We start from the raw sequence: 85326 nt of genomic DNA on the forward strand, positions 1-85326 counted from the left end.
ATCAGCAAGAAATGGACGATGCCGATTCAGAACTGGAAAGCGGCACTAAATCGATTTACCATCATGTTCGATGAGCGTATGCCACAGCATTAAACGATTCCCCGATTACACAAAATCAAGGACACCCTCAGATCGACGGCAGCTTTCAGTTCGGCAACGAAACCTACCTCATCGAAGCCAAGTGGCACGGCAAGCCCATAGGGGTCGCCGAGCTTCATACCTTTCACGGCAAGATCGAACAGAAGGTCTCTATTGCATCCTGTTCTGGCAGCAATCCCGTGACAGCTGCACTCTATCTTTCTGTTAATAATGGTCTAGTTATTTCAGGATTAGGCCGTACTGAAAAATTAGCGCAAAGCTATGGCTGTCTATATGGTAATGATGGAAAGGACAGGCTTTCCCCAATTATGCCGGATGCGGTGTTCCACTATGAATGACAACGTCCTTTATCATTCATAAAGGAGGAGGGAAATGCCTCCAAGAAATCGCCAGCCTCAGACCGCGCAGCCGGAAGCGGTCTCCTCAGGTTCGCCGTAGGGGCTTGATGCAGAGCCTCCACTTCGGGCCATGCATTCCGCCACGACGTCTTCGGGCTCCGGCAATGACATAAGCAATTTCCCAAGTATTCGCTCGGAATCGGTGCCTGTGTATTAATTTCTTTCACTATCAAAGGATTCCCTTTTACTACACCAAAAAGATAATGCTAATACATTGTTTTTTTTAGGTTCGCAGTGTGGCAAAAGGCTGTGGCGAAAAGAATGGGGGAAACTAAGCATGAAAATCGGCTATGCGCGGGTATCGACTGCAGCCTGCAAGAAAACGGGGGAATTTAGGTCGGCCAGCTAAAATTAAACCAAGAGCAGATTAATCACGCGACGGAGATGGTCAAGGAAGGACGGGAAACTGTTTCCGGCATGGCCGAATTGTTGAAGGTGGATCGCACTACTTTGCATCAAAAAGTCAAAGTGGCTTAATCCGATAGTCCATTTTCCACTTCTTCCTTTTTCGCATTTCAAGCCGCCTGCTTTCCGCAGCGGTCGGGCGCGGCCTTGGCTGCGCTGCCGCTTTACTTGCTCCTGAATGGATTACAGATATGTAACTGATATCCTGCGAGCAGTGCAGTCGCCACGATCATTGCATCGTATAACGCAAGTATTTCCTACTTTCCGCCGTTCCATGGCGATGTAGCCTGGATGAGTCGCTCGGCATTATCCTTCGTATCATAAATATTGATATGGGGGCGGCTCTCTCCCGCCTTTTCCATGCGCTCGCGAATTTTGGTTGCCATTTCATTATTACGCTGCACAGCCGGGCGTGCCTCCATGGCTTCGAACCAGCGCATGAAATTGGGGAAAGCAATACTGTCGATGCCGCGGTCCTTATGCCCTTTGCACCACGGATAAGTCGCGATATCGGCGATGGTATATTCGCCCGAAGCGAGCCATTGATATTTACTCAGGCGATTTTCCAGTACCCGGTACAGACGCAGCGATTCATTGTTGTAGCGATCCCGGGCGTACTGATTATCCTTGGCCTGGCCATTGAAGTGATTAGCCTGGCCGAACATGGGGCCGATATGCGCTACTTGGAAAAACAGCCACTGCAATGTGTCATAGTACTTGCGTGCATCCTTTGGCATGAATCTTCCGGATTTCTCGGCGAGATAAACAAGGATAGCGCCCGATTCCATCATTATGTAGGGCCCACCACCAGGTCCGTCCGTATCCACGATGGCAGGAATCTTGTTATTGGGGCTGAGCTTCAGGTGTTCGGGCTTGAACTGTTCACCAACGCCGATATTCACGTCGATATGCTTCCATTCGACTCCTATCTCCTCAAGCATGATCATCACCTTCTGGCCATTAGGCGTTGGGCTCGAATGCAATTCAATCATGATTTCCTCCTTGTTTGCTTAGTGCATCGACGTCAATTATCGGGATAATTCTGCCGTTTCATGGCGGATATATTTCTGCGAACTGCGCAAGGCTTCGGTAAACTGATTCAAAATCAATTTTTTCAAATTAATCAGCGGGAATCATGTTATTCAAAATAATCGGGGTTTTATTAGGTTATCACTTCTTCGGCATTTTCGGCGCATTGATCGGCTATATCGTCGGGGGTATCGTCGACCGTTACATCGCTTACGGCTCGGGTGCGGTCAATCCATTTACGAATGCTCATCGGCAGTCGGTTTTCATCGAAGCTGTTTTTATGCTGATGGGAAAGCTTGCCAAGGCGGATGGCCATATTTCCCAGGATGAAATCACTCATGTTGAAGATTTCATGCAAAAGCTGCACATGTCGTCCGAACACCGTGAGCGCGCGATTGCCCTGTTCAGGCAGGGAGCGGAGCCGGATTTCGATTTCGAGCCGAAGCTGAACGAATTTATTGCTGTTTGCGGACACACCCATAGCCTGAAGCAGATGCTGCTAGTTTACCTCATTGTCATGGCGCTGTCCGACGGGCGGATGGATACGGCAGAGGAGAGCTTATTAAAAGGTATTGCGCTCCGCCTTGGCTATGATCAGCTTGCGTTTTCAAAACTACTGGAGATGGTTTTAAACCAGTCACACTTTGCGGGTGGCCGGGTATCTTCCGCGAACGCGCTGGATGAGGCTTATAAAGCATTAGGTGTAAAGAAGGAGAGCAGCGACCAGGAAATCAAACGTGCCTATCGGAAGCTGATAAGCCAGTATCACCCCGATAAATTGATGGGGCAGGGGGTCCCGGAAGACATGATTGCTGTGGCTACCGCACAAACTCAGGAAGTACAGACCGCTTATGACCTGATTAAAAAGAGCCGCAATATGTAGCCGCTTTTTCCAGAATTTCTCATATTTTCCTTCGCAATACGGTTTTGCTGTTGCCAATGCGGGTGAGGAAAAAATTTCCCCGCCAGATCCTCCCGGCTGATCCCGGTTGCATATTCCAGGGAGATCCTCTCCTGAATCGCTGAATAAATCCACGCCGGAAGCGTGTTCACGTTTCCTCGATCATTACTCTCAACGGCTGACTGAGCAAGCGACGTTCTTTGATTCGTTTGTTGGCTATCGTACAGAACACATCTGCGAGATGAATCAGACTGAGATTCTGATTCTGGAGCCTCGCCGGGATCCACTAAAGGACGGAAGTCCAAGGAGCCTGATCCTTGAATACGCTGGCACAATTGACTGAGGTTTGGCCTCTGGTAGCCTACTTTCTTCTCGTCCTCGCGCTGATGGGCGTAATCCTGTTGCTTTCGCATGTCATTGGCGAACGCCACCAGGGTGGGGCGGCGGATGAGCCGTTCGAGTCCGGTATTGTCACCGTCGGTTTTGCGCGATTGCGCCTGTCCGCCAAATTTTATCTGATCGCAATGTTCTTTGTGATCTTCGACGTGGAAGCCGTGTTTCTCTTTGCCTGGGCGGTTGCTTTTCGCGAACTGGGCTGGGCTGGGTATATCGAGGTGGTTATCTTCATCGGTGTTCTGGGTGCGGCACTGGCTTATTTATGGATGCTGGGCGCGCTGGGCTGGGGTTCCAGCGGACATCGTTCCCATGGACAAAGGGGGGGCGAACGATGCAATGGTCGCTGAGCAAGGCAACCAGGACAACCGAGCCAACCGGACCAACCGGAGCAATCGAGTCCCGCGGGCCCACTGGGTCAATTGAGCCGCCACGCCACCAGCCAGTCATGCGCAGCAACCATGGTATTGAAGAAGACGGGCAACGCAATGTATTGCTGGCGCGGCTGCAAGACCTCGTTGCGTGGGGCCGCAAAAATTCCGTCTGGCCTTACAACTTCGGTCTCTCGTGTTGTTACGTTGAAATGGCCACGAGCTTCACCAGCAAGTATGACATTGCCCGATTCGGTTCCGAAGTGATCCGCGCCTCGCCCCGCCAGGCCGACCTGATCGTCATCTCGGGCACCGTATTCATGAAGATGGCGCCGGTGATCCAGCGGCTTTACGAGCAAATGCTGGAACCGCGCTGGGTTATCTCGATGGGCTCCTGCGCCAATTCCGGGGGTATGTACGATATTTACAGCGTGGTACAGGGGGTGGATGCATTCATCCCGGTGGATATTTATGTTCCAGGGTGTCCGCCGCGTCCGGATGCATTCATGCAGGGCCTGAATCTGCTCCAGGATGCGATTGGCAAGGAAAGGCGTCCGCTGAGCTGGGTCATCGGACCGCAAGGGGTCGAGCGGTCGGACCGGCTATCGCAGCGGGATATCAACAGAACGCGGAGAATGCGCGAGACAGTGTCGCGTAGTCCCGACGAGGTTTGAACCTTGAGCGCGCCTTCATCCAGCGTTGCCCTGGAACAGAACGTTCTCGGCATTCTTGCGGAATTGAAGAGCCGCTTTGGCGCAGCAATCGGGACCACGCAGGAAACCTGCGATGGCATGCCGACACAGTGGGTCGCGCGAAACAGCGTGTGCGATGTTTTGCGCTACCTGAAACTGGAGGCGCAGCGTCCTTATCGCATGCTGTATGACCTTACCGCCATCGACGAGCGCACCCGCGTTCATCGCGACGATCAGCCGGCCAGTCATTTCACGGTGGTTTATCACCTGCTGTCATTCGAGCGCAATACCGATATCCGCCTCAAGCTCGCGCTTTCTGTCGACGATCTGCTGGTGCCCACCGTCACCGGCATCTGGCCTGCAGCGAACTGGTATGAGCGAGAGATATGGGACATGTTCGGCATCGTTTTCACGGGGCATCCACACCTGCGCCGTATCCTGTTGCCGCCCTGGTGGAAAGGCCACGCGCTACATAAGGACCATCCCGCTCGCGCCACGGAAATGGAATCTTTCCGGTTACCGCAGGATAAGGGGGATGCTGAGCAGGAGACGCTGCGTTTCCATCCGGAAGAATGGGGAATGCGGCGTGCACATGAAAGCACCGATTTCATGTTTCTCAACCTGGGACCCAACCACCCTAGCGTCCACGGTGTCTTTCGCATCGTATTGCAACTCGATGGGGAGGAAATCGTCGACGCCGTGCCCGATATAGGTTTTCATCACCGCGGCGCGGAAAAAATGGGTGAGCGCCAGTCCTGGCATACCTACATCCCTTATACCGACCGCGTCGACTATCTGGGCGGGGTGATGAACAACCTTCCCTATGTGCTGGCGGTGGAAAAGCTGGCTGGCATCGAAGTGCCCGAGCGCGTAAAGGTGATTCGCGTGATGATGGCTGAATTTTTCCGCATCGCAAGCCATCTGGTGTTCTATGGGACTTATGCCCAGGATCTGGGCGCGTTATCGCCTGTATTTTTCATGTTCACCGACCGGGAGCGGGTATTCGATATCGTCGAGGCGATTTGTGGAGGCCGCATGCACCCGAGTTGGTATCGCATCGGCGGCGTGGCGCAGGATCTGCCTGATGGGTGGGACCGGCTGGTGCGCGACTTCCTCGATTATCTTCCGCCCCGGCTCGACGAGTATGACAAGATCGCGCTGGGCAATCGCATCTTCAAGGCGCGCAGCCGCGGCATAGGCACCTATACGGTGGATGAAGCGATAGAGTGGGGCGTGACCGGGCCTGGCCTGCGTGCGTGCGGTTTTGCGTGGGATTTTCGCAAGGAGCGGCCTTATTCGGGCTACGACCAGTTCGAGTTCGATATACCCACCGGCCAGCACGGCGATTGTTACGACCGCTGCGCCGTTCGCGCCGAGGAGATTCGCCAGAGCCTGCGCATCATCGAGCAGTGCCTCAACCATATGCCGGCGGGGCCTTATAAGGCGGATCATCCGTTGACTACGCCGCCGCTCAAGAAATACACCCTGCATGACATCGAGACCCTCATCAATCACTTTCTGGGCGTGAGTTGGGGACCGGTCATCCCGCCGGGCGAAGCATTCGTCGGCATCGAGGCGACCAAAGGGAACAATGGCTATTACCTGATCAGCGATGGTAGCACCATGGCCTACCGGGTACGCATCCGCACACCTTCTTTTCCGCACCTGCAAATGATTCCCCTGATCAGCCGCGGGCTGATGATTTCCGATCTGATCGCCATTCTGGGCAGCATTGATTTTGTCATGGCCGACGTGGACCGCTGAGGCGAATATGCTGAGCGAGCAGGAAAGACACGAAATAGAGGCACAGTCGCACCACTACCCGAACAATCGGGCGCTGTGTATCGAAGCACTCAAGATCGTGCAGGCGCACCGGGGCTGGGTGTCGGACGAGGGCATTGCAGACGTGGCTGAAGCCCTGCAAATGGCGGCGGCGGAATTGGAGGGTGTCGCGACCTTCTACAACATGATTTTTCGGAAACCAGTGGGCAGGCATGTGATTTTGCTGTGCGACAGCGTGAGTTGCTGGATCATGGGTTACGACGGGCTGTGTGAACATTTGCATGCACGGTTGGGTATCGGGCTGGGCGAGACCACCGCCGATGGCTGTTTCACCCTGTTGCCGAATGTATGCCTTGGTGCCTGCGACCATGCGCCGGCGATGATGATAGACAGCGCGCATTATCAAGACCTGGACCCTGCCGGGATCGATGAAATCCTGGCGAAATATCAGATGAACGAAATACGGGAAGAAAAAAAGGAAAAAAGAGAGCCGCCTGATGGAAACACCGCTGACCCGTAACATCGCACCGGGAAAAACACCGCCCAATCTCGCGCAGTATGAAAAGGCAGGCGGCTATGCGGCGCTGCGCAAGGCGTTGCGCATGGCGCCCGGCGAAGTGATGGCGGCAGTGAAGGAGGCAAACCTGCGCGGGCGCGGCGGCGCAGGTTTTCCCACTGCTCAGAAATGGAGCTTCGTGCCCATGGGAGACGACGCGCCCCATCCAAAATATCTCATCTGCAATGCGGATGAGATGGAACCCGGCACATTCAAGGACCGCCTGTTGCTCGAAGGCGACCCGCACCAGCTAATAGAAGGCATGATCGTAAGTGCGTATGCGATTCAGGCCGATGTCAGCTACATTTTCCTGCGCTGGGCTTACAAGCTGGCGGCGCAACGGCTGGAGCAGGCGATCGCCGAGGCCTACCGCCAAGGCTACCTGGGCAGGAATATTGCCGACTCGGCGTACAGCCTGGAGCTGCACCTCCACGTCAGCGCCGGACGCTACATGTGCGGGGAAGAGACCGCGTTGCTGAACGCACTCGAGGGCAAGCGCGCCAATCCAAGAGCCAAGCCTCCCTATCCCCAGGTAAGCGGCCTGTGGGGCAAGCCCACCGTCGTCGACAATGTCGAAACACTATGCTGCGTGCCGCATATCGTGAACCACGGCGCGGCATGGTTCAGGAGCCTGAGCCGTTGCTCGGATGGCGGCACCAAGCTGTATGGCGTGAGCGGAAGAGTGAACAAACCGGGACTGTGGGAATTGCCGATGGGCACGCCCATCCGCGAAATTCTGGAAGAGCACGCCGGCGGCATGCGGGATGGATACAAGTTTCGTGGTCTCCTGCCGGGTGGGGCATCGACTGATTTCATGGTCACCGACCACCTTGATGTGGCGATGGATTTTGACTCGATGCAGGCGGCGGGTAGCCGCCTTGGCACCGGCACCATGATTATCCTCGACGACAAGACCTGCCCTGTCGGCATGCTGCACAATCTGGAACACTTCTTTGCGCAGGAATCATGCGGCTGGTGCACGCCTTGCTGGTCCGGGCTGTCGTGGGTGGAACAGATACTGAAAGGCCTGGAAGATGGCAAGGGGCAAGTCTCGGATCTGGAACGGCTCCAATCTCATGCGCGCCTGCTGGGCCCGGGGCATACGTTTTGCGCACTGGCGCCCGGCGCCGCGGAACCACTGCAAAGCGGCCTCAAGTATTTTGGAGACGATTTCGACCGGCACATCCGCGAGAAACGGTGTCCGTGGAGATGAAGATGGCGACGATCCACATCGACAATCGACCCTATCCCGTGAAAGACGGAGAAAACCTGCTGCAACAATGTCTTTCACTGGGGCTCAACCTTCCATATTTCTGCTGGCACCCCGCATTAGGCTCGGTAGGCGCGTGTCGGCAATGCGCCATCAAGCAGTTCAAGAACGAAGAGGACAAGCACGGCAAGATTGTCATGGCCTGCATGACGCCAGCCACAGACGGTGCCCGCATCTCGATCGAGGATCCCGAGGCGCGGGAATTCCGCACAAGCATAATCGAATGGCTGATGGTCAACCATCCGCACGATTGCCCGGTGTGCGATGAGGGCGGCGAATGCCATCTGCAGGATATGACGGTAATGACGGGGCATACTTATCGCCGTTATCGCGGCCGGAAGCGTACCTTTCACAACCAGAACCTCGGTCCTCTCGTTAACCACGAGATGAACCGCTGCATCCAGTGCTACCGCTGCACACGCTTCTACCGCGACTATGCCGGCGGACGTGATTTCGATGCGCTGGTGCTGCGCAACCAGGTCTACTTTGGCCGTCATCAGGACGGTACTCTTGAAAGCGAGTTCAGCGGGAATCTGGTGGAGGTCTGCCCCACCGGTGTTTTCACCGACAAGTCCCTGAAGCAGCATTACACGCGCAAGTGGGATTTTCAGACGGCGCCTTCAGTATGTGTGCACTGCGGGTTGGGCTGCAACACGATCCCCGGCGAGCGCTACGGCACATTGCGTCGAATTCACAATCGTTTCAATGGCGCGGTCAACGGCTATTTTCTATGCGACCGCGGACGTTACGGGTACGACTTCGTCAATAGCGAACAGCGTATCCAGCGTCCGGCTCTGCGGAAAGACCGAAGCGCACCCTTGCAGTCCATCAGCAAAGGTGAAGCCATACAGTTTCTGGCCGGGCTGGTGGCCAATGGAACCAGGACAATTGGTATCGGGTCTCCGCGCGCCTCGATCGAAGCCAATTTTGCGTTACGCACGCTGGTTGGGCCCGAACGGTTTTATGCCGGCGTTTCCGAACAGGATGGTCGTCTACTCGCTTCCATGCTGGATATTCTGGGGCAGGGTCCGGCACGTTCGCCATCATTGCACGAGGTGGAGCTTGCCGACGCCGTTTTGGTGCTGGGCGAAGATGTAACCAATACCGCGCCGCTACTGGCGCTTACGCTACGCCAGTCGATCCGGCGCCAGCCGCAGAAAATTGCCGAGAAGATGCATATTCCACACTGGAACGACCATGCGGTGCGTGCGGCAGTGCAGCAGGAGCGGGGGCCGCTATTTGTCGCTGCCATCGCCGCCACCCGGCTCGACGATGTTGCTACGGAGATGTTTCGCGGGGTTCCCGACGATTTGGCCCGTCTCGGGTTCGCAGTGGCGCATGCACTCGATTCGAGGGCGCCGCCGGTACCGGACCTACCGGATACGATACGGACGCTGGCCGATACCATCGCAAAAGCGCTAAAGGCCGCGGAGCGCCCTCTCGTCGTTTCCGGCATGGGTTGCGCCAGCGCGGCCGTCCTGGAGGCGGCAGCCAGCGTGGCGTGGGCGCTATGCAATACGGGGCATCCGGCGGAGCTTTGCTTCGCGGTTCCTGAATGTAACAGCCTGGGTGCGGCCATGATAGGCGGCGCCACTCTCGAACTGGCGTTCGAGACAGTGCTTGGCACCGCTGCATATACAGGGATCGCAGCCGACACCGTTATTATCCTGGAAAATGATCTTTACCACCGCGCTGACGCTGCAGCAGTCGATCAGTTCCTCGCGGCCGCAAGGAACGTTGTGGTCATCGACCATATCAGCCATGCGACCAGCGCGGGGGCGGACATGGTGTTGCCAGCCGGTACTTTCGCCGAGACGGACGGCACGCTGGTGAATAATGAAGGCCGGGCGCAGCGCTTCTTTCAGGTGTTCGTCCCCCAGGGCGATATTCAGGAAAGCTGGCGTTGGGCGCAAGATCTCATAACGGCAGCCGGGGTTGATAAAGACGATCCCTGGCTGAACCTGGACCAGGTGACTGCCGCCTGCGCTGCTTCAATTCCAGGATTACAACCTATTTTGCGAGCTGCGCCGACGGCAGATTTTCGCATTGATGGCCAGAAGGTCCCCCGCCAGCCACATCGTTACAGCGGGCGCACCGCCATGCTGGCGAACATCGACGTGCATGAACCCGAGCCACCCGAAGATCCGGATGCGCCGCTCTCATTCTCGATGGAAGGATATCCGAACCATCCTCCGCCGGCGCTCAATCCGCGTTTTTGGGCACCCGGCTGGAACTCGGTACAGGCACTCAACAAATTTCAGGACGAAGTGGGGGGGGCGCTCACCGGCGGGGATCCGGGTGTGCGTCTGATCGAGCCGCTACCGGCCGGAAAAGTCGAGTACTTTACCAACATACCGTCAGCATTCGAGCGGCGCGCGGGCGAATGGCTGGTCGTGCCGCTCCGTCATATCTTCGGCACAGAGGAGTTGAGTGCGCTCGCGCCTGCACTTGCAGAACTTGCGGCAAAGCCATACCTTGCGCTCAATCCAGGCGATGCGGCGGAGCTCGGCCTTGCCGCCGGAGACGACTCGCAACTGCAGTTAAAACGGAATTCCGGCCAGAAGTATAGGCTGCCGGTGCGGTTGGAGCCCGGGTTGCAGCGCGGCTCCGCCGGCATCCCTGTCGGTTTGCTGCCATTGGCTGGAATCGTCGTGCCGGCATGGGGCAAGGTGACAAGGATGGGGAAGGAGACTCCATCATGAGCGAACTGGCGCTTGCCTGGTCGAACGTGATCCTGATTCTGGCCGTTGTGTTCAGTTTCGCGGCGCTGTTGTCCTGGATCGAGCGTCGCCTGCTCGGCGTCTGGCAGGACCGCTATGGGCCGAACCGGGTCGGACCGTTCGGTCTGCTGCAGATCGTCGCCGATGCGATCAAGCTCCTCGCCAAGGAAGACTGGGTGCCGCCGTTTGCCGAAAAAACCCTGTTCGTGCTGGCGCCGGTAATCATCGCCATCACCGCGTTGCTTGCGTTCGCCGTTGTGCCCGTTGCGCCGGGCATCGGCGTAGTCGATCTGAACATTGGCTTATTATTTTTCCTCGCCATGTCCTCGCTGGGGGTTTACAGCATTGTTCTGGGCGGATGGGCCTCGAATAACAAATACTCACTGCTGGGCGGATTCCGGGCAGCGGCACAGATGCTGAGCTACGAGGTCTTCATGGGGCTCTCGCTGATGGGCGTGGTCATGCTGGCCGGCTCGTTCAATCTGCGCGATATTGTCGCGGCGCAGGAAGACCTGTGGTTTTGCATTCCGCAGATCCTCGGGTTCATAACCTTTACCGTTGCCGGCATTGCCGAAGCGCGCCGGCTGCCTTTCGATCTCCCAGAGGCGGAGAACGAGTTGGTCGCCGGTTTCCACACCGAATACTCCAGCATGAAGTTCGGGCTGTTTTTTATCGGCGAATACGTTGGCGTCATTCTCATTTCGGCGATGATGGTGACACTGTTCTTTGGCGGCTGGCTGGGGCCGCTATTGCCTCCATTGATGTGGTTTCTGCTTAAAACCTTCATTGTCATCGGTTTCTTCATTCTTTTGCGAGCGTCGTTGCCACGGCCCCGCTACGACCAATTGATGGCCTATGGCTGGAAAGTGATGCTGCCCCTCACCCTGGTCAATCTGCTGGTCACGGGGGCGATCGTATTGGCATGGGAATCATGAGAGTGCCGGGTGCTGCGGCTTGAGGAGAAAAATGACATGTGGAATTCTCTGAAAACGATGTGGACGATCTTTCTGCACATGTTCCGGCGCCGGGTAACGATCCAGTACCCGGACGAAAAGCCTGTTATTCCGCCCCGCTGGCGCGGCCGCATCATCCTGAGCCGCGACCCTGACGGAGAAGAACGTTGTGTGGCTTGTTATCTCTGCGCCGCGGCGTGTCCGGTGGACTGCATCGCGCTCCAGGCAACGGAAGATGAATACGGGCGGCGCTACCCGTCATTCTTCCGCATCAATTTTTCCCGCTGCATTTTCTGCGGTTACTGCGAAGAAGCCTGTCCCACCGACGCGATCCAGCTTACGCCAGACTTCGAGATGGGTGAATACGACCGGAAAAACCTGGTGTACGAAAAAGAGGATCTGTTGATCGATGGCACTGGAAAATACCCCGGCTATAACTTCTACCGGATGGCGGGCCTTGCGATCAAGGGCAAGGATAAAGGCGATGCCGAGGACGAGGCGCCGCCCGTGGATCTGCATCGCCTGTTGCCTTGAATTCCGAAACAGAATTGGAAGCACGGAGGCGCCATGGAATTCACATTTTATCTTTCCGGAGGCATCGCCATCGCGGCAACGTTGATGGTCGTCGTGGGCTTGAGCGCCGTGCATGCGCTGCTCTACCTGATCGTCTCCCTGCTTGCCGTGGCAATCGTATTTTATGTGCTGGACGCACCCTTTGCGGCCGCGTTGGAAGTCATCATTTACGCAGGCGCGATCATGGTGCTGTTCGTGTTTGTCATGATGATGCTCAACCTCGGCAAAGCGGCGGCAGCCAAGGAGCGGGACTGGCTGAATCCCGGCATGTGGGCTGGGCCCGCTCTCCTGGCGGCGCTGCTGCTGGCTGAGCTGCTCTATATCCTCACGCAAGGCGGCAGCACGCTCACCGGCGCTGCGGTGGTGGATGCGAAGGAGGTCGGCATCATCCTTTTCGGTCCCTATCTGCTGGGTGTTGAACTTGCTTCACTGCTGTTGCTGGCAGGATTGGTAGGCGCCTGTCATCTGGGGTGGCATGAAGGCCTGCGCGGGAATGGGCGCGACCATGAGAACCGCTGAGGCCATTGCCGCGATCCCCATGCATCACGGGCTGATGCTGGCGGCAATCCTGTTCGCATTGGGGGTGATCGGTGTCCTGGTACGGCGCAACCTGATTTTCATCCTGATGTCGATCGAGATCATGCTCAATGCGGCGGGGCTTGCCTTCGTGGTTGCCGGTGCGCGGTGGGAGCAAGCCGATGGCCAGGCGATGTTCATCTTCATCCTCGCGGTGGCAGCGGCGGAAGTCTCGGTCGGCCTCGCACTGCTGCTGTTGCTCCATCGCCGCTTCCAGACCCTGGACGCCGACGCGGTGAGCAAGATGCGGGGATAACATGCTGCCCCTGCTCTGGCTTATTCCCACGCTGCCTCTGGCCGGTTTCCTGGTGCTGGCGCTCAGCGGAAAATATCTGGGGCATCGCAGTATTGCGGTAATTGGGACGAGCTCGGTGGCGCTCTCGGCACTCATCGCCATCCTGATCGGGATAGACTTCATCGCTGTGCCACCGCCGGGCTTTGTCTTTCGGCAGGAAGCATGGATCTGGATTGCTGTGGCCGGTTTCTCGCCAGGGATCGGCTTTTATCTCGACGCGTTATCACTGGTGATGGTCCTGGTCGTGACCATCATCAGTTTCCTGATCCACCTCTATTCGACGGAATTCATGACTGGCGATGACGGCTATGCGCGCTTTTTCGCCTACATGAATCTCTTTGTCGGTTCGATGTGTATCCTGGTTCTTGCCGACAATCTGCTGTTTCTTTACCTTGGCTGGGAAGGGGTGGGGCTTTGCAGCTATCTACTGATCGGATTCTGGTATCGGGATTCTGGCAACGGGCGCGCGGCGCGCAAGGCATTCATCGTTACGCGAATCGGCGATACCGCTATGGCGCTCGGTCTTTTTCTGCTGTTTACCCATCTGGGAACTCTTGATATCCAGTCGTTGATGCAGCGTGTGACGCAGCAGTGGCCGGAGGGATCGGAACTCGCTATTCTCGCTGCAGCGCTTCTGCTTGGCGGTGCGGTGGGCAAATCTGCCCAGTTCCCGCTACAGGTCTGGCTGCCTGACGCAATGGCCGGCCCCACGCCGGTGAGCGCGCTGATGCATGCTGCGACGATGGTAACGGCAGGCGTCTATCTGATCGCCCGCACGCATGTGCTCTTTTCGCTTGCGCCACCCGTACAACTGGCGGTAGCAGTAATAGGCGCCCTTACCCTGCTGCTGGCGGGGTTCAGTGCACTTGCCCAAAAAGACATCAAGCGCGTGCTCGCGTATTCGACCATCAGCCAGATCGGCTATATGTTCCTCGCGCTAGGGGTGGGCGCCTGGTCGGCAGCCATCTTTCACCTGATGACTCACGCCTTCTTCAAGGCTCTGTTGTTCCTGAGCGCAGGTGTGGTCATCATGAGCCTGCACGAGGAACATGATATTTTCCGGATGGGTGGGCTCAGGAAAAAACTTCCCGTTGCATTCTGGACTTTTCTGATTGGCAGCGCATCGCTCGCGGCGCTACCGCTCGTTACTGCGGGCTTCTACAGCAAGGACCTGATTCTTTGGCAGGCCTGGTCGTCAGCAGGAGGGAATCCATGGTTATGGGCTGCGGGATGGGGAGGTGCAATATTGACTGGCCTCTACATCTTTCGCGTGGTGTTTCTCGTTTTTTTTGGCGAAGCGAGGGCTGCGACGCCCCCCGATACCAGACGGCCAGGGCTGCGCATAACTATACCGCTTATAGTTCTTGCCGCATTCTCTATAGTCGGCGGATGGATTGAAACTCCACCTTTTCTCGGCAATTTAACGCTGTTTTCCAGCTTTGTTCAGCATGCCTTGCCGCCGGCTCAGGTCGTTCATGACGGTAAAAATGACGAAACCATTCTGGAACTGCTCGCAATGGCTGCCTCTCTTGGCAGCATCGCGTTGGCGTACCTGTTGTTTCTGAGATATCCCGCCTTTCTCCATGGACTGATGCTGATCCCGGCATTGGCAAGGATCCGGAAGTTCTGGCATTTTGGCTGGGGTTTCGACCGGTTTTACGAGTTCCTGTTCGTCCGGCCCTATCTCTGGCTTGCGTACGCCGATCGGAACGACGTGATCGACAATATCTACAAAATGGCGATTTCATTCACACTTAGGTGGCTCCAGAAGGTCGATCGGCACGACGTGATCGACTATATCTACAGCGGCCTGGCCGAGCTTTGTCTGTTTCTCTATCGCGCCTTGAGTGCAACGCAAAGCGGACAGGTACGCCGCTATGCGGCGGCGATTGCCGCCGGATCGATCGGTATTATATTCATCGGGATATTCGCATGATTCTCCCCACATTAATTTTCATCCTGGTGGCCGGCGGTGTGCTGTCATGGGTGGTTGAACGCTGGCACCCAGGCTCTGCGAAGTGGGTTGCGCTGGCTACGGCGGGCATCGAGCTCGTATTGACGATATGGCTTTGGCTGCAGTCTGCCAGCGCTATGGCTCTTCCCGCTCACGGAGGGTGGCTTGCCGAGATCAGGGCGGAGTGGATTCCGCGTTTCGGAGTGAGCTTTCATCTAGCCATGGATGGAATAAGCCTCATCCTGGTCGTGCTGACCGCTTTTCTGGGGGTGGTATCGGTGGCATGTTCCTGGACGGAAATCCAGGAGCGTGCCGGGTTCTTTTACTTCAACCTGCTATGGACTTTGGCAGGGGCGGTCGGCGTATTCCTTGCGCTGGACCTGTTCCTGTTTTTCTTCTTCTGGGAGCTGATGCTGGTGCCGATGTATTTCATGATTGCGATCTGGGGCCATGAGAAGCGGCAGTATGCATCGATCAAGTTCTTCATTTTCACCGAGGGGAGCGGTCTGTTCATGCTGGTGGCAATTCTTGCGCTGGTATTCATCCACTACGGCAGCACTGGAGTCCTGACATTCGATTATTTCGAGCTGTTGAATACGGCCATGTCTCCCTCCACCGAGCTGTGGATCATGCTCGGCTTTTTCATTGCGTTCGCAGTCAAGACGCCCATCGTGCCATTTCACACCTGGCTGCCGGACGCACATACCGAGGCGCCGACAGCAGGAAGCGTGATTCTTGCAGGTGTGCTACTGAAAACCGGAGCCTACGGGCTATTGCGCTTCGTTGTTCCGCTATTTCCCCAGGCGGCGGGGTATTTTGCCCCGGTGGCGATGGCGTTGGGAGCAATCGGAATTCTCTACGGGGCTTTCCTGGCGTTCGCCCAGACAGATTTCAAGCGCCTCGTGGCCTACACCAGCGTGAGTCACCTGGGTTTTGCGGTGGTCGGGATATTCGCCTGGAATCCTTGGTCGCTTGGGGGGGCCGTGATGCAAATGATCGCGCACGGCATCAGTACGGGAGCACTGTTTGTAATTGCTGGCATTTTGCAGGAACGGACCCACACACGCGATATGCGTCGCTTTGGAGGCGTGTGGGGCGTCATGCCGCGCCTGGCGGCGATGGGATTGTTTTTTGCCATTGCCGCGCTTGGGCTGCCGGGAATGGGTAATTTCGTCGGGGAATTCCTGGTACTGATGGGATTATCCCGCGTCAACAGCGTGCTGGCGTCTGTCGCGGCCGTGGCATTCGTAACCAGTGTCGTGTATGGGCTTGCGCTCGTGCAGAAAATTTTTCATGGCGAGAATACGCATGGTTGGCAACTACATGATCTATCAGGCCGGGAAATGGCGACCCTGTATTCAATGGCGGCCATTACCCTATGGCTGGGGCTGTACCCGCAACCGGTGCTTGATACGGCAGCGCTCGCCATTGATGGTCCGCGGAACATTGCGACGGGGCAATATCACTCGGGTGCCGAATGATCCTGACGCACTCCGATCTGCTAGTCTTGCTGCCGCTCATCATTGTTGCGGCAAGTGCGGTGTCGGGGATGCTCGTCGCTGGTTTTTATCGCCGTTCACAGCCGGTGATGGTGCTGACGCTGCTCGGGCTGATCATCTCCCTTGCGGCGTTGCCTTTGGCGGCAAGTTTCGGGCCGCGTCAGGTTACCCCGCTGCTGATCTTGGATAACTACGCGCTGTTCTACATGGGCCTCATCTTTGCTGCGACCTTTGTCGTCACTGTTCTCTGCTATCGCTATTTCGGCGGCCGGGAAAGCCACCATGAAGCGCTTTATATCCTGCTGCTGCTGGCTGCGCTCGGCGGTGCGGTGCTGGTGGCGAGCAGCCATTTCGCCTCACTTCTGCTCGGGTTGGAGTTGCTCAGCGTTTCGCTTTTTGCGCTGATAGCCTACCCCCGAAGCGCCGAGCGTCCACTCGAAGCAGGCATTAAATACCTGATTCTGGCAGGCTTTTCCTCGGCATTCCTGCTGTTCGGCATGGCGTTGATCTATGCGCAACTGGGTACGATGCAGTTCGCGCGGATTGGCGCCCTGCCTGCCGTCTTTACGCAAGGGCTCGACGCTTATGGACTTGCCGGGCTTGCGCTGATCCTGGTCGGCGCCGGATTCAAGCTCGCGCTGGTGCCATTCCATATGTGGACGCCAGACGTGTATGAAGGCGCGCCTGCACCGATATCCGCGTTCATTGCAACGGTTTCGAAAGGCGCCATGCTTGCGATGCTGCTACGTTATTTCGTCACGGCGGACGCGCACCAGTCGCAATCGGTCGTGATGGCGTTGAGCCTCGTCGCAATCGTTACGATATTGGCAGGAAACCTGCTCGCCTTGCGCCAGGATAATATCAAGCGAATTCTTGCCTATTCATCTATCGCACAGCTTGGCTATCTGCTGGTCGGGTTCCTGGCGTTCGGCGCGATGGCGGTCGAGGCAGTGGCATACTACCTGGCCGCTTATTTCATTACGATGCTGGGTGCTTTCGGCGTTGTTACGGTATTGTCCAGGGGGATGCCGGAACAGGACAGCGATATGCTTACTGACTACGCCGGCTTGTTCTGGCGCAGGCCTTGGCTCGCGGGCGTACTTACCGCCATGCTGCTGTCACTTGCAGGTATTCCGCTGACAATGGGGTTCATTGGCAAGTTCTACGTACTTGCAGCCGCCATCGGTGAATCCTTGTGGCTGCTCGTCATCGTTCTTGTGGTTGGCAGCGCAATGGGGCTCTACTACTATTTGCGCATCATTGCAGTCATGTGCGCATACGGCCCGGAGGCAGCCTCTGGACCAGGCACGCCCGCGGTACCGGCTTCGCTTGCGGAAAGTGTAACACTGGCGTTGCTGGCATTACTTCTGATAGGGCTGGGCGTTTCTCCGGGCCAGTTCATCCATGTGCTGGAAACAACGGTTGCGCACCTGACTTGATCAGCATCTGGTTTGATTATATTCGTAGCTATACTCACAGCTTCAGCGATTCTACATACCCGGTCATTTCAAAATAACCGCGGCCCGCGGGTTTGCCATCGCGGCTTACCGTGACCGCGCCTTCCCAATAAACCGCACCCGTCGATTGCCGGGAATCGAGCTCCTGGTCGTCTTGCAGTGGCGTCAGCAGCCATACGGTCGAGCCGGTTTGAATTCGCATTTCCACCGGATAAACGGCGTCCGTATGCGGGGAGCGCCAGGTACGCTGCGGCTGAAAGCTTACCTGGTCCGGCTCGAACCGCGTAAAGCGGCCGGAAGCATCGCGGATTCCCGCATATGCCCATACTTTACGACCGTCTTTTCCGCGAATCAGAAATGCCATCAGGGAAGAGCCATCATCGAGATTGGCGCCTACCCAATCCCATCCCTCGGCGCTGGGATCGAGATAGGCGGTGGACCACTCATGGTCGAGCCAGGCAATACCCTTGACAGCCGTCTCCTTGTCGTTGTGAGTGACGGTTCCCGTCACTTGCAGCTGCGGTTCACTATAATAATAACTGGCTTGTTCCGGTAGCGGCCCTTTGTGTGAAAAGCCGTTGTCATCCTGCAGCATTGGCTTTTGCGTGGGTGTCAGCGAGAAGCGCAGCATGAAGTCGCGTGCCTTTATAGTCGTCTGGTAGCGACCATTTTCCTCGCGCAACATGTACCAATCACCCAGCTTCACATCCGTATCGCCTTCTTTGGTATAAGCCAGGCCAAGACCCTCGCGCGCGCTTTTCTGGTCGTGCAACAGTTTACCTACCGCAGGATCCGATAACGCCGCGTGTGCGATGATGAGTTGTTTGGGAGCAAAACGGCTCGGATTGGCCCGGTTGTGCTCGGTTGCCACACGGAAAAACGTGATCTGGAAGCCAAGCGGTTTTTTGTCTGGCGTTTCCAGCCAGCCTGTGACATACCACCACTCGTTGCGGAAGTCGGGGTGAGACCCGAAATCCTGCGGAAAGACGAGGGGCACGCCCGGGACAACCTGGGAAAATCTGGGCGGCTCAGCGGAGGTGGGTGTAGCCAGGAACCCGGCAATAAATAATGTGACGACCATGTTCAGTATCCGCACCGACCCTTTCGTGATGCCGAAAAGCCGGTATTTTCGCTTGCGGGAAGAACCGATATGGGCAGCGCTGCATTTCAAAATTTCCATCACCAATCCTCCCTTACTGCACGTATTGCATTGCCTGATACCGCGTGGCGGCCCGATAGCAGCGCGGTCAAAGCGGCCGATGCCGTTAATACAAAAGCTACCGACAGCAATCCTCTCCATGGCAGGTTCAACTGCATGGTCCAGTGGAATGATTGAGGATTGACAATGAAGACGAGAATGAGGCTGATGCAACCGCCAAGCGCGAAGCCGAGCACAATGCCCAGCACAGTCACGAGGCCGCCTTCTACCGCCAGCATCGCCAGGATCTGGCGGCGGGTCGCGCCGATGTGGCGCAGCATGCCGAATTCCTTGCCGCGTGCCAAAGCTTGTGCCGAAAAACTTGCTGCGACCCCGAGCAGCCCTATGACGATCGCAACCATTTCCAGCAGGTAGGTTACCGCAAAGCTTCGGTCGAAAAATTTCAGGCTGGACGCGTGTATCTCGCTGGGTTCAGAGAATTCCAGCGCATCGCCGAACGGCAAGCGCTTCATCGATGCAATTGCCTGCTCAGGTGTAACGCCTTCTTGCAGCCAAACCGCGGCATCATTTACTTTGTTGTCCCCGGACAGCGCCTGGTAATCCGTCAACCGCATCTGTATCGCGCCGAATTGCCGCCCATAATCGCGCCATACCCCGGCGACGACGAAAACGGGGGGAGGGGTCGCTAGTGGCAGCGTTACCCGTGTGCCTGGCGTATAGCCGTATAGATCAACCATTGCTTCGGATACCCAGATCGGTATCGCATCCTTCGGCAGCAAGGCAGGTGCGACCACTTCGCCCGTCATCGGCAGGGTATTGCCGGGATCGGCCACGTCAATGGGCCGGGCAATCAGCGCGATGCTGGGCCGGCGTGGATCGAGCGTCAGTTGCGATGAGCGAAAAAAGTCCGCACGAGAGATACCGGGCGTGGCCGCGAGCGTCGCCATCTCATCTGGAGTAAGACCGCGCGTATCTCCGCTCGTTGCCGTCTTTACGTATAACTGGGCAGGCAGGATATGTTTCAACCAGTCATCGACCGAAACGCGAAAACTGGCGACCATGATCGCCATCGATACCATCAGCGTAAAGCTGGCCAGGACGCCGCCCAGCGCGATAGAGGCCTGATTGGGGGCGTTGGCCAGCCGGGCCAACGCCAATAACGGCATGGCTCGGGATGTGCGTTTGCTTATGGCGGAAAACACAGCGGAGAAAATCAATGCCGACAGACGCGGCATGAGCGCAATGCCGCCTATCAGCAACAGCACCACCGCAAGATAACCAAAGATCGGCAATTCGAAAATTGGCGGCAACTGCGTGAGCACACCCGCCAACGCCAGACATACCAGGGCAGGCCAGGACGTAGCCAACTTCGAGAGTGCGGCATCTTCGCTACCGGACTTCAGCGCCGGCGCCGGTTTGGCGGTTGCCGCTTCCCAGGCGGGCGCGGCGCTACCCAGCAAGGTGGTGCTGAGTCCCAGAAAAAAAAGGAACGTCGCTACCACCGGGTCAAAATGCACGCTCGGTTTCACCCCGGAAAAAAATCCGCTTCCCAGGTCTCCACCAAAAACATGCAGCGCGGTAGCGGCCGCTACGTAACCCAAGGCGAGACCCAACAGCGAACCAACGATGCCAAGAGAGCCCCCCTCCAGCAAAATTTGACCCAGCAGTTGCCGTCGCGTCAGCCCAAGCACACGCAACAGAGCGAATTGGTGGCGCCGCCGAACGACCGAAAGTGCCTGCGTCGAGAATACCAGGAATGTGCCGGTGAACAGCGCCACCATGGCAAGCATGTTCAGATTGACGCGATAAGCGCGCGACATATTGGCAACACGGGTTTCCTGATCCGCGGGTTCCGTGACCAGAAATTGTCCGCGCAGTTCCAGTTCCTGTTCAAGCGCTGCCTTGAATGCGGCATGACCGATACCCGGCACCAGTTTCAATTCGATGCGCGATAACTGGCCGATACGCTGGAAGCGCCATTGCGCCGCGCCGATATCCATCACGCCGATCCGTTGCCCTGCGCGGGCCCGTGTCAAACCACCGGCAACCCGTAGTGTGATAGCCTGGGTTCCGACGCGCAATTTCAGTGGATCGCCTAATTTTACGCCCAGCCATTCCATTGCAGCAGGAGACAGGAAGATGGCGTCGTCCGCCAGGATATCGAAGAGCTTGTCTTCAGCCGGGATGCCGATCAGGTCCGGCGTCATGATCGAGGCGCGAAAAATATCCAGCCCGAGAATTTTCAGGGTGGCGCCCTTGTTTTCGTCGCGATTGCCGGGGATGGCGACATCGAGCTCCAACACCGGATTGGCGAGTTCGACACCATCATATTCTGCCAGAGCCGGGAAAAGCGATTCATCGAAGGTGGCTTGTGCGCCGCGCACCTGAAGGTCGGATTGACCGGAAACACTTCTGGCGGCGGCCGAAAATTCATTGAAGGCGGCCGCGTTGATCAGATGTATCGCAAACCCGAGCGCCACCCCTATCGCGATTGCAGCGACGGCGACCGCGGCTTGCGACCGATGGGCCCGCCATTCGCCCCACAACAACCAGCGGGAAAGCGCGTCGCTATGCGTCAGCTTCGCCATCTGCTTTGAGGTGATGCTGCCGAACTTTCCGGGTTTAATGGATGCAATCCATCTTTTGTCAGCACCAGCACGCGGTCTGCCGTTGCCGCTGCTGCGAGCGAGTGAGTAACAATAATGCCGGAGGCGCCGTTCGCCTTGATTTCGGCGCGCATCAGAGTGAGGATGTCGTGGGCCGTATCCGGGTCGAGGTTGCCCGTGGGTTCATCCGCCAGGATCAGCTTCGGGCGGTGGACCAACGCTCGGGCGATGGCGACGCGCTGTAACTCGCCACCCGACAGTTGGCGCGAGAAGTGGTCTCCTCTGCCGCTTAGGCCAACAGCGAGCAGCATTTGCTCGGTTCGCTCCGCGGCTTCTTCGGCCTGAATACCATTCAACAGCAAGGGCAGGGCGATGTTCTGGCTCAGCGTCAGATGCGGCAGAATGTGAAAAGCCTGAAAAATGAAGCCGAATTCCTTGCGTCGCAACCGCGTTGCCGCATCGTCATCCAATGACGACATGGCGATGCCGTCAATCAGCACTTCGCCCGAGTCCGGGGCGTCCAAACCGGCGATCAGGTTCAATAGTGTGGATTTACCGACCCCGGACTCGCCCATGATCGCCACATACTCGCCGGCGTCGAGAATATAGGACAAATCGGCCAACACCCGCCGTCCGCTCGCATAGGCTTTTCCGATATGGCGCAGTTCCAGCATGAAGGACCTTAACTGCCCGCTTGCCGGATGGCGCGGTACGCAGCCATATGACGTAACGATGTCGATAACGATGGCGTCGTCGCATCCACGGAGCAGACAGGATAGAAGGCAGGAAATGGAAATTGCATGAGACTGTTCATTGGGAGGAAAACCCTATTGTACTTCGAACTGAAAATCATAAAACCGGCTTTCTCCAGCTACGTTTCGAGCATTCGTCTCGAAGTTGCTTGACGAACACATGCAATGGTGCTTTTTTCCTTTGCCAAAATTCTTTAGCAGAAACTGGGGGGCGGCAGATAGTCTATGTTTTGTTAACACAATAAGCGCTTCGACGATCAGGCGAAGTATATGAAGCCAGTGAACATTACATCCCGCTAGTGCGGATAAGCGCCTCCATGCGCTTCCCTTCGCCCTTCTTGCGTCAGCCGTTGGTAAGATCATCCCATAGGAGATACACGCCATAAGCTCAATTGCGCAGCATCGTCGCCTCTTGTGGATACGACGAATGACGTGATTTGGTCATAAGGACGGTGATGCGCCATTCGGCCTCCTTGGTCACGGCGGCATAACTTCAAGTTTTTGTGTTACGCATGGACGGCCTCTTTCTTGATATCTTTCAAGGTTAGAACTTTGGCCAGCGTATTTTCAGGCTCAGTCTCGGCCATAACAAGGTCATAGTGCGTTTGAAGATTCAGCCAGTAATTCGGTGTCATGTCGAAGAAACGAGCAAGACGCAGGGCTGTATCGGCAGAAATACCGCGCCTTTTCAAAACAATGTCGTTTAGGCGCGTACGGGGAACGCCTATAGCATTTGCCAAGGCATATACGCTAATACCAAGCGGCTCTAGAAACTCCCCTTTGAGTATCTCGCCGGGATGAGAAATCAGGTTCCTGCGGTTGTCTTTTGTAATCACTACCTTAACTCCTAGTGATAGTCTTCGATTTTTACATCGTGCGCATCGCCATCTCTCCAGATAAAACAGATGCGCCATTGTTTATTTATACGGATACTATGCTCAGCCTTCCGCTCACCCTTCAGCTTTTCCAACTGATTGCCGGGAGGAACGAGAAGATCCTTTATATCTTCGGCCGCGTGCAGTGCCTGAAGACGGGCATAAGCTCTTTTTTTAAGAGTTGCTGGAAGTTTTCGGTTTTTACCTGTAAGCCAAAACTCTTCTGTCTCTTTGTCTTTAAAACTAAGCATCATAATATATTAACGTAACGAAAAACATTACGTATGTCAAGAGCCCGGTACTCAGGCCCGGCCAAAGGTAGCGATAATTTCATCCGTGAACTGTGCGTACATATCCTTCAGGATTTATTCAGAGATTCTCCTGGTTGTTCAGGCGCCTTCCTCCGGTGGCTTCACGGTTCTAAACATCCGAAGCAATAGCAAGTCATAGATAATTTTCAGCCCGCCCGCGATAACCAGCGGCCAGCCGAACGACGATATGCTTAACAGGTAACCAGCCAGAAAAGGACCTGCGGCGGATGCCAGGCTGCGCGGAACCGAGGTAATACTCGCTGCCGCCGCGCGTTCCGCCGGGGGCACGATCGCCATGACATATGAGCTTCGCGCCGGCACATCCATTTGCGAAAGACCGCTCCGTATCAGCAATAGTGCAATAGCCCAGCCCAGCGTCGGCATGAATGGGATGAGAATCAAAAGTATATTCGCGGGCAAATGCGTAAATACCATCGTATTTATCAATCCAAACCGGTTGGCAATGCGAATCGCCGCGAGATAGGAGAGCGCGGAGAATATACCGGTCCAGAAAAAAATAGTCCCGGCCATCGAAATGGAAAGCTGAAACTTCTGGAACAACCATAACGCCAGCATAGCCTGCACCACAAAGCCGCCGCCAAATGCATCCAGGCTGAATAACGCAGCGAGAGTAAAGACGATCTTTCTGGATTTCTTCAATGGAGCGGAGCGGGCCTTGTTTGCGGTTCCCGTCTCGGTAGCTCCGGCTTCTTTTGGCAGGGTTGCATAAATTGCCGCGCACAACAATCCTATTATGCCGTACAACACAAACATGGCTTGCAGTGAGTCTCTGGCATCGATCTGGATTGAGGCCGCTGCAAAATCAGGTAACCCGGCAGCGAGCGCCCCAGTGGCTGCCACAAGGGCACCGACCATGCTATACCGCACGAAGACGGCGGTGCGCTGGCGGTCCTCCACAAATCGAGAGAGGACCGCATGCTCAAGCGGTAAAAACAGGCTGACGTCGCCGCTGGAAGGGTTCAATGTCCCTACGAAAGCCACCAGCAGCAAGGGCCAGAACTCAGTGATGGCCGCAAAGCTGAAGCCGGTTGCGGCCATCAGCGCAGTCGCCGTCAGCAACAACGCCTTATAGGTGAAGCGATAGGCCTGGAAACCAGCCAATAATGTCACGATGCCGGAGCCGATCAGGGTGGCGGTCGTGATGATACCAACCTGAAACGGATTCATGCCCAGCTCGATCAGATAGATCGGCAGCAGCAGACTGACGTAGCCATCGCCAAAGGCCCGCAGGCCGCGAACCCATAAAATGCGGGTGAGAATGGGTGAGTTCACTTCAAGCTCAAGCGTGAAGGACAGGCGAGATATATATCACGGGCACGCTGGATTCATCTCCTTTCGAGAGTTTTCGGCAGAGAGGCGTTGTCCTGTTTGATGGATGGTTACATAATATTGGCAGTAGGGCGGGCGCCAGTACCCGGCGTAATTTGCCAGAAAAACTGGTGCAGCATCGCAGCATATCGGAGTTCAATCTCATGAAATCTGTCAATACGGCCGAAGCGCGGGAAACGCGCATGCGGAACGCGCTTTGGGGACTTTTTATCGGTGATGCGCTGGCAATGCCCGCGCATTGGTTTTACAGCCTGAGTAATATCCAGCAATATTTCAATGGTGGTATCAAAAAATATGAGGCCGCGCCTCATCCTCATCCTGAAAGCTTCATGGTCGGGATGACATACTCTCCGGATGTTGACAGCGCAAATCGCCTGGGTCGTCCCTATGACATTCTTCACGAACACGTCCGTTTCTATGAAACCAGTTATAGTCAGTCGGCTATCCAGTCTTCGGAACAGGAGAGCGAACATGGCAACCCCGTTCCCCGGCTGGAAAACCGCTTCCACTACCATCACGGACTGGTGGCTGGGGAGAACACGCTTGCTGCCCACCTGGTTCGCGTGCTCATGCGTTCGGTAATACGGTTGGGCCGCTATGACCCGCAAGACTTCCTTGAAGGGTTTATAAAGCATCTCACTACACCCGGGAAAAACCGCGATCCCTATACCGAGATCTACATCCGGCGATGGTTCGAGAATTATTCCCGAGGCTTGCCGCCTCATGCCTGCGCGGAATTGCAGCGCAACATATGGTCTATCGGCTCCCATGGCGGCGTTTTACGTCCCATGGTTCTTGCAATGCTGGTCGAGAGCGCTTATCAAGGGCTTGGGTTCGCCATGGAACATCAGTGTCTCACCCACCGTTCCGAAAATGCAGCAAGCGCGCTGGGTGTCCTTGTTCCGCTTTTGAATTCGCTGGTAAACGGTGCTGATCCGGTCGAGGCCATTTCTGCGCATGCCAGGCCGATACGCACGCCTCGTATCACCGGCGAGGCGCTTTTCGCGGCTTATCGCAAGCATAATGGCCCCGGCAACATCCCGAAAGATGAGATGTGGCGGCTTCATGTGACACTTGACGATGCGCCTTATGAAGTCGTGCAATTCGCCCGGCAGTATACCGAGCGTGAAGTGATACGTCATGTTCTTGCAACTGCGTGCTATCCGGAGCACGGCCTTCCGCTGCTCCTGTATCTCATCATGAAACATGATCTTGGAGTGGAGGAATCTCTTTTGGCCAACGCCAACGCCGGTGGGGACAGCGTCCACAGGGGCATGATCATGGGGCTGATCGCCGGGGCGGCCAATGACGACCTGCCGGAGCATCTGATAAAAGGGTTGGTTGCTCGCGACGAATTGAAGGTCGAGATTGATGCATTCGTAGACGTCGCACTGCGGGGAAACGCTATCTGATCGGTATTCCATGTGTGCCGTAATTTCGCTCGCAGTGTGTCTCGGGGTCCTGGATGCTGGCGACTATTTCCAGAGAAAATAATTTCGTGGGTATAAAGACAAGTTTTACCGGAAATTCGGATGAGTAAACATGGTGGGAGAGGAAACCATAATGCGGCATTTGCGTGCGATTAAATGTTCTATTGAAGATCGCAATACACGGTTCGTGGCCTATTGGGTCACCGTCGTGGTGGGATCGTGCCTTATTGCGATAAATCAGGGAATTCCATTGCTCCTGGGAGAACCGATGACGGTCGGACGGTGGATTTCGGCCTGCATCACCCCGGTAGTTCCATTCCTGGTGAGTTGCCACGGACAAGGAATGAAGAAGACGGGCTAGCGGTTTTCTTCAAGAGATTAAAACCGCAATACTTGAGACCTGATGGTGATGACCTAACGTGGCTTAATCCCGGGTTCGGGGCTGAGTCGAGCGACATGCGGGAACACCCCATCAGTCCTGGGCGCTGCAAAGCTCGCTATGCCTGGCGTTCCGGCGGGAAGCGGTACCCTACGTTTGTTCTCAGCTATGGAGGATGGTTTGCTATCCCAAAGTCTATAATCTATAAAGATTGAGGCGTCATTTGTTGTTTATTAGTTGCTCACGCTGAGTGATCAGCTTGAAACTTACGCCAAAAGCGGCTTCCATCAACGTTATGCAGTGAGGAATCTTATGAGACTGCTTCTTTTTGGATCGTTGTTTCCCACCATGAGCCGTCTTGTTTTTTCCGGTATGCTGCTCTTCGGATTCGCGCCGCATGTTGCATTCGCCCAAGCTCCACTGCCGGTTGAGACGACGATGGAAAACATGCTTTCGGCTATCCAATCCGATTCATTGGCAGCTTTTATGTCCTCCGGGGATCCAGCGTTCAAAGCCGGTATAACAGAAGAAATATTCGATAACATCAGCGAATCTCTCGGCTCCCGCCTCAAGCAAGGTTATACCGCCAAGTTTCTGGCCCAGTTGAATCAGCAGGGTTTCACGGTCTACTTATGGAAGCTGGAGTTCAAGGATGCCGGTGACGATGTCCTTGTCAGTGCTGCTATAAAGGATGGGAACGTCAGTGGGTTCTGGTTGCGGTAATAATACAACTCACCGGTTTTCAGGTTTTCCATGATTAGAGACGCCTTGCGAAGTGGGCGTTGGAGACCGTCAGTGCGTGTTGGAAACTCATAAAGCCTTGGTCCAGTCTAATAAACGACACATGAATTGGAAGTATGCATTGGGAAAATAAGGGAGTTGATGGGCACATCGAGGGAATTCAGAGTCTGAGCGTTTATAAAATTAACAGCACAATTTTTAGGGGTAATTTTCGGCCAATCACGAGAATTTCATGAAAAAGGTCCAATCAGTCTACCTTGTCGTCATCCTGCTGAGTTCGATTCCGAGCAGTTTGGCGTGGGCGCGCGGCGGCGTCGGCGGAGGGCAAATGGGAGGTGGGCATTTTGGAGATGGAAACGTTGGTGGGGGCCACGTTGGGGGCGGCCACGGGGGAGCAGGTTTCAGGGGAGGGGGAGGTGTAGGCGGCCCGTGGATGGGGGCGCATCGCGGAGGAATACACTGGGGAGGTCATTACCGTGGCTATGGTTATCGCGGATATGGATACGGTTTTGGCGGGTACGGCCTGGGCCTGGGGTTAGGCTTGGGCTATGGTCTGGGTTATTACGGTTATGGCTGGGGTCCGCCGTATTATTACCCACCTTACTACGCATCGCTCCCTGCAACTGTCGTGCCCCCGGTGCCGTTAGTGTATATACAGCGTTCGGATACGGTACCGCCCGCGTCGGCGCCCGTATTACAATCCAATTACTGGTATTACTGCGAGAATCCGGCAGGTTATTATCCAGAGGTCAAAGCGTGCACCGAGGGCTGGTTGCAGGTCGCGCCTCGACCGCCTGATCAATGAACCTAAATCCGGTAGTTGACCGCTCATTTAATAGATCAGTATTATGATTAGTAACAATATTCCGTATTATTTGACGCTCACCTTCCGGGTGAGGGCGCTACGGTGTGAATTGCACAGTTTTTGGGGCACATGGCTGCGTTGCAACTTCTTGGAATGGAACGGCGCCCCGAAGCGTCGCCCGAGGGGCCCCGCGAAGCGGGGATCGGGCAGAGCAGGGGATGCCGCGATCGCGCCACACGCAAGGGGGCGCCCGCATCCCGCTTCGGGGTCGCACCTTCCTACGGAAGGCACTGCTCCGCCCTGCGCGGTCGCATTCCGCGTCGTTGCGCCTTGCCCTGCACCCCAAAAACCGTACACTTCACCCCGTCCAACTACCGGATTTAGGTTAAAAGGAACGCCGCCATGTATAGCATGCTCAGATGGTCCGCTTTACTGTTGTCATTCTCGCTGGGTGCGTGCGTGAGCATACCGTCGGGTCCCAGTGTAATGGTTCTGCCAGGTTCGGGTAAAACCTTCGATCAGTTTCGAAATGACGACTTCTACTGTAAACAATATGCCAGTGAGCAAGTTAGTGGGGTAACGCCGAATCAAGCCTCCATTTCCAGCGGGCTAGGAAGCGCTGCCATAGGTACGGGGCTTGGTGCGGCGGCTGGCGCGGCTTTGGGTGGCGGGACCGGTGCCGCGATTGGCGCGGGTAGTGGCCTGTTGGGCGGGGGGCTTGTGGGAAGCAACACCGCCAGCGAATCAGGATATATTAATCAGCAACGTTATGATATGGGTTATATACAATGTATGTACGCCAAGGGTAATCGCGTCCCGATAGCCGGCCAGATCATGGACAATGCGTCCGTGAGCGGCCCCGGTCAGAGTATAAGTGCACCACCCCGGGGAGGCGATTCACGCCGTTCTCCCCCTCCACCGCCGCCGGGTAATCCGCCACCTCCACCACCGCAATGAAGCGCTTGTGGACTCCGTTGCTAACCCGGATATTTCATAAATTGACGCGCGCCCTTGCTGGTCTTTTGTTTCGTATGAAAATTTCGTTCAGTCGGGCGTATGAATAACTACGCCACTCTTTCACAAAATCTCCCTACAAAACAAAATCCTGCGCAATCATCACGCGAATTTATGAAACATCCGGGCTAAGCGGCTACTCGTAGCGTAAAAATTCCTCTGCCAGCGAGTCAGCGCCGTAGCGCCTGATCAGCGCTTCAATCTCCGAAAGCAGGGCGTCGTCTTCATCGTCCTCCAGGACGCCATCGCCGACCAGCCTGGCTGGCAGGCCCGAGGCGATGGCGTCTCTTACCGTTTCCAGTGTCGGCGGATTCTCCCGATTCTCGTCGTTCATCACAGTTTCAATCACTCGGGAAAGCGGCTCGCTGGCGGTGCTGCGGGAAAAGTCGATAGCGAGCGCATCATCGCCGAACTCCTCGATCAGTACGTCGAGCTCGTCAAGCAGCGATGCGTCGATATCGACATGGTGCAACCGCTCCGCTTCGCTCAACGAAGCGGGCAACAGGTTCGTGATAAAAGCGCGTACCGAAGCGAGCGTTGCAGGTTGCTCGGCATCCGGATCGTTGACCTGGCTTTCGATAAGTGCCGACAGATTGGGACTGACGTAAGTGGCAATATCAATCGAATTTTGAATCATGGCGTTTTCCCCGGTGCGGAATGCTCGAATGGCAGTGCATGAAGGTACTTGATTCGCTTTAAAAAAGTGGAGTTTGGTTGGTATTTACCTTCCCCAACTGCTGTGTCAGACCTTGTGTAAAAGAAGATGTCATGTTCCTCAGTTTAGGTTGCATGACAAAAAAGTCAATATTCGGCTTCCATGCTTTTACGCTTGAAGTTGAAGCTGCGGATCTTCGCACCGCGAACTCATTCGGAAGTTTCGTAGTTAAACGGCAGTATCAAATAACGGTATATGTGTTTGTTCCGATCCCGGAAAGATAAGCGATCTTTTCGAAGATTGCGGCAATGTCGGCATTTGGGCTCGGCATGCGAATATTTTACGGTTCGACCTCTGTGAACATATTGGTAGACTGTCGCGGAGCAGTTTCCTTGCGTTTACACGATCCATTCGGTAACACCGAGGGGTCAGTATCGGCACAGTACGTTTGATTTACACTTGACAGGTCTTGTGGGTTCTCCTATAGCTACTAATAGGATATTCGTTCCGAGTGAGGTAAATACGGCGGACCATGAGCTTACCAAAGGAGTATCAGGTCTTGCCAACCCAATTTCCATCGCATTTCGAACACACGCGGATCGGCATTTCCGGTCCAGAAGCAGCTGCTGAGCGTGCCAAGGAATGATGTTTCCGGGGATAGCAATGTATCAAAATATTCTGGTTCCAGTTGACGGTAGTACAACCTCCAACCTTGCAATACAGGAAGCCGCCCGGTTTGCCCAACATCAAGAGCAAAGTACGCACTTGGAACTGGTGCATGTGGTCGCCGACATTCATCTTATGGACGCAAACAGCTATATCAATTACGACGAGATGAAAGAAATAGAAATAAGCATCGGCAAAAAAATACTGACACAAGCACAAATGTTGGCGCGGCAAGCAGGCATGACAGCGGAGGTAAAGCTGCTCGAGGCCGGTGGCGATCGCATCGCCAGTGTACTCGTAGCGGAAGCCGGACGCTGGCCAGCCGACTTGATCGTCATCGGGACCCATGGCCGCTCCGGCTTCAGCCGCGTACTGTTCGGCAGTGTCGCCGAAGGAGTAGTGCGCACCGCCCATATACCCGTGCTCCTGATTCGCGGCGCTTAGACCAAGATCCCGGTAAATGCAAAATCATACCAGTGCATTACGAAGCCATACTGTCTGGTTTTACTCTGACGGGCTGCACAATATGAATCATCGAGAGGATATAGCCATGAAATTCCAACTGCAAATCACGACACGCGATGTTCCCCATTCTGAAGCACTGGAAAACCATATCCGGCAAAAAGCGGAGAAGCTCGAGACGTTTTATTCGAATATCATTGGATGCCGTGTAGTAATCGAGGTCCCGCACAAACACAAACATCAAGGTCGCGTGTTCGATGTGCGTCTCGACATTACTGTGCCGGGCAAGGAGCTTGTGGTGACCCGAGAGGCAGATGAGGATGTGTATGTTGCGCTGCGTGACGCATTTGGCGCCGCCAAACGCCAGCTTGAAGATTACGGCCGCCGTCAGCGGGGAGACATCAAGGCGCATGCGCCTGTAATGCGCGGCAAAGTAGTGCGTCTGATTGCAGAGGAGGAGTATGGTTTCATCGAGACGCCCGACGGACAGGAGCTATATTTTCATCGCGAAAACCTTGCTAACGTCAATTTTGATCAATTGGCGGCGGGCAGCGAGGTACAGTTCCTGGAGGATATCGGCAGTGAGGGCTATCAGGCGAAACGGGTGAGCACGGGTAAGCGCCATGCCGGAGGAGAAGGAGAAGGAGAGAAAGAGGAAGAGTAAGAAATGACAAGCAAACTGTGAATCATGAATGAACAATACGGAATCCGGCTGCTTGCTGAATTGTTCGAAAAGGTGAAGGCGCTGATTTGAAAATGAGCTTGAAGATGAGCCGTTATCCGCGCGAACCGGGGCAAGACGCGTGAAAGTCAACCTGGCTGCCGGAGACGCGCTGATTTTCGTGGACGTGCAGAGCGATTTTCTCCCTGGCGGCAGCCTGGCCGTGCCTGCCGGCGATGAGATCATTCCGATACTCAATCGTTACATAGCGCTTTTTCATGCATATGGGTTGGCTATTTTCGCAACTCGCGATTGGCACCCGCCGGACCACTGCTCCTTTATCCGACAGGGCGGGCCGTGGCCGCCTCATTGCGTCGCAGCAAGCCCGGGCGCAGCATTTCCCGCCAGCCTTCAGTTCCCCTGCGATATACACATCATTTCCAAGGCGACCACCAAAGAAAAGGACGCGTATTCCGGCTTTACCGATACTCCGCTCAATGCTTTACTGAAATCGTCCGGCATCGGGCGCGTATTTATCGGAGGGCTCGCGACGGAGTATTGCGTGCTCAATACCGTGAAAGATGCCCTGCAGCTTGGCTACGCGACTTTCATTCTGACAGATGCGGTTCGTGCGATCAATTCAAACTCGAATGACGGTTTGCATGCGCTTGAAGAAATGGAGCACCTTGGCGCTGTCCCCATCCATTTTGAAGCGATTTCGGCGTGAACCCGCTTTCCAGTCCGCTATTGACTGACCATTATCAGCTTATGATGTTGCAGAGCTATCTTGAGCAGCACATGGAGGAAACCGCGGTATTTGAGCTTTTCGTACGCAAGCACGCCCCAGGGCGAAATTTCATGGTTGCGGCCGGGCTGGAACAGGTGCTTGATTTTCTCGAAAACATAAGATTTTCGCCGGAAGAGCTGGCCTGGCTGACTCCACGTTTCGCACCTTCTCTTATCGCCTATCTTGAGCAATTTCGTTTTAACGGCGATGTTCAAGCCATGCCGGAGGGAAGCCTTTTTTTTCCGGATGAACCTATCCTGCGGATTACCGCTACGCTGCCACAAGCTCAGCTGGTCGAATCGCGCATCATGAATCTGATGCATTTTGAAACGTTGATCGCCTCCAAGGCAGCCCGCTCCGTGCTGGTTGCACCAGACAAGTTGCTGGTTGATTTTGGCATGCGCCGTGCACATGGGGCAGAGGCGGCGCTGCTTGCCGCGCGGGCGAGCTATCTGGCAGGATTTTCCGGTACTGCTACCGTATTAGCCGGAGCGGTGTATGGAATCCCACTGTTTGGTACCCTGGCTCATTCCTACATTCAGGCACATGAGGACGAAGCGACTGCTTTCGAGCAATTTGCACGTTGCCATCCGGACAACGTGATTCTGTTGATCGATACCTATGACACCGAGGCCGCCGCAGCCAAGGTAGTAGCGCTGGGCCGCAAACTTCTAGCGTGTGGTATCCACGTCAAAGGTGTGCGGCTCGATAGCGGTGATCTTGCGACCCATGCCCGACAGGTGCGCGAAATACTGAACGAAGGCGGATTGGAAAAGACGACTATTTTTGCCAGCGGAAATCTGGATGAATACCGGTTGCGCGCGTTGTTGTCTTCCGACACATCGCCTGCTGCGCCAATAGATGGCTTTGGTATAGGGACTGCACTCGATGTTTCCAGCGATGCGCCTTCGTTGGATTGTGCGTACAAACTCCAGGAATACGCCGGTAAGGCGCGGCGCAAGCGCTCGGAAGGGAAGGCCACCTGGCCAGGACGAAAACAGGTTTATCGTAAATATAATAGCGCTAACGGTTTCATGGCGGGCGATATTGTCGCGCTGGCGGAAAATGATTCTCATGATGGAGAGCCGCTTATTGTGCCGGTAATGCAGGCCGGCAGACGTATCAACGAAAGTCCCCCGCTGGATGAGATACGCCTGCGGACATTGGAGAACTATGCCCGTCTTCCGAAGCCTTTGGCGACTCTAGAGGTAGTTCCGGTTTACCCGGTTGGAATTTCCGCCTCGTTGCAAGCGTTAGCGAAGCATCTGGATGAGGCGCAAAGCCCAGACGCTATAATCCGGTGAACGCAAGGCCCTTCGAATTGCCGGGATATCCTGTCGTCATGTGTTGGAGAGCAATCGAGTCAATTTTTTCCATGCCTCCAAATCGGTTGCAGAACTGTCACCCTCATTGAAAAACGCTACCGCATGGAGCCGCTCCTGCGGCGATAGCGCTTCCTGCTTTTCCTGCAATGATTCCAGAACGGCGAGATCAGCTTCAGATGCATCGTTCGAGTCATTCTGCCGCTGAATGACGCGTGCGCGCAAGGTGGCTGCGCCAGCCTGCAGCGACGCGATGGCAAACGGTGTCCCAAGCTCCTGTGCGAGTTGGCGAAAAAGCTCACGCTCATGCTGTTTGAGAAAAGCCGCGTCCACGATTACCAAAGCGCCGTCAATAAGCAGTTCCCGTGCCAGTTCATGGAGGCGGGCATAGGTGCGCCGTGTCGCGTCTGCACCGTATATGTCGCCTATCTGCGAGCGGCTGTCTGCCAGCGGCGACAACCCGAATAAACGCTTGCGCTCCACGTCGGAGCGGATGCGTATTGCCTGGAACCGTTCGAGTGCTGCCTGTGCAAAGGTGGTCTTGCCTGACCCCGGCAGGCCATGGGTAATGATGAGCCCAGGGCAGCGCTTGGCGATGCGTTCCGCAGCCAGAGCAAGAAAACTGCGACAGCTTGCCAATGCCTTCCCCTTGGCACGTTGAGGCAGGCTTGCCTGTCCGGCGCGGATGGCATTGACCATGGCACGCACTGCGGCACGGTAGTAGATATAGTAACGCAGCACCGATACACCGCTATAATCGCCAGTGGCTTCCAGATAGGCATTCAGGAAACGGTAAGCGAGATCAGGCCGCTGACAGTGCAGCAAGTCCATCACGGTAAAGGCGACTTCGCTCACCACATCGATCCAGCGCAATGCAGGGTCGAATTCGATGCCGTCGAAGGGAATGGGCTGCTGGCCGATAAGCGCAATATTGCCGAGGTGCATATCGCCATGACATTCGCGAATAAAGCCCCCTGCATGGCGCTGTCCGAACCAAACCAGGCATTTGGCATATTCAGCCTCGCCGGCGTCGCGCAGTGCGATCACGCCGGCCTCATCCTTGCTATCCTTCAACAAAACTTGTAATTGCTCGAAAATTTTCGATACCGCCGAATATATGGCAGCAGCGGAACCATACTCGGACCCCGCTTCTGCCGCAGGCAGGCTGGCATGAAAATGCGCGATAGTTACGGCGAGACTATCTATATGACGCGGCAGGATTTGGCCGCGCGACACCAGTTGATCCAGTTGTTTGGACGAAGCAAAACGTCGCATCCGCACAGCATATTCTAAAGTCGGCTGCGCATTGAACTCGGGCATTTTCGGCGTTCCCCCGATGGGAACGGCATCGAGATATATCCGCGGCGCCAGGCGGCGGTTAAGCCGAATCTCTTCTTCACAGTAATAGCGGCGTAAGGCCAGGCTGGTAAAATTGACAAAGCCCAGGTCGACTGATTTTTTTATCTTATAGGCATATCGCCCCGCCAGCAGTACCCACGAAATGTGAGTTTCGGTCAGCCGCACGTTCTTCACCGCATGAGGATAGCGGCGGGGGTCCAGCAAGGCATTGACCAGGCCGCGTTGAGCACTCTCGTCAGTGGATGGAGCCCTGGAAGGCTGCTGCGATTGTTTGAACGTATTGGTCATGATGCCATTTCGACTAAGAAGAAATCAGACGATCCAGACTATGTCATGAGCCTATGCAGGGCTCGATCCCTTGAGGTAAATCTGCTCGGCTGAGCGCTAGTCAAATTGTTCCGCGAAAATCGCGAGAAATCGATCAAGCTCATCCATTGGCAGACGGTTAATGCCTGCCGCCGCTTTACGCCCACCTCCAGTCTCAAACTTCATGCAAAGCATGTCTGCGCCCTCTGGCTTTGCTATCGGCGCACGCACACTGACGGCATAGTCTCCATGGCGAGTTGGTGTAATCACCGCATGCGCGCGAGAGGGGTGATCGGTGGCCAGTCTGTTTGCAAAGACGCCCACCACGCGCCTTGCCCAAGGTGCGTCGGGCAGCAAATAAGCAGCATGACAGGGTTCCTCGGACAACGGAAGCAATGAACCTGCCATGGCCATATCATCGCGAAATCCCGCTGCGAGCAGATTGAAGGCAGTTGACCTGGCAATAAAATCGAATGGATCAGGATACGGCTTCATTTCTTCATAAAGCTTGGCCGGATGAAAATGCAAGTCATCCACGCTATCGCCGTAGCCATTGTAATTCAGGTATTTTCCCAGGCCTGCCAGCTGTTCTATTTGTGATTCGGCGAGTCCCATCGACCCCACAAGTGAGCGGGTGCTTTGCCCGAGATTATCGCCAAAGGCAGCAACAACAGCCCAAAGGCGGAACCGCCCTTCCAGGGATCGATCAACCAGAATGCTGGTACATACATCGGCGGATACATCGATATGAGAAACCAGATTGATGTGCCGTGGTATTTCGCCGGCATAGTGATGATCGAAGTACTCGACATGTACCGCCGCTTCCAATAACTGCATGAGCCGCGAACGGTTGCTATCCAGTGAAATGTCGAATACGGTTACCCAGTCACCGGCACCGGCCTGCACCCTGTCAAGCAGCTTGATATCGCGCTTGACCCCGGTTACCAATTCCGCTTTAACAGGATACGCCAGCCGAAGTTGATGCAGCGCGCATAACCCGTCGGCGTCGCCGTTGAATACATCGTAGTTCATATTATTTCTTGGAAATGTAAGCGCTTTTTGATTTATCGATAGTACTCTTAGCTAGACTTCTTGACAGTGCCGAATTTTGATTAACCGCTCGGATGATCATTCACCATGAAAAATATCATATTAACCACAATATTGTTATTCGTGAGTTCAATGGCGCAGGCTGAAGTGCAGGGTAAGGAGGTGACTTACCGCGCCAATGGCACATTATTGAAGGGCTATATTGCTTACGACGACGCGATTCAGGGCAAGCGTCCCGGTGTGTTGGTGGTGCATGAATGGTGTGGGTTGGGCGACTATGCGCGCAAGCGGGCGCAAATGCTGGCGCAATTAGGCTATACCGCGCTGGCGCTGGATATGTATGGCGAGGGCAGGCAGGCTCATCATCCGGATGATGCCGGCAAGTTCGCAGGTGAATTGGCGAAGAATCTGCCGCTGGCGAAAATACGTTTTGAAGCGGCCATGGAATACCTGCGGCAACAAAAAAACGTGGATGCGAAAAATATCGCTGCGCTTGGCTACTGTTTCGGGGGGAGCGTGGTGTTGCAGATGGCTCGCCTGGGCGAGGATTTAAAAGGTGTGGCCAGCTTCCATGGCAATCTGGCGACAGAACATCCCGCGCAACCGGGTGAAGTCAGGGCACGGATCATTTCGTTTACCGGTACCGACGATCCCATGATTCCGGCGGAGCAAGTGGCGGCCTTCAAGCAGGAAATGGAAAAAGCCGGGGCAGATTATAAGGTCGTGACTTTCGCTGGCGCCAAGCACAGCTTCACCAATCCTGCTGCTGACGAGTACGGGCGCAAGTTCAACCTTCCGCTCGCTTACGATGCAGCGGCGGACAAGGCATCGTGGAACGAAACAACAAATTTTCTTGCCGGCATATTCAAGCAGGAGTGATATTCGGCGTGCGCAGCACGCGGCTTTATCGAGAAATTCCTGTGTAGGTTTAGGCGTTCGCGCGCGATACAGCGTGTGGTACCGGATTCCTTAGTTCGGATTTAGTAAGCGCCCTTGCCGTTACCACGCGTATTCGCCGCGCCATCCGGTTTTTTCGCGGGTTGGGCGATGCGCACGGCATCGCCAGTGGCGATACCGTCGGGCGGACTTTCAATGATGTGATCGTCGGGAGCAAGGCCCGAACCCAACTCGATGATCTTGCCGAGATCGCGCAAGATCGTGACTGTCTTCAGCACAACCTTATTGTCGGCGCCCACCGTGGCAACACGCAGTCCGGCCTTGTCGAACATCAAGGCGCTGGCTGGCACGCTCAGTACGACAACGTCGTGAGGCAGCTCGAAACTTACGTTCGCGAAGGCGCCCGGCAGCAGTTCGCCTTCCGCGTTATCGACCAGGATCTGCATCAGTGTCGAGCCTGATGCCATATCGACCGCCTGGGCCGAAGATGCCACAGCCGCAACGTAGCTCTGGCCTGGGCGTTCGGGCACCGTGATTTTTGCCTGGGTATTGGGGCGGATACTGGGTACGTAGGTCTGCGGCACGTTGACATACACACGCAACCTTTTCGTATTCGATATCTGGAAGAGTTCCTGGCCCATGCCGCCGGTACTGCCGGCACCGCTTCCTGTGCCAGTGCCGGGGCTGATGCCGACACCACTACCGCTGCCCCCATTGATCAGCGCGCCGATGTCGGTGCCGCGAGCGGTGACAATGCCATCGAACGGCGCGACGATGCGCGCGAAATTCTTCAACGTCTTCAAGCGGTCGACATTCGCCCGAGCGGATTGCGCCAACGCCTGCTTGGTCATGAAATCGGCAATTTTTTCGTCGGCAGCCTGCTTCGATACATACTTGGAATCCACCAGCAATTTCCAGCGTTTTGCCGTAATTTCAGCGAGTGCCGCAGTCGCCTCTGCGCTGGCGAGATCGGCTTTCCCCTGTAGCAACTGCTGGTCGAGATCCGGGGTCTCGATCTCGGCGAGCAGTTGACCGACCTTGACCGGTTTGCCGATGTCGACTTTCCAACTCTTCAGGTAACCACTGACGCGGGCATACAGCGACGCGCTTGAAAAGGGCTCCAGGCGACCGGGTAGATCAAGGGTGGCGACATTGCCGCGCTTGCCGGGCTTGAGTATGGCAACGGTCGGGATCGCCTGGTCGTCGGTCCAGTCGCGAAGCTGCTTGTCGTCGGATTTCCGCATGACGAGGCCGGTGATGACGATGATCGTAACGATGACCGCCGCGACGATGGCGGCGCCGCGAAGCTTGCGCGGAGAAACTTCCTTGATAGGCATTTCAGGTGGCACGAAGTTCTCCAACGGCGGGGTTTGGGGCAGAACCCTTGCCGTGCTTTTCATGTACGATACTGAAAACGACGGGGACGAAGATCAGCGTTGCGATAGTTGCAAAGATCAGGCCGCCGATGACCGCGCGGCCCAGCGGCGCATTCTGCTCGCCGCCTTCGCCCAAGCCCAGCGCCATCGGTACCATGCCGATGATCATCGCCAACGCTGTCATCAATACGGGCCGGGAACGCACGAATCCAGCATCAAGTGCAGCTGCGGTCGCATCACCGATCGCGTCGAGACGCTCGCGCGCGAAGCTGATCATGAGCACGCTGTTCGAGGTTGCGACGCCCATGCACATGATTGCGCCAGTCAACGCCGGCACCGAGATCGGAGTGAATGTCACGAATAGCATCCAGACGATGCCGGCAAGCGCAGCCGGCAACGCGGTGATGATGACGAACGGGTCTGTCCAGGATTGGAAGTTTACGACAATCAACAGGTATATGAGCACGATTGCACCGAGCAAGCCAAACTGCAGGCCCGAGAACGCGCTTTCCATCGTACGTACCTGACCAAGTAATCTGACGGTCGATGCTTTCGGTACCTGACTCGCGGTATCGTCAAGAATGCGGCGAAGTTCGACCGCAACCGCGCCGAGATCGCGCCCCTGCGTAGTTGCGAAGATCTGCACCATAGGCTGGATGTCATATTGACTGACCAGCGCGTTGCCGCTGGTGCGTGTGAAACTGGCAAGCGCGCCGAGCACCTGTGGGTTGCCGGCACTGCCGCCGACCGGCAGGTTGGCAAGCGCGGCGAGTGTATCGAGCCGGTACTGGGGCGTCTGTATCACGATCGGATACTGTACGCCATTCTGCGGATTCAGCCAGAAAGTCGGTGCCACCTGGCTGCTGCCGGCCAGGTTGGCGACCAGGGCGCTTGTGACATTCTGCATGGTGACACCGACCTGCTGCGCGCGCGTGCGGTCGACATCGACATCGAAAATCGGCCGGCTTCGCGACTGTTGAATACGCACGTCGGCGATGCCGCTGATCATACGTATCCTGGATAGCACCAAGTTGGCGTAATCGAAATTCGCATCCAGATCATTACCACGGATTTGTAGTTCGATCGGTGCCGGCGAACCGAAATTCAGGATTTGGCTGACGATGTCAGCCGGCGGAAACGAGAATGTCACACCGGGAAATTGGCGCGGAAGTTCCTCACGCAACCTGCGCACGTAGTCGGCAGTGGGCTGGTGGCCTTCTTTCAGCGCGATCTGGATGTCGCCATCCTGCGTTCCCATGACGCCGGTATTGTTGTAGGTCAGGTTGATGCTGCTGGGCGGAAGGCCGATGTTGTCAACCATGGCGCCGATCTCGTGCGACGGAATGATTTTTCGGATTGCTTTCTGTATTTCCGCGAACTGATTCGCGCTCTCCTCCACACGCGTGCCCACTTGGGTGCGCGCGTGCATGAGGATCTGGCCGCTATCGACCGCGGGAAAGAAATTGCGACCGAGGAATGGCAGGAGCAAAAATGAGGCAAGCACGAACGCAAGAAAACCGATAACGAACACGCGCCGATGTGTGAGCGCAAGCCTCAGATATTCCCGATAGTCCGCGCGCAGGCGTTCGAAACCCGCTTCGAAGCGGCGTTGGAAACGTACCAGGAAATTCTGCGACGGTTTCTCCCCCTCGTTGCGCGGCGCATGTGGATGCAGCAGGTATTTCGACATCGTCGGCACTAGCGTACGCGACAGGATGAACGACCACGCTATCGCAAAAATGACCGCCAGCGCCATGGGTACGAACAGGAAGCGTGCGACGCCTTCAAGGAGGAACATCGGCACAAAAACGATAGAGATGCACAGCAGCGCAACGAATGCCGGGGTTGCGATTTGTGTCGCGCCATCCATGATCGCCGTCTCGACATCCTTGCCCTGCTCGAGATGCAGGTTGATGCTCTCGATAGTTACTGTGGCATCATCGACGAGAATGCCGACTGCAAGCGCGAGGCCGCCAAGCGTCATGATATTGAGGGTTTCGCCGAGCGCCGCGAGACAGATGATCGAGCCGAGAACCGACAGCGGAATGGACACTGCAACAATCAGGGTCGAGCGCCAGCTGCCGAGAAATAGCAGTATCATGATACTTGTCAGCACCGCTGCAATGGTTCCCTCTAACGCAACACCCTTGATTGCGGCCCGCACAAACAACGATTGGTCGTTAAGCGGCTTGATCTCAAGCTCTTCCGGCAGCGACGGTTTGATCTCGGCGAGCTTCGCCTTGATGCCGGCGACGATGGAGAGCGTCGAAGTCACGCCATTCTTCAGTACCGACATTACTACCGAACGTGCGCCATCGACATGAACGATATTGGTCTGAGGTGCATTGCCATCGCGCACATTGGCCACATCGCGGATATAAATCGTTGCGTCGTCGACAGTCTTGACCGGCAAATCGCCCAGGTCATTGACCAGGGTTGCCGCATTGTTCAACTGCAACGTATATTCGAATGAGTCTATTTTTTGCGTACCGATCGGGGTGATCAGGTTCTGCGTGGCAAGTGCATTGCCCAGGTCTTGCGCAGACAACCCGCGTGCCTGCAGCGCCGAGGGATCCATGTCAATCTGTATTTGCCGCGTCTTGCCGCCGTACGGATAGGGAATCGCGGCACCCGGCACGGTGACCAGGCGCGTGCGAACCGTGTTGAGGGCGAGATCGGACAGCGACTGCTCCGACATGCCTTTTCCGGATAATGCGAGCTGCAGGATCGGCACTGTCGAGGCGTTATAATTGAGGATCAGCGGCGGCGTCGTACCCAGCGGCATCTGCCTTACGACGGTTTGAGCGATTGCCGTGACCTGGGCGTTGGCCGTCGCTATATCCACACCTGGCTGAAAGAATATCTTGACGACGCCGGAACCCACATATGAGTTCGCTTCAATGTGCTCGATGTCGTTGACGGTGGTTGTCAACGAGCGCTGGAACAGAGTGGTGATGCGCCCGGCCATTTCATCCGGCGGCAGGCCGGTATATTGCCACACCACCGCAACTACCGGAATGCGGATGTCCGGGAAGATGTCGGTTGGCGTGCGAAGAGCTGCCAGCGGACCGATAATCAGGAGAAGGATCGCTAGTACAATGAAAGTATACGGGCGCCGCAAGGCAACGCGAACGATCTCAATCATGCGGCATAGCGAAATGAAATTTGGTGTGGTACGTCAAAATAAGCGCTTTTGCCAAGGAATCTCTGAATGAGCCCTCAAGTTTGCCAGCAAGGGCGCGACGGCGGCAATGGCATAACAATACGGATGCGAGCGTGCGAGTGGCGGATTCCCTTGACCAAGGTTGATATGCCCCGTTGGGCCGTCGCTACCGCTCGATTGGGAAATGACAAGGTACCCATAATAAATAGATAGTTTCAGCTGAAGAGTATAACCAATTTTTCTGTTTTAGACATGCGAGGTCGGTGGAGTTGCTACCCCGGATCCGCAGCCAGGCCTGGCGACGTGGTTATCATTAATCGTGATAGCTATCGAAAAAACATGTTATCGATAGTAGGTAGTAAACAGTAGAAAAGCTCTATTCGCCTGGTCATGTTTAAGGACACGATAAAAGATAGACCCGAAAGGATGTGGGTTCAATGAACATCAACCGGGTAAGTTCGACCTGAAAAAGAAAAGGGTTCGTAACACTGCGGGGAGGTGCGACGAACCCAAAATGTAAAGGAAGGTAATACGTTAAAACCGACTACGAGACTACTTGTGACAACAGATAAAACACAGTTACAGATACTCTTGTTACACCGTGGCAGTTTTCAGCTTCAAGAAGAATATCTGTCGACAGGATAATTGATTTTTACCACTATGGGAATGTGGCAAATTGTCGCAGATGTTTTGTATCTCAAGCTTTTACCAGCGCCAACGTGACTCAATATTTTCACGTGCCAGGTTCATAATAAGCGGTGTTTGACGCCAAATTTGTATAGGCAAAAAGCCGTTAGGCCTTAGCCTGAAGTGCAATTGTTATAACTGGACTTCTTTTTTCCAGCCGTCATTTATTTGCGCAATCCGATGCTGAGAGATACGAGATCTTTCCGGAAGGAGAGTGGGAATTCTTTAGTAAGGCCGTGGATGCTCAAATCACTTTTGAAGTCGACGAGACAGGCCGCGCTGCAAGCCTCACGCTGCATGATGGCGGCCAGCGCATATCTGCCCCGCGGATCAGCGGATAGCGGGCGAACTTGGGTATGAGAGCACCGTAGGGAATCCGCTCTCATCGATGTTCACGGAACCACCGTGGCAGGCAGTCATTTTGGAACCGCTCTATGCCGGGCATTAGTTGTCTCTTGCCCACACCTGAATTTTGCTAGAATTTCATGCACATGCTGTTTGGTCAACACGTTGCGTTCGCGCACCAACATTTAAAAAAAGGGGTGATGTCATGAAGATGCATCCTGTTTTCATCATGGTTGCGGTTGCGGTTGCGGTTGCGGCGCTGGTCGCTGGCGGATGCGCAACACCCGTTGGCACCTCGGGCAGTGTCAATCCCGATCCGGCGCACAATGCACGCAATTCGCTCGATTGGAACGGCGTTTATCGCGGCGTGCTGCCTTGCGCCGACTGCGCGGGAATCGAGACTGTCCTTATTCTGACCAATGGCGGTACTTACAGCAGGTGGTCAAAATACCTCGGCAAGGACGATGAGGTGTTCTCTGAGCAGGGCAGCTTCGCATGGAATGAGGTGGGCAACACCGTCACGCTCGCAGGTCGGCAGCCCGTGCATTATTTCGTGGGCGAGAATCGGTTAACCAAGCTTGCTCTCGATGGTTCCCGCATCGTTGGGGTTCTTGCGGAGCACTATGTCTTGACCAAACTCGCCGACGGCGTAACCGAGAAATACTGGAAGCTGGTCGAACTGAACGGCCGGCCCATGCCTGAGCTGCAGCGTGAACCGCACCTTATCCTCAAGGTCGCAGGCAGCCGTGTGAACGGCTTCGGCGGCTGCAACACCTTTACCGCTGTGTACAAACTCAACGAAGCTACCTCCCGCATCAGCTTCGACCAGATTGCCTCTACCATGATGGCGTGCCCGTCAGGCATGGACATAGAATCAGCTTTCCACGAAGTTCTGCGCACTGTGGACAATTATTCACTCAATGATGACCATCTCACACTGAATCGCGCACGCATGGCCCCGCTGGCGCGTTTCGAGGCAGTATATCTGCACTGATGGTGCGCATTGCGCGTGCGGGCAAGGGTAAAGCGTCAGTGTATTAACCCGGTAAAAATCTGTTCAGGTATCATTTCATGGGGGAAGTACCCATGAGCATGACAGAAGAGGTCAAACGCTGGACGGCGGGGCCAATTCCTGCATGCGCTGGCAAAACAGATCAATGACAGAACGCCCGTCTCCATGCATCGCGCCGATGACATGGCAACCCGCTACGGTTTATCGAAGCGATCGGGCGTGTGCCACCCCTTGATCGCAGGCGGTTGCCGACTCTACCGGAGGCGACTTTGATTGGCAGCACCGGGCTGATCGGCCTGTTGCAGGCGCTGATACAGCGGATCGTTGTCGGTACCGATTATTTGCAGACCAGTGCACAGGTCGGGAGCCGTCACCATGAGCGGCTTCAGCAATGTTCAATCGGTAGCTTGGGCATTCTCGACTGCTGCCGCAGCCTCCTTAGCAAAACCGAAACATTCGAGCAGGCCATCGAGCGGGCCGAAGAAAAACTTGGACTGAACGGCCAGCCCCGCGCCATTGTATTCCATGAGAAAAACGGGCGCAGGCATTGCCATGCGGTCTGGTCACGAATCAAGATGGATGAAATGAAAGCAGTACAGCTTTCTTTTCCAAACGCAAATTGACAGACTTATCCCGTGAATTGTTTCTGGAACACGGCTGGACGATGCCAGAAGGACTTAGGCAATCTCATGCACGCGATCCGCTTAACTTTACGTTGGCGGAATGGCAACAGGCCAAGCCAAGTCAGGGGGAACCACCCGGTCTGCACAAATGCCGTAAAACGGCGTGCGGAAGATTGGGGGATAACTTGGTGGAAGCAGGTTCTGTGTTAAATTAATTTATCTCCAGCGGGGAAGGCTTTCCCCATACACATATGAGGAATTACACCCTTCACAAATCTATTGCCAAATATATTTGGCATATGGTATGGTAAAAGATGAGGAAACAGTGCAGCCTACAGGACGAAAAACAGTCATTGTCTATCAGGATGCGAGAGGCAAAGAGCCTTTCACGGAGTGGCTCCATGGCCTGCGGGACCAGAAAGGACGCCGCTCCATCCTAACGCGTGTGGGCAGGCTGGAACAAGGTCTGTTTGGCGATTGCCGGTCTGTCGGCGAAGGTGTTTCAGAGCTTCGGATATTTTTTGGACCGGGCTATCGGATCTATTTTGGCGAAGAGGCTGATTGCATCGTCGTTTTGTTGTGTGGCGGCGACAAATCCAGCCAGGAGCGGGACATACAAGCGGCGAAAGCGTATTGGAAGGAGTACGAGGATCATGGTTAAACGGACATACCGACAATTCAGGGATGTGGAGGAAGAGTATTTCCGCAACCACCCCGAGGAGATCGATCCATACCTTGACGAAATTTTCGATGCCTATGCGGAGGATCACGATTCGGCCTCCCTGCTGGCATCCCTGCGCGTCATCGCCAAGGTGAAAGGCATCAGCAACATTGCAGAGGAGACCGGATTGACGCGCCAAGGTATTCAGCATGCTTTATCCAGCAAGGGAAATCCGCGCTTCGATAATGTCAATTCGATCATGAACGCGCTTGGCTACCGCCTAGTGCCGGAAAAGCTCGACAACGGCCAGCATATCTAGGCTCCAGAGACCTCTGTTGTATTTCCTCTAAGCCCGACGCGCGTCCTGCACATGGATAACCGGCACAGCGAGCCGGATAGTCCAGCACATGCTCGCGCTGCTTTCTATGTGACGACCTTGCGTGCGCGCTGCCGCCCATTCCTCCAACTCTCTTTTCCTGCGCGCGGCATCTTCCAGCATAAGCTTGTGCAACACAGGCACCAGTGCCGGGGATCTGATGTGTTCTGCTGCTTTGGGAATTTCTGCTATTTGCGCACGGGTCGAATCCTTAGACGTAAGAAGTATTTCGCCCCACTCGTTCACCACAGCCGTTCTGGTCGAAAAATCCGGGCAATCGCTGCGCCCGATGCGTTCATTCGATGCGGCACTTAGAACCGCTCTGGATTTTATCTCAAACCCGCATAAACTCTGGAGTTCCGGGCGATTGTGCGACCGCCGCGCAGTGCTTAAACTCGCATTTCCGGGTGGATTTCAATATCACCGGAATACAGGACTTAGAACCGCTGATACCCCATTACCTTTCAAAGTATTAGGGGGGCTTACAAATAAGCGATTTCAATTGGCGGAGAGAGAGGGATTCGAACCCTCGGTACGGTTTGAGCCGTACGCACGCTTTCCAGGCGTGTACCTTAAACCACTCGGCCATCTCTCCGAATACAAAATCACCTGCCGGAACCGGCAAGGGGCGCAAAGAATAAACCAGAACGGCGTTTCCGGCAACTTTTCCGGTATTATAAAGGATTAATGCCGCTTGCCCTCGAAAAACCATGATGCGAACTGCGTTATTGTCAATTTATAGCTGTTTACATGTTCCGCTTCCCAAATTGAGAGCTCATCATTTTTCCTCGAATAGCGGAGCACCACGCTATGACAGGACATTTCCCGAATGTCGAAGAAACTAAAATCAGAAAAACAGGACTTCCTATGCAAATTAAATCCCGCATTCGCACTATCGCGCATTATCCTCATGAAGGCATCATGTTTCGGGATATCACTACGCTGTTGAAAGACGCGGTAGGTTTGCGCGCCACCATTCAGGAAATAGCTGCACGTCATAAAAATGTGAAGATCGACAAGGTTGCCGGGATCGAGTCGCGAGGTTTCATCATCGGAGCGCCGGTTGCTTATGAGCTTGGCATAGGCTTTGTGCCGGTACGAAAAAAAGGCAAGCTGCCTGCCGAAACACGTGGCCGGGATTATCAACTGGAATACGGGAGCGATCGCATCGAGATTCATGTGGATGCGATTCAGAAAGGCGATCGGGTGCTACTCGTGGATGATCTCATTGCGACCGGTGGAACGGCAGAGGCCGCCGCTAAGCTGATAGAGGAAATGGGCGGCGAAGTGGTGGAGTGCTGCTTTGTTATCGACCTGCCGGATATCGGCGGCAGGTCACGTCTGGAAAACCAGGGGCTGAAGGTATTTGCCCTATGTGAGTTTGAGGGTGACTGAGTACCTCCACTGGATATCTTGATAGTCCCGGTCATAGCGGGGGCGCTATGCGGCTATGCCGGATAGGCGCTCCCCCTTAACGGGCATTTTCAACATTGGTGAACGAGGGGATTCTGCAAATATTTTCATACGGCGCAATGCGCTTTGCTTATTTCGCCCTACGTTTTTACTCATCCTGAAGCCAAGTATCTTTTCCTCACCAGTCGTATTGCTGCGTGGGTTTCCTGGCTAACCGTTAGAAACGGAAGTTATACTGAACATAGAAGAGGCCCGGTGAAACGCCCGGTGCTCTTGCCTTCAAAAAATTCCCTGCAAATAACTTCGAATATCCCACCAGAATATCCTGATGCCGGTCGACGTGAGCATTGAAGCGGAAATCAATTTCATCACCGACATAGCTGCCTGATTGGCCTGTGGGGTCTCGCAAGGTAGCGGCGCCTGCTGCGTTGTATAGAAAGTCGCGCTTGTTTGCCAGATAGAACCGGTGATACTGGGCGGTGAAAGTTGCCCATGGCTGGGGATGAAGATTGATCTGGGCATTGAAATCGTGGATATTCTGCCTGCCAACGCGATCGATCCAGCCCAGGTAATAGTTTCCGAAAGGGAAAAGCTGATTGAATGTGTTGCGGCTGCCGTCAGTCAAGTTATTATCCCCGGAGGCGAAGTCATAGCGCAGCCAGAACTGGGGATTCATCGGTATTTCCTTGAAATGGTAGCCGGCACCAGACGCGACTGCGAAGGCTGAGATGTCCTGATTCGAATACTGTCCGAACTGATACATGCCTTCCAACTCGTACAGAAAACGGTTGTAGTCGCCTGCAACGCGACTGCCGAGGGTATGCACGATCGAATTGCCTCTCGCATTATTTCTTCCGATTGCCATATCCCGATTGTCGGCCAGGCTCAGGAAATAAAAATCGGCCAGTTGGCCTTTCATGGGCTTGTATGTTCCCCACAAGCCGAAGAATTCACGTTTCGTGTCCCAGTTATCGAATGCATCTCTTTCCGTATCCATCGGGCGTACCCAGAACGCGTCCAGATCGAATGTCGGGGTTCGCCAGAAGCCCTTCACACCTTGAAATGTGCGTCGCGTATTAACCCAGTCCAGGGTGGAGATCAGCCTCTGCGAGCCATAGAGCAATTCCTGACGGCCAACGCGCAGATAAGCCGGGCCGCCCTTGATGCTGGCAATCTTGATATCCGCAAAAAGATTCAGCATGTCCGTACGGTTGACATCCGTGGCAAGCGGCGTCAGGCCCTGGCCGAAGCTACGTGCATCCAGAAACTCGGCAAATAGCCGGACCCGGTCCTGATACCAGAAGTCGGCATGGAACCGGCTGCGTATCAAATGGTAATTATCATTTGCGGATGTCAGGCGGGTATCGGATTCCCGCATGTACCGGTACCAGAAGCTGCCCCCAAAAGACAGCAGAAAGTCATTGCCGATATGGATGCGCTTGATGGGGTCGAAGAGATCCTTTTCATACCCTGGTTTTTCCAGGTAGTGGAAATCGATATCGAAGGCCGGTGTGGTCATGAGTGCATAGGGTGCGTAAGGCGAGACCGGCGGAGCTTGGCGTTGATTGCCGGTGACATGATCCAGGAGCGAGTAATATCCCGGCCCGGATGGCGCTATCGAGAACAGGCCGGGACGCGACGGAGCGGTGATGGTTGGGCCCGCCGAGGTTGCCGAAGTCGCTGAAGCTGACGCAGTAGCCGGTGCCATTGCAGTACTGCCGGTCGATAGGGAATCCGCCGCCCACACTTGGAGCGTCAAACTCAGCGCGCTTGCCCCGAGGCAGAGTTTCAATAAGGGTGCGCGCGCGAGTGGTGTGGTTAGAATGGAAAGCATCTTTGGCACGGCCGCGCTTGTGGCTACCGAAGCCGGGGAACTGATCAAGGTCATAGTGGAGGTTATTGTGAATTTCCGGGTTAAAAATTGGCCGCGACTATAGCAGAATCGGGGCAGCCTTTGAACAGCTGAGCGATTGACAGGCTACACTTTTCCCACCGGACTCTAAGGTTTCCGCAGGGTCATTTCAGTTTCAGCAAGGCATAGCAAGGCGCAGGGCGGCAATAAGCGCAGCGCATTACGGCCGTACGAATAAATCAATCCGACTGCGAGTATGACTGATGGGTCAAGCAGGTGAATGAGCCGCCCTATGCGACCTTCCTCCACTGGATAAAAATGAACAGTTATCCAGCGGATCGGTCAGGCGTCGATGGAGGTGCGTTTGAAGTAAAGGCTGACATACGGCGCAATCGCTGCATTTATTGCCGCCCGTCTATCGGCGCCTATTGCTTTCTTCTGATTCTATTCGGGGCGCCGCTCCAGGGCGCTAACGGTAGAATTTTCCTTCGCGTTCCGGTTGGTAGACGATTTCCACTATCCGTACCTTTATCATGCCTCCACCTGGCCGGGGCCACTCTATTTCATCCCCGGTGGAGAGGCCCAGGAGGGCGCTGCCTACCGGTGCGAGGATGGATATCCTGTCGCCGGAGCCGTCAACGTCTTTGGGATAGACCAGAGTCAGGCAGAAGTCCTCGCCGGAGGAATCGATACTGAAGCGCACGGTTGAATTCATGGTTACCACGGACGGCGGTATCTGCTCGGGCTCGACGATTTCAGAGCGATCAAGCTCGGCGCGCAATTCCTTGGCGGGAAAAGCGTTGGCTGGAAGGGTCTCGAGCAAAGCTTCTAGCCGGTCCAGATCCTGAGACGTTAGTACAACTTGCGGTCTGCTATTCATTTCACCCTCATTTCAAGTTTGGATTTCGATTCAGGTTATCAAGGCAATAGTTTACCCTAGCCGATTTGCGTGAGAATCGTTGAGGCCCACGCCACGGCCAAGGAATTAATGCGACTGGGCTTTTCGTTATCTGTTTGACCGGCGCCGTACAGATTAGTGCGACGCCTTACCTCAGGTATATCGCGCTGGTGCACCTACCGGCGATCCAAATGTGATAACCCGATTTGGAAAGGAAGACATACATTCTACACCAAATGGCATCAATATTGCTCAGCGGTGCTCTGCCTGCCAATGCCGGTGATTTGCCTCGTTCGGTCCAGCAAATATGATTTCTTCAGGATATGCGTTCGCGTTGCCGATATCGCGTTCCCACGCGATCAGAATGGATCCCAGATTTCAATTGATTCTGACATTCTATCTGCACAGCATAGCAGTGAATTCGAAGGTCTCAACGATATAAAAGCTTACCCACAGGCATGCGCCATTGAGGACGAGCCAACCCACGCGCTGACCCGCCGTTGCCGTTGACCCCTCCTTGCGTTGAGCGTAGAGTCAACCACTGAATTGAGCTTCAGCGGGCAGTTTCCATTCCTGTTTGTTTCTTGGGAGCAATCATCGAAATGCAATCTCCTACCGTTTCAAATCCCGTCGTATTAGCCCCGGTTAATCCGGCAATTGAAAAATACATGCGCAGTTTGGTTAGCCAAACCGATCATCCAGTTCTGGCCGAAATGGAAGCTGTAGCGGAGAAAAACAATTTTCCTATCGTAGGTCGTCTGGTGGGTGTTTTTCTGGAAACCCTGGCAAAGACTGTCAATGCGAAACGTATATTCGAGTTCGGCAGCGGCTATGGTTACTCCGCCTACTGGTTTGCGAAGGCAGCGGGTGCGGATGGACGAGTGATTTGTACCGATGGAGATCCTCTCAACAAAGAGAAGGCCGAGCAATATCTCGAGTCTGCGGATTTAGCGCAGAGAATCGATTTCCGTGTTGGAACCGCGCAGGAGACGTTCGCGCAGACCGAAGGAATATTCGATATTTGTTACAACGACGCCGACAAGGGCGATTATCCCCAGATCTGGCGTATGGCTAAAGACCGGATTCGCCCCGGCGGTCTTTACATCGCTGATAATGTGCTTTGGCATGGAAGGGTGGCGCTGGAGCATTATGTCGATATTGTTCCCGGCTGGACGGAAGCCATTCTCGAACACAATTCACTCATTTTTAACGATCCCGAGTTTGATGCTTTTATAAATCCAACTCGTGATGGAGTTGTCGTTGCGCGTAAAAAAGCGATGTAATGAGAACACGGGATAGCAAGCTAAGCCCGCTGCTGCGGCGGACTGGGCTTATTCAAAGGTTAAGTATTGCTTTTTTGGATGAGGTGTGTAAAATTATTTTGTACCTGAAACAGTTGCACCCGAATTGCAACTTCTTTAAAGAAATACACCGCAGTGTAGCGCGGTTGAAGTAAAGCGAAACTAGGGTTCCGGCTTTCTGCTGAAAGTGTCTGGTCCGAGAGTTTCCGGCTTCGTCGTGACGAGGCTCCACGGAGGGATAAAAGCCCGGGAGATAATGTAAGTAATACATTAACTCTTGGAATTTGATCCGCTGATAAAGGAGACCGGTCATGCACTTCTTTTCGATTTTTTTTCCCCTTTTTGCAACAATTGATAGCGTTGGGGCCTGCTTGGGCCTCTCGAACGGCGCTTTTCCAGCATGAGTTGGCGCGTGAATCATCGGCCAGGCATGATTGTTGTTCCGCTTTTTTCGAGATGGGCATCATGCCAATGAGGAAGAACCGGTATACGCCTCCTCCCGCTGCCACCGTTGCTGCAGCGTCGCCCGTCATCGCCGATAAACTCCACCGTAGCATGAGTGTCTGGAGTAGCCTCATCCTTGGCTTCGCCGTTGTTTCGCCGGTAGTTGGGCTCTACGCCATTATTGGCGTGCAGACTGTCGTAACAGGCGGTGGCTGGTTTGGCGCGCTGATACTCTGCCTCGTGATGCAATTGCTTGTGGCCACCGTTTACGCGGAGCTTTCCTCGCAGTTTCCAATCGCCGGTGGCGCTTACAAATGGGCGCATCAGCTCGGTGGGGTCATCACCGGTAAATACGCCGGCGTGATATACGTCAGCTCCACGGTTGCAATGCTGACCACAACCGCCTATACCGGGGGAGTCTGGCTTTCCCTCTTTGCCGGATCAGAGAGTGAAACAGGGCTTGGGCTGGTGGTGTGGGGCGCAGTATTTCTATTGCTCTGTACGTTGATCAACCTGGCGCACATCAATATTTTCAAGCTGATCATTTCATTGGGCGTTTATGCGGAGATGATCGGGTCAGTGGGTGTCGCTCTGTTGCTGTTTCTCCTTTTTCGGCAGCATTCATTTTCAGAGTTGTTTCAGCATTTGGGCACGGGCACTGCGCCCGATGAGATCAGCGCCTTTCTGGCGGCACTTGCCATCGCGGGCTGGGCGTTTATCGGTTTTGATGCCTGTTCCACCATTGCCGAAGAAACGCATGATCCCAAGCGCATGGTGCCGCGCGCGGTCTTCTTTTCGCTATGCATGGTGGGGTCAGTCGTGCTGTTCAATTCCGCGGCGCTGACGCTGGCTTTCGATCGCGATACGCTGATTGCCAGCGCGACGTCCGACCCGATCACGCCGGTGATCATCGCCAGTTTTGGCGCGTGGGCGGCGAAACCGTTTCTGGGTATTGTCATGATCGCCTTTCTGGCCTGTGGGGCATCTGTGGTGAAGTACACGTCGCGCATCATTTATTCGATGGCTCGTGAAGGCAATATGCCCGCCGTGTTAAGCCGGTTGGCGCCCGACAAGACGCCGCGCAATGCAGTGGTATGCACGGTATCGATGTCCGCGCTTGGGTTGCTGTTCGGGTTGAATGATGGCGCCGTGGCTACGGTGATTGCGTTCGGTACGGGGGGACTCTACGCCATGTTTTCCATGACCACCGGCGTGGGCTTGTACGCTCGCCTCTCCGGCCGCTGGAATCCGGCTCTCGGTGAGCTCAAGCTTGGTATCTGGGGGCTGCTGATCAACTTGGTAGCTTTTGCCTGGTCGGTGTTTGAATTCGTCAACATTGCCTGGCCGCGTGCCTATGCGGTTGCACCCAACGCACCCTGGTGGCAGCTTTGGGCGGTGCCTCTGGTGCTGAGCGTTATCCTGGGGATAACGACTCTTCATATCCTGATGTCCCGAACGCAGAAAAAAGATTTTGAAAAAAAGATTTTATCCAAATGAAGTGTGATATCAGCCTTCTCGAAATTCATTCAACCAAAAATTTATTACGATGAGGAGAAAAACATGAAGCAACCGGATGCATTGATTTGGGAACAGCACATCCCCGGCGGGTGCCACTGGTCTGGCATTGTGCGTCGGGGTATGACACTACGCCTGGTGAACGTGATAGGACGAGCCAATGCCGCCGTACTATTTTTTAATCAGGAGGAAAAACTGGAACGTTACAACATGGCCGATACACTCAAAACTCAACATACGTTCCGTTTGACCAAGGGACATGCCTGTCATTCGGATATGGGTCGTATTTTCTGTTGCATTACCGAAGATACCGCCGGGTGGCACGACACCGTGTGCGGCATGAGTGATGCTGAATCGATACGCCAGAGATATGGTACGGCGCGGTTCGAGGAGCACCGTAACGAGATGTTTCGTAACGGGCTGGATGGCATGCTGATCGAATTAGGGAAATGGGGGCTGGGCATACGTGATGTCGTATCCAATATCAATTTCTTCAGTAAGGTAACCGCCAATTCATCCGGTGAACTGGCGTTCCATCCCGGCAGCAGCAAGGCGGGAGATTATGTGGATCTGAGTTTCGAAATGGATACGCTGATGGTGTTATCCGCTGCGCCACACCCGCTTGATCCGTCAAAAACCTATCAGCCGGGAGCGGTCAACCTGGCAGCTTTTGTGACGCCGCCGTCGGTGATAGCGGATTGCACGCGCATTGCCGAGAACGCGCGCGCGCTGCTGAATACCCGGAATTTATACGCTTGTCATGGAGGTGCGGCATGAGCAAGAAGCAATTTGTGGAAAGCAGGCTTGATCCCGAAACGGCAACGGTGGACGAAGTCTGCCCGGCGGGTGAGCCTTGGGTCAGGCTGCTGACAGAGAAACAGGTATTTCGCATTGTCGATCTGGGCGGTAACCAGGCGGTCGACACATTGTTCTACAACGCATCCCACGCCTTTGAGCGATACAGCGCCACCGATACCATCCGCCGCCAGAAGAAGCTCTATCTGACAACCGGCAGCAAGCTGTATTCCAACTACGGCAATGTCATGCTCGATATCGTGGCGGATACATGCGGACGGCATGACACCATAGGTGGGGCGTGCGCTGCGGAGAGCAATACGGTCCGGTATGGGCTGGAAAAATTTCCGATGCACAGTTGCCGCGACAACTTTCTGCATGCGCTGGCTCATGAACCGGTTTGTGAGCATCTCGGCATGAGCAAGCGCGATCTGCCCAGCAACATCAATTTCTTCATGAACGTACCCGTGTCGGAGGCCGGCGGCCTGGAGTTTGCGGATGGCATGTCCGCTCCATTCAAATATGTGGAAATGAGAGCTGAAATGGATGTGATCGTGCTGATTTCGAACTGTCCGCAACTGAACAATCCGTGCAACGCCTACAACCCTACACCGATACGTCTCCTGATCTGGGATGATCCCGAAGACATGTCGTTTGATTAATCATTCCCGAGTTGCGAGTGGATTGCGGGGATCTTGCAGATCGCCATTGTGATTCCTTCGAATTACGAGGGCGATCTGCAGCAGAGGTTCGCGCGCATCATGCGGCAATCGAGCAGGACTAAACAGGAAATAGACCATGTTTAAGAAGGTATTGATAGCTAATCGCGGCGCCATCGCCTGTCGCATCATCCGTACGCTGCGCCGAATCGGCGTGAAAAGCGTGGCAGTCTATACGGATGCCGATGCGCTGTCGCAGCATGTGATAGAAGCCGATGAGGCATACTGTATCGGTAGCGGCGTCGCTGCGGAAAGCTATCTGCGTGCCGACAAGATACTGGAAGTCGCCTCACACTCGGGCGCCAAGGCTATTCATCCCGGCTACGGCTTCCTCAGCGAAAAAGCGGACTTTGCCGAGCAATGCGCTGCACATGGCATTTGCTTCATCGGCCCCAGCCCGCAGCAGATGCGTGCGTTCGGGCTGAAACATACGGCACGGGAACTGGCTTTGCAGAACCAGGTGCCGCTGCTGCCGGGAACCGGTCTTTTGGATGACCTGGAAGATGCACTCCGTCAGGCGGCCCACATCGGCTATCCAGTCATGCTTAAAAGCACCGCGGGAGGGGGCGGTATCGGCATGCGGTTGTGCTGGAACGGGGAAGAGCTGAGTGCCGCCTATGAATCAGTGAAATACCTGGCGCAAAATAATTTCAAGGATGCGGGTCTGTTTCTGGAAAAATATGTGGAGAATGCTCGCCATATCGAAGTCCAGATTTTTGGCGACGGTAAGGGTGGGGTCATCGCGCTGGGCGAGCGTGACTGTTCCATGCAGCGGCGCAACCAGAAGGTGATCGAAGAAACGCCGGCACCCCACTTGCCTTCGCGTGTGCGCCAGGCGCTACTGGATGCAGCGGTACGTTTGGGTAAAACGGTCAACTATCAGTCGGCCGGTACGGTGGAATATATTTTCGATGCCTCCACCAGCGAATTTTATTTCCTTGAGGTAAATACCCGGTTGCAGGTCGAGCATGGCGTGACAGAGGAGGTGACCGGTATCGACCTGGTAGAGTGGATGGTTCGGCAGGCTGCCGGAGAGTTGCCGTCCCTGGATTCGTTCCATATCGAGCCGCGCGGCGCGTCAATTCAAGTGCGGGTATACGCTGAGAATCCCACGAAGGATTTTCAGCCATCCTGCGGTACGCTCACCTCGGCGCAATTTCCGCCCGCGGCTGTGGCGCGGGTTGAAACCTGGGTGGAACGCGGCGTCGAGGTCTCACCGTTTTATGATCCGATGCTGGCGAAAATAATCGTGCACGCGGCAGACCGTGAGCAAGCCATCGCCAGGCTCCTGGCCGCACTGGACGCTACCGCGCTCAACGGCATTGAAACCAACGTGGGTTATCTCAAGCAGATCCTGCGCGGTGCGGTGTTTCGCGGCGGACAGCACACGACGAGCTTCCTGAATGGTTTCCGTTATTTCGCTCATACCGTCGATGTGATGAGCCCCGGCGTACAGACCACGGTACAGGATTACCCAGGGCGAACGGGCTACTGGAATATCGGCGTGCCGTTATCCGGCCCGATGGATGGGTTGGCCTTCCGTCTGGCTAATCGGCTGGTTGCAAACGCCGAAGATAAAGCCGGGCTCGAGATCACCCTGGCCGGCCCGACACTGCGTTTCAACTGCGACTCTATGATTGCGGTGTGCGGCGCGCCGATGGAGGTGCGCCTGGATGGCGAGCCACTGACCTTTTGGCGATCGTATTCGGTCAAGGCGGGTGCAATATTAAAATTCGGAAAGCTCGTGAGCAATGGCTGCCGCGCCTATCTGGCGGTTCAGGGCGGTTTCCAGGTTCCTGACTATCTGGGCAGCAAATCCACCTTTACCCTCGGACAGTTTGGCGGCCACGCTGGGCGGACTCTGCTTACCGGCGATGTGCTGCATATCGTTGCGGCCGATGCCAGTGATACTTCAGATCATGATGACACCCGCAGTGCCCGTGCAAACGGTACACAGAACATATTATCGGAGGAGTTGGTTCCCTATTACAGTGATAAATGGGAAATCGGCGTGCTTTATGGCCCGCACGGCGCGCCGGATTTTTTTACCGAAGAGGATATTCGGACACTCTTCGCTGTTGATTGGGAGGTTCACTACAATTCAAGTCGCAGTGGCGTGCGCCTGATCGGTCCCAAACCAAAGTGGGCAAGAAGCGATGGCGGTGAAGCGGGACTGCATCCGTCCAACATCCATGACAATGCATATGCTATCGGCACGGTGGATTTTACTGGCGATATGCCCGTGATCCTTGGTCCGGATGGTCCAAGCCTGGGTGGGTTTGTCTGTCCCGTCACGATAATTCAGGCTGAATTGTGGAAAATGGGCCAGCTCAAGCCGGGCGATAGCGTGCGTTTTCGCCGGGTTTCAATGGACGAGGCGCTTGCACTCGAAAAATTGCAGGATGCCACCGTTGAAAACCTCCGGGTGCCGAAAGCCATTCCGCTGGAAATCGAACGGAAAACACCGGCCACAGCAGTGGCGACAACAACGACAACAACGACAACGACAACGACACCCATCCTCCACGTTATCCCGCAGGCTGCCCAGCAGATACAGGTAGCGTATCGCCAAGCGGGTGACAAGAACCTGCTGGTTGAATATGGCCCGCCTGAACTTGATCTCAATCTGCGCTTCCGTGCGCATGCCCTCATGGAATGGGTTCAGGCTGCTCTCGATAACGGCAGCCTGAAAGGCATCCTGGATCTGACGCCCGGCATCCGGTCTTTGCAAATCCATTTCGATTCACGCCTGCTGGCGCGGGATAAGCTGCTGGATTCTTTGATTGCAGCGGAAAAGAAGCTGCCGGACATCGAACACCTGGAGATTCCCACACGCATCGTGCATTTGCCGCTGTCATGGGATGACGCGGCAACGCGGTTGGCGATCGATAAATACATGCAATCCGTGCGAAGCGACGCACCATGGTGCCCGAGCAATATCGAATTCATTCGCCGGATAAACGGGCTGGACAGCATCGAGGAAGTGCAGCGTATCCTGTTCGAGGCGAGCTACCTTGTGATGGGTCTGGGTGATGTATACCTGGGTGCGCCGGTCGCGACCCCAGTCGATCCCCGCCACCGTCTGGTCACTACGAAGTATAACCCCGCACGTACCTGGACGCCTGAAAACGCGGTAGGCATAGGCGGGGCTTATCTATGCATATATGGCATGGAAGGCCCTGGCGGTTACCAGTTTGTCGGGCGCACCGTACAGATGTGGAATCGTTATCGCCAGACCGCCGATTTCAAGGATGGCAAACCCTGGCTGCTGCGATTCTTCGATCAGATCAGATTCTATCCAGTTAGCGAGAGCGAGTTGCTCAAGCTGCGCCGCGATTTCATTACTGGGCACTTCAAGCTGCGCGTGGAAGAAAACCGCTTCAGTTTGAAACAATATAATGCCTTTCTGCAAGAGAATGCGGCGTCGATCAGCGCTTTCAAGGCAAAACAGCAAGCTGCGTTTGAAGCCGAGCGTGAACGCTGGGATGCCGAGGGCAAAGTCGAATATGTGGACGAGGTTACGCTTGAGGAAGCCGATGCGCAAAGCGAACTGGACCTTCCGGATGGAGCGCATGCGATCAGCTCGCACGTGACCGGCACGGTATGGAAACTGCTGGTCGACGAGAGGCAGCATGTCGAAGCAGGAACGCCGGTTCTTATCGTTGAATCGATGAAAATGGAGTTTGCCGTGGAAGCGATAGTGAGCGGCACGATTGGTCAGTTTTTCTGCAAGGTAGGCGGCCATGTGTCCGCCGGCCAGTTGCTGCTGGTGATTCAGGAGGATTAACTTGAACGAATTGATGCCTTTGGGTGATATACCCTCGGTGCTGCAGCGCTATGCCAGCGGCGAGTTAACGCCCGGCCAAATGGTCGAAGCGGTGCATGCCCTCATCCAGAACGATGCCGGCCATGCATGGATATATAAACTGCCGCTTGAAACCTTGAGGGGTTATGCCCGCGCGGTGGAGGCCAAGGCCAGGACCGTGGATAAGGCGGCGCTGTCGCTGTACGGCGTTCCTTTCGCCATCAAGGACAACATCGATCTGGCAGGCGCACCGACCACGGCAGCGTGCCCGGGTTTTGCCTATACGCCGCAGCGCAGCGCAACGGTGGTGCAGAGATTGATCGACGCGGGCGCGATTCCCATCGGCAAAACCAATCTCGATCAGTTCGCAACCGGGTTAAATGGGACTCGCTCTCCTTACGGGGCTTGCCGCAATGTATTCAATCCCGATTATATTTCGGGTGGGTCGAGCTCCGGCTCGGCGGTGGCCTTGGCGAAAGGCTGGGTATGTTTCAGCCTGGGAACCGACACGGCCGGTTCCGGCAGAGTGCCCGCCGCATTCAATAATCTTATCGGGTATAAGCCAACCGGGGGCTGGCTTTCGACGCGCGGAGTGGTGCCCGCCTGTCGCTCGCTTGACTGTGTTTCCATCTTTGCCCTTACCGCAGATGATGCTGAGCGAGTTCTTGAAGTCACCGCCGGTTACGATGCCGAAGATATTTATTCGCGGGCGAGACAAGGTTGTGGCCATGAGTCGGCTACACAGCGCTTTTCGGAACGCGGTTTTCGCTTTGGTGTTCCCCGTAAGGACCAATTGCAATTCTTCGGCAATCAAGAGTATGAACGATTGTTTGGCGAGGCTATCGTAAAACTGCAAGGCCTGGGCGGCAAATCCGTTGAGATAGACTTTGCGCCTTTTCTGGAAGCAGCGCGCTTGCTCTATGAAGGCCCTTGGGTGGCCGAGCGTTATGCGGCGATTCAGCAATTTTTTGATTCGCATAGCGAGCAGATCATTGCGCCCGTGCGGGAAATAATGGGTAGCGCCAAACGGTACTCAGCTGCCGACGCCTATAACGGGATATACCGCTTGCGTGGACTTAAACAGCAGACTGATCGAGTCTGGACTGAAGTGGATTGTCTGCTGACGCCAACCGCCGGAACCATTTATACAATCCAGGCGATGCAGCAGGACCCCATGCGCCTCAATGCAAATCTTGGCTACTACACTAACTTCATGAATCTGCTGGACTATTCAGCGGTAGCGGTGCCCGCTGGTTTTCAAGATGGTGGGCTACCGTTCGGCATAACCCTTGCAGCGCCGGCACATCAGGATGAGATGCTGCTGCATCTCGCAGGGCGTCTGCAACAAGCCTATGCGCTTCCCCTTGGGGCAACCGGCCTTTCCCTGCGAGCAGAGGGCTTGGGGGAACAGCTCCTGACCTCGGGCTCATCAGACGCACCGCGATCCGATCAGCAGCCCGGCCACGTACGCGTGGCGGTTTGTGGCGCGCACTTGTCCGGTCTCCCGTTGAATGGACAGCTGACCAGCCGCGGCGGATGTTTGGTGTTGAGTACCACGACTTCACCAGACTATAAGTTTTACGCACTACCGGGCGGGCCGCCCTATCGTCCCGGATTGGTGCGGGCGGAAAGAAATGAACAAGGAAGCGCCATCGAAGTCGAAGTGTGGGAATTGCCCACGCGGGAATTCGGCAGTTTTGTGGTCGGTATTCCTGCGCCTCTGGGCATCGGTACCATTACCCTGGCAAATGGCGACGCAGTGCAGAGCTTTCTGTGTGAGGGTTATGCTGTGGCAGATGCGGAGGATATCAGCCGGTTTGGAGGCTGGCGAGCTTACATGCAACAGCTAGGCAACACCTGATTAATTACGCTTACGGTGGGCGGGCTTCGCCCGCCATCGTTCCATTGATCGTCGGGCGGAGCCCGACCTACCGCTGATTATCCGGAACGCTCACCAGCAGAAACCTGTACGCTATGAATACCTTCAATAGAGAAGGGCGGCGATTGACGCCTGTTTGGAAGCGATAAGGGGATGGGGTAAAAAACTGTACCAACTATGCAACGCCAAATTAAATTACGCTCACCGTAGGGCGGGCTGCGCCCGCCATCGTTTTACCGATCGTCGGGCGGAGCCCCGACCTACTGCCAGCTTCGAACGCTGTTGATTATGGTTGTGAACACCGGTGAATTTTGCCATTATGGTTATAGCTTGCTTTTCGGTGTCGCCATGACCGCCATGAATATTCTCGATCGGCATCAGCGTTAGTGCGAAGTCGTAACAAGATTTAACGAAAAGAGTTCCTGAGCACTCACAAATGATTAGCCACTGTACTTACAGCAAGGTTCCATGAACATTATCAAGCTTTCTTTCCGGATGCTTCGCCGCGATTGGCGCGCGGGGGAGCTGCGCGTGCTGACGTTCGCGCTGGTTATTGCGATCGGTGGGATGACCACGGTCGGGTTTTTTGCGGACCGCGTGCAATTGGCACTTTCCCGCCAGGGCAACCAGTTGCTGGGCGCAGACCTGATCGTTTTTTCAGACCATCCGCTGGCCCCGCGTTATGCCGATGAAGCGAAACGGCTGGGGCTGGCTGTTTCCACTGCGCTTAAATTCCCCAGTATGACCGGGAAGGGGGAGAGCAATTTATTGACGGAGATCAAAGCGGTTACCGCCGGTTATCCTTTGCGCGGCACCTTACGTATCACCGACGACTTCAGCAATGTATCCCCGGAGTCCACGCGGGTTGCAAATGCAATTCCGGCGCCTGGTTCGGCGTGGGTGGATGAGAAGCTCATGGTCCGCCTTGATCTCCATCGCGGCGATAAGATAGAGGTGGGCGCGGTACACCTGACTGTTGCCGCACTGATAACGCAGGAGCCGGATTATTCCATCGGCTTCCTCAACCTGAGGCCCCGGGTGCTGATTAATGCAGCCGACCTGCCCGCAACCGGACTGGTGCAGGAGGGTAGCCGGATCGGCTATCGTCTTCTGGTTTCCGGAGAATCCGGCGACGTGGAGAATTTCCGGAGATGGGCTCAATCGCATTTGATGCTTGGGGAAAGGATAGAGGGGATTCGCGATGCTCGTCCCGAAATCAAAGCCGCTCTCGAGCGCGCGGAAAAATTCCTCAGCCTGGCCGCGCTGGCGAGCGTAGTGCTGGCGGCTGCGGCGGTAGCGCTTGCCGTACGTCGTTTCACTCAGCGCCATCTTGACGGTTGCGCGGTCATGCGTTGCCTGGGCGCCAGCCAGGGGTCCATGCTACGCCTGTACCTGTATCATTTTATTACACTGGGGCTGATCGCCAGCGGGGCAGGATGCCTGCTCGGTTTTGTTTCGCAGGAGGCGCTGACTTTCTGGCTTTCTGGGTTGGTGGAAGCTGAATTGCCGTGGCCCAGCATATGGCCCGGCGTGCACGGGTTGCTGACCGGCATGGTGTTGCTACTTGGGTTTGCATTGCCGCCCCTGCTCAATTTGCGAAGCGTGCCGGCGCTGCGCGTATTACGTCGCGATATCGGTATGCCGAATACCTTTAGCATTACCGGGTATGCGCTGGGATTGGCTGCATTGTCGATATTGTTTTTATGGAAAGCTGGGGACGTGCGCCTGGGTGTGTCTGTCATAGGCGGATTCGTTGCTGCGATCGCGGTTTTTGGTTTGATTGGATGGCTGCTGTTAAAGGCCCTGACACACATGCGTGTTCATACAGCGGGCGCATGGCGTTACGGATTGGCAAGTATCCGCCGGCGCGCGACTTCCAGCGTGGTTCAGGCCGTCGCATTGGGATTAGGGCTGATGGCGATGCTCGCGCTGACGCTCATCCGGGATGATCTGCTGCAGGACTGGCGCACTAGCCTGCCGCCGGATGCACCCAATCATTTTCTGATAAATATACAGGAAGACCAATTGCAACCGCTGGCGGCATTTTTTAGCCAGCATAAGATGGAACGCCCGCCCGTCTTTCCAATGGTGCGCGGACGCTTGACGGAGATCAATGGCAAGTCGATAGCGTCGGGTGAATATGCGGACATCCGCGCCAAACGCCTCGTGGAACGTGAGTTCAATCTGTCCTGGGCGGACGAAATGCAGAGTGACAATCAGATTGTCAGCGGTCACTGGTGGAAAAAGGGGGACAGTGGAAAAGCGGAATTGTCCGTGGAGGCGGATATCGCGAAGACGATCGGCATCAAGCTGGGCGATAGTCTGACTTACGATGTGGCAGGCAGTGTATTTACCGCAAAGGTGACCAGCCTGCGAAAAGTAAATTGGGATTCGTTTCGCGTCAATTTTTTTGTAGTAACGCCGCCGGGTGTGCTGGAGAAATACCCGGTGAGCTATATCACCAGTTTCCATCTGCCATCTCAGCAGATAGAAGTGACGAATCAGCTGATCAAGGCTTTTCCCAACCTGCTTGTGCTCGACGTTGCGAACATTATCAGCCAGGTCCAGAAGGTAATTGAACAAGTGACCAAAGCGATCGAATTTGTTTTCCTTTTTACATTACTGGCGGGACTGACGGTGTTGTATGCCGCCATTGTTTCTACTCAGGATGAGCGAATTCATGAGGCCGCCATTTTTCGCACGTTGGGCGCGAAGCGCCGGCAACTCGCGGGCGCATGGGCAGCCGAATTCGCCATATTGGGCGGCCTTGCCGGGCTTTTCGCGGCGGCAGGCGCCAACGCGCTGGGCTATGTCGTTGGAGAATACGCGTTGAATCTGAGCTATACGTTCAATCCGTGGATATGGCTAACCGGCTTATTTGCAGGGGTTGTGGGCGTAACTGCAGCGGGGTTGATGGGCACTCGCTCCGCACTCTCGACGCCGCCGCTTATGACATTGCGTAAAGTTTGATGAAAAATCATCAGTTTTGTTGCTTCTGATTTAACCGGGAGGCCGCTAAGTTGTGCCGGCGTATTGCTCATCTTGATATGGATGCATTCTACGCATCGGTCGAGCTGCTTCGCTACCCAGAATTGTGCGGGTTGCCGGTTGTGATTGGCGGGCGGAGCGACCAGCAGCCGGATATTCTCGAAGACGGCAGCAGGCGTTTCGCGCGGTTGCGGGACTATGCCGGCCGGGGCGTGATCACTACTGCTACGTATGAAGCGCGTGTTTTCGGCGGCTCCTCGGGTATGGGCCTGATGAAGGCCGCACAGCTTGCGCCGGAGGCCATCTTGCTGCCTGCCGACTTCAGCGCATATCGCCACTATTCACGGCTGTTCAAAGCAGCTGTGGCGAATGTTGCTCCCCATATTGAAGACCATGGCATTGACGAGATTTACATCGACCTGAGCGAACTACAGGGGGATGTGCTGATACTTGCCCAGCGCATCAAACAGGCTGTGCGCGACAGCACAGGGCTTTCCTGCTCCATTGGCGTTTCCCCCAACAAGCTGTTATCAAAAATCTGCTCCGATCTCGATAAACCGGATGGCCTCATCATCCTGAATCCAGCGGATATCCCGCGCCGGATATGGCCTCTTCCGGTCAGCAAAATCAGTGGAATCGGGCCAAAAGCCACTCAAAAGCTGGCAATGCTGGGCATTACTACTATCGGTGAGTTGGCGCAAGTTGATGCTGCGCTTCTTCAAAGGCACTTCGGCCGCAGCTATTGCCGCTGGCTGCAAGAAGTTTCCCATGGCATCGATGAGCGCCCTGTAATAGTGAATTCAGAACCCAAGTCGATCAGTCGCGAAACGACGTTCGAAAGAGATCTGCACGTTCAGCATGATCGCTCCGTTCTGTCGGAAATCTTCACGGGCCTTTGTGCAGATCTGGCAAAAGACCTCCAGCGCAGGGGTTACGTTGCCCAAACCATCAGCATCAAGGTACGGTATGAAGACTTCCGCACCATAACCCGCGATATTACCTTATCCTTTCCTGCCGCCGATGCTGTCGCAATTCGCCGAGCAGGGGAAGAATGCCTGCGGCGCACGCCACTGAAGCACAAATTACGATTGCTGGGCGTCCGTGCCAGTTCGTTATCTTCGGGCAGCACCTTGCAGAGCATGGGCATGGTACATCAGACGGAGCTGCCGCTGACTGTACTGGAAGCATGATACTGGATACTACGATCGCAAACGGCAGAGATATAATTCATGTGTGAACAGACTTGTCACTCTTGTCACAGTAAGCGCCATTAATATTAATCCGGAGCACCACGAGCAGAATAGGTACCCGACATGCAGCATCCCATTGTTGCTCTTGCGCTGGTTATATTTATCGCCTTCCCCGGTTTGGCCCACGCGGATCTCACCGGCAAGGTAATCCATATCACGGATGGCGATAACCTTACCGTGATAATAAACAATGAGTGGATAAGGGTCCGTCTGGCGGGAATCGACGCGCCCGAAACAAACCAGCCCTTCGGCACGCGTTCAAGGCAATCCCTTTCTGATCTGTGTTTTTGGGAAAAAGTGACGGTGTCTCCGAAAGGCAAGGACCAGTATGGCCGCATGTTTGCGAAAGTCCGCTGTGGTGAGGTCGATGCCGGCGAGGAACAGGTGAGACGCGGCATGGCCTGGGTATACGGCCGCTACGTGGAAGACCCAACGCTCGAACCCCTTGAGGAAGAAGCCAAGGCCGCCAAGCGCGGATTATGGGCTGATCCCTATTCTTCCCCACCTTGGGAATGGCGCGAAATATGGGAGTAGCTTATATTAATTCAAATCCCATCTATGCGTCCAGGCTGAATAGCCGGGGTAATGGTACAAGTCCTGAATCGTGGGCGCGTCGGCACTGCCTATTGCGCTGCATGAGTTCACTCGCCGCTATTGCCCTACCTGATTTGGCTGTAAAACCAATTGGGTTCTCAATCCTTACAAAGACCGCTTGTCTCTGCGCAGCCAGCGAAAAAAGAATACATAGATAAAAGCTGGAAGAAACGGCAGAACCCATGGAAACATCTGCGAAAACCATGCAGCATAAAAACTATTCATATAACGCGCCTTGGCCGAGGCGCAGGCCTCGGCAGCAGGCACGCGGCAGGAAAGTGCGATCTCCAGGGATACCTGGGTATGGGCACGCCATATCCAGTATGTCATTGCTGTAGCAAAAACAATCAACAACAGCGCAAGCAGGGTTATGCCTTTTTGTCGTGGCATAGGTTGCAATTCTCCGAATACAGGAAGAGTTTGTTAAAAAAGAGGAAATTCAGCAGCTTTGATTGATGCTCGGGAAATTCACGGGATGATAAAGATTCCCATGAACATGTAATTCCTCATCAATGATGTCCTGCAGCCGAGATGTTGTCAAGGGGTGGGCGAGTACATGAGGCAGTTGCAACTGAACAACTGACCTTCAATGAAGTATGGGGCGGGATGAAATAAACGTTTTGCAGCGTGAACGGTTCAGGCATTACGAAATCGCGTGCGCTTGACCAGCAGGATAGACAGTAGCGGCAGCACAAAGCCGATCGCGGTTACCGAGATCAACAACATGCCAAGCTGACTGTAGTCCGCGGGAACCGCGATCTGGCCGGTAAGGGGATCGTCTACCTCGCGCGTGACGATGAAAATCTGGTTCATATATTTGGTGGCGAGCTGTGAAGCAGACAGGGCAAGATTAGTGAACGAAGCCATCACCGCGAAGAAAGTCGCCTTGAGTCTTTCCGGCGCCGAGTTGGCGATCCACGCCAGCATGGGAATCATTGCGATTTGCCCCAAAGGCGATTCAAGCGCGGTATCGATCACGGCAATAAATCGCGCATCCACTATGCCGCCGGTCAGGGAGGCAGTCCACTCATGCAGCCCGAAGAACATGCCGATTATGGGCAGAGAAAGCAGTGTGCCCAAAACAGTGAGGGCGCCGATGATGTAAGCGATCGACCGTTCAGCCATGAAGCGGCGAAAGATGAACATTCCGGCCAGGGTCAGTGTCGCACCAATCAGAGACAATGCAGCGAGAAACTGCTGGTCGAAGCCCAGGCTGTCGATCATCCACCAGGTGGAACCGGCGCCCGGCCCCGGTATCGCGCGAAATACAAATATCAGAACTGCCGTACCCACCAGCACGTTGCGCGCATCAGGCTCAAGCTCACCCGTCAATCGCCACATCAGAAACAAAACAATCGCCATGGATACCGCGAAGATGATTTCTTCCCCGCCAGGAATGCGGCTTAGGCCGACGCTCAGGGATACCGCGGTAAAGGCGAATCCGCCGCCGAGAATCCACCAGTTGACCGGAGGAGGGTCTGTATAAATGCCAAGCAGTGCTTCAGACTCCTGGCGACTATGCCCTTGTGCTGTAAACCGTGCCATATCGCGTCGCCGCAACCAGGAAGCGAACAAGACGCCAGCTATTGAAACCAGCGGGATTATCAACGCGAGCTCGTAGACGAACAGATAAGCGGCCGCTTTCTGCACCTCGGGTAATTCGCCTACGCCTTGCAACACGACGACATTCACGACCGAGACTAAAACACCGCCACTGATAATCGCAACCCGCCCGAGCGTCTGCATGGTGACATGCATGGATTTGCGATTTTCAAGCGCCAGCGGATGCCCGTTTGCATCCACTCGCGGCACGGCCTCCACCGTCATGGCGTCCGCTACCACATCCTGAACAACGTAGCCGATGGGTGCGAGCAAAGCGGCGGTAACATACCAGGTTTCCACTGTGGCGACAGCGCGCATGGCGTCGGTGTGCCCGAGCAGCCCGATCATGATCAGCAGGCTCAGCGTGATCAGCGCCGCGCCGAGATATACAAGCAGGCTCTTCCATCGCCACACCAAATCCACCAGATGGCCGAGCGGCATCTTCAATGCCCAGGGCAGCATCATCCAGAACCCGAGCGCCGCCAGAAACTCGGCGGAAAGCCCTAGCCGCTCTTTAACATAAAAGGTGCCGACGATTCCCGTCAGGCTGGAAATACCTGCGGCGGTGTAGACCATGAGCGGGGGGAGATAAGACAAGCGCATTTCCCGCCCCAGCGCGAGAATATTGGCGTCGAGCCAGCGGCCCATAGTGGCGAAGAGCCCGATGGCTGGGGGAACGGCTGTCATAACAAGGGGCTTCTCATGAGCTTTGCCGGCTGGACGACCGGATAGAACGGTCGCATTATTCCAGTCAAAAATTTTGCGGATTTTATCTTGCGGATTATCTGCTTCATTTACTCAAACTCGGGTGGCTTACCGCTTACGTTGCGCCAGCCCGATTCGTGGCTCAGTCAACCTGGTTTCTGAGATGGTCCCAGTATGAAGTTGCAACGTAGCTGTTGGCGCAGGTTAGCGTTGTCAAGGCCATCACACGGTAAACCACGTTGCGCGGCACTTTGACATTCACGGCCGGATCGAGCAAATCGGGGGAGACCGCGACCCGTTTCAACGTTTCCCCGGCCAGCAATATTGGCCACATGCAGGCCAATCTTTGGCGGATTTCGGAGACAGGAAGCGATATCGTATAAAGCCATCCCTGATCCAGGTGTTCCATGGCAAGCCCGATGAGCTGGTCAAGGATGGGCCTGAATCTGGGGAGATTGCCCTCGATCAGCAAATCGGCCGGTTTCAACCCGGCCTCCGCCAGAAGCGACTCCGGCACGTAGCAACGGCCGTTGTGAAGATCACGGGCAATGTCTTTAACGATATTGGTGAGCTGCAACCCTTTTCCGAATCTGACCCCGATGGCGGACATTTCCGCGACATTCCATCGGGCCATTGCCGGCCGGTGCGCGCAGACCATTCTGGTCCAGAATTCTCCTACGCAACCCGCGACATAATAAGTGTACTGGTCCAGCTCGTCCAGTGTGGACAATGCGGTAAGCTGCCCGCTTGATTCACCGGGGAAGCGGGTCAGGTCCATTTTCATCCCCTCGGGTAATACCTTCATCAGCCATTGGATTCGCTCCCGGTCCCCGGCGGAGCATTTTTCATACAGTTTCAGGCAGTCTGCAAGGCGCTGAAGGAGAATGCTCTCCGCAGAGTCTTTCTGGTGGGGAACCAGCGCTGCCTGAATCTCCTGGATGGCTTTCCAGTCGATCTCGGTATTTGCGAACTGTGCAGAGAACTGATTAAGGTATCTCAGACGCTGTGGGCGGTCGAGCAGATCCGTATCGGCGATGGTATCCGCTGCGCGCGCGAAGAGATACGACAACCCCATCTGGTCGCGCACGCCAACCGGCAGCACATTCAGCGTGAGATAAAACGAACGGGAAACCTGCTTGAGGATATCGTGCAGGAGCTCATGTGTAATCGGGTCAGTATTCAATGATGGAATCCAAAGCCGCTCAATTAACAAGGGGCGAACATTACCTGTTGTAGAACCTGAAGGTCAAGACGTTATGTTCCTGAAACCGGTCTTTCAGTCGAACAGCTTCGGATTTCTAGTGGGCAAAAGCTGGTGAATAGTAAAGAAATGCGATTAGAGTTTAAGTGTAGGTGGGCAGCATTATTATGCTATCGTCGTAGGATGGGTGGAGCGTAGCGGAACCCATCAATGGAATGAAATGAAATGACATCATCACACACGTCGATCCAATATCTCGGCTTGAGAGCAACGAAGTACAGACCATTTTAGCTTTTCGAGTAGTACTTTAGTCTAATTGCGATAGCAAAATCGATGATGCATAGTATCAGAAGCTCTGCTATTCGCCGATAAGGTGCGAGAGGTCCCCCGTTTGGCTGGTGAATATGCTCAGCTATTCGGCGGCACGGATTGGGCGGCGCTTGCCGGCTTGTGGCATGACTTGGATAAATATTCGGCGCGCTTCCAGCGGCTATATCGCCGGCGCCGTCGGTGAATTCATCTTTACCGAGGCTGATGACCTTGAGGCACTGCATCGATAGGTGTGCAACGCGGTTCGCTGCCACTTCGACGAGGGCAAAACGCCCTCGAACATCCGGTTATATTTTATAACCAAACCCACTCAGCCCATCCAGCGTAAATGATCAATACGGGCACAAACTATCATGAGTAATTCCACCTTATACATTGCGCATCAACGAAAATCAGATGGAGCCATCCAAAACCTGGAAACCCATCTATTTGAAGTTTCGCATATCGCGAAATCCTTGGCAGCCAAAATTGGCTTGCGGGATCAGGGTGAATTGATTGGTTTGCTCCATGATTTAGGAAAATATAGCGATGAGTTTCAGCTTTATCTGAAATCTGCCGTTGGTTTGATAGACCAGGATGAAGATGAGTTTGTGGATGCAAAAGGCAAGAAAGGAAAGGTGGACCATTCCACTGCCGGAGCTCAGCTCGTTTGGCACGAGTTCGCCAAACACGGCGAGATCGGACGAGTTGCTGGGCAGGTACTCTCCTTTTGTATTGCCTCTCATCACTCCGGTTTGATTGATTGCCTATCCTCTGACGTCAACAGTTTTGGGGAAGATCGTTTCACAAAAAGAATAAACAAGTCCGATGATCGCACCCACCTTCAGGAAGCTATCGCCAAGATGGATAATACGGTTACGGTACGCTTCCGAGAATTAGTGAATAACCCGGAAGTCATTAAAGGTATTAAAGAATCCATTAGCAAAATTGTGCGTAGAGAAGAACGTGGTGATGAGCAGATTATCCGGTTCAAGGTAGGGCTGTTAGTTCGATGTTTATTCAGTTGCCTGATTGATGCTGATCGCATGAATAGTGCTGATTTTGAAAAGCCCCACGCGGCAAAGGTAAGGCAGAACGGACAATACAGCGAGTGGACATACTTGATAAATCGGCTTGATAGCCACCTATCAAGTTTTGTGGCCAATAAACCCATCGACAAGCTTCGCGTTAGTATTTCTCTGCATTGTCGGGACAAGGCAGAGAATGGGAAAGGCATCTACACCCTGACAGTTCCTACAGGCGGAGGCAAGACACTTTCCAGCCTGCGCTTCGCTTTGCATCACGCTGAAAAGCACAAGATGGACCGGATCATTTACGCCATTCCCTTTACTTCCATCATTGACCAGAATGCGGATGTAGTTCGAAAAATTCTTGAGCCGGGTGGTACGAAATCCAATAACGTTGTGCTTGAGCACCATTCCAACCTCATGCCGGAAGAGGAAAATTGGAAAACCAAAATGCTGATCGAAAACTGGGATGCGCCAATCGTTTATACCACCAACGTACAGATGCTAGAAACCCTATTCGGTGCAGGCACACGTGGACCCCGGCGACTGCATCAATTAGCTAATGCGGTATTGATTTTCGATGAAATTCAAACCCTGCCTGTTAACTGTATTCACCTTTTTTGCAATGCCATCAATTTTCTCGTTGAGCATTGCGGCACGACAGTCGTGTTGTGCACAGCCACACAACCACTCATGAATATGGTGGAGCAATCAAAAGGTGCGCTACGCATTCCACCAAGCAACGAAATCATGCCTGATGTGGGTGAGCTTTTCAGGAAGCTCAAACGGGTCGAAGTTCTCAATCGGAGAAAACCCGGTGGCTGGTCAGATAAGGAAGTGGCAACGCTTGCAATGGAAGAAGCCAAGAAAGCCGGTAGTTGCCTGGTGATCGTCAACACCAAGAAATCAGCCCAAGCGCTATTTCAGTTATGCCGAGATGAGAAGGCAGCCATGCCGATTTACCATCTAAGCACGAACATGTGCCCAGTCCACCGCCGCCTCATTCTCGATGAAATCCGGCAACGTCTTGAAGCCAAGGAGCCAATACTGTGCATCAGCACCCAGTTGATTGAAGCGGGTGTGGATGTGGACTTTGGTGCAGTTATCCGTTCAGTTTCGGGACTGGACTCCATTGCGCAGGCAGCGGGTAGATGCAACCGGAATGGGCGGCGGAATATTGGGCATGTCCATGTCGTTAACCTCAGCGAAGAGCGCGTAGATATGCTCACGGATATCGCTTGTGGACAGCGCATTACGGAGCGGCTTCTCGACGAGTTTGAAAAGGACCCCACCCGATTTGATAGCGACTTGCTTGGGCCGACCGCAATAGCCTGTTACTTCAATTATTATTTTGCGGAGCGCCGTGGCGAAATGGATTATCCGGTGGGTAATAAAGTATTGGGGCATGATGACACGCTGCTAAACCTGCTTGCTGGTAACGCCAATGCAGCAGAGGAATTTCGCCGCTGTCACGGTTCGCCATTCAATCTGTACCTTCGCCAGTCATTCATGGCTGCTGCCAAGGCGTTCAAATCGATCGATGCGCCAACGCGTGGCGTTATCGTTCCTTACGGGAGTGCTGGCAAAAAATTGATTGGTGAGCTATGCGGAGCTTATGAGGTTGAAAAACAATTTAAGCTCTTGCGTCGGGCGCAGCAGTATACCGTCAACGTATTTCCTCACCAGTTAGAAAAGCTTCAAAAAGAAAAAGCTTTGCATGAAATACAGACGGGGGTGGACATTCTCTATCTCGCAGACTCCCGCTATTACAATGAGGATTTCGGATTGAGCTTAACCCCCGAAGGAAAAATGGAGATTTATTGTGTCTGATTGTAAAAGGAGCAGCATTGAATTCAAGGTCTGGGGGCGATTTGCGCTCTTTACTGATCCTCTGACAAAAATCGGAGGCGAGAAGTGTTCCTACCATATCCCAACTTACGAGGCACTCAAGGGAATCGTCAAGTCGATCTACTGGAAGCCCACTATTGTTTGGGTGATTGACGAAGTTCGGGTGATGAAGCGCATTCGTACTCAGACCAAAGGTACCAAGCCACTTGAGTATGGCGGTGGTAACACGTTGGCGATCTACACTTTCCTGTCAGATGCCGAATATCAGGTGAAAGCGCATTTTGAATGGAATATGCACCGGCCTGAATTGGCGGAAGATCGCAACGAAGCCAAGCATCATATCGTTGCCAAGCGAATGCTGGAACGTGGCGGTCGGCAAGACATTTTCCTTGGCACTCGAGATTGCCAAGGCTATGTCGAACCCTGCGAGTTTGGCTCGGGTGAAGGAGCTTATGACGCTGCTGGCGAACTTACTTACGGACTCATGTTTCATGGGTTTGATTATCCTGATGAGACTGGCGACAACAATCTCCATACTCGTTTTTGGCAACCCACGATGGTGGATGGCGTGATTCAATTTGTCCGCCCAGAGGACTGTAAAGTTCGTAAGTTTGTCAGGAAAATGTTCGCCAAAAAAATTGAGCGAGGCCAGAATCTTCTTGGTATAGAAAACGAGGAGTCCTTGTCTTTGCGGGAGCTGGCATGAGCTGGATTCAGAAACTTTATGAGACATATGAGCAGTGTGCCAGCCGAAGAGATTCATTGGATAGCGGTGCGTTGCTGGAACCAATATGCCACACCTCTCAACAAGCCCACATTGAGGTAAGCCTTGACGACAACGGACGTTTTTTACGCGCCCATGTAATTCCGAAAGGGCAAGGTGTGACACTTGTGCCATGCACAGAAGCATCTGTTGGTCGAGCAGGAAGCAAGCCCGTCAATCATCCGCTTTGTGACAAGCTCCAATATCTTGCGGGTGATTTTATTAAGTATGGCGGTGTGGTGACATCGGGGTTTGCAGGCGAGCCAGCAGAGCCCCATAAGATTTACCTATCTCTTTTGTCCGCCTGGGCAAATTCATCTTTTGCACATCCAAAAATAATCGCGATTCAAACTTATGTACAAGATGGGAATTTGGTTGGCGATCTTGTGCGAGAAAAAATCTTACCCATCAACGAGGATGAACAATTGCTGGCGGAGTGGGCAGGCGACAAAAAAGAAGCACCAGCGATTTTCGGCATTATGCCTAATGGCAACCCCCCCGACGGTGCTGTTATTCGTTGGCGAGTAGAAACTCCCGGGGAGCCATTGCCGGAGACATGGAAAGATCAGAGTTTGATAGATGCTTGGATTGGTTTTTACACTAGCCAAAAAGATAACAAAGGTCTGTGTCTAGTCACGGGCGACAGTCTGAGTCTGGCCGAGCAACATCCTTCCAAGCTCAGACATGGCGCGGATAAAGCAAAATTTATTTCATCCAATGACACTAGCGGTTTTACATTCCGCGGAAGATTTATTGATGCTGATCAAGCCTGTGGTGTAGGTTTTGAGGTTACACAAAAAGCACATAACGCGCTACGCTGGCTGATTGACTCCAAACGAAAGCAGGCTTATCGAAATGGTGATCAAGCTATTGTTGCGTGGACTGTATCCGGCAAAAGGATACCTGCCCCGACGGATAATTCTTTTGAGCTATTTGGTGTTGAAACAGATGGGCCCGACACCAGGCAATTGCAGCAAGTACGTCAAGGTGATGCAGGGCAAGCTTTTGGGCGGCGACTCGCAATGTTGCTTGCAGGGTACCGTGCTGAACTTGGTTCTACCAACGAGGTAATGGTGATGGGGCTGGATTCAGCAACTCCCGGTCGTATGGCGATGACCTACTATCGCGAACTCGACCACACTGAATTTCTTGACCGAATTGAGGCATGGCATAGAGATTATGCTTGGCATCAAAACTATAGCAAGGACATAAAATTTGTTGGCGCACCAGCTCCCAGGGATATTGCCGAAGCTGCGTTTCGTCGGTTGGACGAAAATCTCCGCAAGGCAACGGTAGAGCGTTTGTTGCCATGCATCATTGATAGTCAAAAGATTCCCCGTGATCTTGTGGAATCAACAGTTCGCAGAGCTAGCAATCGAGTTGGACTTGAGTACTGGGAATGGGAAAAATATCTTGGCATTGCCTGTGCTTTATTTAGCGGTTATCACAAAGAAAGAGGTTACCAAATGGCATTAGAACTGAATCGAACCAGCCGCGATTACCTGTATGGCCGACTATTGGCAATTGCGGAAAGTATTGAGAAATTTGCACTTGATATGACAAAAGAGTCACGCGATACATCGGCGGCAAAACTCATGCAGCGTTTTGCCGATCACCCGAACTCGACATGGCGAAATATTGAGCTTTCATTGATTCCCTACAAGTCACGCCTCCGTTCAAGAGCGCCAGGATTTTTATATGCAAGGGAAAGGCAGCTTGATGAAGTCACCTGTTTGTTTCAGGGCGACGATTTCATGGATGAAAGGAAACTATCCGGGGAGTTTTTACTGGGTTATCACTGCCAACGACAGGCGCTCCGAACCAAGCCTGAAACGGAGCAAGACGAGAATATTGAAGCTACCGTTGCTGAAACTAATTAAGGAAGACATCATGAATACATTGCAAAACAAAACTGACTTTGCCGTTGTCCTGCGCGTTACTCACGCCAACCCTAACGGTGATCCACTTAACGGAAATCGCCCGCGCACAGACTACGACGGCTTTGGGGAAATTACCGACGTTTGTATTAAACGTAAGCTCAGAGATCGATTGCTGGAGAGTGGTCAAAGTATCTTTGTACAGTCCGATGATCGAAAAATAGACGGCGCCAGAAGCCTAAAAGCTAGAGCAGATGCTGCGCTTGGAAAAAAACTCGGTTCAAGTGAGACAGCAAAATTGGCTTGTGAACAATGGTTCGACGTTCGTGCATTTGGTCAGCTTTTTGCGTTTAGGTCTGACAAGAAAAGCAAAAAGGAAATTGACAGCGAAGGCGATAGTGGCGTATCCATTGGCATTCGTGGCCCGGTCACTGTTCAGTCTGCGTTCAGCGTGGAACCAATCGACGTCAGCAGCACGCAGATCACCAAAAGCGTTAGCGGCGAAGGGGACGGAAGCAAGCGTGGTTCCGACACAATGGGCATGAAACATCGGGTTGACAAGGGAATTTATGTTTTTTATGGCAGCATGAATCCGCAGTTAGCTGAACGAACAGGGTTCAGCGATACCGATGCCGAAACCATCAAGCAGTTGTTACCAAGGTTATTAGAGAACGATGAGTCATCTGCCAGGCCAGCAGGAAGCATGGAAGTTCTGAAAGTGATTTGGTGGAAGCACAACTGCAAATCAGGTCAATATTCCTCAGCCAAAGTACATCGCAGCCTGACGGTGCAGCCTGATGGCGATATAAAGCTCGATACGCTTGATGGCTTGTCCCATGAAATTCTTGTTGGTTTTTGAATGAAGCTCAAAAGAATGGCATAACATAAACACTGAAGGTTAGTAATGGTTGACGATTCCAGTGAATCCATCATGATCTCCGCCCTGCAGCATTACAGCTACTGCCCACGCCAGTGTGCGCTGATCCACGTCGAGCAGCAGTTTTCGAGTAATGTTCACACAGCCCGTGGTGATGCTGTTCACGTGCATGTTGATGAACCGGGATGGGAAATACAGCCGGGCGCGCGTGTCGAGAGAGCGCTGCCAATCTGGTCTGATCGTCTTGGGTTAACGGGGCGGTGCGATGCCGTCGAGTTTCGCCATGATGGCAGTATCTATCCGGTGGAGACCAAACATGGCCCACGTAAAGCTAAAGTACATGACGATTTACAGCTTGCCGCGCAGGCAATCTGCCTGGAAGAAATGACGGGTAAACCAGTTCCGCGTGGTGCAATTTATCACCACACTTCCCGCCGCCGACGAGAAGTGTCAATAACAGATGCATTGCGCCATCAGGTGGAAGAAATAACAGTAGCGGTACGCGCCCTGCTGGCTTCGGGCAGGCTGCCGCCACCCGCAAACGACGCACGTTGCAAGGAATGCTCATTGAAGGATATTTGCCAGCCAGAAGCGTTAATGGCTAAACCGGTGCAAGTGTCCTTGCGCTCATCTCTTTTTGTACCTGATTAAACGTATGCGACAAATCCTGAATACGCTTTATGTCATGACACCTCATTCCTACGTGCATCTGGAGAATGACACGCTGCGCATAGACGTGGAGCGTCAAAAGAAAATGCAAGTTCCGCTGCACCATCTTGGTTCGGTGGTCTGCTTCGGCAATATTATGGTTTCCCCCGCTTTGATGCATCGTTGTGCCGATGACGGTATCAGTCTAGTATTGCTTGACCATAACGGACGCTTCAAGGCGCGGCTGGAAGGTGCTACCAGTGGCAATATCATGCTGAGGCAGGCGCAACATCGCGCGGCTGCCGATGGGCAGTTTGCGCTTTCAACAGCGCAGGCGGTAATTGCTGGAAAGCTACGGAATTCACGCCAGGTGCTGATGCGTGGCGCGCGTGAAGCGGACGAAGCACAAGACCAGAAAGTGCTAAGCGCGGCGGCCGATTCCTTGGCTCGCTCCATTCGCAATATTCCGGTAACCAGCAGTCTTGATATGTTGCGCGGAATCGAAGGCGATGCTGCAAAGATTTATTTTTCCGCATTGTCGTGCTTGGTACGGCGTAACGTGCGCGAATTTTTTACAATGAATGGACGTTCTCGCCGTCCGCCTCGCGATCGCTTCAATGCGCTGTTATCGTTTCTTTATTCAATGGTGATGAATGATTGCCGTTCTGCCTTGGAGAGCGTAGGGCTTGATCCCCAATTGGGTTTTCTCCATGCTGTACGACCCGGAAGAGCAGCATTGGCGCTCGATTTGATGGAAGAGTTTCGCGCCATTCTGGCGGATCGTCTGGCTTTGACCTTGATCAATCGTGGCCAGATTACAGCAAACGATCTCAAGGAGCGCGAAGGTGGGGCAGTATATCTGGAAGGCGATGCAAGGAAGGCCGTAGTGATCGCATATCAGGAGCGCAAACAGGAGGAAATTACCCATCCACTGCTTCAGGCCAGAATATCAATAGGTTTATTGCCGCAGCTTCAAGCGCGTTTCATGGCACGAACCATACGAGGCGAGATGGACGGATACTTACCTTTTCTAGCGAGATAGCCTTGCTCATCATAGTAACTTACGACGTTTCCACTGAGACCAGGGAAGGGCGCAGAAGGCTGCGGCGAGTAGCTAAAGTATGCGAGGGGATGGGGCAGCGCGTCCAGAAATCGGTGTTCGAATGCAGAGTTAATCTAATGCAATATGAAGAGCTGGAGCGAAGGCTATTAGCAGAGATCGAACAGAAAGAGGACAATCTTCGAATATACCGTTTGACTGAGCCAGTCGAACTGCATGTGAAGGAATATGGAAATTTCAAGGCGGTAGATTTTGAGGGACCTTTGATCATTTGAAGAGCGCGAACCCCAAGCTACGGTGAAATCGCCGTAGGTTCGCGCTTCCGCTAGACGCATGGTATCTATGACTAATTTTGCCGAAATTTCATGTTTCAGACCCTTATTCAGACTAGGAGCAAGGGGTTCGCGTATTTGTAGCAAAACTCGTCATTTTATTATGTGGTTATAGCTGTACTGTAGCGCCCGGTGATACAACCGGGCGAGGATTGAAACCAATCAGCTTGGAACTCACCGCGGAAACCATCTTCGTAGCGCCCGGTGATACAACCGGGCGAGGATTGAAACAAGCATATTACTGCGCAGGTTTACCGCGAAGCACTGTAGCGCCCGGTGATACAACCGGGCGAGGATTGAAACATTGCGGGCACTGGCGTGGGATGGACGGTTAAAGACGTAGCGCCCGGTGATACAACCGGGCGAGGATTGAAACAAGAACCTCGGCCACTTCTGTCAAGACGTGATGCGGGTAGCGCCCGGTGATACAACCGGGCGAGGATTGAAACAAGTTGGTGTTCCGTCTGGACGGCCAGCCGCAACTGGTAGCGCCCGGTGATACAACCGGGCGAGGATTGAAACCCGAGTGCCGGTATTGACCTTGAAGAGCGCCATCCGTAGCGCCCGGTGATACAACCGGGCGAGGATTGAAACGATCTTGCCGGCGGGTACGGCATGGATATTGCAGGAGGTAGCGCCCGGTGATACAACCGGGCGAGGATTGAAACCGGATCCATGGCGCAGCGGATCGCCAAGATCGAGCGTAGCGCCCGGTGATACAACCGGGCGAGGATTGAAACATGAGCAAGATCAAGGTATCAACGCTTACCGGACGTAGCGCCCGGTGATACAACCGGGCGAGGATTGAAACCCACTTCCACCTAAGTTGGCATACTTCATCTTCCGGTAGCGCCCGGTGATACAACCGGGCGAGGATTGAAACATTCTAGGATGGCTGCGTCTTGCTCACCAAGTGGCAAGAGGTAGCGCCCGGTGATACAACCGGGCGAGGATTGAAACCTGGGCCATCTCGCGGAGCTTGCCGATCGGTACGGTAGCGCCCGGTGATACAACCGGGCGAGGATTGAAACGGCTCGGCAGGCTTAAATCTGGCGGGCCGCTCCTTGTAGCGCCCGGTGATACAACCGGGCGAGGATTGAAACTCCGCGATGCACGGATTTGCTCTGCTAGGCTCATGTAGCGCCCGGTGATACAACCGGGCGAGGATTGAAACTTGTTTGCTCCTTGGGTTGAATTTGGATAACCGGGGTAGCGCCCGGTGATACAACCGGGCGAGGATTGAAACATGCTTGAGTAAGATTGGAAATCTATTCTTGATCGTAGCGCCCGGTGATACAACCGGGCGAGGATTGAAACACAACCTCATAAGCAAACTCGTTGTAGGCCAGCACGGTAGCGCCCGGTGATACAACCGGGCGAGGATTGAAACGATTTCGACTTGTCCAAGCCTGCAATGGCGGTGACCGTAGCGCCCGGTGATACAACCGGGCGAGGATTGAAACATCATCTCAATTTGCGATCCCGACGCTTCCAGGATGTAGCGCCCGGTGATACAACCGGGCGAGGATTGAAACTTATCCCCTTGCTTGTCTATGCTGTACGCATAGAGGTAGCGCCCGGTGATACAACCGGGCGAGGATTGAAACCAATTATGTCGGGTCGTCGGCTTCCGGCGTTGCATAGTAGCGCCCGGTGATACAACCGGGCGAGGATTGAAACTTTTTGATTGCTGCCGGGCTTCGGCTTATGAATGGGTAGCGCCCGGTGATACAACCGGGCGAGGATTGAAACAGACTCTGGAGCCTTGGTTGACGACATTACCAGCCGTAGCGCCCGGTGATACAACCGGGCGAGGATTGAAACTCAAAATGAGAACTTGCAGGTGTGGCTGATCCATCATAGCGTAGCGCCCGGTGATACAACCGGGCGAGGATTGAAACTTCCTTCGAATCCACCATTAGGGGCTCCATCGTCAGTAGCGCCCGGTGATACAACCGGGCGAGGATTGAAACCTGTCATGAAGACCGGCTACATCTTCGTCAAGGCTGGTAGCGCCCGGTGATACAACCGGGCGAGGATTGAAACTACGGCTTGGGAGGTAGCCTCAGCATCTCGGCTAAAGGTAGCGCCCGGTGATACAACCGGGCGAGGATTGAAACATAGGATGCTCTGATTATCGGTTCGGGATTCTGGGGTAGCGCCCGGTGATACAACCGGGCGAGGATTGAAACTTTCTTGGCCACAACCGCTAGGCGTTGGGTTTCTGGTAGCGCCCGGTGATACAACCGGGCGAGGATTGAAACATTGCCTACCCTGAAACTGGCAGCAGCTATCGAAGGGTAGCGCCCGGTGATACAACCGGGCGAGGATTGAAACTGAATTTAAGCAAGTATGACCGGACCACAGGAATAGTAGCGCCCGGTGATACAACCGGGCGAGGATTGAAACGAGATTATTACCGAGCCTGATGTCCATCAGCCGTTCGTAGCGCCCGGTGATACAACCGGGCGAGGATTGAAACTGTTAGGCGATCCGATCTTGGTGGGTGTGGCTACGTAGCGCCCGGTGATACAACCGGGCGAGGATTGAAACGATCTATGGGGCATTAGCCAATCTCCCTGGTGTGGGTAGCGCCCGGTGATACAACCGGGCGAGGATTGAAACTTTGACAAGCCCTTCACCTCAGCGGTTCTATCAGCCCGTAGCGCCCGGTGATACAACCGGGCGAGGATTGAAACTTCTTCAATCCACCCCTCTACCACTTGCTCGATGGTAGCGCCCGGTGATACAACCGGGCGAGGATTGAAACAGTAGCTGATCCACGCGGTAGCGGCTTCGCCGGGGTAGCGCCCGGTGATACAACCGGGCGAGGATTGAAACGTCGTAACGGCACTCTTCCGGCCCATAGCCTCGGAGTAGCGCCCGGTGATACAACCGGGCGAGGATTGAAACAGAGCGGGGATGTTGTTGACGGTGCCCATCAAAGAAGTAGCGCCCGGTGATACAACCGGGCGAGGATTGAAACAAGCGGAGAATCGGAATCGCGCACATCTTTTCCAGGTAGCGCCCGGTGATACAACCGGGCGAGGATTGAAACATTATGTCCGGAAAGAGGTCGTCACCATAAACGAGGGTAGCGCCCGGTGATACAACCGGGCGAGGATTGAAACAAATGACCGGCTCAACACCAAACCGTATCCCCGCGGTAGCGCCCGGTGATACAACCGGGCGAGGATTGAAACATTGCCAGCGATATCGACCATCGCCGTGAAATAGCGTAGCGCCCGGTGATACAACCGGGCGAGGATTGAAACAGAACAGGAATCACGGCGGTGGAAGAGCGCGGCGCAGGTAGCGCCCGGTGATACAACCGGGCGAGGATTGAAACACCGCATGCCGCCGTCAGAGGATCGGTGGAAAGAGGTAGCGCCCGGTGATACAACCGGGCGAGGATTGAAACAATTTCCGCACATCCCAGAACACTCATCTCCGAATGTAGCGCCCGGTGATACAACCGGGCGAGGATTGAAACATCCGTTACAGGTTTTCCCATCATTACGCCCCCAACAGTAGCGCCCGGTGATACAACCGGGCGAGGATTGAAACGATAGCGAACGGGACCGTAACGCCGCCCGCATTGTTCGTAGCGCCCGGTGATACAACCGGGCGAGGATTGAAACCTACTTCCAGATCGGGACCATAATCCGGTTTATGCAGGTAGCGCCCGGTGATACAACCGGGCGAGGATTGAAACCTGAGAACAGGGCCTTGAAATACCCCGTATCCGCCAGTAGCGCCCGGTGATACAACCGGGCGAGGATTGAAACAGGGTTTTGGATCAGGTGATCTAAAGGCCATGGCTATGGTAGCGCCCGGTGATACAACCGGGCGAGGATTGAAACAACGTTGATGATAAAGATTTAAAAGTGATGTCGGAGTAGCGCCCGGTGATACAACCGGGCGAGGATTGAAACCGATGTGACCCTGAATTTTGCCGGTCAGTCGGTAAGTAGCGCCCGGTGATACAACCGGGCGAGGATTGAAACAAAATATCTTCTCCGAAAGGCTTGTGCTTCCCTTAGGGTAGCGCCCGGTGATACAACCGGGCGAGGATTGAAACAACATGCATGAGGTTACCAAGTCCATGCTGGAGGCCATGTAGCGCCCGGTGATACAACCGGGCGAGGATTGAAACATGATAAGAAAGAAGTTCCGGTCAACGAGTACAGCAAGTAGCGCCCGGTGATACAACCGGGCGAGGATTGAAACCAAAAAGAAGCCAAATGAGGATGATGACCTCTTGGGTAGCGCCCGGTGATACAACCGGGCGAGGATTGAAACTTATGCAGAGACCTTCCCCAGGATTAATAACCGGGCGTAGCGCCCGGTGATACAACCGGGCGAGGATTGAAACTTTTTAGGTCGCTTCTGAGTCTGCCCGATAACAGCGTAGCGCCCGGTGATACAACCGGGCGAGGATTGAAACCGCCAATTCGACCATCACGCTGAAGTTCAAACAGCTGTAGCGCCCGGTGATACAACCGGGCGAGGATTGAAACAGTATGGAAGGTATGGAGGTATGGAAGAGCCAATCCGTAGCGCCCGGTGATACAACCGGGCGAGGATTGAAACATCGCCACGTAACAACGCATAGCGGCAATGAGCGCAGTAGCGCCCGGTGATACAACCGGGCGAGGATTGAAACACGCCAGAAATATTAACCCGCACGTCCACGCCTGCCGTAGCGCCCGGTGATACAACCGGGCGAGGATTGAAACTTTTAAATGGGCGCGCCCCTCCGATACTTATCATTGTAGCGCCCGGTGATACAACCGGGCGAGGATTGAAACCTGATATTCCCCCAGAAATGGGTTTATTGCTTGGTAGCGCCCGGTGATACAACCGGGCGAGGATTGAAACTCGCCCTCTTCGACCGCTCCTGTTTTTGGTAAATCGGTAGCGCCCGGTGATACAACCGGGCGAGGATTGAAACAATATGACCCCGGATAAAGACCTTGGCGCCTTTACGTAGCGCCCGGTGATACAACCGGGCGAGGATTGAAACGGCAATTTCAGCAGCAGGGCGGTGCGCCTGTAACGTAGCGCCCGGTGATACAACCGGGCGAGGATTGAAACAATGGCGATGGGTATCCAGTTGCCGCCTGTCGATCTGTAGCGCCCGGTGATACAACCGGGCGAGGATTGAAACGATTGGACAGAACGACCCCGTGGCTCTGGTTGCTGGTAGCGCCCGGTGATACAACCGGGCGAGGATTGAAACCACACGTATTCGAGGATCTGCCGCAGCTTCGACGTGGTAGCGCCCGGTGATACAACCGGGCGAGGATTGAAACCAGCGTCGTGAAAGGGCGGTGCCATGTTCCGTCCTCGTAGCGCCCGGTGATACAACCGGGCGAGGATTGAAACGATTGCATGTCCGGGATGCTCATTGCTTGAGTTTCGCGTAGCGCCCGGTGATACAACCGGGCGAGGATTGAAACTTCGGCGAGATCAAGAAAGGCGTCTTTGTCACCGGTAGCGCCCGGTGATACAACCGGGCGAGGATTGAAACACCACATCATCGAAGCGCGCAGGGTTGAGCTACGGCGTAGCGCCCGGTGATACAACCGGGCGAGGATTGAAACCCAGCCCCGAACAGATCGGTGGCCTTTGTCGCTGTATGTAGCGCCCGGTGATACAACCGGGCGAGGATTGAAACAGCCTCAGGCTGGGCTGGCGTTTCAGGCCATAGGCGGTAGCGCCCGGTGATACAACCGGGCGAGGATACCAAATAATCTACTATTGGAGATCTGTCATATTGGCATTGGTATATTGTTCTGAAGTTACCTGAAGTGCATGCTGGGCATTTTTCCCGTTTTACAAACCAAATTTTGCTCATATTCCTCTTCCTGTAGAGCTTCTTGCAAAACTCGCCGCCTGAGGGAATTAACCGGCGAATGGGATAGAGAAGAGCGGCCATTACTGGCAGAGCGAAGTTTCCAAGGATCTCGCCGACGCTTGAAATGAATACTACGCAACGCACAGGACTAATGCAACGATGGCAAGTGGTTCAGCATGAGTTAACCGTCATTCGGCCGGCCGTCAATGTCGGTTTAAAACCGCAAACGTTTGCAATATCAAGGAGTGTTGCTTCGGGGGTGTGTGTGCTGCCGCACGGAAGCGGTTGATTTTCAATATTACGCTGAATTCAATATCTCTGGTCTCGTGAGAGATGGACCCAGCCCGCTGTTGAGAATTTTTTCATACAGCGTTAAGGAAACACCTACTAAATTGGAGATAAAGATGAGCGCAGATAACAGAAAAGATGGCGGCCAAAATGACGGCCACAGCAATCGCGGCTTTGCCTCGATGGATAAAGATAAACAAAAGGAAATTGCCAGCAAGGGCGGAAAGGCCGCTCATGAGAAAGGGACCGCGCATGAGTTCGATTCCGAGGAAGCTCGCGAGGCGGGTCATAAAGGGGGTGAGCACAGCCATGGCGGCACTCACGAGCAGCACGTTAAAGCAGGTAGCCAAAGTCATAAAAATTCCGATAAGGGTGGTGATAAATCCCATTCGTCCGACTCCGGTCGTGGTGGCAGTTCCGAACAGCCTCCCAAGGCTGGTAGCCAAAGCCAAAAAAGTGACGACGGTAGTAGCTCCCCTAGTCGCGGCGGCACCCACGAGCAGCATGTCAAAGCGGGTAGCCAAAGCCATAAAAACAAATAGTGATCAGGCTGGGCTGTAAAAGAGGCCCGGGAAGAGGGGAGGGTGAGTATCTCCATCCTCCCCTCTTCCCCAGAATATTCCTGTAGTGCGGTTTGGCACTAGCTTCGCTTGTATTTTATTGGTACAGCGGAAATCAGGGACGGCGGCAACGAACGGAAGCAGGTGACCGGCGGCAATAATATTTTGTCGCGGGTAATCAACTTTGGCAGAAGAAAGCTGTCAAGGGTAGGAAGTGCCGGAATATGGCGTCGTGGCAGCAACAAGCTTTTGGAGCATCCGTGCGTAAGAATGTATCCTCATTATCTCAACAATACAAAGCGGAGTTCTGCTCCGATGCATTGTGGGGCCGCCTAAGCAGTTAAAAAGCTATAACGGTTCATGCAATCGGCTTCAGGGAGAATATCCAGGGGATAGCCATTAACTCCAAGGGGAGGAGATTGACATGCGAACAGTTGGCGATGTGATGATTCCGGATGTGCACACCATCAGCCCGGACGCAACTATCGAGGAAGCAGCGCAAGAGATGCGCGATGGAGATTTCGGCCTGATGCCGGTAGGAGAAGAAGATCAATTGCTTGGTGTGATAACCGACCGCGACATCATAATTCGTGCTGTCGCCGAAGGCCAAGGTTCGAGCTTTAAAGTTCGAGACGTCATGTCCAGTGAGCCCGTCTGGGCGCATCAGGACGATTCAGTAGGTAATGCAGCCCAAATCATGAGAGAGCATCAGATTCGACGCTTGCCGGTTGTGGATGACGATCAACGGCTCGTGGGGGTCGTGGCGCTCGGGGCTTTTGGCGTCGAGGACTCCGATATTGGACCTGTCTCCGAAGCGCTCTCTGAAACCTGAAACCATACCAAGAGAAAGAAGCGATATTTCCATAACACGTTGCTCGAAGCTGGCGGCTTGTGCCTGGACAGGAATGGTATTGTTTTTCCGGTATTCAGCCCGTCACTTGTGACGTGTTGTTGCGCCGGTAAGCTCATCCTCTGGCATATCCAGTTAGTCGCCCCTGAAATACCCTCCAAACCCGCACAAATATTGACGTTTGGGGTATTCAAAAAGCGTGGAATTTGCCAGAATCAGGGTTGTTACCCCCTCATTTCTGGTGAATTGAGATGAAACCAAAGAAGCAAGAACGCAGTGGTTGTGATGATCTTTTCCGGATGCGGCTGGAGC

67 protein-coding genes, 1 tRNA gene, 1 CRISPR repeat array and 1 riboswitch are annotated in these 85326 nt (G+C 54.5%); of the genes, 49 read left to right on the forward strand and 19 right to left on the reverse strand.

Annotated features, from left to right (window positions below; all coding sequences use genetic code 11):
• Positions 1 to 278 precede the first annotated feature (278 nt).
• Positions 279 to 437, forward strand: a complete 159-nt coding sequence (locus BLP78_RS15590) for a hypothetical protein (protein ID WP_176752837.1) — start codon at positions 279 to 281, stop codon at positions 435 to 437.
• A 722-nt stretch (positions 438 to 1159) separates the two neighbouring features.
• On the opposite strand, the gene BLP78_RS09825 is transcribed toward BLP78_RS15590, so the two are convergent.
• Entirely contained in the window at positions 1160 to 1894 is a 735-nt protein-coding gene (locus BLP78_RS09825) for a glutathione S-transferase family protein (RefSeq protein WP_090458819.1), read from the reverse strand.
• A 143-nt stretch (positions 1895 to 2037) separates the two neighbouring features.
• Here BLP78_RS09825 and djlA point away from each other — a divergent pair, with 143 nt between their 5' ends.
• The 14 genes from djlA to BLP78_RS09895 all read left to right on the forward strand — a co-directional run bounded on the left by djlA (position 2038) and on the right by BLP78_RS09895 (position 17905).
• Positions 2038 to 2814, forward strand: a complete 777-nt coding sequence (gene djlA, locus BLP78_RS09830; protein WP_090458821.1) for a co-chaperone DjlA — start codon at positions 2038 to 2040, stop codon at positions 2812 to 2814.
• 335 nt (positions 2815 to 3149) lie between these two features.
• Positions 3150 to 3575, forward strand: a complete 426-nt coding sequence (locus tag BLP78_RS09835; protein ID WP_305367056.1) for an NADH-quinone oxidoreductase subunit A — start codon at positions 3150 to 3152, stop codon at positions 3573 to 3575.
• 98 nt (positions 3576 to 3673) lie between these two features.
• Positions 3674 to 4270: a NuoB/complex I 20 kDa subunit family protein gene (locus BLP78_RS09840; protein ID WP_090458920.1), complete on the forward strand. Its 597-nt coding sequence runs from the start codon at positions 3674 to 3676 to the stop codon at positions 4268 to 4270.
• 3 nt (positions 4271 to 4273) lie between these two features.
• Complete coding sequence (nuoC, locus tag BLP78_RS09845; RefSeq protein ID WP_090458823.1) at positions 4274 to 6052, forward strand: NADH-quinone oxidoreductase subunit C/D; 1779 nt, start codon at positions 4274 to 4276, stop codon at positions 6050 to 6052.
• A gap of 7 nt (positions 6053 to 6059) precedes the next feature.
• Positions 6060 to 6590 carry an NADH-quinone oxidoreductase subunit NuoE gene (gene nuoE / locus BLP78_RS09850; RefSeq protein ID WP_090458824.1) on the forward strand — a complete coding sequence of 177 codons (531 nt, stop codon included), beginning with the start codon at positions 6060 to 6062 and terminating at the stop codon, positions 6588 to 6590.
• Complete coding sequence (gene nuoF / locus BLP78_RS09855; RefSeq protein WP_090458826.1) at positions 6568 to 7839, forward strand: NADH-quinone oxidoreductase subunit NuoF; 1272 nt, start codon at positions 6568 to 6570, stop codon at positions 7837 to 7839. Before nuoE ends, nuoF begins: the two co-directional genes overlap by 23 nt.
• A gap of 2 nt (positions 7840 to 7841) precedes the next feature.
• Positions 7842 to 10598: an NADH-quinone oxidoreductase subunit NuoG gene (gene nuoG, locus BLP78_RS09860; protein ID WP_090458827.1), complete on the forward strand. Its 2757-nt coding sequence runs from the start codon at positions 7842 to 7844 to the stop codon at positions 10596 to 10598.
• Positions 10595 to 11551 (forward strand): NADH-quinone oxidoreductase subunit NuoH, encoded by a 957-nt coding sequence (nuoH, locus tag BLP78_RS09865; RefSeq protein ID WP_090458829.1) that lies wholly within the window; start codon positions 10595 to 10597, stop codon positions 11549 to 11551. Before nuoG ends, nuoH begins: the two co-directional genes overlap by 4 nt.
• A gap of 36 nt (positions 11552 to 11587) precedes the next feature.
• A complete protein-coding gene (nuoI, locus tag BLP78_RS09870; protein WP_090458830.1) occupies positions 11588 to 12103 on the forward strand; it encodes an NADH-quinone oxidoreductase subunit NuoI in 516 nt (171 codons plus the stop codon).
• Positions 12104 to 12136: 33 nt separating this feature from the next.
• Positions 12137 to 12661: an NADH-quinone oxidoreductase subunit J gene (nuoJ, locus tag BLP78_RS09875; protein ID WP_090458832.1), complete on the forward strand. Its 525-nt coding sequence runs from the start codon at positions 12137 to 12139 to the stop codon at positions 12659 to 12661.
• Between the two features lie 4 nt (positions 12662 to 12665).
• Positions 12666 to 12974: an NADH-quinone oxidoreductase subunit NuoK gene (gene nuoK, locus BLP78_RS09880; protein WP_090458922.1), complete on the forward strand. Its 309-nt coding sequence runs from the start codon at positions 12666 to 12668 to the stop codon at positions 12972 to 12974.
• Between the two features lies 1 nt (position 12975).
• The gene (nuoL, locus tag BLP78_RS09885; RefSeq protein ID WP_090458833.1) at positions 12976 to 14949 is read left to right on the forward strand and encodes an NADH-quinone oxidoreductase subunit L; all 1974 of its coding nucleotides are present in this window, start codon (positions 12976 to 12978) and stop codon (positions 14947 to 14949) included.
• A complete protein-coding gene (gene nuoM / locus BLP78_RS09890; RefSeq protein ID WP_090458835.1) occupies positions 14946 to 16448 on the forward strand; it encodes an NADH-quinone oxidoreductase subunit M in 1503 nt (500 codons plus the stop codon). The genes nuoL and nuoM overlap by 4 nt, the downstream gene beginning before the upstream one ends.
• The gene (locus BLP78_RS09895) at positions 16445 to 17905 is read left to right on the forward strand and encodes an NADH-quinone oxidoreductase subunit N (RefSeq protein WP_090458837.1); all 1461 of its coding nucleotides are present in this window, start codon (positions 16445 to 16447) and stop codon (positions 17903 to 17905) included. The genes nuoM and BLP78_RS09895 overlap by 4 nt, the downstream gene beginning before the upstream one ends.
• A 34-nt stretch (positions 17906 to 17939) precedes the next feature.
• Here the strand turns inward: BLP78_RS09895 and BLP78_RS09900 are convergent, their stop codons facing one another.
• The 6 genes from BLP78_RS09900 to BLP78_RS09925 form a co-directional block, all read right to left on the reverse strand.
• Positions 17940 to 19103 carry a lipocalin-like domain-containing protein gene (locus BLP78_RS09900; RefSeq protein ID WP_371128872.1) on the reverse strand — a complete coding sequence of 388 codons (1164 nt, stop codon included), beginning with the start codon at positions 19101 to 19103 and terminating at the stop codon, positions 17940 to 17942.
• Positions 19103 to 21670 (reverse strand): FtsX-like permease family protein, encoded by a 2568-nt coding sequence (locus tag BLP78_RS09905; protein WP_090458839.1) that lies wholly within the window; start codon positions 21668 to 21670, stop codon positions 19103 to 19105. Before BLP78_RS09905 ends, BLP78_RS09900 begins: the two co-directional genes overlap by 1 nt.
• Positions 21658 to 22362, reverse strand: a complete 705-nt coding sequence (locus BLP78_RS09910) for an ABC transporter ATP-binding protein (protein ID WP_176752838.1) — start codon at positions 22360 to 22362, stop codon at positions 21658 to 21660. Before BLP78_RS09910 ends, BLP78_RS09905 begins: the two co-directional genes overlap by 13 nt.
• Positions 22363 to 22946: 584 nt before the next feature.
• Complete coding sequence (locus tag BLP78_RS09915) at positions 22947 to 23276, reverse strand: HigA family addiction module antitoxin (RefSeq protein WP_256330202.1); 330 nt, start codon at positions 23274 to 23276, stop codon at positions 22947 to 22949.
• Positions 23277 to 23287: 11 nt separating this feature from the next.
• Complete coding sequence (locus tag BLP78_RS09920; protein WP_090458845.1) at positions 23288 to 23569, reverse strand: type II toxin-antitoxin system RelE/ParE family toxin; 282 nt, start codon at positions 23567 to 23569, stop codon at positions 23288 to 23290.
• Positions 23570 to 23704: 135 nt separating this feature from the next.
• Positions 23705 to 24919, reverse strand: coding sequence for an MFS transporter (locus tag BLP78_RS09925; RefSeq protein ID WP_090458847.1), 1215 nt, complete (start codon positions 24917 to 24919; stop codon positions 23705 to 23707).
• A gap of 200 nt (positions 24920 to 25119) precedes the next feature.
• Between BLP78_RS09925 and BLP78_RS09930 the strand changes: the two genes are divergently transcribed.
• From BLP78_RS09930 to BLP78_RS09950, 5 genes are all read left to right on the forward strand, one after another.
• Positions 25120 to 26388, forward strand: coding sequence for an ADP-ribosylglycohydrolase family protein (locus BLP78_RS09930; RefSeq protein WP_256330203.1), 1269 nt, complete (start codon positions 25120 to 25122; stop codon positions 26386 to 26388).
• Between the two features lie 151 nt (positions 26389 to 26539).
• Positions 26540 to 26767, forward strand: coding sequence for a nitrate/nitrite transporter NrtS (nrtS, locus tag BLP78_RS09935; protein WP_090458927.1), 228 nt, complete (start codon positions 26540 to 26542; stop codon positions 26765 to 26767).
• 330 nt (positions 26768 to 27097) lie between these two features.
• Positions 27098 to 27508, forward strand: coding sequence for a hypothetical protein (locus tag BLP78_RS09940; protein WP_090458849.1), 411 nt, complete (start codon positions 27098 to 27100; stop codon positions 27506 to 27508).
• 250 nt (positions 27509 to 27758) lie between these two features.
• Positions 27759 to 28331 carry a hypothetical protein gene (locus BLP78_RS09945; RefSeq protein WP_090458851.1) on the forward strand — a complete coding sequence of 191 codons (573 nt, stop codon included), beginning with the start codon at positions 27759 to 27761 and terminating at the stop codon, positions 28329 to 28331.
• A 402-nt stretch (positions 28332 to 28733) separates the two neighbouring features.
• Positions 28734 to 29288 carry a YMGG-like glycine zipper-containing protein gene (locus BLP78_RS09950; RefSeq protein WP_090458853.1) on the forward strand — a complete coding sequence of 185 codons (555 nt, stop codon included), beginning with the start codon at positions 28734 to 28736 and terminating at the stop codon, positions 29286 to 29288.
• Between the two features lie 193 nt (positions 29289 to 29481).
• Here BLP78_RS09950 and BLP78_RS09955 read toward each other — a convergent pair whose 3' ends face one another.
• The gene (locus tag BLP78_RS09955; protein WP_090458855.1) at positions 29482 to 29982 is read right to left on the reverse strand and encodes a hypothetical protein; all 501 of its coding nucleotides are present in this window, start codon (positions 29980 to 29982) and stop codon (positions 29482 to 29484) included.
• A 681-nt stretch (positions 29983 to 30663) separates the two neighbouring features.
• Here BLP78_RS09955 and BLP78_RS09960 point away from each other — a divergent pair.
• The 4 genes from BLP78_RS09960 (at position 30664) to BLP78_RS09975 (ending at position 33880) form a co-directional block, all read left to right on the forward strand.
• On the forward strand, positions 30664 to 31110 hold the full coding sequence (locus BLP78_RS09960; RefSeq protein WP_090458857.1) for a universal stress protein: 447 nt from the start codon (positions 30664 to 30666) through the stop codon (positions 31108 to 31110).
• Positions 31111 to 31216: 106 nt separating this feature from the next.
• Complete coding sequence (locus tag BLP78_RS09965) at positions 31217 to 31792, forward strand: HPF/RaiA family ribosome-associated protein (RefSeq protein WP_090458859.1); 576 nt, start codon at positions 31217 to 31219, stop codon at positions 31790 to 31792.
• A 139-nt stretch (positions 31793 to 31931) separates the two neighbouring features.
• Positions 31932 to 32516, forward strand: a complete 585-nt coding sequence (locus BLP78_RS09970) for an isochorismatase family protein (RefSeq protein WP_090458861.1) — start codon at positions 31932 to 31934, stop codon at positions 32514 to 32516.
• Positions 32513 to 33880: a nicotinate phosphoribosyltransferase gene (locus BLP78_RS09975; protein ID WP_090458862.1), complete on the forward strand. Its 1368-nt coding sequence runs from the start codon at positions 32513 to 32515 to the stop codon at positions 33878 to 33880. The genes BLP78_RS09970 and BLP78_RS09975 overlap by 4 nt, the downstream gene beginning before the upstream one ends.
• Positions 33881 to 33916: 36 nt before the next feature.
• Here the strand turns inward: BLP78_RS09975 and BLP78_RS09980 are convergent, their stop codons facing one another.
• Together BLP78_RS09980 and BLP78_RS09985 are read right to left on the reverse strand one after the other, a co-directional pair.
• A complete protein-coding gene (locus tag BLP78_RS09980; protein WP_090458864.1) occupies positions 33917 to 35545 on the reverse strand; it encodes a bifunctional aminoglycoside phosphotransferase/ATP-binding protein in 1629 nt (542 codons plus the stop codon).
• Positions 35546 to 35641: 96 nt separating this feature from the next.
• Complete coding sequence (locus BLP78_RS09985; protein WP_090458865.1) at positions 35642 to 36595, reverse strand: acetyltransferase; 954 nt, start codon at positions 36593 to 36595, stop codon at positions 35642 to 35644.
• A 105-nt stretch (positions 36596 to 36700) separates the two neighbouring features.
• Between BLP78_RS09985 and BLP78_RS09990 the strand changes: the two genes are divergently transcribed.
• The gene (locus tag BLP78_RS09990) at positions 36701 to 37492 is read left to right on the forward strand and encodes a dienelactone hydrolase family protein (protein ID WP_090458867.1); all 792 of its coding nucleotides are present in this window, start codon (positions 36701 to 36703) and stop codon (positions 37490 to 37492) included.
• A 101-nt stretch (positions 37493 to 37593) separates the two neighbouring features.
• On the opposite strand, the gene BLP78_RS09995 is transcribed toward BLP78_RS09990, so the two are convergent.
• Positions 37594 to 38859, reverse strand: coding sequence for an efflux RND transporter periplasmic adaptor subunit (locus BLP78_RS09995; RefSeq protein WP_256330204.1), 1266 nt, complete (start codon positions 38857 to 38859; stop codon positions 37594 to 37596).
• Positions 38849 to 42031 carry an efflux RND transporter permease subunit gene (locus BLP78_RS10000; protein ID WP_090458870.1) on the reverse strand — a complete coding sequence of 1061 codons (3183 nt, stop codon included), beginning with the start codon at positions 42029 to 42031 and terminating at the stop codon, positions 38849 to 38851. The genes BLP78_RS09995 and BLP78_RS10000 overlap by 11 nt, the downstream gene beginning before the upstream one ends.
• Before the next feature lie 1255 nt (positions 42032 to 43286).
• Here BLP78_RS10000 and BLP78_RS10005 point away from each other — a divergent pair.
• From BLP78_RS10005 to BLP78_RS10020, 4 genes are all read left to right on the forward strand, one after another.
• On the forward strand, positions 43287 to 44075 hold the full coding sequence (locus tag BLP78_RS10005; protein WP_090458871.1) for an META domain-containing protein: 789 nt from the start codon (positions 43287 to 43289) through the stop codon (positions 44073 to 44075).
• 239 nt (positions 44076 to 44314) lie between these two features.
• Entirely contained in the window at positions 44315 to 44716 is a 402-nt protein-coding gene (locus BLP78_RS15595; protein WP_176752839.1) for a relaxase/mobilization nuclease domain-containing protein, read from the forward strand.
• 304 nt (positions 44717 to 45020) lie between these two features.
• A complete protein-coding gene (locus tag BLP78_RS10015; protein ID WP_090458873.1) occupies positions 45021 to 45377 on the forward strand; it encodes a type II toxin-antitoxin system RelE/ParE family toxin in 357 nt (118 codons plus the stop codon).
• Complete coding sequence (locus BLP78_RS10020; protein ID WP_090458875.1) at positions 45370 to 45696, forward strand: addiction module antidote protein; 327 nt, start codon at positions 45370 to 45372, stop codon at positions 45694 to 45696. The genes BLP78_RS10015 and BLP78_RS10020 overlap by 8 nt, the downstream gene beginning before the upstream one ends.
• A gap of 27 nt (positions 45697 to 45723) precedes the next feature.
• On the opposite strand, the gene BLP78_RS15795 is transcribed toward BLP78_RS10020, so the two are convergent.
• Together BLP78_RS15795 and BLP78_RS10030 are read right to left on the reverse strand one after the other, a co-directional pair.
• On the reverse strand, positions 45724 to 45999 hold the full coding sequence (locus tag BLP78_RS15795; RefSeq protein WP_218118955.1) for a hypothetical protein: 276 nt from the start codon (positions 45997 to 45999) through the stop codon (positions 45724 to 45726).
• A 257-nt stretch (positions 46000 to 46256) separates the two neighbouring features.
• A tRNA-Ser gene (locus BLP78_RS10030) sits at positions 46257 to 46348 on the reverse strand.
• A 272-nt stretch (positions 46349 to 46620) separates the two neighbouring features.
• On the opposite strand from BLP78_RS10030, the gene BLP78_RS10035 reads away from it, so the two are divergent.
• The gene (locus tag BLP78_RS10035; protein ID WP_090458929.1) at positions 46621 to 47148 is read left to right on the forward strand and encodes an adenine phosphoribosyltransferase; all 528 of its coding nucleotides are present in this window, start codon (positions 46621 to 46623) and stop codon (positions 47146 to 47148) included.
• A gap of 235 nt (positions 47149 to 47383) precedes the next feature.
• On the opposite strand, the gene BLP78_RS10040 is transcribed toward BLP78_RS10035, so the two are convergent.
• The gene (locus BLP78_RS10040) at positions 47384 to 48685 is read right to left on the reverse strand and encodes an alginate export family protein (protein ID WP_256330205.1); all 1302 of its coding nucleotides are present in this window, start codon (positions 48683 to 48685) and stop codon (positions 47384 to 47386) included.
• 130 nt (positions 48686 to 48815) lie between these two features.
• Here BLP78_RS10040 and BLP78_RS16010 point away from each other — a divergent pair, with 130 nt between their 5' ends.
• Complete coding sequence (locus tag BLP78_RS16010; protein WP_256330206.1) at positions 48816 to 49103, forward strand: hypothetical protein; 288 nt, start codon at positions 48816 to 48818, stop codon at positions 49101 to 49103.
• Between the two features lie 384 nt (positions 49104 to 49487).
• Here BLP78_RS16010 and rnk read toward each other — a convergent pair whose 3' ends face one another.
• Entirely contained in the window at positions 49488 to 49898 is a 411-nt protein-coding gene (rnk, locus tag BLP78_RS10045; protein ID WP_090458878.1) for a nucleoside diphosphate kinase regulator, read from the reverse strand.
• Positions 49899 to 50584: 686 nt separating this feature from the next.
• Here rnk and BLP78_RS10055 point away from each other — a divergent pair.
• From BLP78_RS10055 to BLP78_RS10100, 9 genes are all read left to right on the forward strand, one after another.
• Positions 50585 to 51199 (forward strand): O-methyltransferase, encoded by a 615-nt coding sequence (locus tag BLP78_RS10055; protein ID WP_371128873.1) that lies wholly within the window; start codon positions 50585 to 50587, stop codon positions 51197 to 51199.
• A gap of 169 nt (positions 51200 to 51368) precedes the next feature.
• Positions 51369 to 51472: riboswitch (guanidine-I (ykkC/yxkD leader) on the forward strand.
• Between the two features lie 210 nt (positions 51473 to 51682).
• Positions 51683 to 53158 carry an APC family permease gene (locus BLP78_RS10065; protein WP_090458932.1) on the forward strand — a complete coding sequence of 492 codons (1476 nt, stop codon included), beginning with the start codon at positions 51683 to 51685 and terminating at the stop codon, positions 53156 to 53158.
• A gap of 63 nt (positions 53159 to 53221) precedes the next feature.
• Positions 53222 to 53953 carry an urea amidolyase associated protein UAAP1 gene (locus BLP78_RS10070; RefSeq protein ID WP_090458885.1) on the forward strand — a complete coding sequence of 244 codons (732 nt, stop codon included), beginning with the start codon at positions 53222 to 53224 and terminating at the stop codon, positions 53951 to 53953.
• Complete coding sequence (locus tag BLP78_RS10075) at positions 53950 to 54633, forward strand: urea amidolyase associated protein UAAP2 (protein ID WP_090458886.1); 684 nt, start codon at positions 53950 to 53952, stop codon at positions 54631 to 54633. The genes BLP78_RS10070 and BLP78_RS10075 overlap by 4 nt, the downstream gene beginning before the upstream one ends.
• Positions 54634 to 54769: 136 nt before the next feature.
• The gene (gene uca / locus BLP78_RS10080) at positions 54770 to 58477 is read left to right on the forward strand and encodes an urea carboxylase (protein WP_090458889.1); all 3708 of its coding nucleotides are present in this window, start codon (positions 54770 to 54772) and stop codon (positions 58475 to 58477) included.
• 1 nt (position 58478) lies between these two features.
• On the forward strand, positions 58479 to 60356 hold the full coding sequence (gene atzF / locus BLP78_RS10085) for an allophanate hydrolase (RefSeq protein WP_090458891.1): 1878 nt from the start codon (positions 58479 to 58481) through the stop codon (positions 60354 to 60356).
• A 486-nt stretch (positions 60357 to 60842) separates the two neighbouring features.
• Entirely contained in the window at positions 60843 to 63344 is a 2502-nt protein-coding gene (locus BLP78_RS10090) for an ABC transporter permease (protein WP_090458894.1), read from the forward strand.
• Positions 63345 to 63394: 50 nt separating this feature from the next.
• Positions 63395 to 64552, forward strand: coding sequence for a DNA polymerase IV (gene dinB / locus BLP78_RS10095; RefSeq protein WP_090458896.1), 1158 nt, complete (start codon positions 63395 to 63397; stop codon positions 64550 to 64552).
• A 123-nt stretch (positions 64553 to 64675) separates the two neighbouring features.
• A complete protein-coding gene (locus BLP78_RS10100; RefSeq protein ID WP_090458897.1) occupies positions 64676 to 65146 on the forward strand; it encodes a thermonuclease family protein in 471 nt (156 codons plus the stop codon).
• Positions 65147 to 65311: 165 nt separating this feature from the next.
• Here the strand turns inward: BLP78_RS10100 and BLP78_RS10105 are convergent, their stop codons facing one another.
• The 3 genes from BLP78_RS10105 to BLP78_RS10115 form a co-directional block, all read right to left on the reverse strand.
• Positions 65312 to 65596 carry a hypothetical protein gene (locus tag BLP78_RS10105; RefSeq protein ID WP_256330207.1) on the reverse strand — a complete coding sequence of 95 codons (285 nt, stop codon included), beginning with the start codon at positions 65594 to 65596 and terminating at the stop codon, positions 65312 to 65314.
• Between the two features lie 246 nt (positions 65597 to 65842).
• On the reverse strand, positions 65843 to 67495 hold the full coding sequence (locus BLP78_RS10110) for an MFS transporter (protein ID WP_090458901.1): 1653 nt from the start codon (positions 67493 to 67495) through the stop codon (positions 65843 to 65845).
• Positions 67496 to 67655: 160 nt separating this feature from the next.
• Positions 67656 to 68696, reverse strand: coding sequence for a phytoene/squalene synthase family protein (locus BLP78_RS10115; RefSeq protein ID WP_090458902.1), 1041 nt, complete (start codon positions 68694 to 68696; stop codon positions 67656 to 67658).
• Between the two features lie 701 nt (positions 68697 to 69397).
• Here BLP78_RS10115 and BLP78_RS10120 point away from each other — a divergent pair.
• The 9 genes from BLP78_RS10120 (at position 69398) to BLP78_RS10160 (ending at position 84996) form a co-directional block, all read left to right on the forward strand.
• Positions 69398 to 71881 (forward strand): CRISPR-associated helicase/endonuclease Cas3, encoded by a 2484-nt coding sequence (locus BLP78_RS10120; RefSeq protein ID WP_090458904.1) that lies wholly within the window; start codon positions 69398 to 69400, stop codon positions 71879 to 71881.
• Complete coding sequence (gene cas5c, locus BLP78_RS10125) at positions 71874 to 72605, forward strand: type I-C CRISPR-associated protein Cas5c (RefSeq protein ID WP_090458906.1); 732 nt, start codon at positions 71874 to 71876, stop codon at positions 72603 to 72605. Before BLP78_RS10120 ends, cas5c begins: the two co-directional genes overlap by 8 nt.
• Positions 72602 to 74542 carry a type I-C CRISPR-associated protein Cas8c/Csd1 gene (gene cas8c, locus BLP78_RS10130; RefSeq protein WP_090458907.1) on the forward strand — a complete coding sequence of 647 codons (1941 nt, stop codon included), beginning with the start codon at positions 72602 to 72604 and terminating at the stop codon, positions 74540 to 74542. The genes cas5c and cas8c overlap by 4 nt, the downstream gene beginning before the upstream one ends.
• Before the next feature lie 10 nt (positions 74543 to 74552).
• The gene (gene cas7c, locus BLP78_RS10135; RefSeq protein WP_090458909.1) at positions 74553 to 75398 is read left to right on the forward strand and encodes a type I-C CRISPR-associated protein Cas7/Csd2; all 846 of its coding nucleotides are present in this window, start codon (positions 74553 to 74555) and stop codon (positions 75396 to 75398) included.
• A gap of 45 nt (positions 75399 to 75443) precedes the next feature.
• Positions 75444 to 76067, forward strand: coding sequence for a CRISPR-associated protein Cas4 (cas4, locus tag BLP78_RS10140; protein WP_090458911.1), 624 nt, complete (start codon positions 75444 to 75446; stop codon positions 76065 to 76067).
• A 4-nt stretch (positions 76068 to 76071) separates the two neighbouring features.
• Positions 76072 to 77106 carry a type I-C CRISPR-associated endonuclease Cas1c gene (gene cas1c, locus BLP78_RS10145; RefSeq protein ID WP_090458912.1) on the forward strand — a complete coding sequence of 345 codons (1035 nt, stop codon included), beginning with the start codon at positions 76072 to 76074 and terminating at the stop codon, positions 77104 to 77106.
• A gap of 2 nt (positions 77107 to 77108) precedes the next feature.
• Positions 77109 to 77399 carry a CRISPR-associated endonuclease Cas2 gene (cas2, locus tag BLP78_RS10150; RefSeq protein WP_090458914.1) on the forward strand — a complete coding sequence of 97 codons (291 nt, stop codon included), beginning with the start codon at positions 77109 to 77111 and terminating at the stop codon, positions 77397 to 77399.
• A gap of 179 nt (positions 77400 to 77578) precedes the next feature.
• Positions 77579 to 83209: direct repeats of the CRISPR family, unit length 37 nt; unit sequence GTAGCGCCCGGTGATACAACCGGGCGAGGATTGAAAC.
• Positions 83210 to 83720: 511 nt separating this feature from the next.
• Positions 83721 to 84146, forward strand: a complete 426-nt coding sequence (locus BLP78_RS10155) for a KGG domain-containing protein (protein ID WP_090458915.1) — start codon at positions 83721 to 83723, stop codon at positions 84144 to 84146.
• 442 nt (positions 84147 to 84588) lie between these two features.
• Positions 84589 to 84996: a CBS domain-containing protein gene (locus tag BLP78_RS10160; protein ID WP_090458917.1), complete on the forward strand. Its 408-nt coding sequence runs from the start codon at positions 84589 to 84591 to the stop codon at positions 84994 to 84996.
• The last annotated feature ends 330 nt before the right edge of the window (positions 84997 to 85326 follow it).

The organism is Nitrosospira sp. Nsp1, from assembly GCF_900100985.1.
Classification (GTDB): domain Bacteria; phylum Pseudomonadota; class Gammaproteobacteria; order Burkholderiales; family Nitrosomonadaceae; genus Nitrosospira.

What these genes read in the sequence shown, in the direction of transcription:
- BLP78_RS10035 (WP_090458929.1), top strand. Translation starts at nt 46,621, where the DNA reads ATGCAAATTAAATCCCGCATTCGCACTATCGCGCATTATCCTCATGAA.
- BLP78_RS10160 (WP_090458917.1), top strand. Translation starts at nt 84,589, where the DNA reads ATGCGAACAGTTGGCGATGTGATGATTCCGGATGTGCACACCATCAGC.
- BLP78_RS09945 (WP_090458851.1), top strand. Translation starts at nt 27,759, where the DNA reads ATGAAAAAGGTCCAATCAGTCTACCTTGTCGTCATCCTGCTGAGTTCG.
- BLP78_RS10090 (WP_090458894.1), top strand. Translation starts at nt 60,843, where the DNA reads ATGAACATTATCAAGCTTTCTTTCCGGATGCTTCGCCGCGATTGGCGC.
- BLP78_RS10070 (WP_090458885.1), top strand. Translation starts at nt 53,222, where the DNA reads ATGAAGCAACCGGATGCATTGATTTGGGAACAGCACATCCCCGGCGGG.
- BLP78_RS10075 (WP_090458886.1), top strand. Translation starts at nt 53,950, where the DNA reads ATGAGCAAGAAGCAATTTGTGGAAAGCAGGCTTGATCCCGAAACGGCA.
- BLP78_RS09920 (WP_090458845.1), bottom strand. Translation starts at nt 23,569, where the DNA reads ATGATGCTTAGTTTTAAAGACAAAGAGACAGAAGAGTTTTGGCTTACA.
- BLP78_RS10155 (WP_090458915.1), top strand. Translation starts at nt 83,721, where the DNA reads ATGAGCGCAGATAACAGAAAAGATGGCGGCCAAAATGACGGCCACAGC.
- nrtS (WP_090458927.1), top strand. Translation starts at nt 26,540, where the DNA reads ATGCGGCATTTGCGTGCGATTAAATGTTCTATTGAAGATCGCAATACA.
- BLP78_RS10000 (WP_090458870.1), bottom strand. Translation starts at nt 42,031, where the DNA reads ATGATTGAGATCGTTCGCGTTGCCTTGCGGCGCCCGTATACTTTCATT.
- BLP78_RS09905 (WP_090458839.1), bottom strand. Translation starts at nt 21,670, where the DNA reads ATGGCGAAGCTGACGCATAGCGACGCGCTTTCCCGCTGGTTGTTGTGG.
- BLP78_RS10055 (WP_371128873.1), top strand. Translation starts at nt 50,585, where the DNA reads ATGCGCAGTTTGGTTAGCCAAACCGATCATCCAGTTCTGGCCGAAATG.
- BLP78_RS10020 (WP_090458875.1), top strand. Translation starts at nt 45,370, where the DNA reads ATGGTTAAACGGACATACCGACAATTCAGGGATGTGGAGGAAGAGTAT.
- rnk (WP_090458878.1), bottom strand. Translation starts at nt 49,898, where the DNA reads ATGAATAGCAGACCGCAAGTTGTACTAACGTCTCAGGATCTGGACCGG.
- nuoL (WP_090458833.1), top strand. Translation starts at nt 12,976, where the DNA reads ATGCTGCCCCTGCTCTGGCTTATTCCCACGCTGCCTCTGGCCGGTTTC.
- BLP78_RS09910 (WP_176752838.1), bottom strand. Translation starts at nt 22,362, where the DNA reads ATGCTGGAACTGCGCCATATCGGAAAAGCCTATGCGAGCGGACGGCGG.
- BLP78_RS10120 (WP_090458904.1), top strand. Translation starts at nt 69,398, where the DNA reads ATGAGTAATTCCACCTTATACATTGCGCATCAACGAAAATCAGATGGA.
- cas4 (WP_090458911.1), top strand. Translation starts at nt 75,444, where the DNA reads ATGGTTGACGATTCCAGTGAATCCATCATGATCTCCGCCCTGCAGCAT.
- nuoH (WP_090458829.1), top strand. Translation starts at nt 10,595, where the DNA reads ATGAGCGAACTGGCGCTTGCCTGGTCGAACGTGATCCTGATTCTGGCC.
- BLP78_RS10040 (WP_256330205.1), bottom strand. Translation starts at nt 48,685, where the DNA reads ATGACCACACCGGCCTTCGATATCGATTTCCACTACCTGGAAAAACCA.
- djlA (WP_090458821.1), top strand. Translation starts at nt 2,038, where the DNA reads ATGTTATTCAAAATAATCGGGGTTTTATTAGGTTATCACTTCTTCGGC.
- cas1c (WP_090458912.1), top strand. Translation starts at nt 76,072, where the DNA reads ATGCGACAAATCCTGAATACGCTTTATGTCATGACACCTCATTCCTAC.
- BLP78_RS10110 (WP_090458901.1), bottom strand. Translation starts at nt 67,495, where the DNA reads ATGACAGCCGTTCCCCCAGCCATCGGGCTCTTCGCCACTATGGGCCGC.
- nuoG (WP_090458827.1), top strand. Translation starts at nt 7,842, where the DNA reads ATGGCGACGATCCACATCGACAATCGACCCTATCCCGTGAAAGACGGA.
- nuoI (WP_090458830.1), top strand. Translation starts at nt 11,588, where the DNA reads ATGTGGAATTCTCTGAAAACGATGTGGACGATCTTTCTGCACATGTTC.
- BLP78_RS09895 (WP_090458837.1), top strand. Translation starts at nt 16,445, where the DNA reads ATGATCCTGACGCACTCCGATCTGCTAGTCTTGCTGCCGCTCATCATT.
- BLP78_RS09955 (WP_090458855.1), bottom strand. Translation starts at nt 29,982, where the DNA reads ATGATTCAAAATTCGATTGATATTGCCACTTACGTCAGTCCCAATCTG.
- BLP78_RS09940 (WP_090458849.1), top strand. Translation starts at nt 27,098, where the DNA reads ATGAGACTGCTTCTTTTTGGATCGTTGTTTCCCACCATGAGCCGTCTT.
- BLP78_RS09980 (WP_090458864.1), bottom strand. Translation starts at nt 35,545, where the DNA reads ATGACCAATACGTTCAAACAATCGCAGCAGCCTTCCAGGGCTCCATCC.
- nuoJ (WP_090458832.1), top strand. Translation starts at nt 12,137, where the DNA reads ATGGAATTCACATTTTATCTTTCCGGAGGCATCGCCATCGCGGCAACG.
- BLP78_RS09825 (WP_090458819.1), bottom strand. Translation starts at nt 1,894, where the DNA reads ATGATTGAATTGCATTCGAGCCCAACGCCTAATGGCCAGAAGGTGATG.
- BLP78_RS10105 (WP_256330207.1), bottom strand. Translation starts at nt 65,596, where the DNA reads ATGCCACGACAAAAAGGCATAACCCTGCTTGCGCTGTTGTTGATTGTT.
- BLP78_RS10065 (WP_090458932.1), top strand. Translation starts at nt 51,683, where the DNA reads ATGCCAATGAGGAAGAACCGGTATACGCCTCCTCCCGCTGCCACCGTT.
- nuoE (WP_090458824.1), top strand. Translation starts at nt 6,060, where the DNA reads ATGCTGAGCGAGCAGGAAAGACACGAAATAGAGGCACAGTCGCACCAC.
- cas8c (WP_090458907.1), top strand. Translation starts at nt 72,602, where the DNA reads ATGAGCTGGATTCAGAAACTTTATGAGACATATGAGCAGTGTGCCAGC.
- nuoM (WP_090458835.1), top strand. Translation starts at nt 14,946, where the DNA reads ATGATTCTCCCCACATTAATTTTCATCCTGGTGGCCGGCGGTGTGCTG.
- BLP78_RS10005 (WP_090458871.1), top strand. Translation starts at nt 43,287, where the DNA reads ATGAAGATGCATCCTGTTTTCATCATGGTTGCGGTTGCGGTTGCGGTT.
- BLP78_RS09950 (WP_090458853.1), top strand. Translation starts at nt 28,734, where the DNA reads ATGTATAGCATGCTCAGATGGTCCGCTTTACTGTTGTCATTCTCGCTG.
- nuoF (WP_090458826.1), top strand. Translation starts at nt 6,568, where the DNA reads ATGGAAACACCGCTGACCCGTAACATCGCACCGGGAAAAACACCGCCC.
- BLP78_RS09840 (WP_090458920.1), top strand. Translation starts at nt 3,674, where the DNA reads ATGCGCAGCAACCATGGTATTGAAGAAGACGGGCAACGCAATGTATTG.
- BLP78_RS09930 (WP_256330203.1), top strand. Translation starts at nt 25,120, where the DNA reads ATGAAATCTGTCAATACGGCCGAAGCGCGGGAAACGCGCATGCGGAAC.
- BLP78_RS09900 (WP_371128872.1), bottom strand. Translation starts at nt 19,103, where the DNA reads ATGGAAATTTTGAAATGCAGCGCTGCCCATATCGGTTCTTCCCGCAAG.
- uca (WP_090458889.1), top strand. Translation starts at nt 54,770, where the DNA reads ATGTTTAAGAAGGTATTGATAGCTAATCGCGGCGCCATCGCCTGTCGC.
- BLP78_RS16010 (WP_256330206.1), top strand. Translation starts at nt 48,816, where the DNA reads ATGGTTGGGCCCGCCGAGGTTGCCGAAGTCGCTGAAGCTGACGCAGTA.
- BLP78_RS09990 (WP_090458867.1), top strand. Translation starts at nt 36,701, where the DNA reads ATGAAAAATATCATATTAACCACAATATTGTTATTCGTGAGTTCAATG.
- BLP78_RS09965 (WP_090458859.1), top strand. Translation starts at nt 31,217, where the DNA reads ATGAAATTCCAACTGCAAATCACGACACGCGATGTTCCCCATTCTGAA.
- BLP78_RS10015 (WP_090458873.1), top strand. Translation starts at nt 45,021, where the DNA reads ATGGTAAAAGATGAGGAAACAGTGCAGCCTACAGGACGAAAAACAGTC.
- BLP78_RS09985 (WP_090458865.1), bottom strand. Translation starts at nt 36,595, where the DNA reads ATGAACTACGATGTATTCAACGGCGACGCCGACGGGTTATGCGCGCTG.
- BLP78_RS09960 (WP_090458857.1), top strand. Translation starts at nt 30,664, where the DNA reads ATGTATCAAAATATTCTGGTTCCAGTTGACGGTAGTACAACCTCCAAC.
- cas7c (WP_090458909.1), top strand. Translation starts at nt 74,553, where the DNA reads ATGAATACATTGCAAAACAAAACTGACTTTGCCGTTGTCCTGCGCGTT.
- BLP78_RS10100 (WP_090458897.1), top strand. Translation starts at nt 64,676, where the DNA reads ATGCAGCATCCCATTGTTGCTCTTGCGCTGGTTATATTTATCGCCTTC.